Here is an 87,408-nt window from a genome sequence, read left to right as displayed (position 1 = left end):
CACCGAGAAACGAACCAGCCAAGGCAAGAACCCCCGAGAGATCCGACGCTGCCTCAAGCGCTACATCGCCCGCGACCTCTACCGACTACTCGAACACCGACCCCTTGACCCAACATAGGAGCGTCCCCGGACGAGAGGGGGCAGAAATGCGTGTTGCCCGCCACCGAAGGGTGGCGGGCAACAGCGGGGCCTAGATCAGGCCTTGTCCTCGGACTCGTCGGCGGCTTCGGGAGCCTCCTCAGCAGCTTCGGGAGCCTCCTCGGCGACCTCGGCGGCCGGAGCCTCCTCGACCGGAGCCTCCTCGGCAACCTCGGTCTCCACGACCTCCTCTGCGGCGGGGGTCTCCTCGACCACCGGAGCAGCGGGGGCAGCGGCCTTGGGCTGGTAGGCCTCGGTCACCAGTTCGATCACGGCCATCGGGGCGTTGTCGCCCTTGCGGGGACCGATCTTGGTGATCCGGGTGTAGCCACCGGGACGCTCGGAGAACGACGGGCCGATCTCGGTGAAGAGCTCGTGCACGACGGACTTGTCGCGGATCACCTTCAGCACCTCACGGCGCATGTGGAGGCTCTCCGTGGTGCCCAGCTCGTACCGCTTCGCCTTGGTGATCAGCTTCTCCGCGTAGGGACGGAGCCGGCGAGCCTTGGCCTCGGTGGTGGTGATCGCACCGTGCTCGAAGAGCGCGGTGGCCAGGTTGGCCAGGATCAGGCGCTGGTGCGCCGGGCTGCCACCGAAGCGGCGACCCTTGGTGGGGGTAGGCATTGCTTTCCTCGTTTCTCCTGAGCCGTATCAGGTACCCAGGTAGATGAACTCACATGGTGGTCTCGACAAGCTCGACCACCGATCACGTGGCGCCGAAGGCCACGCGTTCACGCCATTCAGTTGTGTGTCGGCCGGGAGCCGCCGGGAAACCTCAACCCCAGCGGACCTCGACCGCGAGCGCGGCAGCGTGGCGCCGAAGGCGACACGCTCGCGCCATCCAACTCAGTACTGCTCGTCCTCGACGAAGCTGTCGTCATCGTCCTCGTAGGCGGCCAGGGCCGCAGCGGGGTCGAAGCCAGCCGGGCTGTCCTTGAGGGACAGACCCATCTCGTGCAGCTTGGCCTTGACCTCATCGATGGACTTGGCGCCGAAGTTGCGGATGTCCAGCAGGTCCTGCTCCGAGCGAGAGATGAGCTCACCCACGGTGTGGATGCCCTCACGCTTGAGGCAGTTGTAGGACCGGACGGTCAACTGCAGGTCCTCGACCGGCAGCGCCAGGTCAGCGGCCAGCTGCTCGTCCACCGGCGACGGGCCGATGTCGATGCCCTCGGCCTCGACGTTCAGCTCGCGGGCCAGGCCGAAGAGCTCGACCAGCGTCTTGCCGGCCGAGGCGATCGCGTCGCGGGGACGGATCGACGGCTTGGTCTCCACGTCGACGATCAGCTTGTCGAAGTCGGTGCGCTGCTCGACACGGGTGGCCTCGACCTTGTACGTCACCTTCAGCACCGGGCTGTAGATGGAGTCGACGGGAATCCGGCCGATCTCGTTGTCGGCGCCCTTGTTCTGGACGGCCGACACGTAGCCGCGACCGCGCTCGACGACGAGCTCCATCTCGAGCTTGCCGTTGTCGGCGAGGGTAGCCAGCTTGAGGTCGGGGTTGTGCACCTCGACACCAGCAGGCGGGGTGATGTCGGCACCGGTGACTTCACCGGCACCGGACTTGCGCAGGTACATCGTGACCGGCTCGTCGTGCTCGGAGGAGACGACGAGGGCCTTCAGGTTCAGGATGACCTCGGTGACGTCCTCCTTGACACCCTCGATGGTCGAGAACTCGTGCAGGACGTTGTCGACCTTGATGCTCGTGACCGAGGCACCGGGGATCGAGGAGAGGAGGGTACGACGCAGGGAGTTGCCGAGCGTGTAGCCGAAGCCGGGCTCCAGGGGCTCGACGACGAACCGCGAGCGGAACTCGTCGACGACCTCTTCCGACAGGGTCGGGCGCTGTGCGATGAGCACTGATTCATTCCTTCCCGGGCCGACCGCCATATGACGACCCAGATCTGCTGGTGACGATTGGAAGGCTCCGGGTGGGGTCCTCGGGGTGCGAGGACCCCCACCGGCTCGGGGCCAAGGGGCCCCTTGGTTCACTTCTTGGAGTAGTACTCCACGATCAACTGCTCCTGAACCGGGATGTCGATCTGCTCGCGCACCGGCAGCTGGTGCACCAGGATCCGCATCCGCGACGGGATCGCTTCGAGCCATGCCGGCACGATGCGCTCGCCGTGGGTCTCGCGAGCCACGATGAACGGGGTCATCTGCAGCGACTTCTCGCGCACGTCGATCACGTCGTACTGGCTCACCTGGAACGACGGGATGTCGACCTTGCGGCCGTTCACGATGAAGTGACCGTGCGCGACGAGCTGACGGGCGTGGCGGCGGGTCCGGGCGAAGCCGGCGCGGTACACCACGTTGTCGAGGCGACCCTCGAGCAGCTGCAGCAGGTTGTCGCCGGTCTTGCCGGAGCGCCGCGAAGCCTCGGTGTAGTAGTTGTGGAACTGCTTCTCCATCACGCCGTAGGTGAAGCGAGCCTTCTGCTTCTCACGAAGCTGGAGCAGGTACTCGCTCTCCTTGATCCGACCGCGGCCGTGCTGGCCGGGAGGGTAGGGGCGCTTCTCGAACGCTGCGTCGCCGCCGACCAGGTCGGTGCCGAGACGGCGCGACTTGCGGGTCATGGGACCGGTATAACGGGCCATTTCAGTCTCTCCTTGCTCAGTCTCGGGCGATCAGACGCGGCGACGCTTGGGCGGGCGGCATCCGTTGTGGGGCTGCGGCGTGACGTCCTGGATGGTGCCGACCTCGAGGCCGATCGCACCCAGGGACCGAATCGCCGTCTCGCGGCCCGAACCGGGGCCCTTGACGAAGACGTCGATCTTCTTCATGCCGTGCTCCATCGCCCGGCGTCCGGCAGCCTCGGCGGCCATCTGCGCGGCGTACGGAGTGGACTTGCGGGAGCCCTTGAAGCCGACGGTGCCGGCAGAGGCCCACGAGATCACTGCACCGGTGGGGTCAGTGATTGTGACGATGGTGTTGTTGAACGTGCTCTTGATGTGGGCTTCGCCCTGAGCAATGTTCTTCTTCTCCTTGCGGCGCACCTTGGTAGCGCGGCTCTTGGGAGGCATAGGCGTTTCTCCTGTGAGGGTCTGGTCGGGAAGCTTCGAGTGAAGGACGTCAGATCACTGATCGGCGGCCTGATGGCCGGGCCGAACAGGGATCACTTGGCCTTCTTCTTGCCGGCAACGGTGCGCTTGGGACCCTTGCGGGTACGCGCGTTGGTCTTGGTGCGCTGACCGCGGACCGGGAGGCCCATGCGGTGACGGCGACCTTGGTAGCTGCCGATCTCGATCTTGCGCCGGATGTCGGCCTGAACCTCGCGACGGAGGTCACCCTCGATCTTGAAGTTGGCTTCGATCGCGTCGCGGAGCTTGACCAGCTCCTCATCACCCAGCTGGTGAACGCGGAGGTCCGGGTTGACGCCGGTGGCCTCCAGCAGCTGCTGGGAGCGGGTACGGCCAATGCCGTAGATGTAGGTGAGTGCGATCTCGATCCGCTTTTCGCGGGGCAGATCCACACCAACGAGGCGTGCCATGTGACTGGCCCTTTCTTGAAGGGAGCTTTCCCTTCGGTTCCGCACAGAGGTGTCGGTCGTGTCGCGTCCAGGACGTCGTCCCGGCTCCGGCCTCTGCTCCGGAGGTGACTCGGCCCTGTTGCCAGGACCGGAGCGATCACGTTGTGGTGTATTGAGTTGTGTTGTCCGGGTCGGGACCCGGCTGTGATCAGCCCTGGCGCTGCTTGTGGCGCGGGTTGTCGCAGATGACCATGACCCGTCCGTGGCGGCGGATCACCTTGCACTTGTCGCAGATCGGCTTGACCGACGGCTTGACCTTCATGGCAAGGCCTTTCTAATTGGTACGGCTGTGTCGACTACTTGTAGCGGTAGACGATGCGTCCGCGAGTCAGGTCGTACGGCGAGAGCTCCACCACCACGCGGTCCTCGGGGAGGATCCTGATGTAGTGCTGACGCATCTTGCCGCTGATGTGAGCCAGGACCTTGTGTCCGTTGGTGAGTTCCACCCGAAACATTGCATTCGGAAGGGCCTCCACCACGGTGCCCTCGATCTCGATCACGCCTTCCTTCTTCGGCATGTCCTCCGCAATCCGTTCGTCTGCTGACAGGTCCGCCACCTGATGGTGACGCATCGGCCCGGGAACCTCCACGCGCGCGTGGTGGACCTCGTAAAGCCGTCCGTGGCACCCCATCCCGGGCGCGCGGCACACCCCTTATCAGGAGTGTTTGCGCCACGCTCGCCAGGCAGCCGCGAGGCACCACGAAACAGACCCACGTTGGGCCGACACACCAGTGTACGACGGAACCGCGCCCGAAGACCAATCCCGGAGCGTCCCCCAGGGCTCCGTGACTCGGTCCGAGCATCCGGCGTCCTTTGAACCGGACGTGAACACCACCTGAACCCGCGCGGCGCACGCTGAGCCACAGTCTCGGCTGCCCGCCGAGCGGACCAGGAAGGAGTGGGCCATGAACGACAGTCGCATCGAGGCGCTGGAGGCACAGGTGCACCGCCTCGAGGAGCAACGCCACGCGGACGCGCGAAAGTCCCGGCGTACCCGCCGAATCGTCGTCGCCGCAGTCACCGCGCTGCTGATCGGTGGCACCGTCACCCCGGTGGCGGCCAACCATCTGAAGGTGAAGACCAGCGACCTCACCAAGGCGGCGGTCACCACCCCGAAGATCAAGAAGGGCGCCATCACCACCCCCAAGCTCAGGAGCGGCGCCGTCAAGACCCCCAAGCTCGCCGCCGGTGCCGTGACATCGGCCAAGATCGCCGCCGACGTGCCCGGGATCGCGATCGCCGGTGCGCGCGTGTCGCCGACCGGTGAGGTGGACCACTGGTTCAACCGGCGGGGCGGCAAGCCTGTGGTGACCTACATCGGCGATGGCCAGTATCAACTGAAGATCCCCGGCACCACCATCACCAGCAAGGCGATCCTCAGCGTGACTGGCGGGGCCGGTCTTTGGGGCGGCTGCCTCGGGATGGGCCTCAGCGCACCGGCCGGCGACTTCGCAGCCAACACGATCGTCGTCGGCTGCTACGACCACACCACCGGCCAGCCCGCGAACAGAGGGTTCAGCCTGATCGTGTTCAGCGGCTGAGGCAGGCGTGCCGGTGGCCCCGCAACCTCTCGGGTGGCGGGGTCAGGGCCGGGGTGGATGTCGGTGGTCGAGTGCCGCCTGCGTTCGGTGGTCGAGTGCCGCCGAGGAACGAGGCGGTGTATCGAGGCCACCTCGGGCGTGCCGGTGGCCCCGCAGCCGGTGGGGTGCGGGGTCAGGGGCTGGGTGTATCTCGTGGTGGGTCGAGGGGACTGCTGCCGTCGGGACCGCGGTGATAGGTCCGGCCTTGGGGGCTGGTCCACAGGTACTCGCCGGGGATGAGCATGGTGTAGGTCCATCCGAGGTGGGTCTTCGCACGATGGTGCGTCCGACACAACGGCGCCAGATTCTCCGTCGTCGTCTCGCCACCGCCGCCGTCGTCGCGCCAGGGTTCGATGTGGTCCAGATCGCTGGTCCTGGCCCGGCGGTGGCAGAAGGGGAACACACAGGTCGGGTTGTTCCCGACAACCTGCTCCCGCAGCCTGCCTGCGGGCTGATAGCCCGTCGACATCAACGTCTCGTGAAGATCGAGGACCGGTTGCACGGTGACCTGGGCGCCCTCACACCACTCGGTGAGCTGCTCAAACGTCACCAACCGATCCCGCTTCCCCAACATCGTCTCGACCCGGGCGATCCCATCGCCGTACCCCTGAACCGCGTCCGCGGACAGATGCACATGCAACACCACCCGCCGGGTGGGTGGCCTCGATACATCGGCTCGTCCCTCGCCGACACTCGACCACCGACCCTGCGCTCCGTTGCCTGGCGGTGTAGCGAGACCCCCGCCACTGTCCCCGTCACTGTCGTCGAGGGTGAGGGTGAGTTGGGTGCGGGCGAGTTCACCGAGGGCTTTCGCGCGGCGTACGTTGAGTGATTCCAGGGATCCCAGTTCGCGGTACTGCGCGGCCAGGGTGGTGAGGGCTTCTTGGAGGTCGAGCGCATCAGCGGCGTCGATGACCCCGTGCACGCGGGCGTGGCAGACCTGCCCATCGATCAGGTCATCGAGGTCGATGTCGACCCGGCGCCCCTCGAGGCCGTCGAGGCGGCGTTGTTCGGCCTCTTCGGGGTCGAACCGGGTGATTGCCTCGTTCAGGATCCGGTCCAACGCGGTGGGCCCGATTCTGCCCGCGGCGGGGGCGACCTGACCGTCGACCCACGCCGCCCCGGACTGGGGGAGCTTCATGGTCTGGGACGCGATCCGGCGTGCTGCCCAGCCGGGGACCTCACCGGCACGGACCCGGGTCCAGGTCTTCCGGAGTCGGTGGGCCAGTTCCAGACACTCACCCAGATACCGCTTCGCCGATTCGGTGGAACGGCCCAGGGCGGCGGCGTACTCGATGACCGCGGATTCTGACACCTGAGGGGCACCCTCACCGGCCAACGCACAGGACCGGTCCCCGAACCAATGCCCAGCGGCCTCGGTGTCAGTGGTCGGGGTGTTGATCCCGCAGTACTTCACCGCCGCCACCATCTCGTCACGGTCGGCCTCCGCAGCGGCAGCCCGGCGGGCGCGCACGAAGTCGAGCACCTCACCCGAGGTGTCGAGATCTTCGAGCTGCTCCGCCTTCATGAGAACAAGCCAACCAGGAGGCTCCGACATTTCCGGACGACTGGGGGCGTGGTCTCGATACACCGCCTCGTTCCTCGGCGGCACTCGACCACCGAAACGGGGCGGCACTCGACCACCGAACGCAGGCGGCACTCGACCACCGAAGGCAGGCGTGGGTCGGCGGTCGGGGGTGGTCTCGATACACCGCCTCGTTCCTCGGCGGCACTCGACCACCGAACGGGGGGCGGCACTCGACCCCGAATGAAGCGGCGGCACTCGACCGCCGGATGGCCTCAGCCCCAGAGGGATCGAGGGTGGACCGCGGCGACGAAGCGGCGACGCCGGGTGAGTCCGGCCGTCATCGCCTGATGCTCGGTCAGCACGTGCTGCCAGTAATCATCGACCACCCAGTCCGGAGGCACCTCGGGTCCGAAGACGTGCGCATCCGCGCGCCGAGCCAGTTCCCCCGCAGCGGCCGTGGGCAGCACCAACGCCTGCTCACGCCGGGTCGCCCGACCCGGCACCGCGACACCCAGATCGACAGCCAGATCGACCAGTTCCCGCCACCCGCCGATCACCCGGGCGGTCATCCGGGCTGCGGTACGACGACGCCTGCGGCGGATCCGCTTGAGCAGCACCACCAGCCCCATGGCAGCCCCGAGCAGCAGGATCGGCGCGCCCGTGGAGACCAGGGTGACCTTCAGCCAGGTGGGCCAGCCGGCCAGGAACGGCTCGTCCAGATCGGCGTCGCGTCGCTGCCGCCGGGCGTTCAGTTCCGCGTCGGCCTGATCCATCAGCGCCGACGGCGGCGGGATCGGCGCTGGCGGGGGCACGTTCACCCCGGACACCTGGGTGCTCTGCTGCGGCGGCAGTTCACCGGGCTGCGAGGTGCCCATGTAGCGCTCCCGGGGCAGGGTGACCCAGCGCCCGTCCGCGATCCGTACCTCGACCCACGCCTGCACGTGTTCACCCCGGACCACGCCGTCCTCGGGGAGCACCGCACCCATCACCACCCGGGCCGGCACCCCCACTCGGGTCGCCAGCAACGCCATCCAGGCGGCGTACTGCTCGTCGTTGCCGACCAGGAAGACCGAGTTGACTCCGCCCTGCCCGTCGGTGAGCCGGTGCCGATGGTGGCCGGCCAGATAGATCCGCTCCGACTCCAGCACCCCGTCGGAGTAGTGCCCGTCGCGGCGCATGTACTCCGCGATCGCGAACACCCGTGCCATCGGCTCGCTGTGGCCGGCGGACCACTGCACCGCCTGGGTCTCCAGGAACTCCGCGCTCTCCCGGGCCTCCGGCGGGCCGTAGCCGAGGTCCTCGGGCTGCAGTTCCCGCTCGTCGATGACGGCGCCGAACGAGTAGACGTCGCCCTCCCGGACCCCCGTCGGCACCACGGCCGTGGCGGTGTTCAGGTTGTAGCGGAACGACTCGGCCTTGACCCGCGGCTCGCCCTGCTCGAAGTTCATCGACTGCAGGGCGCCGACCGTGGGCAGCCACACGTCGTTCCACCCCGGACCCACCTCGATGCTGACCTCCACCCGGTCACCGGGCACCGGGTTGTCGATCACCGAGGAGACCCGCTGGAAGCCCGCCGAGTCGCCGGCGCCGTAGACGACGCCGTCGTAGCGGTCCAAGGTGGCGATCCGCACCCGGGCACCGGCCGAGGCGCCGGTGACGGTGAACAGTTCGGTGTCCCACAGGTTGCTGGGGTCCGGCTCCTCCATCTCGACATAGCGCCGGAACGACGCCAGCGGCGAGGAGTAGTCGCCGACCTCGAACGGCGGCTCGACATGATCGCGCAGCACCACCCGGTCGTCGTCCCCGACCGCCGCGGAGAGGGGTACGGCGAGGCCGGCGGCCACCGCCAGCAACACCGCGGCGGCGCCGCCGCGGCGGACCCGGACCGCCGTGGGCGTGTCCACCGACCGGCCGGAGACGCCACGACGGTGACGCAGCGCCAACCACGCGAAGGCGATCGTGGCGAAGGTCGCGCCCTGCAGCCAGATCGACGCGGGACGGGCCACCCCCAGCAGGATCACCACCACCAACAGACCGAGCGGCGCCAGCAGTGGCAGCGCCGGGTGCCGGAACCTGAGCAACAGCACGCCGACGGTCCCGGCGACCAGACCGAGCAGCCACGGCAGCACCAGCAACGTCCCGCCACCGTCGACCGGGGGCAGCGTGGTGAGCAGGTCCTTCCAGCCGAAGACCACCTCGTCGAGCAGCGCCAGCACGGTCCCCGGCAGTGGCAGGTACGCCGTGGCTCCGAGGGAGCGGAGCGCGACCGGTCCGCCCAGCATCACGAAGGCGATCAGCACCATCACCACAGCCGCGATCGCCGGCAGACGCTTCGCCCACGCCGCCTGGCCGATGCCGATCGAGACGACCAGCCCGAGCAGCCCGGCGATGGCGAACCCGGCGCCGGCGAAGCTCGGGCCCAACCCCAACAGGGCGAGCAGGCAGAGCCCCAGCAGGAAGCCGAGGTCGACGGCCCGTTCGCGGTCCAGCCAGGTGACCGGGGGACGGGCGGCCCGGCGGCGGCCCCGGACCTGGGTCTGCTCGGTCATCGCACGCTCCAGGTCAGCACCGGCGCCAGGTCGGTGAGCGCCGGCACCTGCAACACCGGCAGCCCGGCCGCGTCGGTGACCTTGGGGCGGGTGCGGGGGTCGATCACCACGGCGTACCGCTGCACCTCCGGCCCGAACACCACGCCGGCGCGCTGGAACTCGACCAGGTCGGTCCCCGGCCCCGAGATCAGGAAGAGCAGGCTCACGTCCGGGGCCAGCCGGAAGGCCTCGCGGCCCGCAGCGATCAGGCCGACCCGGCCGGGTTCGGCGCGGCACAGTTCGTCGAGCACGCGATTGCCGTCGCTGTCACTGGTGCCGCGACCGCCGGAGACGAAGGAGGCGTCGAAGCCGTCGATGACCGCGCGCACCAGGATCGAGGCCGCCACCGACATGGCCAGCTCGTACTCGTCCGCCCCGGCGTAGGAGCCGAGTTGGTCGTCGACGACCACGCAGGCGTGCGACCGGCGGGTGTCGAGGTACTGCCGGACCAGCAGCTGGTTCTCCCCACCCGCGGCCATCGCCTTGGCCGAGGAACGCCAGTGCACGTGCCGCAGGTCGTCGCCGGGCACGTACTCACGCAACGCGTGGAACGCCAGGTCGCTGTTGGAGATGGTGTCGGTGGTGACGCCCTCGAGATCGCGGAGCAGGCCCGCCCCCAACGCCTCCAACGGCGCCATCGGCGGCCTGACCAGCACCTCCGCACGATCGGTCCACACCAGGTCACGACTCATCAGGCCGAGCGGGTCACCACGCCGGGTGAGCACCGGACCGACGTTGATCACTCCGCGTCGCTCGGTGCGGATGGTGAAGTTCACGGTCTGGGTCTCCCCCGGCGCCAGACTGTTGAGCGCGTAGCGATGCACCGTCGACCCGACCGGCACCTCGACCAGGGTGGGCAGCATCCGGCGCTCGTGCGCGTTGCGGACCTCCACCGAGCCGGCCACCGTGCCACCGGCGGCCACCCGATGCGGGTCCAGGTCGAGCCGGACCTGCACCCTGGTCCGCCCGATCAGCCACGGCAACGCCAGCAGCATCAACAGCGTGGCCGCGAACGCGAGCACGCTCACCTCGCGCCACTCCAGGACTGCGGCAAGCACCCCGGCAAGCACGGCCAGCACCAGGACGGTGCGGCCGGCGGGGTTGATCACCTGCGCCCAGGAACGGAGTCGCTGCATCAGACCATCCGGTCGGTGGGGGCCACCACCCGATCCAGCAGCTTCTGGATCACCGACTCCACGGTGACTCCGGAGAACTGGGCCTCCGCGTCGAGCAGCAGCCGGTGGCCGAGGACCGGCTCGGCGAGTTGCTTGATGTCGTCGGGTACGACGTGGTCCCGCCCGTCGGCGGCCGCCCAGGTCTTGGCCACCCGGACATAGGCCAGGCAGCCGCGGGGCGAGAGCCCGAGCTTCACGTGCGGCACCCGGCGGGACTCCTCGGCGATCTCGGCCAGATAGGCCAGCACCGCCTGGTCGACGTACACCTGGTCGGCCAACCCACTCATCTGCACGATCGTGTCGGCGGTGATGATCGGGCTGACCAGCCCGGCCCGGTCCCGGACACTGGCGTTCAGCAACAGTTCGACGGTGGCCGCGGTGTCCGGGTAGCCGACCGACGTCTTCATCAGGAACCGGTCCAACTGGGCCTCTGGCAGCCGGTAGGTGCCGGCCTGCTCGATCGGGTTCTGGGTGGCGATCACCATGAACGGGCGGCCCACCGAGTGGGGGGTGCCGTCGACGGTGACGCGGCCCTCCTCCATCACCTCCAGCAGCGCCGACTGGGTCTTCGGCGACGCCCGGTTGATCTCGTCGGCCAACACGATGGTGTGGAAGATCGGTCCCGGGTGGAACTCGAACGACCCCTTGTGCTGGTCATAGACGGTGACCCCGGTGACGTCGGAGGGGAGCAGGTCCGGGGTGAACTGGATCCGGGCGTGGCTGCCCTGCACCGTGTTCGCGAGGGCCCGGGCGAGCATCGTCTTGCCGGTGCCCGGGTAGTCCTCGAGCAGGATGTGCCCCTCGGAGAGCATCGCGGCCAGCACGACCTTGATCACGTCCCGCTTGCCCAGCACTGCCTTCTCGATGTTGTCGGCCATCGCGTTGAACGTCTGCGAGAACCAGGCGGCCTGGTCTGCGGTGATGGTCATGAAGTTCCTCTCAGTTGCCACAAGGGGCCACGTCGGTTCAGATCAGGTCAGTTGGGCCACGTCAGTCGGGCCGAGGTGGCCCGTTCGGACGAGTCCTGGACGCCGACGCACTCCACCCACAGTCGACGCCCCGCGAACCCGTAGTAGCTCGGGGTCTGCTCGTTGGTGTTGGTGGTCACTCTCCGGGTCACGTACGGCGTGGTGGCGTTGGCCTCGTCGTAGAAGTGGCAGTCCATCCGGTTCGAGTTGATGAAGTCACGGCTCCTGATCCGGACGAACCGGCACGAGGAGTTCAGGCATTCGGTCCCGCCGCCGCCGGTCCGGCAGTTCGGCAGTGACGGGTCGTTGTCCTGGCAGCGATTGCCGGGGAGCACCTCGACGAACGGTGGTGGCGGTGCCGGGGTGGCCGTTGAGGCGGTCTTGCTGACCCCAGCGCGGCTGGGGGTGCCGTCGTCGTACAGGGTCACGGTCACCGACTCGGTGGCGCTGTAGCCCAGGTTGAGCCAGTTGGTGTAGAGGGTGACGGTGCTGACCGTGTTGGCGTTCAACACCTGGTCGCGCTGGCCGCTCCGGACCCGGACCTTCGCTGCCTTGCCGTTGGTGCGCACCCGCACCCGCCACCGGACCTCGGTGTCGTTGCGCCGCTCGGCCTGGATCTCCTCGATGTGCGCGGCCACCAGCGGCCCGTAGGTCTGCACCGACTTCTGCGTCGAAGGCTCGCAGTTGCCTGCCTCGTTGCACACCTCGAGCCTGACCGTGTGCGGGCCGTCGTTGTGCGGCACCGTGACCCGATGACGGGTCACCGTGCCGGTGGCGGCGAACTCGTCGACACGGTTGCCATTGACGTAGACCCGGACGCGTGACTGGGCGCCGCGGGAGGCGGGCACCGTGAAGGTGGCCTCGGCGGTCCGATTCGCGGTCGCGTCCATGACCCGCTCGCCGCGCGGTCGCAGTTCCCAGTCCCCCCAGGCGGCCGGGACCCCGACCGCATCCCAACTCACGCTGTCTCCGGTGGCCGACTTCGGCTCACCGCCGCGGACCCCGTCGACACCGGCGTTGGTGGCCCGGATCGAGTAGCTGTAGGTGGTGCCGTCATAGCTGATCCCCGCGTCGTCGCAGCGGGTCTCGGTCTGCATCCGGCACTGCGGCAACTCGGCGCCGTTGCGCAGCACCGTGTAGCGCACCGGCCCGGGACCGTTCGGGGAGACCATCGGCCAACTGATCGCTACCGCGCCGCGGTCGGCCTCCTTGGCCGGCGTGCTCGGCGTCAGCCGGGGCGCCTCCGGGGTGGGCGGCGTGCCGATCGACTGCATCGGCGCCGAACGGCGCCCGGGGCCCTGCCCCTTGAGGTTCACCGGGATCACCTCGACGTAGTCGAGGCGACGATTGTTGTCCAGCTCGGTGAGAGTGATCTCCGGCCTCGTGGTCACCCGGTAGCCCCCGGTGATGCCCGGGTAGCTGACCAGATACTCCTGCACGGCGGAAGCCTCCTTGGTCGGCGCGAGCCATTGCAGCCGCAGCATCGAGTCACCGACCTCGACCAGCTGGATGTCCCCGACCTGGCCGGGCAGGGTGTCCGGCATCGCCCGGGCCGACTCCGAGCTGGGATCGGACCAGCCGACCGCGTTGCGGGCACGCACCGAGAAGGAATACTCCTCGCCGTTGGTCAGGCCGCCGAAGCTGCACTGGGTGGATCCACAGGTGACGGTCCGACCGTCGGAGCTGAGCAGCTCGTACTCCTCGATGGGCGCACCGTTGGCCGGCGGCGCGACCCAGACCAGGTCGACGTACTTGTCTCCGGCTGCAGTGACGATCGGCGTGCTGGGGGCGTCCGGAACGTCCAGGATCTCCAGAGTGATCCGACCTCGCGCATGCCGCTCACCCGAGGAGTCACCGGCCACATCCGCGACCACCACGTCGAACTCGGCGCGCCCGTTCACCCGCTCCCCGGCCACCAGCTGGATGCCCGACTGCCCCGACGCCGACGCGGTCACGTCGAGACCGGTGAGCTGCTGGACGCTGATCAGGGTCGGCACCGGGTCCTTGACGCCGGCACGCAGGTACGGCGCCAGTTCGATCACTCGGGACTCGCCGGCCTGCATGTCGGCGACCTGGATGCTCTCCAGACTCGGTGGCGGCGCCTGGACCACACGGATCGACAGCGTCCCGGGCTCGCTCTCACCCGAGGTCAGCGAGAGCTCCCCTTCCGTGCCGGGTCGGGCGGCGCCGTCGGCGGCGACCTCGATCACCTGCCCGCGGGGGCGGCTCAGCGACAGGCCGTTGGCCGAGGTCGCCCAGGAGGCGTCGAAGTTCAGCGCTTCGGAGGTCGGGTCGCCGGTCCAGACATGGCACAGCACCTCGATGTCGAGCTGGAGCGTCTCCCCCTGGACCACCTCCAGCGCGTCGTCGGGGCAGCGCAGCACCGGTCGGTCGTCACCGACCTGCACCGGCACCGTGATCACCGCGCGCTGCCCGTCGGGGTCGTCCAGTCCGTCGCCGTTGGTCACCTCGAAGGTGACCGCGCCGGGTCCGACGTACCCAGCGGCAGCGGAGATCTGCAGCCGGTCATCTCCACGGGCGTCCACGCCCAGGTCACCGGCGGGCGAGGCCCAGATCCGCTCGATCAGGGTGAGCCGCACCGGGCGCCCCGCCGGATCGATCACCAGATCCTCGAGTCGTTCGGTGACCTCGTCACCGCTGTCCAGCCGGATCATCGCCCCGGGGGCCAGGTACGGCGGTCCGGTTCCGGTCGCGGGCACGAACAGCTGGGCGGTGGCCCGCCCGCCGTCGGAGTCGGCGACGGTGAACGGCACCACCCTCGGGAGTGGGCCCCTGGCCACGGTGATCTCGCCACCGTCGACCGAGGTCGGCACGCTCTCAGGCGCGAGCACCTCCACCACTCGGAGCTGGTCGTCGGGTCCGTCCGGATCGTAGGCATGCTCCAGCACGTTCACGGTGACCGTGTCCCCCTCCTCCCGCTCACCGAAGGAGTCGAGCACCACCGGTGGGTTGTTCCAGCCGGCGCGGGTGCGGACCCGCAGCGTGGTCTGCGAGGTGGCGATGCCGTTGTCGATGCGGTAGACGATCTCCCGATTGCGACCCTCGGAGCGCTCCGGCGCGTCGACGGTGATCGGGCCGGTGTCGCTCTCCAGCCGCACCCAATCCGGCGGGTCGACCAGCGAGACCGTCACCCGGTCACCGGTGGCGATGATGTCGTTGTCGAGGACCTCCACCGAGATGCTGCGCCCCGGAGCGACCGTCACCGTGTCCGGGACCGCCTGGGGTGCCTGAGGTGACGCAGGCGGCACCACTGCGATCCGGATCGTGCCGGTGGCCACCTCCCCTCCGGAGTCGGTGACCTCGTACTCGAACTCGTCAGTGCCGGCACTGGTCGGGTAGGCCTGATACTCCACCGAGTTCGCTCCGAACCGGACCACACGCCCCAACGCTGCCGCCGAGCGGACGCCGGTGACCGTGACCGGGTCACCATCGGGGTCGACGCCGGCACCCGGGAGGCGCAGCCGCAGCGTCTCGCCGGCCACCATCCGGCCCTCGATCACCGGCGGCTCCGGCGGCTGGTTCCGGCCCTCGGGGAGCACCGTCACCTCGACCAGTCCGGGGGCGGTCTGGCCGGCCGGGTTGGTGGCCAGATAGGTCACCTGCACCACCTGGGCCGCCGCCACCTCAGCGGGGGCGACGTAGCGGACGAACCTGCCGGAGACGTAGGCGTTCCCGGCCGGCGCGGTGCCGTCCTCGTCGCCGTCGACCCTGACCGGGAGCTCCCCGGCACGCTCCATCGTGGCATCGGGGAGCAGCGAGAGCGGGTCGCCCGAGGGCGAGAAGTCGTTGTCCAGCACCGGGACCGTGACCGCGCTGCCGGCACGCACCGTCACCCGGTCGATCTCGGTCACCGGGGTGTTGTCCTCGGGTGCCGGCCGCTGGTTGACCACCACGTGGCCGCGTACGCCGGAGTGGGTGCCGTTGCTGATCGAGTAGTTCACCGTCTGCGGCGAGTCGGTGAGCACCCCCTGACGGGCTCGGAGCCGGAGCCACCGGCCGTCCACCACCGCCACGTCGACCTGGTCGCTGTGATCGGCCCAGGCGCGCTCCACGACCAGGACGCCGCCCGAGGGATCGATGTCGTTGGCGAGCACGTCGACGGTCGCCGGTGCCTGGCCGTGCAAGGTGACACTGTCGGGGACGGCGACCGGGGCCCCACCCGCCCGCGGCCGCGCGTCGACCCTGATCGTGCCGTGCCCGTAGGGGGCGTTGCCGAAGGCGACCTCGTAGCTGAGGAAGTAGGTGCCGGGCCGGTCCGTGCGCACCGTCACCACCCCGTTGACCGTGTCGGTGCGCACCTCGAGGTGACGTGGTGCCTGCAAGGCGCCGGCCAGTCGCATCTGCGCATCCGGAGTGAACGGGTCGGCACCGGGGATGTCGTTGCCGAGCGGGCGGATCACGATCGGCTGGCCCACCTCGCCCGCCACCACGTCCGGCTCCGCGATCGGAGCGGTCGGTCGCCGGTTGCTGCGATCGAGGACCCGGACGCTGAGCTCGCCCTGCACCTCGCCACCGATGCCGTCGGAGACCTGGTAGACCACCTTCGCCAAGCCCCCTTCGGGACCGGCACGGAACCGGATCCGGCCGGCCGAGGTGGGCGAGGCGGCGGCCCCGGTGGCGGCCCTCCCCGACACCGCCGCGGAGACCAGCAGCAGCGGGTCGCCGTCGTCGTAGTCTCTCCAGTCGGGCAGCACCGGGATGTCCAGGATCCCACCGGCCGCCACGGTCCACTCCTTCTCCTCCAGGGTGGGCCTCGGGTGGGGTTGACCGTTCTCACCGTCGCCACGAGCCAACACCCGGACGGTCGCCGAGGAGGTGTCGTCGCTGATCCCGTCGTCGATGGTGTAGTCGAAGGCCGTGATGCCGACGGTCCCCTCCGGCAGTCGCACCAGCACCGCCTGCCCGTCCGGGCTGACGGTCACCTCGGCGTCGGAACCGCGTACGTCGCTCACCGCACGGATGCTGAGCAACCGGTCGGGGCCGGCCGTGTCGTTGTCGAGCGGGTAGAGGACCGTCGTCCTGCCCGGCCGGGCTCCGAACTGGTCGTCGTGCGCCTGCGGCGGACTGTTGTCGGTGGCGTCCTCGATCTGCAGGTCCTCGTCGGGGTCCAACTCCTCCGGGTCGGAGCGGAAGGCGTCCCAGTCGTCGAGCCTGGCCGGCTGGCTCGAGTCGACGTTCCAGACCGCGCCGGAGACCCGGTCGTTGAGCAGCACCTGACCCCGGTTGACCCGGAACACCAGGTCCTCGGTGGGGTCGGCCAACTGGGCCACGACCGGCTCCGCGTTGCCGCACTGGGTGGCCACCGCACCCTGCTGGCCCGCCCAGGCGGCGTAGCGGCATGGCCCGACGACCACCGGGTCAGCGGGCGACCCGGCGACACCGTCGACCAGGGTCTGCACCTCGCCGGTGTCCAGATCCACCGCATGGAAGCCACGATCCGAGCCGAGCAGGACGACGTCCCGGGCTGGGCCGGGCTGTTGCAGGTACGCCGTGTCCGGAAGGTCCGTCTCGTGCACGGTCCCGGTGTCGAGCACCACCAGTCGCCCGGACTCCGGATCCCAGGCGATGGCCACCTCACCCACCGCGGTCATCGACGTGGCGGCGCTGAGGTCGACGTCGAGGTCGCGGGTGGTCGGCTCCGCGAAGTCACCGCCCTCCTCGGGGCTCTGCTGTCGCAGCCGGGTCAGGGTCCCTGCCGAGGTCGAGGCGACGACCAGGTCCCCGGACCCGGTCACTGCGGCCGCGGCACGGGCACCGGCCACGCCGACAGGGTCGGAGCGTGCATCCAGGGACGACACCGAGACACGCCCCCGCTCGGGGTCGACCCGCTGCGCCCAGTAGTCGCCGGTGACCGGGTCGACGACGCTCAGGGTGCCCCCGTTGAGGCCGACCAGGGCCGCCGCAGGCAACGCCGCACTCTCACCCTCGACCGGTTGCACCGAGGCCGGGTCGATGGGTTCGAGGTAGCCCTCGAGCAGGTCGAGTCCGACGATCACCGCACCGTCCTGAACCACGTCGATGTCGCCGCTGCGACCGGTGGGGATCACCGCATCGACCTGGTCGATCGGCTTGTTCACCCGCCCGTGGAAACCGTCGCGCGAGTTGGTCACCCAGATCCCACCGTCGTTCAGGCGGGCCTCGTGGACGCGATACCCGTCGGCCGCCACGGCGTACCCGACGACGGTGCCGACCACCATCAGCAGCGCACAGTTGGCGGCGATCGACACACGGTGCCGTCGCATCCACTGCCCGAGGCTCACGGCAGCCAACCCCCTTGATCACGCGCCCGAACGTCGTTGACCCGACGAGCCTAAGCAGCCACGGCGCCGGGCACAACTTCAGCCTCTCCCATGTCATTGGGCAGACTGGGCCACAATGAGTGCCCGCGACTCGGAGAGGAGGCACTGGTGACCCGAGGTCCCACCTGGCGGATCCCCGCTGCCGCCGTGCTCGTGCACGGCCCCGCCCACCTGCTGGTGCTGACCGAGCCGCACTCCCCCGGGCTGCTGGACCGGCTCGGTCAGGCACTGCTGGCCGAGGACGTCCCGGCAGCAGTCGAGGCCGTCGCCGGCCCCGAGTCCGCGGTGTCGGCGCTGCTGCTGAGGCACGGGGTCGGCGAGCCGGAGTGGCGACACGGCCCCGCGTTCGCGGACACCGGGACCGGCGGGGCCAGCGGACTGATCGACGGCATCCCCGCGCACCTGCTCACCGGCACCCCGACCACCGTCGACAGCCCGGCCACCGTCGACCGTCCGGCCATGTCCAGCCTGGAACCCGCCACCACGGTGGAACCGGTCTCCACGCTGGACCCCGAACCCGGACCCGTCGCCGACGCCGCCGCCAGCGCCAGCGCCGAGCCACGAGAGCACACCGTGCTCCGCGGCGCTCCGGCGCGCGCCCGGTTCGTGACCCCCGGCCACCTGCAACAGCCCACCGCGGACACGGTGCTGGCGGTGCACTGCCCGGTCGGTCACCTGACCCCGCCCGAGGCGCCTCGATGTCGCATCTGTGGGGCCGAGGTGCCCCGCGAGGATCCGGTCCGGGTGCCCCGCCCGGTGCTGGGGGTGCTGTTGCTGCCCAGCAGCGAACAGGTCCCCCTGGACCGGGGCGTGGTCTTCGGCCGCAAGCCGAGTCCGATCGGCTCGGACTGGCCACACCTGGTCCACCTCCCGCACGACTCGACGTACCTGTCCCGGATGCACCTACAGGTCGAGTTGGACGGCTGGCTGGTGCTGGTCCGTGATCTCGGGTCCGCCAGCGGCACCACGTTGCGGACACCCGGACGCGCACCAGAGCGGCTGCGGGCCGGCGAACCCCACATCCTGGAGCCAGGGCAGTCACTGGACCTGGCCGACGTCTACGAGATCGTCTACGAGGTGAGTTGATTGAGTCAGCCCCCACTGATCGAGGGGTTCACGTTCGTGGACCGGCTGGGCGGCGGAGGTTTCGCCGAGGTGTTCCGCTACGAGCAGGCCTGGCCGCGACAGCAGGTGGCGGTGAAGGTCGTCCGCCCGGACGTGCCGCTGACCGAGCGCGAGAAGGAGCTGTTCACCAGCGAGGCGAACGCGATGGCCAGGGTGGGCGGCCATCCCAACATCGTGCCGGTGCTCTCGGCCGGGCTGACCGCGGACGGTCGGCCCTACCTGGTGATGCCGTACTGTCCGCCGCCGGACCTCGGCGCCAGGGTCCGCCAGCAGCCGATGAGTGTGCCCGAGGCGCTGCGTGCCGGGATCAAGTTGGCCAGCGCGATCGAGACCGCGCATCGCGCCGGGATCCTGCACCGCGACATCAAGCCCGGCAACGTCCTGGTCACGTCGTACTCGGAGCCGGCGCTCACCGACTTCGGCATCGCCGGCCAGGCCACCGGAGGCGACACCGACCAGGAGATCCGGATCTCGTTCCCCTGGGCGCCTCCGGAGATGGTGGACGGCACCTCGAACGGATCGCCTGCGTCCGACGTCTACTCGCTGGGCGCGACGATCTGGAACTGCCTGGTGGGCCGGTCGCCGTTCGCGATCCCGTCGGGCGACAACAGCACGCGTGGGCTCACCGCCCGCATCCTGCATGCGGCGCCGCCGGCGACGATGCGCCCCGACGTCCCCCCGGAGCTGGATCGGCTGCTTCAGCAGTGCCTGGCCAAGCGCCCCGAGCACCGGCCGACGAGCGCCATGGAGCTCGCCCGTGGGCTGCAGCGCATCGAGGCAGCCGCGGGGCTGCCGAAGACCCCGATCACCGTCGAGGGCGACCATCAGCTCGCCGGCGCCCCGGCGGCCGACGGGGACGACGCCACGGCGGTGAAGATGCCGTCGCTGCCCGGGCAGCAACCGACCAACCCAGCGACCCGCGCTGCGGGCGACAGTGCCTCGACTGCGCCTCGACGGCTGGCACCCCTGGTGTGGACGCTGGTCGGCGTGCTGGTGCTGGGGGCGGCCGTCTCCGGGCTGGCCTGGCGGGCCGCGTCCGGTCGGGATGAACCCTCGGATCCGGGTCCGCCGTTGACCATCGAGACCTCCGAGGCCTCCCCGACTCAGGACGTGGCTCCCGGAGCGCCGACCCGGCAGCCGGAGCTGACCGGCGACCGCGACGCGGACCGGGTGACCTTCCGGTGGCGCTCCACTGAGGGGGACACCGACGGCGATGAGTGGCGATGGGAGCGCGAGGACACCGGCGAGGGCGACCGCATCGACCGGCGTCGGCTGGTGATCGAGTCGCCTGACCGGGTGTGCGTGCGGGTGCAGTTGATCCGTGGCCGGTTCGCCTCACCGTGGGCGCGCCGCTGCGTGGACTGAGGGGGTCTCGACAGGCTCGACCACCGAGCGGCGGGCTCGACCACCGAGCGGTGGGTCAGTGCCCGCCGTAGGGGACGCCGAGTTCGGCCAGTCGGGCTTCGCCACCGTCCAGCGCGGTGAGCACCCAGGCCCCCTCATCGGTGAGGGTGAAGGTGTGTTCGTAGTGGGCTGCCCACGAGCCGTCCCGGGTGACCACGGTCCAGTCGTCGTCGAGCACGTCGGTCTCGCCGCTGCCGAGGGTGATCATCGGTTCCACGGCCAGCGCGAGCCCGCGCACCAACTTGGGTCCACGCCCGGGGCGACCCACGTTCGGCACGTTCGGAGGCTGGTGCATCGCCGAACCGATGCCGTGCCCCACGTAGTCCTCACAGATCCCGTAGTCGCCCCGGCCACGCACATGGCTCTCGACCCCGTGCGAGATGTCGCCGACCCGGCCGCCGAGCCGTGCCGCTGCCAGCCCCTGCCAGAGCGCCTCCTCGGTGGCCCGCAGCAGGTCGGCCACCTCGGGACGGACGGTCCCGACCGGAACGGTGATCGCCGCATCCCCGTGCCACCCGTCGACGATGGCTCCGCAGTCCATCGAGATCACGTCCCCCTCGGCCAGCACCCGTGACCCCGGGATGCCGTGCACCACCTCGGCGTTGACCGAGGCGCAGATGGACGCAGGGAACCCGTGGTAGCCCAGGAACGACGGGGTGGCACCGAGGTCGCGAATATGCTCGGTGGCCACCGCGTCCAGTTCGGCCGTCGTCACGCCCGGGCGCACCTGGTCACGGAGCAACTCCAGGGTTTTGGCGACGACCAGGCCAGCGGCACGCATCCGCTCGATCTGTTCGGGGGTCTTGATCTCGATCCCACGCACTCGTTGGCCCAGCAAGGTCAGCCGATCACGTGGTGACGCCAGCGAGTGCCGCAGAGATCCGCGCGGACACCTCGTCCACCTCACCCATACCGTCCACACTGACCAGCACGCCACGCTCGCCGTAGACGGCGATCAGCGGCGCCGTCTGCTCGGAGTAGACCTCCTGGCGGCGACGAATCACCTCTTCGGTGTCGTCGGCGCGGCCTTCGACCTGGGCGCGGGCCAACAGCCGCTGCACCAGTTCCTCACTGTCCACCGTCAACACGAGTACGGCGTCCAGCGGGGTGCCCGCATCAGCAAGGATGCCGTCCAGCACCTCCACCTGAGCCAAGGTGCGCGGGTACCCGTCGAGCAGGAAGCCGGGCTTGCAGTCCTCGGCCGCCAACCTGTCCCGCACCATCGCGTTGGTGATCTCGTCGGGGACGTACTCGCCGGCATCCATGTACCGCTGAGCCTCGACGCCCAGAGCGGTGCCCTCGGACACGTTGGCCCGGAAGATGTCGCCGGTCGAGATCGCCGGGATCCCGTACTGGTCGGCCACGCCGGCGGCCTGGGTGCCCTTGCCCGCCCCCGGGGGGCCCATGATGATCAGTCTCATTTGAGGAAACCTTCGTAGTTGCGCTGCTGGAGCTGGCTCTCGACCTGCTTCACGAAGTCCAGTCCGACGCCGACCATGATCAGGATCGAGGTGCCACCGAACGGGAAGTTCTGGTTGGCACCGATCATGGCGAAGGCCACCAGCGGGATCAGCGAGATCAGACCCAGATAGAGGGAACCGGGGAAGGTGATCCGGTTGAGGACGTAGGACAGGTAGTCCTGGGTCGGCTGGCCAGCCCGGATTCCGGGGATGAAACCGCCGTACTTCTTCATGTTGTCCGCGACCTCGGCCGTGTTGAACGTGATCGAGACATAGAAGTAGGTGAAGAAGATGATGAGCAGGAAGTACGACGCCATGTAGATGGGGTGACTTCCGCCGACGAAGTAGTCGTTGAACCAGCGCACCACCATGTTCGGGCTGGTCTGGTTGAACTGCACCGCCATCGCCGGGAGGTACATCATCGAGGAGGCGAAGATGACCGGGATGATGCCGGCCTGGTTCACCTTGAGCGGGATGTAGGTGGAGGAGCCGCCGAACATCTTCCGGCCGACCATCCGCTTCGCGTACTGGACCGGGATCCGGCGCTGGGCCTGCTCGATGAAGGTGACACCGGCGACGATCAGCAGGCCGATGACCAGGACGATGCCGAAGGTCCACCAGCCCTGCGTCAGCTGGACCTGCCACAGCGCACCCGGGAAGGTGGCCACCACCTGGCAGAAGATCAGGATCGACATGCCGTTGCCGATGCCGCGCTCGGTGATCAGTTCGCCGAGCCACATGATCACCGCGGTGCCCGCGGTCATGGTCACCACCAGCACCAGGAAGGCCGCGGTGCCGTCGTCATGAAGAAGTGGCTCGGTGCAGCCCTGCAGCAGCTGCCCGGAGCGGGCGAGCGCCACGATGCCGGTCGCCTGAAGGACCGCCAGCGCGAGGGTGAGGTAGCGGGTGTACTGGGTGATCTTGGCCTGGCCGGTCTGGCCCTCCTTCTTGAGGGCTTCCAGGCGAGGGATCACCACGACCAGCAACTGCAGGATGATCGACGCGGTGATGTAGGGCATGATCCCCAGCGCGAACACGGCGAGCTGCAGCAGCGCGCCACCGGAGAAGAGGTTGATCAGGTTGTACAGCCCCGAGTCCTGGACCCCGGCGATGCAGCGCTGCACGTTCGCGACGTGCACGCCGGGCGCCGGCAGCTGGGAGCCGAACCTGAAGATCACCACAACGAACAGCACGAACAGCAACTTGCGTCGCAGGTCGGGTGTCCGGAAGGCGTTGGCGAACGCGCTCAGCACGTGATCCTCTTTCTGGTCCGGCGACAGTCCTCGGATCCACGTGACGAGGACCCGGGGCAGCCTAACAGGACGGTCCTCATCAGGTTAGGGATGGATGCGACAAAGCGCGGGCGGCACCATGGTGCCGCCCGCGCCCGGATGTCATCAGGCAACAGTGGCGGAGCCGCCCGCAGCCTCGATCTTCTCCTTGGCAGCGGTGGAGAACGCCTGCGCGCTCACCTGGACCGCCACCGTGATCTCGCCTTGACCCAGCACCTTGACCGGCTCGCCCTTGCGAACGGCGCCCTTGGCGACCAGGTCGGCCACGGTGATCTCGCCACCGTCGGGGAAGAGCTCGGAGATCCGGTCCAGGTTGACGACCTGGAAGGTCACCTTGAACGGGTTCTTGAAGCCCTTCAACTTCGGCAGCCGCATGTGCAGCGGCATCTGGCCACCCTCGAAGGCGGCAGGCACCTGGCCACGTGCCTTGGTGCCCTTGGTTCCACGACCAGCGGTCTTGCCCTTGGACGCCTCACCACGACCCACACGGGTCTTGGTGGTCTTGGCGCCGGGGGCAGGCCGCAGGTGGTGCAGCTTGAGCGTCATGTCAGTCGACCTCCTCGACCGTCACCAGGTGACGGACGGCGTTGACCATGCCCCGGATCTCCGGGCGGTCTTCCTTGACGACCACGTCACCGATCTTCCGCAGACCCAGGGTGCGCATAGTCTCGCGCTGGTTCTGCTTGCTGCCGATCGTTGAACGGGTCTGCTTGACCTTGAGGTTGGGCATCAGCCGGTCACCTCCGCACGAGCCTTCAGCAGAGCCGCGGGAGCCACGGCCTCGACCGGGAGACCACGGCGCGCAGCCACGGCCTCGGGCTCCTCGAGCATCTGGAGGGCGGCGACGGTGGCGTGCACGATGTTGATCTGGTTCGACGACCCGAGCGACTTGCTCAGGATGTCGTGGATGCCGGCGCACTCCAGGACGGCGCGCACCGGACCACCGGCGATCACACCGGTACCGGGCGCGGCCGGACGCAGCATCACTACACCGGCGGCCTTCTCACCCTGCACGGGGTGCGGGATGGTGCCCTGGACCCGGGGGACCTTGAAGAAGCTCTTCTTGGCCTCCTCCACGCCCTTGGCGATGGCGGCCGGCACCTCCTTGGCCTTGCCGTAACCGACTCCGACCATGCCTTCGCCGTCACCGACGATGACCAGGGCGGTGAAGCTGAAACGACGACCACCCTTGACGACCTTCGCGACCCGGTTGATCGCAACGACGCGCTCGATGTAGGCGGTCTTGTCGCCTTGACCGCGACCGCCGTCGCGACCGCGGCGCTCACGATCGCCTGAGCGCTGTTGGCGCTGGGCTCCGCTCATGAGACTTCCTCTACTCTCTGTTGTCTTGCGATCAGAACGACAGGCCGCCGTCGCGCGCGCCGTCAGCCAGCGCGGCGATCCGACCGTGGTACTTGTTCCCGGCGCGGTCGAAGACCACTGCCTCGACGCCCTCGGCCTTGGCGCGCTCGGCGATCAGTTCGCCGACCCGCTTGGCCTTGGCCGTCTTGTCACCGTCGAAGGACCGCAGGTCGGCCTCCATGGTGGATGCGGACGCCAGGGTCTTGCCGACGCTGTCGTCGACGACCTGGACACCGATGTGCTTGCTCGACCGGGTGACCACCAGGCGGGGACGCTCGGGGCTGCCGGCGATCCGCTTGCGGCCACGCAACTGGCGGCGCAGGCGCGACCGGGTCCGGGGTGCGGTGTGCTTGTTGTTCTTCAGTGAGATCGCCATCGTCACTTACCTGCCTTTCCGACCTTGCGGCGGACATGCTCGCCCGCATAGCGCACGCCCTTGCCCTTGTAGGGCTCAGGCTTGCGCAGCTTGCGGATGTTCGCGGCGACCTCGCCGACGAGCTGCTTGTCAATGCCGTTCACGCCGAGCTTGGTCTGCCCGTCGACGTTGAACGTGATGCCCTCGGGGGCATCGAAGATGATCGGGTGCGAGTAGCCGAGCTGGAACTCCAGCTGGGTCGGCCCCTTGGGCAGGACGCGGTAACCGACGCCCACGATCTCGAGCCGCTTCTCGTAGCCCTCGGTCACCCCGATCACCATGTTGTTGATCAGGGTGCGGGTCAGGCCATGCAGGGCCTTGCTGCGACGCTCGTCGTCGGGGCGCTTGACGTCCAGGACGCCCTCACCCTGCTCGACGACGATCGGCTCGGCCACCGAGTGCGTCAGGGTGCCCTTGGGGCCCTTGACGGTCACCACAGGACCATCGATGGTCACGGAAACGCTGGGCGGGACCGCGACGGGGAGCTTGCCAATGCGCGACATGCTTCGTATCTCCTATCTCGGTCCTGGTCACCAGACGTAGGCGAGGACTTCCCCACCCACGCCCTTCTGGTTGGCCTGACGGTCGGTGAGCAATCCCTGGCTGGTCGAGATGATCGCGACACCGAGACCGCCCAGAACCCTGGGAAGGCCGGTGTGCTTGGCGTACACCCGGAGGCCGGGCTTGCTGATCCGGCGGATGCCAGCGATCGAGCGCTCCCGGTTCCGGCCGTACTTCATCTCGATCACCAGCAGTTTGCCGGGACCTTCAGTGGCGTCCTCGACGCTGAAGGAGCCGATGTAGCCCTCCTGCTTGAGGATCTCTGCGACGCCGGCCTTCAGCTTGCTGTAAGGCATCGACACCGCGTCGTGGTACGCCTGGTTGGCGTTGCGCAGACGGGTCAACATGTCTGCGATCGGGTCTGTCATCGTCATGGCCGTGAGGCCCTTTCTCCACTGCGGTTTCGCACCTGCGTCTCAGGTGCGACCTGTAGCGACTTGTGTGTTGATGGAAGGTTGTGGGTCACCAGGAGGACTTGGTCACGCCGGGCAGTTCGCCGCGGTGCGCCATCTCCCGCAGGCAGATCCGGCACAGGCCGAACTTGCGGTAGACGGCCTTGGGGCGACCGCAGCGCTGGCAACGGGTGTAGCCACGAACCGCGAACTTGGGCTTGCGCGCGGCCTTGACCTTCAGGGAAGTCTTCGCCATCTCAGTTCTCCTTGAACGGGAAGCCCAGCGCCTTCAACAGCGCGCGCCCCTCGTCGTCGTTGGTCGCCGTGGTCACCACGGTGATGTCCATGCCGCGGGTGCGGTCGATCCGGTCCTGGTCGATCTCGTGGAACATGACCTGCTCGGTGAGACCGAAGGTGTAGTTGCCGTTGCCGTCGAACTGCTTCGGCGACAAGCCACGGAAGTCCCGGATACGCGGCAGCGCCAGGGCCAACAGGCGGTCCAGGAACTCCCACATCCGGTCGCCCCGGAGGGTGACGTGCGCGCCGATCGGCATGCCCTCACGCAGCTTGAACTGGGCGATCGACTTGCGGGCCTTGGTCACGGCCGGCTTCTGGCCGGTGATCGCGGTCAGGTCGCGGATCGCGCCTTCGATGAGCTTGGAGTCACGCGCGGCCTCGCCGACGCCCATGTTGACCACGATCTTGGTCAGCCCGGGCACCATCATGACGTTGCCGTGACCGAACTGCTCCAGCAGCGCGGGCTTGATCTCTTCGGCGTACCGCACCTTGAGGCGCGGGGAAGTGGTGGTGGTCATCAGATCTCCTCCCCCGTCTTGCGCGCGACACGGACACTGCGGTGAGCGGTGTACGTCGTGCCGTCGGCGCGTCGCCGGGTGACCTCGTCGCGACGGAATCCGATGCGGGTCACGCCGTCACCGGCGACCAGCATCACGTTGGACACGTGGATCGGGGCCTCGGTGGTGACGATGCCACCCGTCTTGCCGTCGCGTCCACCCTGGTCCACGACCTTGGTGTGCTTCTTGATGCGGTTCACACCTTCGACGACGACCCGGTCGGCCTCTCGGTCGACCGAGATGACCTTGCCCTCGACACCCTTGTCCTTGCCAGCGATCACCTTGACGGTGTCGCCCTTGCGGATGTTCACACTCTTCTTGGCCATCACAGCACCTCCGGCGCCAGCGAGATGATCTTCATGAACTTCTTCTCGCGCAACTCGCGGCCCACGGGACCGAAGATGCGGGTGCCGCGCGGTTCGCCGTCGGTCTTGAGGATCACCGCAGCGTTCTCGTCGAAGCGGATGTACGAACCGTCGGGGCGGCGACGCTCCTTGACGGTGCGCACGATGACAGCCTTGACGACGTCACCCTTCTTGACGTTGCCGCCGGGGATCGCGTCCTTGACGGTGGCGACGATGACGTCGCCGATACCGGCGTAGCGCCGACCCGAGCCACCGAGAACACGGATGCAAAGGATCTCCTTCGCACCGGTGTTGTCGGCGACCTTGAGTCGCGACTCCTGCTGGATCATTCCTGTCTCCTTGTCACCCCGGTTCTCACTTCACGTGAGCCTGGGGGAACCTAGTCTTGTCCGGCGAGGCCGGGCGGGTGATTACTTGGCCTTCTCGAGGATCTCGACGACGCGCCAGCGCTTGGTGGCCGACAGCGGACGGGTCTCCATGATCAGGACCCGGTCGCCGATGCCGCACTCGTTGGCCTCGTCGTGCGCCTTGAGCCGGCTGGTGCGACGCAGGACCTTGCCGTAGAGGGCGTGCTTGAAGCGGTCCTCCACGGTCACGACCACGGTCTTGTCCATCTTGTCGCTGACCACCAGGCCCTCACGGACCTTGCGGCGGTTGCGCTCCTCGGTGCTGCTCTGCTCGCTCATCAGGATTCGTCCTTCTCGTCTGCACCCGGGGCGACGCGGATGCCGAGCTCGCGCTCACGCACCACGGTGTAGATCCGGGCGATGTCCTTCTTGACCGTGCGCAGGCGGGAGTTGTTCTCCAGCTGGCCGGTGGCCGCCTGGAAGCGGAGGTTGAAGAGCTCTTCCTTGGCCTCACGCAACTTGGTGGCCAGGTCGACGTCGTTCAGAGCGTCGAGCTCGTGTGCGGTCTGGGTGGTCATCAGAATTCACCTGCCTCGCGGGTGACGAAGCGGCACTTCATGGGGAGCTTGTGCATCGCGCGACGCATGGCCTCACGAGCGGTCTCCTCATCGACGCCGGAAAGTTCGAACATGACACGGCCGGCCTTGACGTTCGCGACCCACCACTCGGGGGAACCCTTGCCGGAACCCATCCGGGTCTCGGCAGGCTTCTTGGTCAGCGGGCGGTCGGGGTAGATGTTGATCCACACCTTGCCGCCACGCTTGATGTGACGAGTCATCGCGATACGCGCGGCCTCGATCTGACGGTTGGTCACGTAGTGACCCTCGACCGCCTGAATGCCGAAGTCACCGAAGGCCAGCGAGGTGCCGCCCTTGGCGACACCGCCCCGCTTGGGGTGGTGCTGCTTCCGGTGCTTGACACGACGGGGCATCAACATGGCGTTCAGCCCTCCTGTCCGGCAGTCGCCTCGGCCGGAGCCTCGGCAGCCGCTTCAGTCTGTGCGGGTGCGTCCGCCGGGGCACCCTGGGTGCCACGGTCGGAGCGGGTGGGACGGTCACCGCGGGAGCCACGGCCGGGACGCTCGCCGCCACCGGCGCGGCCACCACGGCCACGGCTGGGGGCGCCGGCACGGGCAGCGGCCTGAGCCTCACGCTCGGCACGGGTGCCGGCGACCTCGCCCTTGTAGATCCACACCTTCACGCCGATCCGGCCGAAGGTGGTGCGGGCCTCGTAGAAGCCGTAGTCGATGTCCGCACGCAGCGTGTGCAGCGGGACGCGGCCTTCGCGGTAGAACTCTGTCCGCGACATCTCGGCGCCGTTGAGTCGACCGGAGCACTGGATCCGGATGCCCTTGGCACCGGAGCGCATCGCGGTCTGCATCGCCTTGCGCATGGCACGCCGGAACTGGACCCGGCCGGCCAACTGCTCGGCAACGCCCTGGGCCACCAGCTGCGCGTCGATCTCGGGGTTCTTGACCTCGAGGATGTTGAGCTGCACCTGCTTGCCGGTCAGCTTCTCGAGCTCACCGCGGATCCGGTCGGCCTCGGCACCACGACGGCCGATCACGATGCCCGGACGGGCGGTGTGGATGTCCACCCGCACCCGGTCCCGGGTCCGCTCGATCTCGACCTTGGAGATGCCGGCCCGCTCCATGCCCTTGGACAGGAGCTTGCGGATCGCCACGTCTTCTCCGACGTAGGCCTTGTACAGCTTGTCGGCGTACCACCGGCTCTTGTGGTCGGTGGAGATGCCGAGGCGGAAGCCGTTCGGGTTGATTTTCTGCCCCATCAGGCAGTCCGTCCCTTCTTCTCGTCGGCCGGCTGGACCACCAAGGTGATGTGGCTGGTCCGCTTGTTGATCCGGGTGGCCCGGCCCTGGGCCCGGGGGCGCCAGCGCTTCATCGTCGGGCCCTCGTCGACCCGCGCCACGCTGACAACCAGGTTGTCGGTGGCGAGGCCCTCGGTGGTCTCGGCGTTGGCAACGGCCGACTCCAGCACCTTCAACACCGTCTCGGCGGCCGCCTGCGGCGCGAACTTCAGCACCGACTGGGCGTCGGCAACGGGCAGGCCGCGCACCAGGTCGACGACGCGGCGCGCCTTCATCGGGGTGATCCGCTGGTATCGGGCGGTCGCGAAGGCACCCGGCTGGTCGCCGAGCAGCGACTCACGGCGGGCGCTGCTGCGCCTACGCTCGGTTACGCTCATGGCTGTATCTCTCCTTAGCCTCGCCGCGTCAGCGGCGACGGCCCTTCCGGTCTTCCTTCACGTGCCCGCGGTACGTGCGGGTCGGGGCGAACTCGCCCAACTTGTGGCCGACCATCGCGTCGGTGACGAACACCGGGACGTGCTTGCGACCGTCGTGCACGGCGATCGTGTGGCCGATCATGGCCGGCACGATCATGGAGCGCCGCGACCACGTCTTGATGACGTTGTGCGTGCTGGCAGCGTTCTCGGCGTCCACCTTCTTGATCAGGTGGTCGTCAACGAACGGGCCCTTCTTCAGGCTGCGTGGCATTGGTCTTCTACCTTCCCGCTACTCAGCGCTTCTTGCCGGTCTTGCGGCGACGGATGATCTGGGAGTCGCTGGCCTTGCGCTTGCGCGTACGACCCTCGGGCTTGCCCCACGGTGACACCGGGTGACGGCCACCCGAGGTCTTGCCCTCACCACCACCGTGCGGGTGGTCCACCGGGTTCATGACGACACCACGGACGGTCGGGCGCTTGCCCTTCCACCGCATCCGGCCGGCCTTGCCCCAGTTGATGTTGGACTGCTCGGCGTTGCCGACCTCACCGACGGTGGCGCGGCAGCGCACGTCGACGTACCGCATCTCCCCCGACGGCAGCCGCAGCGTGGCGCGGGAGCCCTCACGAGCGACGAGCTGGGCGCTCATCCCCGCGGAACGGGCCATCTTCGCACCGCCGCCGGGACGCAACTCCACACAGTGGATGGTGGTACCCACCGGGATGTTGCGCAGCGGCAGGTTGTTGCCGGGCTTGATGTCGGCGTTCGGTCCGGACTCGACGACCAGGCCCTGGGTCAGGTCCTTGGGCGCGATGATGTAGCGCTTCTCGCCGTCGGCGTAGTGCAGCAGCGCGATCCGGGCGGTGCGGTTCGGGTCGTACTCGATGTGAGCGACCTTGGCCGGCACGCCGTCCTTGTCGTAGCGACGGAAGTCGATGATCCGGTAGGCACGCTTGTGGCCACCACCCTGGTGACGGGTGGTGATGCGGCCCTGGTTGTTGCGGCCACCCTTCTTGGGCAGGGCACGGGTCAGCGACTTCTCCGGAGTGGTCCGGGTGATCTCTACGAAGTCGGCGACCGAAGCGCCCCGGCGGCCCGGGGTGGTCGGCTTGTATTTGCGGATTGCCATAGTTCTCAGTCCTCTGACGTCCTGGCGCTCAGCTGCCGGAGAAGATGTCGATGCGGTGGCCGTCGGCCAGGCTGACGATCGCCCGCTTGGTGTTCGGGCGACGCCCGATGCCGGTGCGGGTACGACGCGTCTTGCCCTGTCGGTTGATCGTGTTCACCGACGTGACCTTGACGTTGAACACCTTCTCGACCGCGATCTTGATCTCGGTCTTGTTGGCGTCCGGGTGGACGATGAAGGTGTACTTGTTGGTGTCGAGCAGCGCGTAGCTCTTCTCCGAGACCACCGGGGCGATCAGGATGTCGCGCGGGTCCTTGCCGAAGTTGCTCACTTGTCGGCCTCCTGCTTCTTCTTCCCAGCCAACGGGCCGTTCACCAGCGCCTCGAAGGCGGCTTCGGTGAAGACCACGTCGTCGCTGGCCAGCACGTCGTAGGTGTTCAGCTGGTCGACGAAGACGAGGTGCGCCTCGCCCACGTTCTGCAGCGACAACCAGGTGTGCTCGTCGTCGCGGGCCAGCACGACCAGGAACTTGCTCCGGTCGGTCAGCGAGCGCAGCGAAGCGAGCGCGGCCTTCGTGGAGGGCTTGTCGCCGGTGACCAGGTCGGTCACCACGTGCACCCGCTCGTTGCGCGCCCGGTCGGAGAGGGCACCGCGCAGGGCGGCGGCCTTCATCTTCTTCGGGGTGCGCTGGCTGTAGTCACGCGGCTGCGGGCCGTGGACGATGCCACCGCCGGCGAACTGCGGCGCCCGGGTGGAGCCCTGACGGGCCCGGCCGGTGCCCTTCTGCTTGTGGGGCTTGCGTCCACCACCGCGGACCTCGCCGCGGGTCTTGGTGGAGTGGGTGCCCTGTCGTGCGGCGGCCAACTGGGCCACCACGACCTGGTGGATCAGCGGGACGTTGACCTCGACGTCGAAGATCTCGGCGGGCAGGTCTACGGAGACAGTCTTGACGGTGCTCATGCCTGGGCTCCCTCACTCTTCGCGGCCGAGCGCACCATCACCAGCGAGCCCTTGGGGCCGGGAACGGCACCCTTGAGCAGGATCAGGCCCTTCTCGGCGTCGACGGCATGCACGGTGACGTTCTGGGTGGTGACGGTCTCGCCGCCCATCCGTCCCGACATGCGCATGCCCTTGAACACGCGGCCCGGGGTGGCGCAGGCGCCGATCGATCCGGGCTTGCGGTGGTTGCGGTGGGCACCGTGGGAGGCACCGACGCCGGAGAAGCCGTGACGCTTCATGGTGCCGGCGAAGCCCTTGCCCTTGCTGGTGCCGGACACGTCGACGACGTCACCGGCGGCGAAGGTCTCCACGGAGAGCTCCTGGCCGAGGGTGTAGTCGGTCGCGTCGGCGGTGCGGATCTCGGCGAGGTGGCGGCGCGGCGTCACTCCAGCCTTGGCGAAGTGGCCGGCCTTGGGCTGGCTCACCTTGCGGGTGTCGATCTCGCCGTAGCCGATCTGGATGGCGCTGTAGCCGTCGGTCTCCGCGGCCCGGATCTGGGTCACCACGTTGGTCGCGGCGGAGATCACGGTCAGCGGGACGAGCTTGTTGTCGGCGTCCCAGGTCTGGGTCATGCCCAGCTTGGTGCCGAGCAGCCCCTTCATGGTGCGGTTCTTGGTTGCAGTCATTGATGTCACCGAGCCTTCAGAGCTTGATCTCGATGTCGACACCGGCAGGCAGGTCGAGGCGCATGAGGGAGTCCACGGTCTTCGGCGTCGGGTCGATGATGTCGATCAGACGCTTGTGGGTGCGCATCTCGAAGTGCTCGCGCGAGTCCTTGTATTTGTGGGGGGAACGGATGACGCAGAACACGTTCTTCTCGGTGGGCAGCGGCACCGGGCCGGCAACCTTGGCACCCGTACGGGTGACGGTGTCGACGATCTTGCGCGCCGAGGTGTCGATCACCTCGTGGTCATAGGCCTTGAGCCTGATGCGGATCTTCTGTCCCGCCATAGGTCTCACTCGTCCTTCTCGTTCACGTCCTTGTTCGATCCGTCCGTTTGGTCGGATCGCCCGGCTGCCCTCCGCCCCACCGACCCCCGAGGTCGGGCGTGTCGCGACCTGAGCGCGGCACGAAACCCGGGGATCTCGTTGGTGTTGTGGACGGCGTCCGACAGGCTTCGTCGGACGGATCGGGTCTCCAGGTGCGGTACGCCGGAACTCGGACCACCGCACGCATCGGCCAAGGGCCTTGAGGAGACGCGATTCAGTAGTCAAGTGGGGCGCACCCCGGCAACCCGCCGGAGCAACCTGTACATCTTGGCAGACTTCGACCGGACGCGCCAAATCGACGTCGCGGACGGTGACCCGGGCAGCCCGGTTGAGCCCGTGGCTAGGCTCGAGGGGCGTCGTCAGTCCCACACCGACCGTTCTGGGGTGAACCCACGTGGACCAGACTCCGAAGCACGATCGAGGCGCGCCGAGACACCGCCCGCGCCGACTCAGCCGCCGCTCCAGGAGGCGCCGAACGGTGCTGCCCGTCGGCGGTCCGCGGCTCCAGGGCGAGCTCAGCTTCGACACCGCCTTCGCCGCTCAGGCCCCGGAGATGCTGCAGAAATGGCTCGCGAGCACCGCAGGCCACCTGCACCTGCGGTGGGTGCTGCACCATCTCGGTGTCAACGTGGTGCTCGACGTCGGCGCCAACGTGGGCCAGTACGCCGCTCAGTTGCGCGGCGGCGGCTACACCGGACGGATCGTCTCCTTCGAGCCGCTGCCGGAGCTGGCCACTCGGCTCCGCGAGGCCGCCGCGGCCGACCCGGAGTGGCAGGTCAAGGAGCACGCCCTGGGAGACCGGAGTGGCACCCAGACCATCCATGCCCGGCCGGGGACGATGAGCTCGCTGCTGCCCAGCAGCACCTTCGGCAGGCAGTGGCGCCGACGGCTGGGAGAGTCCGAGGAGATCCCGATCCAGGTGCGGCGCCTCGACGAGGTGCTCGACGAGGCGTGTGCCGGCATCGACCAGCCGCGGGTCTTCGTGAAGCTGGACACCCAGGGATACGACCTGCCCGCGTTCCAGGGTGCCGGGGACCGGGTCGGAGAGATCCTCGGCCTCCAGTCCGAGATCTCCTGCCTGCCCATCTATGACGGCATGCCCGGCATGGTGGAGCAGTTGCAGGCCTACCTGGCCGCAGGGCTCACGGTGAGCGGGCTCTTCCCCGTGAGCTTTCATGCGACCAGCGCCCGGATGATCGAGTTCGACGTGGTCATGGTGCGCCAGCAGCCGCCGGCAGCCGCCTGAAACGGCCCACTGACCGGACTGCCGGGCGACCTGAGAGGATGACGGGCGTCACGAGGGAGCGCCGTCAGCGACGGGGCGACACGCATGAAGGGTGAGGTCGATGTCGGGAGACGAGCCAGTACCGGTGGCGCCACCACCGGGCCACCCCGCGCCCGGAGCCGGGGCACCACCGCCAGGATACGGAGCTGCCTCCGGACAGGGAGCGGGCCCGGCGTACACATCCGGTCCGGGCTATGGAGCGACGCCGCCCCCTGGCTGGATGCCTCCCCCGATGCCGGCTGCTCACAAGCCCGGTGTGATCCCGCTGCGTCCACTGAAGCTCGGCGACATCTACGACGCGGCGTTCCGCACCATCAGGTTCAACCCGCAGGCCACCGTGGGATCGGCGCTGCTGGTCGGCGTGGTGGCGATGGGGATCCCGGTGCTGCTCACCTCGATCCTGACGCTGGCGATGGGCTGGACCCTGGACGCCAGCGGTGCCGAGCCGACCGGGTCGGAGTGGCTGGGTGTGATGGGGCCCTACGGGTCGATGTTCCTCGGCACGGTGTTGATGTCGGTGGGACTGATCCTGGTCACCGGGATGATCGCGCACGTGGTGGCGGCCGCGGCGGTCGGCACCCGGCTCAGCCTGGGCCAGGCCTGGGACGCCACCGAGGGTAAGCGGCTCCGGCTCGTCGGGCTGGCTCTGCTGCTGGGGGGTGCCACCTTCGCGGCACTGGGGGTCTACGCGCTGATGTGGGTGGGAATCGTCCAGCTCACCCCGTGGCAGGGCTGGGTGCTCTTCGGTCTGATCAGCGTGCCCGCGTTGATCTGCGCGATGATCTGGTTCTGGATCCGCGTCTACTACCTGCCGGTGGCGGCCCTGATGCTGGAGCCGATCGGTGTCTTCGAGGCGATCGGCCGGGGCTTCGCGCTGACCCGGGCCGCGTTCTGGCGCACCTTCGGGATCGCGCTGCTGACCTTCATCATCGCCCAGATCGCCAGCTCGATGATCTCGTTGCCGTTCTCGATGTTCGGGATGGTCGGCCCGTTCCTGGTCCCCGAGTACGCGATCCTGATCACCGTCGCCTTCAGCTCCGTCGGCACCATCGCAGCGACCGCCTTCGTGGCGCCGTTCTCCACCTCGGTGGCCGTCCTGCAGTACCTCGACCTGCGGATCCGCAAGGAGGGGTACGACGTGGAGTTGGCTGGGCGGGCAGGTCTGGCGGCGACTCCCCCGACTGCTGCGCCGCAGACCTCGGGCCGCTCGCCCGGATGGGGGTGAGCAGCAGCCCCCTCTCCCCCTCCGGCGACGAGGGGCGCTCCTTGCTGCGCCGGGAGATGCTGCGCCCCGAGTATCACGAGGAGGCGTTGTTCGAGCGGCTGCTGATGTGGCTGACCCGGCGTGTGGATCGGCTCATCGATGTGGCGGGGGCCCTGCCGGGCGGCAGCGTGGTGGCGGCGGTGCTGGTGCTGGCGGCCCTGGTCGCCGCGGGCGCCTGGCTGGCCACGCGCGCCAACTGGTCGAAGCGCCGGGTGCCGGATCCGGAGCCGGTGCTGGTGGACACCAGCGTGACCGCCGCCCAGTGGCAGCAGCGGGCCCGGCAGGCACTCACCGACGGGCGCTTCACCGAGGCACTGCTCGACGCGTTCCGAGCCGTGGCCGCGACCGCGGTCGAGGACGGACTGCTCGACGACCTGCCGGGTGCCACCGCGCACGAGGTCGCCGGCCGGCTGGCGGACCTGCGGGTCGAGGTGGCCGCCGCGTTGCGGGTGGCCGCGGACAGGTTCGACGAGGTCCGCTACGGCGCCGGTGCCGCCACCGCTGACGACGTACACAAGGTGCTCGACCTGATCGACCCGCTTCGAGTGGGGGTCCGATGACGTCGATGCCGGTCGCGCCGCACGCGGGCCGCGCCTCGGGCCCGCCATCTCCGGGCTGGCGCCGGGCCCGGTTCGCCCTGGTCGTCGCCGGCCTGGTCGCCCTCGCCGTGGGGCTGACGGTCGCCAGTGCCGGGCCCCGCACCGTGCTGCCCCTGGACCCCGACAACCCGGGTGGTCTCGGGACCCAGGCCCTGGTGCGGGTGCTCGCTGCCGAAGGGGTGGAGGTGACCGTGGCCCGCGGTGCCACCGAGTTGGCCCGGGCAGCGCCGGACGCGGACACCACCGTGGTGGTCAGCGACACCGGCGCACTGGGAGCGAGCACCGCGAGCCACCTACTGGGTGAGACGCGCCGGTCCCGACTGGTGGTGATCGACCCGCAGCTGGCTGCGTCGCACCTGCTTCAACTGCCGGTCGAGAGGTCCCGGGTCCGGGTCAGCGAGGCGGACGCCGGCTGCGGTGCGTGGGGGCTGACCCCGGAGCTGCGGCTGGCGCCAGGCCGGTCCACCGGCTGGCGCGGGGTCGACGGCTGTTTCGCCGTCGACGAGCAGGTGCTGCTGGCCGAGGTGCCCGACGCCGACATCCTGCTGGTGGGCTTCGGTGAGGCGCTCAGCAATGACCAGATCCTGACCGGCGACCACGCCGCGATCGGGCTGCGGCTGCTGGGGCAGCACCCGCGGCTGGTCTGGTACGTGCCCGACTTCACCGATCTGGACGGCGAGGACGCGGTGGCGATCAGCGATCTGTTGCCGGACTGGGCCAGGCCCGGGCTGGTGTTGCTCTTCATCGCCGGGGCCGCGCTGATGCTGTGGCGGGGGCGACGCCTGGGGCCGCTGGAACTGGAGCCGCTGCCGGTCACGGTGCGGGCGATCGAGGCCACCCGGAGCCGGGGCCGTCTCTATCACCGGGCACGGGACAGCCGTCATGCGTCCCGGGCGCTCACTGCGGCGGCCCGGGAGCGACTGGCGGCCTACCTGAGGGTCTCCGAGGCCGACCTGGCGGTGGCGGTGGCCGCTGCCACCGGCAGGCCGGTGACCGAGATCGCCGACCTGCTCGACCGCACCGCCGAGAACGACGACGACCTGCTTGACCTGGCGGCCGCACTGGCCGACCTCACCGAAGGAGTGCTTGCCTGATGAATCCGAACGAGGCCCGGGAACGGCTGTCCGAGGTGCGCCGCGAGGTCAGCAAGGCGGTGGTCGGCCAGGACGCGGCCGTCTCCGGTCTGCTGGTGGCCCTGCTCTGCCACGGCCACGTGCTGATGGAAGGCGTGCCCGGCGTAGCCAAGACCCTGCTGGTGCGCAGCTTCGCGCAGGCGCTGGCGGTGGACAGCAAACGCGTCCAGTTCACCCCCGACCTGATGCCCGGCGACCTCACCGGCTCGATGGTGGTCGAGGGAGGGGACCTGACCTTCCGTCAGGGCCCGGTCTTCACCAATCTGCTGTTGGCCGACGAGATCAACCGGACCCCGCCCAAGACGCAGTCGGCGCTGCTGGAGGCGATGGAGGAGGGGCAGGTCTCGGTGGACGGAGTGACCCGGCCGCTGCCCACTCCGTTCCTGGTCGCCGCCACCCAGAACCCGGTCGAGTACGAAGGCACCTACCCCCTCCCCGAGGCACAACTGGACCGTTTCCTGCTGAAGGTGGTGCTGCCGATCCCGGAGCGGAGCGGTGAGGTGGAGATCCTGCAACGGCACGCCGCCGGCTTCGACCCCCGCGACCTGACCGCGGCGGGCCTGACGGCCGTCGCCGGCCCGGACGACGTACTGGCGGCCCGGCGCGGCGTCGCCGACGTGCGCGTGGACCCCGATGTGGTCGGGTACGTCGTGGACGTGGCTCGGGCGACCCGCGAGCTCCCCTCCCTCGAACTGGGCGTCAGTCCCCGTGGCGCCACCGCCCTGCTGCGGGTGGCCCGGGCCTGGGCGTGGCTCTCGGGGCGGGAGTTCGTCACCCCCGACGACGTGAAGACGCTGGCGCCGGCGACCCTGACCCACCGACTGGGACTGCGCCCGGAGGCCGAACTGGAGGGCGTCGACGCCGGCCAGGTGCTCCGCACCGCGCTGGACTCGGTCCCCGTGCCGCGCTGATGGCCATCACCGGACGGGTGGTGGTCGCACTGCTCGTCGGCTTCGTGCCGCTGCTGCTCTGGCCGGGACTGGGCACCGTCTTCGGCTGGCTGTTGGTCGTCTCGGTGCTGGTCGGGATCGACTGGTTGCTGGCGCCCGCACCTGCCGCGCTCACCCTGCAGCGACGCGGCGAACCGGCGCCGGTCTGGGTGGGCGACCGCACCGCCACCACGCTGCTGGTGGGCAACCCCACCCGGCGTTCCGCCCGACTGCTGGTGCGGGATGCCTGGCAGCCGACCGCCGGCGCCGTCGACAACCGGCATCGTGTCCGGGTGCAGCCCGGCCGCTCCGTCCCGCTGACCACCGGGTTGCACCCGGTCCGCCGGGGTGACCTGCGGGCGACCCGGGTGACGATCCGGTCGCACGGACCGTTCGGGCTGGCGGCCCGCCAGGCGTCCCGCCCGGTCGGCGGCCGGGTCCGGTCGTTGCCCCGGTTCGACTCCCGGCGGCACCTGCCCAGCCGACTGGCTCAGTTGCGTGAACTCGACGGTCGGGCGGCCGTGCGGGTGCGGGGCCAGGGCACCGAGTTCGACTCGTTGCGTGAGTACGTCCGCGGTGACGACGTCCGGTCGATCGACTGGCGGGCCAGTGCTCGCAGTCGGTCGGTGGTGGTGCGCACCTGGCAGCCGGAGCGGGACCGTCGCGTCGTCCTCGTGCTGGACACCTCTCGGACCAGCGCCACCCGGGTCGGTGACACACCGCGCCTGGACGCCGGGATGGATGCCTGTCTGCTGCTCGCCGCGCTCGCCTCGAGGGCGGGCGACCGTGTCGACTTCCTCGCCGGTGATCGGCTGCTGCGCAGTCGGTTGCGGCTCGCCGAGCAGCGGGTGGTCGGTCGTCTCCAGGAGACGATGGCCGACCTGGAGGCCGAGATCGCCGAGGGTGACTGGTCGATGCTGGCCGGGGCGGTGAACTCGCTCGGACGTCGCCGCGCGTTGGTGGTGCTGGTGACGCCCCTCGAACCGACCGCGATCGAGCAGGGGCTGCTGCCGGTGCTGGCGCCGCTGTTGCGGCATCACCGGCTGGTGCTCGCCTCGGTGCGGGATCCCGAACTGGATCGGGTGGCCAGGCTCCGCGACACCGTCGCTGACGTGTACGCCGCGGCGGCCGCCGAGCAGGAGTTGGGGCGGCGTCGGCACACGGAGGCGATGTTGACCGCGCTGGGCGTGGACGTGGTGGATGCCGACGCCGACGACCTGCCCCCGAAACTCGCCGATCACTACCTGAAGCTGAAGGCCCGCGGGCTGCTCTGACGGCCAGGATTGCCCTGACAGCCCGGCTTGCTCTGGCAGCGGAGCTCAGTGCGCGGAGGCGACCCGGTCCTCGAGCAGCGAGATGTCGATGTCGCCGGTGTGGCCCCGCAGGTGCGCGGCTCGCCCGAGCCCGAAGACATAGGCCAGGAACGCGAGCTCGGCGAGGATGCCGATCCCCAGCCGTGCCCAGGTCGGCAGTGGCGAGGGGGTGACGAACCCTTCGATCACCCCGGAGACGAGCAGCACGCCCACCAGTCCGAGGGCGACGGTGCCGGCCGTGCGGCCTTCGTGGGCCATCGACTGGGGGCGGGTCAGGTGTCCGGGCGCCACCCAGGACCAGAACAACCGCAACCCCACCCCGGCCGCCACGAACACGGCGGTCAGCTCGAGCAGGCCGTGCGGGAGCAACAGACCGAAGAAGTGGCCGGTGTGGTCGTGGCGGATCATGATCGATCCGATCACTGCCAGGTTCACCATGTTGTTCCACAGCAACAGGATGACCGGCAGCCCGAGCACTCCGAAGGCCAGACAGAGCGCGGTCACCCAGACGTTGTTGATCCACACCTGGGTGGTGAAGTGGCTGGCGGCGTACTCGCTGTAGTAGTTCTCGAAGTCGTGCCGGACCAGCTGGTCGACCTCCTCGGGCGTGAACAGCGACTGCTCGACGACCGGGTTGTCCAGCAGCCACCAGATCATCACTGCGACGACCAGCACGTTGACCGCGGCCGCAGTCAGCCACCACCAGCGCAGCCGGTACAGGGCAGCCGGGAAACGTTCGGTGATGAACGCGGCGACCCCCTGCCAAGAGGCCACTCGGGCCCCTGACGTCCGGGTGCGGGCGCGGGCCAGCAGCGACGAGAGCCAGGAGATGAGTTGCGGGTCGGGGGCTCGGGTGCGCAGCACCGACAGGTCGGTGGCCACCCGCTGGTAGGTCTCGATCAGGTCGTCGGCCTCCGCGCCGGTCAGCGGACGGCGGCGGGTCAACTCGCGGAGCCGCTCCCAGTCGCCCTGCCGGGCGGTCACATAGGCGTCGAGGTCCACGCGCTCACTGTAGCCAGCCGGGGGTTCGCTCCGACGGGCCCCTATGCTGGCGACAATGAGTCAGTACGCCGCCCTCACCCCCGACGACCTCGTCACCGGCGAGGCTGTGGCTCTGGACCTCCCGGCGGCCAGCCTCGCCTCCCGGATGGTCTCGGGCCTGATCGACGTGGCGGTGACCGTGGTGGCGATGGTGCTCTTCTCCATCGTGTTCTTCACCGCGGTGGCGAACACGAGTTTCGCGCTGATGTGGGCGGCCTGGATCGGCACCCTGATGGCGGTGTTCGTGGTGGTGCCGACGGCGGTGGAGACCCTCACCCGGGGCAAGTCCTTGGGCAAACTGGTGACCGGGTTGCGCACCGTGCGTGACGACGCCGGGCCGATCAGCTTCCAGCACGCCTTCGTCAGGGCGCTGGTGGGCGTGGTGGAGATCTACCTGCTCACCGGAGTCCCGGCGTTCTTCTCGGGTCTCCTCAGCCACCGCGGCAAACGGTTGGGCGACTACGCTGCCGGGACGTATGTGGTCCGGGAGCGGTTCGCGCTCACCTTGCCGCCGCCGGTGCCGATGCCCGCATCACTGGCGGCCTGGGCGGCGGGGGCCGACATCGCCAGCATCCCTGGCCCGTTGGCCCTCCAGGCGCGTCAGCATCTGCTCCGGGTGGCCCAGTTGGATCCGGCGTCGCGGAGCAGGATGGCCGAGCATCTGGCTGGGCTGCTGCGCAGCCACGTGTCGCCCGCTCCCCCACCCGGCACCGACCCGGAGGTGTTCCTGGCGGCCGTCATCGCGGCCCGCCGCGAGCGTGACCTGGCTCGCCTGCAGCGTGAGGCGGCCCTGCGCGATCGTCTCGTCCACCGGCACCACTGATCCCGACTTGGGCCCCATCCGCGCCGACTTGGGCCTCATCCGCACCGACTTGCGCCTCGTCCGCACCGACTTGGGCCCGTGGGGTCAACTGGCTTCGCGGCGCCGGTAGGCCAGGTCGGTGATGGCGCGCCCGGCGGCGATGCCCTTGCGTTCGAACTTGGTCACCGGTCGTCCCTCCCACCGATCGACCACGCCGCCGGACAGGGTCGGCTCGGCATCGAGCACCGCGACCATCTGCTCGGCGTACTCGGCCCAGTCGGTGGCCAGGCGCCACAGGCCACCGTCACGGAGTCGACCGGCGGCCACCCGCACGAAGTCCGGCTGCACCAGTCGCCGCTTGTGGTGTCGCGTCTTCGGCCATGGATCGGGGAAGAAGGTGAGCAGCTCCTCGAGGCCGCCCGCAGGCACCAGATGCTCAAGGAACCAGACCGCATCGACCGAGCAGAAGCGCACGTTCGTGGCCCCGGCCTCGGCGACCCGGGCAAGTCCCGCAGCCACGCCCGGCACCCAGACCTCGAGCGCCAACAGGTTCACCTCGGGGCGGGCGGCAGCAACCGCAGCCGTGGCCTCACCGACGCCGGACCCGATCTCGATCACCAGCGGCGCCTCGCGGCCGAACCAGTCGGTCAACGCGAAGCCGGGCCGGTCGACCGCCTCGTCCGGGATCACCCACGCCTCGTGATGGGCGTCCCAGGCCTGCTGCTCCTTGATCCCCAGGCGACTCCCCCGTCGCGCATAGCTGAGGACCTCCCGCATCCGGCGCCCGTCCTCGGTGAACTTCAGGTGCGGGCGAGCAGGGGGCAGTGAGTCGGGCATCGACACGTTCCTTTCAGGCGGAAACGAAGGAGCCCCGGGCCGTTGGCCCGGGGCTCCGATCGTGACTCAGTGGGTCACTTGAGGATCTTGGTGACCCGGCCGGCGCCGACGGTGCGGCCACCCTCACGGATGGCGAACCGCAGGCCGTCCTCCATGGCGATCGGCTGGATCAGCTCGACCACCATCTCGGTGTTGTCGCCCGGCATGACCATCTCGGTGCCCTCGGGGAGGGTCACCACGCCGGTCACGTCGGTGGTGCGGAAGTAGAACTGCGGGCGGTAGTTGTTGAAGAACGGCGTGTGACGGCCACCCTCCTCCTTGGACAGGATGTAAACGCTCGCCTCGAAGTTCGTGTGCGGGGTGGTGGTGCCCGGCTTGATCACGACCATGCCGCGCTCGACGTCCTCGCGCTTGGTACCGCGCAGCAGCAGACCGACGTTCTCACCGGCCTGGCCCTCGTCGAGCAGCTTGCGGAACATCTCGACACCGGTGACGGTGCTCTTCTGCGAGGTCTCGCGGATGCCGATGATCTCGACTTCCTCGTTGACCTTGACGATGCCACGCTCGATGCGGCCCGTGATCACGGTGCCACGACCGGTGATGGTGAAGACATCCTCCACCGGCATCAGGAACGGCTTGTCCGTGTCGCGCTCGGGGGTCGGGATGTACTCGTCGACCGCCTTCATGAGCTCGCGCACCGACTCGCCCCACTTGGCGTCACCCTCAAGAGCCGGGTGAGCGGCCACGCGGACCACCGGGATGTCGTCGCCCGGGAACTCGTACTCGCTCAGGAGCTCACGGACCTCCATCTCGACGAGCTCGATGAGCTCCTCGTCGTCGACCATGTCGCACTTGTTCAGTGCCACCACGATCGAGGGGACGCCGACCTGGCGGGCCAGGAGCACGTGCTCCTTGGTCTGCGGCATCGGGCCGTCGGTGGCCGCGACCACCAGGATGGCGCCGTCCATCTGCGCCGCACCGGTGATCATGTTCTTGATGTAGTCAGCGTGACCCGGGCAGTCGACGTGCGCGTAGTGACGCGACTCGGTCTGGTACTCGATGTGCGCGATCGAGATGGTGATACCGCGCTGCTTCTCTTCGGGCGCCTTGTCGATCGTGTCGAACGGCGACGCCTCGTTGAGGTCGGGGTACTGGTCGTGCAGGACCTTCGAGATCGCCGCGGTCAGGGTGGTCTTCCCGTGGTCGATGTGACCGATGGTCCCGATGTTGACGTGCGGCTTGGTCCGCTCGAACTTCGCCTTGGCCACTGTGGGCTCCTCCTGTGATTGATGCTGTGACTCGTGTGTTGGTTGGTGGTGCTGCCGAGGGTCCGGACTTACTCGCCGCGAACCTTCTTGATGATCTCGTCGGCGACGTTCTGGGGAACCTCGGCGTACGAGTCGAACTCCATCGAGTACGACGCCTGACCGGAGGTCTTGGACCTCAGGTCGCCAACGTACCCGAACATTTCTGACAACGGCACCAGGGCGTTGACCACCATGTCACCATGGCGCTCCTCCTGGGCCTGGATCTGACCCCGGCGGGAGTTGATGTCGCCGATGACCGTCCCGAGGAAGCCCTCGGGGGTGGTCACCTCCACGGCGAACACCGGCTCCAGCAGGACCGGCTTGGCCATCCGTGCAGCCTCCTTGAAGGCCTGGTTGCCGGCGATCTTGAAGGCCAGCTCGGAGGAGTCGACGTCGTGGTAGGCGCCGTCCTCGAGGGAGACCTTCACGTCGACCATGGGGTAGCCCGCGAGGATGCCGAACTCCATGGCCTCCTGCGCGCCCTGGTCCACCGACGGGATGTACTCCCGCGGGATCCGGCCGCCCGAGACGTTGTTGGCGAACTCGTAGCCCGCGCCGAGGCCGGTCTCCGGGTCGATGCTGGGCTCGACCGAGATGACGACCTTGGCGAACTGGCCGGAGCCACCGGTCTGCTTCTTGTGCGTGTAGGAGTGCTTCTCGACCTTGCGGCGCAGCGTCTCGCGGTAGGCCACCTGCGGCTTGCCGACGGTCGCCTCGACGCGGAACTCACGCTTCATCCGGTCGACCAGCACCTCGAGGTGCAGTTCGCCCATGCCAGCGATGATCGTCTGGCCGGTCTCCTCATCGGACTTGACCGTGAACGTGGGGTCTTCCTCGCTCAGCCGCTGGATCGCGATGCCCAGCTTCTCCTGGTCGGACTTGGTCTTCGGCTCGATGGCGACCTCGATCACCGGAGCCGGGAAGGTCATCGACTCCAGCACGACCTGCTTCTGCGGGTCGCACAGGGTCTCACCGGTGGTGGTGTCCTTGAGGCCCATCACGGCCACGATCTGACCGGCGCCGACCGACGCGATCTCCTCACGCTTGTTCGCGTGCATCTGGTAGACCTTGCCGATCCGCTCCTTGCGGCCCTTGACCGAGTTGATCACGGTCGCACCGGCGGTGAGCTTGCCGGAGTAGACCCGGACGAAGGTCAGCTTGCCCAGGTGCGGGTCGGAGGCGATCTTGAACGCGAGGCCGGCGAACGGCTCGTCGTCGGACGGCTGGCGCTCCACGACCTCGTCCTCGTTGTTGACCGCGTGACCCTTGATGGCGTCGATGTCCAACGGCGAGGGGAGGTACTTCACGACCGCGTCGAGCAGCGGCTGCACGCCCTTGTTCTTGAACGCGGTGCCGGTGAGGACCGGGTTGACCTTGTCGGCCAGGGTGGCGCGCCGGATGGCGGCCTCGATCTCCTCGACGGAGAGCTCCTCACCCTCGAGGTACTTCTCCATCACCGCGTCGTCGGCCTCGGCCAGCGTCTCGAGGAGCTTCTCGCGCCACTCGGCGGCCTGCTCGGCCATCTCGGCGGGGATCTCCTCGATCTCGTAGTCCTCGCCCATGGTGGTCTCGCCGCGCCAGGTGAGCGCACGCATGCCGACCAGGTCGATGACACCGAGGAAGTCCTGCTCGGCGCCGATCGGCAGCTGCAGGACCAACGGGGTGGAGTTGAGCCGGTCGATGATCATCTGCACGCACATGAAGAAGTCGGCGCCGGTGCGGTCGAGCTTGTTGATGAAGCACATCCGGGGCACGGAGTACTTGTTCGCCTGCCGCCACACCGTCATCGACTGGGGCTCGACACCCGCGACACCGTCGAACACCGCGACGGCGCCGTCGAGGACGCGCAGCGAGCGCTCCACCTCGACGGTGAAGTCGACGTGCCCGGGGGTGTCGATGATGTTGATCTGGTGGTCCTTCCACCAGCAGGTGGTCGCGGCGGACGTGATGGTGATGCCGCGCTCCTGCTCCTGCTCCATCCAGTCCATGGTGGCGGCGCCGTCGTGGACCTCACCGATCTTGTAGCTGATACCCGTGTAGAACAGGATCCGCTCAGTGGTGGTGGTCTTGCCGGCGTCGATGTGCGCCATGATGCCGATGTTGCGGACCTTGTTGAGGTCAGTGGTGATGTCGACAGCCACTTTGAGTCACAGTTCCTTGTCAGACGTGGATGGACGGTGGTGACGGGCCTTCTGGGCCCGTCAGGATCACCAGCGGTAGTGGGCGAAGGCCTTGTTGGACTCGGCCATCTTGTGCGTGTCCTCGCGCTTCTTCACCGCGGCACCGAGGCCGTTGGAGGCGTCCAGGATCTCGTTCATCAGGCGCTCGGCCATGGTCTTCTCACGCCGCTCGGCGGCGTAACCGACCAGCCAGCGCAGCGCCAGCGTGGTGCTGCGGCCGGGCTTGACCTCGATCGGGACCTGGTAGGTGGCGCCACCGACGCGGCGGGACTTGACCTCGATGGCCGGCTTCACGTTGTCCAGGGCACGCTTGAGCGTGACCACCGGGTCGGTGCCGGTCTTCTCCTGGCAGCCCTCGAGTGCGGTGTAGACGATGCGCTGGGCGACCTGCTTCTTGCCGTCCTGAAGCACCTTGGAGACGAGCTGGGAGACGAGCGGGGAGCCGAAGACGGGGTCGACGACGAGCGGGCGCTTGGGAGCGGGACCCTTGCGAGGCATTACTTCTCCTTCTTCGCGCCGTAGCGGCTGCGTGCCTGCTTGCGGTTCTTCACACCCTGGGTGTCGAGCGAACCGCGAATGATCTTGTAACGGACACCGGGGAGGTCCTTCACCCGGCCGCCGCGAACGAGCACGATCGAGTGCTCCTGCAGGTTGTGACCCACACCCGGGATGTACGCCGTGACCTCGACGCCGCTGGACAGGCGCACGCGGGCGACCTTGCGGAGGGCGGAGTTCGGCTTCTTCGGGGTGGTGGTGTAGACGCGGGTGCAGACGCCTCGGCGCTGCGGTGAACCCTTCAGGGCAGGCGTCTTGTTCTTGGACACCTTGTCCTGGCGGCCCTTGCGGACCAGTTGGTTGATTGTGGGCACCGGGTGGTTCCCTTTCTGTTCTGCTCTCACGCAACGACGCTTTGTCGAGGCGGTCTGTTCCGGGAACTGCCGCTCACACGGTGGTGCCCGACCTGCTCCGGAATCCGGGCAGGGAAGAAACGTCTGGTCATGCCAGACACGAGGAGTCAGCCTACCCGCCGACCGTGTCACTAGCAAAACCAGCGGAACTGCGCAATCCGGAGGGCTCTCAGGCAGCGTCGACGAGCGGCGTCCCGGGCTCGGGAAGCCGCCGCCGCGGGCGCACCGCAGCGGGCTCCCGTCGCCAGTAGAAGGCGACCGCCACCATCACCCCGAGCGCCGTCAGCGCACCGCCCAACAACAGCGTCCACCGGGCTCCGAAGGCCTCGCCGAGCCAGCCGATCATCGGTGACCCGACCGGCGTACCGCCCATGAAGATCATCAGATAGAGGGCCATCACCCGACCCCGCACCCGCGGATCGGTGTGCAGCTGGATGTAGCTGGTGGCGGTGGTGATCATCGTCAGTGCCGCTAGCCCCAACAGCGGCGCCACCAGCGCGAAGGCCAGGAAGCTGGGGGTGAGCCCGGCGCACACCTCGATCAGCGCGAAGGCCAGGGCGGCCGCGACCACCATCCGCAACCGCACCCGGGTCCGACTTGCCGCCAGCAGTGAGCCGGCGAGCGAGCCGACGGCCAGGCAGGTGCCGAGCAACCCGAACTCCGTCGCCCCCTTGTCGAACACCTCGGTGGCCATCAGTGCGGAGGTCATCTGGAAGTTCATCCCGAAGGTGCCGGCCGAGAAGACGATCATCATGATCAGCACCAGGTCCGGTCGACGCCGGACGTAGCCGATCCCGGCGCGGATCATCCGCGGCTCCCGAGCCTGGGGCCGCGGGGTGGTCAGCCGGGTGGGGTCCATCGACCGCAGGGCGATCAGTGGCCCCAGGTAGGTGAAGGCGTTGATCAGGATGACCCAGCCGGTGGCCACCGCGCCGCCGCCGAGGGCGGCGATCATCAGACCGGCCGCCGCCGGGCCGACCAACCGCGCCGCGTTGAACGACGCCGAGTTCAGGCCGACGGCGTTGGTGAGGTCCTCGGGACCGACGATCTCCGAGACGAAGGCGGCCCGGGCCGGCGCGTCGAACGCCGCCGCCGTCCCCAGCACGAAGGCCAGCACGTAGACGTGCCAGATCTCGGCGGCGCCGGACACGGCCAGGCCACCCAGCAGCAACGCCGGTACCGCCATCGCGATGTTGGTGATCTGGAGCAGCCGTCGTTTGTCGACGCGGTCGGCGACCAGTCCGGCCAGCGGTGAGAGGAGCAGGAACGGCAGGAACTGCAACCCGGTGGTGATGCCGATCGCAAGAGCGCTGTTGGCGGTGAGTTGGAGCACCAACCAGTCCTGGGCCACGCGTTGCATCCAGGTGCCGGTGTTGGAGACGACGCCGCCGGCGGCGTACCGGCGATAGTTGAAGTTGTGCAGGGAGCGGAATGTGGGGCTCAGCGGGGATCGTCCTCCTGGTCCGTGGGTGGGTCGCTGCGGCCGGCCAGCCGCTCGATGATCGGGATGGCTCGACGCAGCACCTCGCGCTCGTCGTCGGTGAGACCGGCCAGGCGCTGGGCGAGCCACGCGTCCCGCCGGCGCCGCTCCGCTTCGATGACGGCCTGCCCGGCGTCGGTGATCGAGACGACCACCTGCCGGCCGTCCGTCGGGTGCGGACCGCGTACGACGAACCCTGCGGCCTCCAGGGCAGCGACGGTGCGGGTCATCGACGGCGGCCGGACATGCTCGACAGCGGCGAGCTCACCGATCAGGGTGTCGCCCTCACGGGACAGGTGCGCGAGCACTGCCAGGCCGGTGAAGGTGACGTCGAGGCCCGGGTCCTGCTGATGCCGGATCCTGCGGTTGAGGCGCACCATCGACACCCGGAGTTGGGTCGCCAGTCCAGTGTTGCTGCGCATCTGCTTCGCGAGAGTAGCCATAACGCCCTGTAGAACTCATTAGCCTGGCTAACTATTCCCGTGCATCCGGACCGCCGTCGATCACGTCCCGTGAGGCGGGGCTGACCCGCACGGGAGTGCGGCTGGCTATCGTGGACTCTGTGCAGATCCGTGACGAGCAACCCTCCGAGCACCGCCTCGGCAAGCGCGTGCTCGCGGTGGCCGAGGTCGAGCCGCTCGATGTCGACGGCGTCCGGACGGTCGCGGTCGGCTCAGCCATCTGGCTGGTCGCCTTCCTCGCCCTGCTGCCGTTCACGTCCCGACTCGCCGACGCGGACCGGCTGTGGTGGCTGTGGGCCTGCCTGGCCGGGTTCGGCCTCGGCCTCTTCGGCTACGAGTACTGCCGCCGCCGACGCCGGGCACGGCACGCCGAACACTGAGGTCCGGCCGCCCCACTCAGGCCCGGTCAGGCCGGGACGTCAGAAGGTCTCGAGGTCGTCTCGGGTGATCGTGTCCAGGACCGGGTCCGGCAACGCCTGCGGCAACTGCTTCCGGGTGAGCTGGGCCTCCGAGTGGGCGCCACAGCCGTGGTCGACCGAGACCACCCGGCCATCGGCGTTGGCCTGCGCATTGGCGCAGACACCGAAGAGTTCGGCCAGCGGACCACTCAGCGCGACCAGGAACGCACAGCTGGAGCACGTCGCCGGCGCCGACTTGGCGACCGGCGCCTCCGGGCCGCCGGGACCGGCGTACCAACGGCTCGCCACCTGGTTGCGTCCCTCGATGGACAGGCTCCGGGGCCGGCCCAGGCCGACCTCGCGAGCCAACTCCCGGGAGTCCGCGTCGCCGGCCAGGTAGGTGGGCACCACCCGGGGGTCATCATCGGCGATGGGCAGCAGGTCCCCCGGCGACAGGTCGCCGGGCTTGATCCGCTCCTTCCACGGCACCCACGCCGGCGCCACGATGGCCTCACCACCGGGCACCAGCACCACCTCGTCGACCGTCGGCTGCTTCTGCCGGCTGGCCCGGGCCACCGTGACCGACCAGTGCCAACCGCGGTAGCCGCGCCGGGTGCAGCGGAACTGGTGGGTGACGACGCGGTCGTCCTCCACGACGTGGCCCAGGTGCTCGCCGACGTCGGTGGCGCCGGCCTGCTCCAGGAGCGCCGCCCGAGCCACGTCGACAGCCTTGATCAGGACCGCGTCCGGCTTCGGAGAGCGTCCCGCATCGGTCTTGGCGCGCGTACTGGTTGCTGGCACATGTGAATCATGACAAATGCCGGGGGGTCTTGTCCCGCCGGGGCCATCTGGCGAGGCAGGATGGTTCGCATGAGCGTGTCCGGACCAGACCCGTCGGGTCGGGGACGCGGCGTCGGCGCAGCGTTGGGCAACGGCGTACGCAGCGCCGCCGACGTCAGCCGGCGAGCCGGTGCTGGCCTGCTTCGGGGCAGCGCCCGGGCGGCGGTCGCCACCGGCCGCGGTACCACCCGGGCCAGCCGGTACACGTGGGGGCAGGCCAGGAGGGCGGGCCGGGCCGAGGGTGCGGGCGAGTCGGGACTGTCCCGGTTGTTGGCGGTGCACGTCTTCAACACCGCCGGCGACGCCGCCGTCGCGATCGCCCTGGCCGGCACCCTCTTCTTCCAGGTGCCCACCGGCGAGGCCCGGTCACAGGTGGCGCTCTTCCTCGCCCTGACGATGCTTCCGTTCGCGATCGTGGCGCCGTTGATCGGCCCGTTCCTCGACCACTTCAGCCACGGCCGACGGTGGGCGATCGGCACCACCATGGCCGTCCGAGCCTTCCTGTGCTGGGTGCTGGCCTCCGCCGTGGTCACCGGCTCGACCTGGCTGTTCGCCGCAGCTCTGGGGGTGCTGGTCTCCTCGAAGGCGTACGGCGTGGCCAAGGCCGCCGCGGTGCCCCGCCTGCTCCCGCGCACCTTCACCCTGGTCAAGGCCAACGGGCGGGTGTCCCTCTCCGGGGTGGTCGGTGTCGCCATCTCTGCCCCGATCGCCGGTCTCGCCTCACTCGCCGGTTCGGAGTGGGCGCTGCGCTACGCGTTCGTCCTGTTCGTCGTGGCCACGGTGCGGGCGATCATGCTCCCCGACGCCGTCGACTCCCCCACCGGTGAGGACCGGCTGGCACTGCCCGGGCCGGCGCCGACCACCCAGCCTGGGCGGGTCGGCGCTTGGTTGCGGCAGTGGGTGGCGGTGCCGCCCACCGTCGGGTTGGCGCTGCGGGCCAACTGCGGGCCGCGATGGCTGTCCGGCTTCTTGACGATGTTCCTTGCCTTCCTGTTCCGCGAGCAACCGCTCGACGGGCACCGCCCGGAGCTGCTGCTGGCGGTGGTGGTCGGCGCGGCCGGCCTCGGCAACACCCTCGGCATCGCGCTGGCTGCGCTGCTGCGGCAGGTGGACCCCCAGCGCACCGTGGTGGCAGCCGCGGCCGCCGGCGCGTTGGTCACCGCGGTCGCGACGTTCTGGCACGGCGTACTGCCACTGGCACTGGTCGGGTTCGCTGCCGGCCTCTCCCAGTCACTGGCGAAACTGTCCCTGGACTCGGTCATCCAGCACGACGTCGCCGAACGCATCCGCACCGGCACCCTGGCCCGCTCGGACGCGCTGCTCCAGTTCGCCTGGGTGAGCGGCGGGTTCGTGGGCATCCTGGTGCCGCTCGACGTGACCCTCGGCCTCGGCCTGGCCAGCGTCGCACTCACCGTCTGGTTCGGGTTCGTGCTGCTGTCTCGGCGTGGGGTGGTGCGGACGTCGCAGAGCGCGTCCGCCACGGATGGGCTATGAACTCGTCACTGGCCGGGGTCCAGTTCGTCAGCGAGAGCGCGCAGCAACTTGGCCACCGGACTGGCGGTCCGCGCGTCGGGGTGACGACCGTGGCGGTACCCCTCGCCGACGCCGTCGAGGAGGCGGATCAGGTCCTCGACGATGCTGACCATCTCCTCGGGTTTCTTCTTGGCCGCCCGGGTCTGGTTCCGTGACACCGACTGCTGCGGGTCCAGCAGCCGGACCTGGAGCGCCTGATCCCCCCGGCGGCCCTGGGCGATGCCGAACTCCACCCGGGCCCCGTTCTTCAGCGAGGTCACCCCGTCGGGGAGGGCGTCCGCATGCACATAGACGTCCGGGCCCCCGTCATGGGACAGGAAACCGAAGCCCTTCTCGGCATCGAACCACTTCACCTTGCCAACCGGCACGGCCGTTCCTCCACTCGTTCTCGCGTTCCACGAATGCGGCCCCGAGCCGCGTCCCGGCGCGGAGCCACTGGCCGTCCACGTCGGCGACGACTCAGACTAGGGGCAACCACCAAGCCACCGCCACCCGAATCCACCTCATCACCCCCATGAACCCCACTATTCACACCGCCCCTCGTCGGGTCGCGGAGTTGGATGCTGTCCGTTCCGCTGCGAGCATGGTCCCTCCCCACGTAACGTAGACGGGCACGGAAGGAGCAGGAGATGCGGCGGATAGGCGTGCTCACCGCGCTGGTCGCTGCCCTGCTCAGCCCACCGGCGGCCGCATCTGCCGACGGCCCCGCTCAGGACCCCAGCCTGCACCTGGTCACCTTGACCGGCGCCGGCACCGCCGCGATCACCGACCCGCGACGGCGCGCAGCCGCGCGGGCCCAGTTCCTGGACCAGCAGGACAGCACACTGCAGGCGGTCCAGGCGCCCGACCCGGTCTATCGCTGGACCTCCGCCCTCAACGGGTACGCGGTCGACCTGACCCCCGACCAGGTGTCCACCCTCGAAGCGATGCCGCAGGTGGCCCTGGTCGAGGCCAACACGATCCGCCCGATGGCCGACCGCAGCAGCAGACCTGCCGCAGCAATGGCGTCTGCGGCTCGACGCGGAGGAGCCGGCGTGGTGATCGGCTTCGTCGACTCGGGCCTGGCGCCCGCCGGTCCGGTCTTCGCGGCCACACCCGGGCTCGGCCGGGCACCCGAGGCGTTCATCGGCCCGTGCACCCCCGGCGAGCAGTGGACGCGGGAGACCTGCACCGACAAGGTCGTTGGCGCCCGATGGTTCGTGACCGGGTTCGGCACCGAGAACCTCAGCAGCGTGGCCACCCTGTCCGCCCACGACGATCACGGCCACGGCACCCAGGTCGCCTCGATCGCCGCCGGCAACTCCCGCGTCCCGGTCATCCTCGGCGGCGAGACCCATGGTCGGTTCGCGGGCACCGCCCCGCAAGCCAGGATCGCGGTCTACAAGGCGTGCTGGACCGCTCCGGACCCCGACGACGACGGCTGCGCGACCGCCGACCTGGTCACCGCGATCGACCGCGCCACCGACGACCAGGTGGACGTGTTGAACCTGTCCCTGGCCGGATCGAACGGCTTCGACACCGTGGAACGCGCGCTGCTCGGAGCAGCCGAGGCGGACGTGGTGGTGGTGGCCAGCGCCGGCAACGACCCCGCCGAGTACGCCGCCCACGCCTCACCCTGGGTGACCACGGTGGGCGCCACCACCGCGGGCAGCGCCCGAGGCGCCGTCCAACTGCCCGCCGGGATCCGGCTCACCGGCGCGATGGCCGCCCGGACCCCGACGGGGACCCGACCGCTGGTCCTCGCCCGCGACGTTGGCACGGCCGACGCGGCCCCGACGTCCGCCGCGAGATGCCTGCCCGGGACCCTGGACGCCAAGCAGGTGAAGGGCGCCATTGTGATCTGCCAACGCGGCGGCAGTGGGCGGGTGGACAAGTCCCGTGCCGTCGCCAGGGCGGACGGCGTCGGCATGGTGCTGACCAACAGTGGCCCCGGTGCCGTCGCGCCTGACCTGCACGCGGTCCCGACGGTTCACCTGAGCCACCGCGCCTCACAGCGCCTGCTGGACGCGGTGGCCCGCCGCGGTCAGGCCCGGGCACGGCTGGTCCCGCTGCCCGCGACCACTGAGCCCTCGGTGCCGGACTGGTCCGCCCCCGGCGACCCCCGGGGCGGCGTGATCAAGCCGGACCTGGTCGCACCCGGGGCCGGCGTACTCAGCACGCTGCCGGCTCGGCCGGGGACCGGGCCGCAGTGGGAGTACCTGACCGGCACCTCGGCGTCGGCGGCGGGTGTGAGCGGCGCTGCCGCAGTGCTCCGGTCGCGGCATCCGGACCGGTCGGCGGTAGCCATCCGGTCCATGCTGTCCGGGGCAGCGGAGCCGATCTCCGGCGAGTCGCCGCTCACCGGCGGAGCCGGCGCCGCCGCACGCGGGGCCGACACCGACCTGGTGTTCGAGGTAGGGCCGCGTGACTACCGGCGCTACCTGGCTGGTCGCCTGGGACCGGACGAACTCAACACCGGGTCGCTGCTGTTGGATGCCCGGCGCGGCACCGCCACCCGGTCGGTGACCAACCTCGGCAGTACGCCGATGTACTACTCGGTCACCGTCGAGGGTCTTCGGTCACACGAGGCTCAGGTCCGGCCGCTCGCCGTGCACCTGCAGCCTGGCGAGACCCATCACTTCGAGATCACCGTGACCCGAACCTCCGGCGGCCTGGCGCTCGATCATGGCGCCGTGGTCTGGCGTGGCGCGAACGGTGACCGGCTGCGGCTGCCGCTCGCGATCACCCGCTGACTCACTCCCGCTCCTGCTCGACCAGCATCTCGCGGTCACCGAACCGCACCCGGTCACCGGACAGCGCGGTGGTCGGCCGCCCGGCAGTGAGGCTCCGACCGATCCCCTGCCTGAGCAGCACCGAACCGTTCGTCGACCCCCGGTCCATCACCACCAGGGCCCCATCCTGGGCCGGCTGCACCTGGGCGTGGGTCTTGGACAGCGACATGTCCTCGGAGCGCAACTGGATCAGGTGTGCGGCCGGCTCGCCGGCCCGCGCCTGCGGGCCACGGCCGATCAACGCCAGACCCTCGAGGACCAGGCTCTCCCCGGTGTCGAAGGTGATCCGCCAGCGGGGACGGCCCGGACCCGGGGGCGCGGCGACCGCCGCCCCGCCGAACTGCGGACCCCTCGCTGCGGGCTGGCTCACCGGCGCAGCGGTCACCGCGGCAGGCTCGGGGGCCGCTTGGGGTTGTGCTGGACGCCGGACCGGCGCCGGCGGCGGAGGCCGCAGCCGCATCGCGGTGAGATTGACGACGTGCTGCGGCGCCGGCTCGACTCCGGGATCCTGCGGGACCGCGACGGGCACCAGGTCAAGCACCACCGAGGAGGCGAGCCGGTCATGCCAGGCGCGCCGCTGCCCGGTGTGGTCGGCCAGCGCGGTGACCGCCAGTGCGGCGGCCGCCAATCCGAAGGTCGGCAGGGTGGCCGCGCCGATCACGAGGGTGCGGAGCAGGCCGCGGCCCACACCGATGGGCGTGCCGGTGCCGTGATGGACGACGCGGAGGCCGAGCAGCGCATTGCCGGGCGTCAGGCCGGTGAGGCCGACCAGGACACCGGAGAACAGGGTCACCACCGCGGCGGTGACACCTACCCCCAGCAGCACCGCCCAGATCGGCGCGAGCACGCTGACCAACGCCAGCGCCACCCCGGCGTACAGCAGCCAGGCCAACCCACGATCCACCACGAACGCCAGGAACCTCCGCTCCATCCCGGCGACCGGGTACGTCGACTCGGCGACAGTCACGGCTTGGCGATCTGGATGGTCACGCTGTCACCCAGGTCCAGGACGGCACCCGGGATGAGCTGAACGGCGATCCCCGGGCGCAGATCCTCCGGAGGCAGGCCGGGTTGCACCAGCACCGTCCCGTTGGTGGATCCGAGGTCCGTCACGATCGCCGCGCCCAGGTCCGCGCCGGAGCCGGGACGCACCTCGAGGTGGGTGGACGAGATCTCCTGATGCGGGCTCGGCACCGCCACCAGCAGGGGCTGCTCGGTCGCGGTGAACCGCCGCGCCTCGGGTGCCCGGCCGATGATGACGACCCGGTCCACGTCGATCAGGTCACCGTTGGAGATGACGAGTTTGGCCACCGGACGGGCGGTCACCTCCGGCACCGGGGGTTGGCCGGGCAGACCCGGATGCGTCCGGGGGAACTCCGCCGCCACCGGGAGTCCGGCCCTGGTCATGCCGTCGTGCTCGAGGTCCTCCTCGGCGTCCGGGGCTGGCTCTGGCGCTGGCTCTGGCTGTGGCTCTGTTGCTGCCGGGCTCGGGGTCGGCGGGCTCGGGGTCGGCGGGGCGACGGGAGCAGGCGGCGTGGGAGCCGGCTGCGGGACCGGGGCTGGCAGCGTGGGGGCGGGGGGAGGCAGATCCGAATCGGGATGGGGAGGCAGATCGGCCGCGGTCTCCGCGGAGGGGTCCACCTCGGGCTCGCCAGCGGGCTCAGCGATGGGCTCGGCGGTGGGCTCGGCGTTGGGCTCGGCGGCCGCTGCGGCTCCCCCGCTCACGCCCGCCGGGTGGGACACCCGTGACACCCGCACCAGCCCGCCGGGCAGGCGCAGATCCTGATCCGTCTCACTGGCGCCGACCTGGATCACCCGTGCGGAGACCCCGGTGAGCACCTGCTCCACCCAGGTCGTCCCCGACTGCCCGACCACATCGACGGGGCCAGCGCTGGTCTCGAAGTGGGCTCGCGCCGGCCCACGCACCACCACGCGGGTCTCCCCCTCGGAGTCACCCAGCAGCACGAAGCCGCGCATCTGTCGCAGGCCCGAGGCGATCAACGCGTCGAGCACCTCATCGAAACCCTCCCCGGCGTCCACCAGCTCCCAGACCCTGGCGACCCGGTCCTTCTCCTCCGGCGGCAGCAACGCACAGGTGCCCGAGCCGATCACGGCGTACCAGTCCCCCGGCCGCCAGGCCCAGTCCTGAGACGTCGCAGCGGCCGGGTCGGTGACGAGCTCGAGATTCATTCAGCCCCCAACTTCTGGTGCAACGTGGTGCGGGTGGTGTCGGCGTCGTACGTCGCCTCGTCCTCGGTCAATCCCATCACATCGACCACCACGGCGGTCGCGTTGTCCTTGCCACCCGCCGCCAGGGCCGCCGCGACCAGACGATCAGCTGCGTCCCGAGGGTCGGGCGAGGCAGCCAGGATGGCCGCGATCTCCGAGTCGTCGATCATCGCGCTGATCCCGTCCGAACAGAGCAACAGTCGCGGCGCCGCCTCGACCGGGATCGAGAAGAAGTCAGGCTCGCACTCGACCGGACCGCCCAGCGCCCGGGTGACCACGTGCCGCTCGGGGTGGGTGCGGGTCGCCTCCGGCGTCAGGGCGCCCGAGTCGACGAGCTCTTGGACCACCGAATGATCCACGGTCACCTGCTCCAGGCCGTCAGCGGTGAACCGATAGCCACGGGAGTCGCCGACATTGGCGAGCAGCCAACGCGCCCCGTCGCCACTGCCGACCAGAATCGCCGCCACCACCGTGGTGCCGGCATACCAGCCCCCGTCGTCACGCCCGAGTGCCTGGATCCGGCGGTGCGCGGCGCTGAGCGCGGCGACGATCGCGTGGGTGGCCTCCTCAGCGCCGTGATGTCGACCCGCCAGCGCAGCGACCTCAGTGACCGCGATCCGGCTGGCCAGATCACCGCCGTGGTGACCGCCCATGCCGTCGGCGACCGCGAACACGGAGGCGTCGACGAGGAAGGAGTCCTCGTTCACCTCCCGGACGCACCCGACGTCGGTGCCCGCACCGAAACAGGTGGTGACCATCCTCAACGGGTCCTCTCCGGGATGTCGCTGGCTCGGCACCCGCGCCCACAGGTCCTCCCCATCGGGGGTGAACCCGATGTTCGACTGTGGTTCGCGTGTGGTCCCGATCTGCCCACTCCTACTTCTGGCTCGCGTTGCGGTCGGCCCAGCACCACGACGTCAGGGGCCCGTTTCCCCTGTCCTACCCGATCCTGACGATCTGAAACACCGACCGCCCGATCGGTTCGCCAGCGGCGCCAGATCTGTGTGGAGCATGCCACATCCGGGCTCCGGTGGCACTCCACGGTCTCGGCCCGACCCGCTCCCTCAGCCTCGACCAGCAGCGTGATCCAGCAGCAGCCGCCAGGAGCGGACATGCTCTGCTGCGACGTCCGCCTTGAGCGAGCCGCCCGGCCGGGACTGACGGCCGAGGTGGAACTGGCGGACCCCGGCCCGCCACAACCAGGGCACCTGCTCAGCCGTCAGGCCCTCGCCGGCGATCAGCAGGCGGGCCGCCTGCGGCGAGGCCTCCACCAACGCCAGCAGATCGTCGTACCCGACCCCCATCCCGCGGGGCGACCCCGCGGAGCGGACACCGTCGAGCCCTGGCAGCCTCCAGATCTGCGACCACGCCCGCTGGGGCTCCAGTACCGCGTCGATGGCCGGACTGAAACTCCACGCGACCTCGCCCAACTGCGTGGCCAGGTGGCGGCACACGGCGGCATCGACCTGGAGGTCGGCGTCGAGGAAGCCGAACTCCACCGACTCCGCACCTCGCGCCAGCGCGTCGTGGGCCAGGCCGATCAGGCGGGTGAGTTCCCCTCCGTTGGTCGTCCATCCGGTCCCCAGCCGCAGCACCACCCGGACCGGCACGTCACTCTCCCGGCAGACCAGCGTCACAGTGGCGAGTTCGGGAGTGAGCAACTCGGAGTCCACCAGACGTCCCACCAGGAGTCGGTCTGCGCCGCCGGCCACTGCCCCGGCCACATCCCGGTCGCGCAGCACCGCCACCTCCAGCAGGCCACGCTCACTCATGACGCCATCGTAGGGGCGACCCGGTCCCAGACGCGGGACCTCGGGCACCCGCGATGGCCCCGCCGGCATCTGCCGACGGGGCCACCCGAGGGTCGGCTCAGCCGGCCCGATCCACGGTGAAGGCCGGGCTCACCCAGGTCTCCACATGGTCGGCGTTGCCCGGGTTCCCCAGGGCCTTGAGCACGGTCACCTTGAGCACGTAGTCACCGTTGGGGACCCGCTGGGTGCCTTGCGCCTTCGGGCCCTTCCCCTGCGACTTCTGCCGGGTGCCGTCCCAGACGAACGGGGTGAAGGCCGAAGCCGACCCCGACCGACCCAGGTAGTCCACGTGCAGCACCGTGTTGTTGCGGCCGCCCACGGCGTCGCCGATGGAGCCGTCCGCCAGCGCCTCGTGCAGGGTCACCGTCAATGACCTGGCCGGGTGCTCCAGGTGCACCAACAGCGTCGGGAAGTCACCGTCGGCCATCGAGTAGGAGGCCCCACCCTCGGGGTGGACGTCCCAGGAGCCGCCCATGGTGCAGTCGACTCCGATCAACCGGTCGCACTCGGTCAGCGAACCCAGGTAGGGGAACTCGAAAGCGCCCTGGGTGAGCACGCCGACCTCCTGGTAGTCGCCGACGAAACCGGCGTACGGCACCCGCAGCGGCTCGCCGTCCTCGGGAGTGAACTCCAGGTACCCGCCGTACAGGCCGAGTGCCGGGGAGGCAGGCGCGGTGATGGTCACCGTGACGTCGGCGCTGCCGCCAGCGGGCACCGTGACCTCATCGCCGCCGAAGTCGGCGGTCGAGCCACCGACGAAGTAGCCCGGGTCGCTCGGGACCCCGGCCGTGCTGACCGCCGCCGTGTTCGACAGGGCGTAGGTGACCTCCTCGTCGCCGGAGTTGGTCAGCGTCAACGTCCGCACTGCCGGGCCGGCCTGGCTCTCACCGAGCGACAGTTTGCCGGGCGACACCATCGTGTCGGCGGTGATCGACCGGTCGATCGAGATCATCCCGGCGCCCTGACGGTGCACCGGCTCGAGCAGCCCGGCGCCGGTCACGAAGGACAGGTCCGCCGGCACCGAGTGGTTCTGCAGCAGGTCGCGCACCGTCTCCGGGTCGGTGCCCGGCCGCGCCTCCAACAGCAGCGCCACGGCGCCCGCGACGTGCGGTGCGGACATCGAGGTGCCCGAGGCGACCGCCTGGCCGCCCTGCTCGAGCGGATAGGTGGACAAGATCTGCCCGCCGGGAGCCCCCAGGTCGGGCTTGACCTTCAGGTCCGCGGTGAGTCCGAACGAGCTGAACGCGGAGATCAGGCCGCCCGTGGGGTTCTCGACCGTGATCGTCTCGTCGGTCCAGGTCAGCTCCGTGCCGTCGTCGGTGATCCGCTCGTGCAGGAACACACCATCCGCGTGGGTGATCGCCACCACCGGGATCCCGATCGGCGGGTCGTCCGCGGTGGGCGGGGCGAGGCTCGGCGAGAACCCGCCGGCCACGTTGTTGTAGATCACCACGGCCTCAGCGCCTGCCAACTCGGCATTGCGAGCCTTGTCGTAGAAGAAGCAGGACCCACGCTGGATCAGGGCCGCACTCCCGGTCAGGTCCCCCAGCGCAGGCGCGTCGAAGCAGCCGTCGTTAGGGCTCGCCGGCGTGCCGGTGGCCAGCATCGGCAGCGTCCCCTCGGTGGGGGCGGCGGGTGCTCCGCTGCCGGCCGAGTAGGCGATCGGCGTGTCGTCCGGGGACACGGTGAACACGTCCGCGTCGTACGCCACGTTGTCGAACGACGCGACACCGATCACGCTGTCACCGACGCCGGGGGCACCAGCGGACCAGGTGCCCGAAGCGCCGCTGTTGCCGATCGAGGCGACCACGGTGACCCCGTCACCCACCAGCGCGTCGCTGGCGGCAGCGGTCGGGTACTCGGGCCAGGTGGCGAAGGCGGCACCGATGCTCATGTTGACCACGTCCATGCCGTCGGCGTGGGCGCGCTCGAGAGCGGCCACGATGATGTCGGCCGTGGTGGAACCGGCACAGCCGAAGACCCGGTAGGCACCGAACTCCACGCCGGGTGCGACACCGCGGACGTCGCCGTCGGCGCCGATGATCCCGGCCACGTGGGTGCCGTGACCCTGGCAGTCGTCGGGGTTGTCGTTCGGGTTCGGGACCGGTTGGTACGCCGGCGAGGAGCTGTCGGCGTTGAAGTCATCGCCGACGAAGTCCCAGCCTGCCACCACCCGCTCGGTGGGGAACGGAGTGCCACCGTTCACGCCGGTGCCACCGAAGTCGGGGTGGTCGTAGTCGACACCGGTGTCGAGGACAGCCACCTTGAGCCCGGCGCCGGTCAGCCCGAGCTCGCTCTGCGCGATGTCGGCTCCGGTCATCGCCAGGGCACTGCTCATCGCGGGCACGTCGAGACTGCCCGGATCCGGGGCGTCGAAGGTGAGCACGGGGAACACGGCGGCGACGTCGGGCAGTGCGGCCACCCGGGCGGCATCGCCGGGGGACATCTCGGCCGAGACCCCGTTCCACAGTCGCCGGTACTCGTGCTTGATGGTCATCTCGACCCCGAGCTCGTCGGCGCTGGCTTCGAACCTGTTGTGCTGACGGTTCAGGGCTGCCGGGCGACCGCCCTTCACCCGAGGTTCTCCGGTGAGTTGCACGAACCAGCCGGAGTGAGACTCCGGCGTCATCTGGTCGGGTCGGTCACTGCCCCGAGACCCGAGATAGTCGCCGCCGGACGGATCTGCGGTGGCTGCCCCGGTCGCGGCGAACGTGCCCGCGATCAGTGCAGCGCCCGCAAGACCGGCGACCAGGCGCCTGGTCCGGGCAGCGGAACTGCTGTGCTTCGACATCGATGCTCCTTGTTGTTGAGGAGAGGGTTGCGTCGACCGCCTGTGGGCAAACGACCTCCCTAGGCCTACCGGACCGCAGCCGTGTTGTGAAGGTCACAATTGGTTGCGATCAGGTCACGACCCGGACTCGGAACGCTCGTTCCTCGGGAGCTCAGAAGACGTCGAGCGGGCGGAACTGGACCGAGATCCGCGGGCCGACCGGGCGCGAGGTCTTGAGGACGGCGTGCTCGTGAGTGCGCTGACAGGACCCGCCCATCACCAGCAGATCTCCGTGCCCCACCGGGAAGCGTCGGGCCGGGCCACCCCCGACGGGACGGACTGCGAGCTGGCGCTCGTCGCCGAGACTGAGGATGGCGACCATGGTGTTCTCGTGTCTGCCGCGACCGATGGTGTCTCCGTGCCAGGCCACCGAGTCTCGACCGTCGCGGTAGAGGCAGCAGCCGGCGGTCACGAACGGCTCCCCCAGCTCGGGCAGGTAGTGGCGGCTCAGCCGTTGACGGGCGTCGATGAGGGCACGATGCGGCAACACGTCGTCAGGTCCGTAGATGTGGACCAGCCGGGGGACGTCGACCTCCCGGTGGTACATCCATCGGCGCTCCGCCCGCCACGGGATGGCCTCGGCGATCTCGGCGAAGAGGTCGTCCGGCGTCGGCGCCCAGCCCGGCAGCACATCCACCCAGGCACCGGCGTCCAACTCGGTACGGCGGATCTCAGCCAGGTCGGCGAACCCCTGGTCGGCGAAGAGCGTCCCCTGAAACTCCACGCCTCGCACCCTACCACTTCTTCGAACACCCTTTCGATCCACTTCCCCCCGACTTGGGCCCCATCCGCGTCGAGTTGGGCCCCGTTCGCGTCGAGTTGGGCCCCGTTCGCGTCGAGTTGGGCCCCGTTCAGGGCGTGAGTGGTTGGGCGAGCAGTGTGTGGACCGCCGCGGCGTCGCCCTCGATCGTCGCACCGGCAGACTCCAGCGGAATCCGATGCCACAGCACCAGCGCCAACTCGCGAGCGGGAGCCCTGACCGTGGCCTCGGCATCCCCCGACCCCATCACCCACACGGCGTCCTGCGCATCGGCAGCGACGAATCGCACCGTTCGCGAGAGCGACTCAAGGCGCTCCATGGCGATCTGTCGTGGAACGAACATGGTGATCAGTTCATCGATGCAGTCGGACCACACCTCCACGGGCACATCGTTGACTGCGTTCCCCTGGGCGGCCCGGAGGTCGTGCAGGTGGATCAGCGTCTCGTGCAACTGGCGACGGTGCCAGAACGACACCGGCCCGCGGCCGACCAGAGTCCATGCGTCAGCGGCAGGGTCCAGTTCGGCGAGGGTGGTTCGCAACTCGGTCGCGCACTCGTCGTACAGCGCAGGTAGGTCGAAGGGACCTCGGCCCAACGGCGTCTCCTGCGACCGGCGCGCTTGACCGGCGGCCCAATGGTGGACCCGCGCCAGGTGCTCGACGAGGTTCTTGATCCGCCAGCGTCCGCAGGCGGGCACCGGCAGCGTGGGGTCGGCGACCCGGACGTCGGCCAAGAACTCGCCCTGCAGCCGGGCCAGCCATTCGAGGTGGTTCTCCACGCTGCCACGCTGTCATGAGTCGGGTCCACTCGCAACGACGGCCACAAACCCCACCTCGCGCGGCCACAAACCCCACTTCGTCAGTGGCGGCGCCGCCAGAGCCAACGCAGGATCAGCAGGGCGGCAAGGATTCCGAGTAGTTGTTTGCCGTAGGTCTTGGTGAGGATCACGAAGGTCGCCGCGCCCAGATCGAGCGCGTCGTCATCGTCCTCGTCGTCATCGGACCGCGCGCCGTCACGGGACCGCCCGCCGTCACCGGGTTGCGCACCGATACCGGACCGCCCGCCTTCACCGGGTTGCGCACCGGTACTGGGTCGCGAGCCGTCACCGGGCTCTCCCACGCCCGGTGTCCCGGCTTCCTCGTCCGGGGGCCCCTGGTCCCCGAGCCTGCGCTCCAGGCAGGCGACGAACTGGGCGAGCAACTTGTCCGAGACGTCCTGCATCACGCCACGGCCGAACTGGGCAGGCTTGCCGGTGATCGACAGGTCGGTGCGCACCTCGACCTCCGTGGCAGCACCGGCCTCGACCATCGCCACGGTCACCAGCGCACCGGCGGTGCCGTTGCCGCGCTTGTCCTTGCCCTTCGCCTCGACGACGAAGCGGTGCGCGTCCTCGTCGCGCTCGGTGAAGGTGCCACTGCCGGTGTAGACCAGCGCGATCGGCCCGAGCTTGACCTTGCAGGTGCCGACGAACGTCGCCGGTGGCCCGTCGTCCACCGAGGTGACCCGAGCTCCGGGGAAACACTCGGCCAAGGCTGCGATGTCTCCGAAGTGGGCCCAGGTCTCCTCGATCCCGGTGGGCACCGAGAAGGTGTGGGTGAGCTCCATCAGCCGTCGGCACCTCCTGCCGCGAGCACCGCACGAGCCGTCAGCACGCAGGCCAGATGGCTGCGGTACGACGCGTCGCCGTTGAGGTCCGAGGGCGGGTTCGCCCCGTCCGCTGCGTGCTGGGCGGCCGCTCGGACCGCGTCGGCGGTGAGCGGCTGCCCGGTCAGCGCCTCCTCGACGGCCGTGGCCCGCAGCGGTGTGGAGCCCATGTTCGTCAACCCGATCCGGGCGTGCTCGATGGTGCCACCCTCCACCCGCACCGCGGCGGCGACGGCGACGATGGGCCACTGGTGGGCGACCCGGACGAACTTCTCGTAGTGCGCCCCCCAGCCGGTGTGCTTGGGGACGTGCACCTCGGTGAGGATCTCGTCGTCACCGATGGCGGTCTCGAAGAGGTCCACGAAGAACTCCGTGCCGGGCACCGTCCTGGTGCCGGAGGGACCGGCGATCACGAACGACGCCCCCAGTGCCAGGACCGGCGCGCCGAGGTCGCCGGCCGGATCGGCGTGTGCGAGCGAGCCGCCGAAGGTGCCCCGGTGCCGGACCTGGGCGTCGGCCAGGTCGGTCGCGGCGGCGGTGATCAACGCGGCATGCTCGGCGACCAGCGGGTCGTGGAGCACGTCGTGATGGGTGGTCATCGCCCCGATGACCAGATGGTCGCCGGCGTCCCGGACGCCGCGGAGCGAGTCGATCCGGCCGAGGTCGATCACCCACTCCGGCGCATTGAGCCGCATCCGCAGCACCGGCAACAGGCTCTGTCCGCCGGCCAGGATCTTGGCGTCGTCGCCGTGCTCGGCGAGCGCCGCCAGCGCTTCGTCGACCGACGTGGGTGCGACATAGGAGAACGGTGCGGGGATCACTGGTCTGCTCCTTCCGCCGATGAGGACATATGGATCGCCCGCCACACCCGCTCCGGGGTGCACGGCATGGCGATGTCGTGGACGCCGAGATGGCGGACCGCGTCGACCACGGCGTTCACCACCGCCGGGGTGGAGGCGATGGTGCCGGCCTCGCCGACGCCCTTGGTGCCGAGCGTGTTGGTGGTGCTCGGCGTGGTGGTGTGGTCGATCTCGAAGCTGATCGTGTCGGCTGCGGTGGGCAGCAGGTAGTCGACGAAGGAGCCGGAGACCAGCGTCCCCGAGTCGTCGTACACGGCCTCCTCCCACAGCGCCTGGGCGATGCCCTGCACCAGGCCGCCGTGGACCTGGCCGGCGACGATCAGCGGGTTGATGATGTTGCCGACGTCGTCCACGCAGACGTAGCTGCGCATCCGCACCCGGCCGGTCTCGGTGTCCACCTCCACCGCGCACAGGTGGGTGCCGTGCGGGAAGGAGAAGTTGACCGGGTCGTAGGTGGCGTCGGAGTCCAGGGACGGTTCCACGCCGTCGGGGAGGTTGTGCGCGGCGAATACTGCGGTGGCGATCTCGCCGATGGCCATCCCCGCGTCGGTGCCCCGGACGCTGAAGGTGCCCCCGCTGAACTCGAGGTCCTCGACGGAGGCCTCCAGCAGGTGCGCGGCGATCGGCCGAGCCTTCTCGATCACCTTGTCCGCGGCCCGCACCAGCGCCTCGCCGCCGACCACCAGCGACCTGGAGCCGTAGGTGTCCAGGCCCTTGGCCGCGATCTGGGTGTCGCCGTGCAGCACCTCGACGTCCTCGAACGCCACCCCGAGCCGGTCGGCCACGATCTGACTGAACGCCGTCTCGTGGCCCTGGCCGTGGGCGCTCGCCCCGGTGATCACCTCGACCTTGCCGGTGGCCAGCATCCGGACGCTGGCGTGCTCCCAGCCGCCGGCGCCGTAGTCGAGTTGTCCCAGCACCCGGCTCGGCGCCAGCCCGCACATCTCGGTGAAGGTGGAGATCCCGATGCCCAGTTGCACCGGATCGTCGGCGTCGCGGCGCCGCTGCTGCTCGGCACGCAACTCGTCGTACCCGAAGAGCTCCTTCGCGCGTGCCGTCGCCGCCTCGTAGTTGCCCGAGTCGTACTCCAGCCCGGCCACGGTGGTGAACGGGAACTCCTCGTGCTTGATCCAGTTCTGCTCCCTGACCACCAACGGGTCCACGCCCAGCTCGGCGGCCAACTCGTCCATCAGCCGCTCGATCGCGAAGGTGGCCTCGGGTCGGCCGGCGCCACGGTAGGCATCGGTCCAGGTCTTGTTGGTGAGCACCGTCTGGCAGGCGAAGTGGTACGCCGGGAACTTGTAGATCGCGTTGAACATGAACGCGCCGAGCACCGGGACGCCGCCGCCGACCAGGGAGACGTGCGAGCCGAGGTCGGCCAGCAGCTCCACCTTGAGGCCGGTGACGGTGCCGTCCTTGGTGGCGGCGAGGGTGAGCTTCTGCCATTGGTCACGGCCGTGGTGGCCGCTGATCAGCGACTCCGATCTGGTCTCGGTGAACTTCACCGGCTTGCCGAGCCGACGGGCCAGCACCACGGCGAGCCACTCCTCGGGGGTGGTCTGGAGCTTGCCGCCGAAGCCGCCGCCGACATCGGGGGCGATCACCCGGAGCTTGGACTCGGGGATCCCGAGAGTCGCTGCCATGGCGAAGCGGAGGATGTGCGGGATCTGGGTCGCCGACCAGACGGTGAGTTGCTCGCCGGTCGGGTCGACCACCACCGATCGAGGCTCCATGAACGCCGGGATCAGGCGCTGCTGACGGTACTCGCGCTCGATCACGATGCCGTCGGCCCGAGCCGTGCCGATCGCCTCCTCGACATCCCCGCCGGTGCCGGCCGCAGCGGAGTCGAAGACCCAGTACGCCGACTTGTTGGTGCCCAGGTCGGGGTGCGCCAGCACTGTGTCCGCGGCGGCCTCCTTGAGGTCCAGCGCGGCCGGGAGTTCGTCGTACTCGACGTCGACGAGTTCGGCGGCGTCCCGGGCGGCCGCAGCGGAGCGGGCCACCACGACGGCGACGATCTCCCCGGCGAAGGTGGCTCGGTCCACCGCCATCGGAGTGTGCACCGGCGCCACCTGGTCGGGGGTGATCGGCCAGGCGTTGATCAGCACGCCCATCTCCTCGCCCAACTCGGCGCCGGTGACGACGCTGACCACGTTCGGAGCGGCTGCGGCGGCCGAGGTGTCGATGCTGGTGATCCGCGCGTGCGCGAACGGGCTGCGCACCATCGCCAGGTGCAGCATGCCCGGCAGCGTCATGTTGTCGGTCCATCGGGTGCGGCCGGTGATCAGCCGCTGGTCCTCCTTGCGGCGCCGGTCCCGCCCGATCTCGGTGGCGGTGGTGGTCATGACGTCGCCCCCTTGGCCGCGGCCTGCACCGACCGCACGATGTTGTGGTAGCCGGTGCACCGGCAGAGGTTGCCCTCCAGGCCGAGCCGGATCTCCTGCTCGGTGGGGTCGGGGTTCTCTTCGAGCAGGTCGACGCTCTGCATGATCATCCCCGGGGTGCAGAAGCCGCACTGGAGTCCGTGGCACTCCCGGAACGCTTCCTGCACCGGATGCAGTTGGCCGTTGCTGGCCAACCCCTCGATGGTGGTCACCTCACTGCCGTCGGCCTGGACGGCCAGGACGTTGCAGGACTTCACCGATCTGCCGTCGAGATGGACCGTGCAAGCTCCGCAGTTGCTGGTGTCGCAACCGATCACCGTGCCGGTCTTCCCGAGGCGCTCCCGGAGGTACTGCACCAGCAGCATCCGGGGTTCGACGTCGTCGACGACCTGCTGGCCGTCGACGGTCAGGCTGATCCGCGTCATGGCACATCCTCGATGTGAACTCGTCCCAGACGATCTGTGACTCAGTTCACATTAGGAGCCCACGGTTGGCAGACGGTTGGCACGACTACCAACGGTGGTGCACGGACTCCCGAAGACGTTCGTCGTAGATCCGGGTGACCCCCGCCAGGAACTCCGCCGGCAGCGCGGGAAGCCCGGCGGCTGCCGCGTTCGCCGCCGCCTGGTCGGCGTTGCGGGCTCCTGGGATGGCGGTCGTCACGCCGGGTTGCTGGAGCACCCAGGCGAGAGCCGCCTGGGCCGTCGAGACACCCCCCGGCAGACACTGCCGCACCAGGGACGCGAACTCGGCTGCAGCCGAAACCCCGACCTGATAGTCGACACCGGAGAAGGTCTCGCCGACGTCGAAGGCGCTTCCGTCGCGGTTGTAGTGGCGGTGGTCGTTCGCAGCGAACGTCGTCTCGGCGTCGTAGTGACCCGACAGCAGTCCAGAGGCGAGCGGTACCCGGGCGATGATCCCCACCCCCGTCCCGGCCGCGACCGAGATGACCCGCTCGAGGGGCTTGAGCCGGAAGGCGTTGAGGATGATCTGCACCGACGCCACGTGCGGCCGACGGAGGGCGCTGAGAGCCTGGTCGACGGTCTCGACACTGACTCCGTACGCCGCCATCGCACCCGTCTCGACCAGGTCATCGAGCACGTCGTAGGTCGCGTCGTTGTCGATCACCTCCGACGGGGGGCAGTGCAACTGCACCAGAGGCAGTCGATCCAGGCCGAGGTTGCGGCGGGACCGGTCCAGCCAGGAGCGGAAGTTCTCCGCGCGATAGTTCGCGGGCAGTTGCGGCAGCCGCCTGCCCATCTTGGTCGCCACGGTGAAGCCGGCCCCGGGGTGGTCGGCGAGGAACCGACCGAGGATCTGCTCGCTGCGTCCGTCCCCGTAGACGTCGGCGGTGTCGAAGAAGGTGACGCCGGCCTCCGCAGACGCCTCGAGCACCTCCCGGGCCGCGGTCTCGGTGACGTCGCCCCAGTCGGCGCCGAGTTGCCAGGTGCCCAGGCCGACCACCGAGACCGGCCTCCCGGTCCTGCCGAGGATGCGCTTCTCCATGTCGCTCAGAGCCCTTCCGCCAGTCGGTGGTACGCCGCGTTCCAGCGCAGTTCGCGTTGGAAGGTGCGCGGGGTGGTGTCCGCGCCGATGACCACGATCTCGGTGCCGGTCATCTCGGCGAAGTCCTGCAGCACGTCGACGCCGATCGCCTTCGAGAGGACCGTGTGGTGAGGAGCCCCGGCCATCAGCCAGGCCTCTGCCGAGGTCGACAGCGAGGGTCGCGGCTGCCAGACGGCGCAGGCCACCGGCAGCATCGGCAGATCCTCGTCGGGGTCCACGAGGTCGATCTCGTTGACGGTGAGCCGGAAGCGGTCGCCCAGGTCGGAGAGGCCGGCCACCAGGCCGGCCCCCGGGTCGGCGACGAACCGCAGCCGGACCGGGTCCTCTCGACCACCGATGCCGAGCGGGTGGACCTCCAGCGACACCGGCCTGCTGGTGATCGTCGGGCAGACCTCGAGCATGTGCGCGCCGAGGATCTTCTCCTCGCCGGGAACCAGGTGGTAGGTGTAGTCCTCCATGAATGAGGTGCCGCCGGGAAGTCCGGCGGCCATCACCTTGATGCCCCGGAGGAGCACGGAGGTCTTCCAGTCCCCCTCACCGCCGAACCCGTAGCCGTCGGCCATCAGCCGCTGCACGGCGAGGCCCGGCAACTGGCGCAGCCCGCCCAGGTCCTCGAAGTTGGTGGTGAACGCGTGGAACCCGCCGTCGGTCAGGAAGCGACGGAGACCGAGCTCGACCCTGGCGCCGTAGCGCAATGACTGGTGGCGGTCCCCGGTCGGCAGCAGCGCGGGGGCGACGCGGTAGCAGTCGGCGTACTCGGCGACAAGGGCGTCGATGTCGGCGTCCGGCACCTCGTCGACGACGGCCACCAGGTCGTTGACGCCGTAGGTGTTGACCGAGACCCCGAACCGCAACTGCGCCTCGACCTTGTCGCCCTCGGTGACCGCGACGTCACGCATGTTGTCGCCGAACCGAGCCAGCCGGAGCCGCCGCAACTCCGCTCGGCCCAGGGCGGCGCGCACCCACTGGTCTATCCGGGTCACCACCGCAGGCGAGTCGACGTGCCCGGCCACGGTCTTGCGCGGCACCCCCAGCCGCGACTGGATGTAGCCGAACTCGCGGTCCCCGTGGGCGGCCTGGTTGAGGTTCATGAAGTCCATGTCGATCGTGGACCACGGCAGCGCCATGCCAGCCTGGGTGTGCAGGTGGAGCAGCGGCTTCTGCAACGCATCGAGCCCAGCGATCCACATCTTCGCGGGGGAGAAGGTGTGCATCCAGGCGATCACGCCGACACACTCCGGGGCGCTGTTGGCCTCCAGCAGTTGGCGGTGGATGGTCCCGGAGTCCAGCAGCACCGGCTTCCACACCACCTTCGCCGGGAGCTGTGCGTCGTTGAGTCGATCCACGATGGTGCGCGCCTGGATCGCGACCTGGTCGAGGGTCTCGGGTCCATAGAGGCTCTGGCTCCCGGTGAGGAACCAGATCTCGGCGGCAGGATCGGGTGTCAGGGTCATCAGGTGTTCCTTCGGTCGCGGCCGCGGCGTCGGCGGCCGGAGTGAGCAGACGTGCCGGCGCGGTCAGCGCTGGCCATAGACGTTCTGGTAGCGGTCGTAGAGCGAGTCGATGGACTGCTGCTCGATGGGCTCCGGGGTGCCGAGTTGGCGTGCCATGTGCACGGTCCTGGCCACGTCCTCGCACATCACCGCGGCCTTGACCGCTGCCTTGGCCGTCGGTCCGATGGCGAACACGCCGTGGTTCTTCATCAGTACGGCGGACGAGCGGCTCTGCACCAGCGTCTCGACGATCCCGCGCCCGATCGAGTCGTCGCCGATGATCGCGAACGGTCCGACCGGGATCTCTCCACCGAACTCGTCGGCGCCCATGGTCAGCACGCAGGGCACGGGTTCGCCTCGGGCCGCCCAGGCCGTGGCGTAGGTGGAGTGGGTGTGCACGACGCCGCCCACCTGCGGCATCTTCCGGTAGACGTAGGCCTGCGCCTCGGTGTCCGAGGACGGGGCGTGGTCGCCCTCGACCACTCGACCGTCCAGATCACAGAGGACCATGTTCTCGGGCGTCAGTTCGTCGTAGGCCACCCCGCTCGGCTTGATCAGCAGCAGCTCGTGGCCGGGCACTCGCGCGGAGACGTTCCCCGCGGTCCACACCACCAGCCCGTAGCGCGTCAGTTCGGCGTGCAGCGCGCACACCTCCCGGCGCAGGGTGGCGATGGTCTCGGCGACGTCGGCGACGACTCTCATACGTGGGCCTCCTTCAGGCGGCGGTCGACTGCGGCCCGGCGGATCGACTTGAGCCGGCGCATGGTGCGCTGGGCGCGACCGAAGTGGTCGTGCAGCGCCAGGTACTCCTCGAACAAGGCGTCGTAGGTACGCGCCCTCTCCTCGTCGGGCAGGTGGACGCCGCGACGGACCCTGCCCATGCTCTTGGCTGCGGTGGGAACGTCCGGGTAGGCGCCTGCAGCCACGGCCGCGTGGATCGCGGAGCCCAGCGCCGGACCCTGCTCGGAGTCCAGGATCGACAGCGGCAGCCGGGTGACGTCGGCGTAGATCTGCATCAGCAGCGGGTTCTTGGTGAGGCCGCCGGCCACGACCAGCTCCTGGACCGGGACGCCACTGTCCTGGAACGCCGAGATGATCACCCGGGTGCCGAAGGCGGTCGCCTCCAGCAGCGCGCGGTAGCAGTCCTCGGGCCGGGTGGCGAGGGTCTGCCCGACCATCAGCCCGGAGAGTTCGTGATCCACCAGGATCGACCGGTTGCCGCTGTGCCAGTCCAGTGCCACCAGGCCGTGTTCGCCGACCTGCTGGAGCGCGGCCAGGTCGGTGAGGTACTCGTGCAGGGACACGCCGGCAGCATCGGCGGACTCGGCGTAGCTCGCCGGAACCGAGGTCTGGATGAACCAGCCGAAGATGTCTCCGACGCCGCTCTGTCCGGCCTCGTACCCCCACAGTCCGGCGACGATCCCTCCGTCAACCACACCGCACATCCCCGGCACCTCGCGCACCTCCACCCCGTTCATCACGTGGCAGGTGGACGTGCCCATGATGGCGACCATCTGCCCCGGGCTCACGGCTTGGGCTGCGGGGGCGGTGACGTGGGCGTCGACGTTGCCCACCGCAACGGCGATGCCCTCGGGCAGCCCGGTCCACGCGGCTGCTTGCGGGGTCAGTCCGCCGGCGCGGTCGCCCAGTCGGCCGATGGGTTGGTCGAGCTTGTCGGCGACGAAATCGCCGAAGCCGGGCTCCAGTGCGTCGAGGAACTCGCGGCTCGGGTAGTCGCCGTCCTGGCGGATCCCCTTGTAGCCGGCCGTGCAGGCGTTGCGCACGTACTCTCCGCACAGTTGCCACACGATCCAGTCGGCGGCCTCGACCCAGCGATCCATCCGGTCGTAGACCTCACGATCGGATTCGAAGAGCTCCAGTCCCTTGGCGAACTCCCACTCCGAGGAGATCAGGCCGCCGTAGCGAGGAAGCCAGGGCTCGGCGCGGGCGGCAGCCAACTCGTTGATCCTGTCGGCCTGAGGTTGGGCCGCATGGTGCTTCCACAGTTTCACGTAGGAGTGCGGCCGATCGGCGAATCCGGCGATCTCGTTCAGGGGGGTGCCGTCCTCCAGGACGGGCACCATCGTGCAGGCCGTGAAGTCGGTGGCGATGCCGATGACCCGGCTGGGATCGATGCCTGCCGCCGCCACTGCGGCCGGCACGGCGACGCGCAGCACCTCCCGATAGTCGTTGGGCACCTGGAGCGCCCAGTCCGGGGGCAATGCCCGGCCGCTGCCGGGCAACCGATCCTCGATCACCGCATGGGCGTAGTCGTGCACGGCGGTGCCGAGCTCGGCACCGTCAGCGACTCTGACCACCAGCGCGCGCCCGGACAGGGTGCCGAAGTCGACACCCACGACGTACTGGTCCTGCTCACTCACTCTGCTTCCTTCCTGGGGATGGGGCGGTGCTGCTGCGCACCACCAGTTCCGGACTGATCAGTCGTTCCGGCTCGGGGGTCCCGTCGGCGGCAATGGCGGCCTGGAGGATCTCGATGGCTCGGCGGCCGACGGCGGTGAAGTCCTGTCTGACTGTGGTCAACGGCGGGATCAGGTAGGCGGCCTCGGGGATGTCGTCGAAGCCGACGACGCTGACGTCCTCGGGCACCGAGCGCCCCGCTTCGGCCAGCGCCCGCAACAGGCCGATGGCCATCTGGTCGTTGGCGGCGAACACCGCCGTCACCTCGGTACGCCGGGCGATCTCGCGGCCGAGTTCGTAGCCGCTGCGCGCCGACCAGTCCCCCGCCAGGTGGAGCGAGGGCACCAGCCCGGCGGCGTACATCGCGGCCCGCCAGCCCTGCAGGCGGCCGCGCGCTTCGGTCCAGTCGGCGGGGCCCCCCAGGTGCAGGATCTCGACGTGACCGAGCTCGATCAGATGCTGGGTGCCCAACGCGGCACCGGCGACCTGGTCGACACCGACCGTCCACTTGGCGCGGTCCTCGGCTCCTTCGATCACGACGACCGGCACGCCGGTCGCTTCCTGGACTCGAGCGACCTCGAGTGCATCGTCGGTGGCGGAGATCAGCACGATCCCCTCCACGTCCTGGTCTCGCAGGTGGTCCAGTGCATCGGTGAACTCGGCCCGGGTCAGACTCTCCAGGTTGGTAGCGCTGACGAAGAAGCCCGCCTGGCGTCCGGCTGCCTGAATGGCCCGGTGCACCGTGCTGGGTCCCCAGTACCCAGTCTTGGCCCCGATCACTCCGATGGTGCCGGAGCGTCGGGTGACCAGCGCTCGCGCCGCCGAGTTGCGGCGGTAGCCCAACTGCCGGATCGCACGCTCCACCCGCTCCCGGGTCTCGGGACGCAGGTTGGGCTGGCCGTTGATGACCCGGGACACCGTCTGGTGCGACACTCCGGCGAGCCGGGCGACGTCGGCCATCACCGGGGTCCGGCCACCCGCCGGTGGCATCGTCGCGGTCAACGCGGCCCCCTGGTGGCCACCCGCTGGATGACCACGAAGACCAACAGGAGCACGCCGATGGCGATCCTCGTCCACCACGAACTGAGCGTGCCGTCGAAGTTGATGAAGGTCTGGATGGTGCCGTAGACGAGCACCCCGATCATCGAACCGACGACATAGCCACGGCCACCGGTGAGCAGGGTGCCACCGATCACGACCGCGGCGATCGCCTCAAGTTCCATGCCCACCGCGTGCAGGCTGTAGCCCGAGAGGAGGTACAACGCGAAGAGCAGCCCGCCGAGAGCGGCACAGAAGCCACTGATGGCGTAGACGCCGACCTTGACCAGCGCCACCCGAAGGCCCATCAGCATCGCCGAACTCTCGCTCCCGCCGATGGCGTAGACGGTGCGGCCGAACCTGGTCCGGGCCAGCACGTACGCGGCGATCAGGACAGTGCTGAGTGCGACCACGACGAGCCAGGTGGTGTAGTGGCCGCCCGGGAGCGGGATCGAGGCGTAGGCGATCTCCCGGAAGGTCTCGTCGGTGATCGGGATCGAACGGACGCTGATCAGATAGGTGATGCCGCGGGCCAGGAAGAGTCCGGCCAGGGTGGCGATGAACGGCTGGATGTCGAGGTAGTGGATGAGCAGCCCCATGATGGTGCCCAGCAACGTCCCGGCGATCAGTACCGTCAGCATCGCCAGAGCCGGCGGCCACCCGAGTTCGAGTGTCTTGGCCGCTATCACGGTCGACATCGCCACCACCGAGCCCACCGACAGGTCGATCCCGCCAGTGAGGATCACGAAGGTGAGGCCGACGGCGAGCACGATCAGGAACGCGTTGTCGTGCAGGACGTGGAGGAACACCTGCGGGTGGGCGAAGCCCTCGTAGCGGACGCCGCCCACGCCGAACATGCCGAGGAACACCGCGAAGGTGACGATCACCGGGAGGAATCGGCTGGGTGGGGAGTACGTGCGCACCCGCTCCCAGAGCGTGACGGACTCGGCGACAGTGGTGCTCATCGGGCCTCGACCTTCGTGACGGAGGGACGGCGTACCCGCAGCGCGGCTCTGGCCCGGGGTGACTGGACCACGCACACGGCGACCACCACGACCGCCTTGAAGAGGTAGTTCGCCTCCGACGGGATGCCGATGTTGGGGATGGTGCGGGCCAGGGTGGCGATGAGGAGGGCCCCGACCAGCGTGCCGGCGAGCGAGAACCGCCCGCCGGTGAGCGCGGTGCCGCCGATGACGACAGCCAGGATGGCGTCCAACTCGATCCACAAGCCCAGACTGTTGGCGTTCACCGACCTGGTGTTGGCGGCGATGATCACTCCAGCCAGCCCGGCGCAGACGGCCGCGAACGTGTAGACGGTCCAGGTGATGGTCCGCGCCCGGACACCGGCCAGTCGGCTCGCTGCCGGGTTGATGCCCACGGCCTCGATCAACATCCCCAAGGCGGTACGCCGGGTCAGCAGGGCGGTAAGCCCGACCATGCCGAGGGCCACGAGGAAGGCGATCGGCAGCCCGAACAGGTAGCCGGAGGCAAGTTTGCTGAACGCGGGGTTGTTGACCGTGGTGATCTGACCGTCGGTGATCAGCATCGCCAGGCCACGGCCGGCCACCATCAGCACCAGTGTGGCGATGATCGGCTGGATACCGAGCACGGAGACCAGGAAGCCGTTCCACACGCCGAGCAGGACGCAGACGGCCAGCGCCAGGGTGACCGCCATGACCGCCGTGACCAGGGCACCCTCGTCGGGGGCAGCGACGATCCGAGTGCAGGCCACTGCGCCGGCGATCGCGGCGACGGCGCCGACCGAGAGGTCGATGCCGCGGGTGGCGATCACCAGGGTCATCCCGAGGGCGACCAGCAGCACCGGGGCGCTGTTGCGGATGATGTCGATCGGACTTCCGAACAGGTGCCCGTCCTGCACTCTGACGTTCAGGAACGTCGGCGTCGCGATCACGTTGATGATCAGCAGCACCACCATGGCGAGCAGCGGGTACAGCAGTGGGTGGCCGGTCACGCGGGCCCATCGGCTCGGACCCGCCGGGGCTTTGCGTGCCCCGGGCGTGGGCGGCGCTGGAGCGAGCGTGTCAGTCATCGGAGGACCCCTCCTGCTCAACATCGGTGGCCTCGGTGGCGATGATGCGCAGCAGGTCACCGACCCGGACGTCGTCGTTGCTGAGTTCGGCGATCTTGCGACGGTCTCGCATCACCACCATCCGGTGGCTGAGCCGGAGCACCTCCTCGAGCTCGGCGGAGATGAACACCACAGACATCCCTTTGCTGGCCAGCTCTGCGACCAGCGACTGGATCTGTGCCTTGGCGCCGATGTCGATGCCTCGAGTCGGTTCGTCGAGGATCAGTACGTGGGGGTCGGTGATCAGCCATCGGGCCAGCAGCACCTTCTGCTGGTTCCCGCCGGAGAGATTGCGCATCAGCGCCTGCGGGTCGGCCGGCCTGATGTTGAGCGCCTCCATGTACTGCTGTACCAGGCGGGTCCGGACGGACTGCGGGATCGGGCGCAGCCAGCCCCGGGAGGCCTGGAGCGCCAGCAGCATGTTGTCGGCCACCGTCAGATCACCGACGATGCCCTCGGCCTTGCGGTCCTCGCTGGTGAAGGCGAGCTTGCGGTCGATGGCGTGTCGGGGACTGCGCAGCCGGCGCCTGGTGGAGCGGATCGCGATCTCGCCGTGGTCGGCGCTATCGGCGCCGAAGAGGAGTCGAGCCAGCTCGGTCCGGCCGGAGCCGAGCAGGCCAGCGACCCCGACCACCTCGCCGTCGTACAGGGACAGGTCGGTGGCCTCGAGCGCGCCCTTGCGACTCAGCCCGACGACCTCCAGGACGGGGACGCGGCTCGGATCGGGCACGGAGCCGGACCCGCGCCCCAGCCGGTCGAGCTCCTCGAGCTCGCGCCCGATCATCAGCTGCACGAGTTCGAGCCGGGGCGTGTCGGCGACCATCCGCTCCTCGATCAGGGTGCCGTTGCGCAGGATGGTCATCCGGTCCGCGATCTCGTAGATCTGGTCGAGGAAGTGGGAGACGAACACGATCGCGACGCCGTCGGCGCGCAGCCGCCGCAGCACGTCGAAGAGCTTCTCCACCTCGTCGCCATCGAGGCTCGAGGTCGGCTCGTCGAGGATCAGCACCCGGGCGTCGACGTCCACGGCACGGGCGATCGCCACGAGCTGCTGGACGGCGATCGGGTGCTCACCCAGCACCGAGGCGGGGTCGATGTCGAGTCCGAGCGCGCGCAGGGTCTGCTGCGCGCGGCGGTTCATCTCCCGGACGTGGATGCCCCCGAACCGTCGCGGCTCCCGGCCCAGCAGCATGTTCTCGGCGACCGTCAGGTTCGGAACCAGATTGATCTCCTGGTAGACGGTGCTGATACCGGCCGCTTGCGCGGCGGAGGGTGAGTGGAACTCGTGCCGCTGGCCGCCGACCGTGATGGTGCCGGCATCGATCGAGTAGACCCCGGTGAGTGCCTTGATCAGCGTCGACTTGCCGGCCCCGTTCTCACCCATCAGGGCATGCACCTCGCCGGGGTACAGCCGCAGGGACACCTGATCGAGGGCGTGGACGTTGCCGAAGGTGATGGAGATGTCCAGCATCTCGATCACGGGTGCCGAAGCGTGGTGGCTGGTCACCAGTGGCTCCTGATAGGTCTGGGTCATCGGTTCCTCCTGATCCCGGGACCGGTGCTCCCGTGGACGGTGGGCGGCGCGGGGCCGGATCCGCCCGAGATCAGGACGGATCCGGCCCACACGGTCAGTACTGACGGTCTGCCAGTACGGCGGCGGCTTCCTCCTGCGTGAAGGTGGTCTCGTCGGTGACCACCCGCTTCGGGACCTCTTCACCGGCCAGGACCTTCTTGGCCAGCTCCATCAGCTGCGGCCCGAGCAGCGGGTTGCATTCGACGATGAAGTTGATCTTGCCGTCAACGAGGGCCTGCATGCCGTCCTTGACCGCGTCGATGGTGATGATCTTGATGTCCTTGCCGGGCACCAGCCCAGCGGCCTCGATGGCCTCGATGGCACCCAGGCCCATGTCGTCGTTGTGCGCGAAGACGACGTCGATGCCCTGGACGGAGTTGAGGAACGACTCCATCACCTGCTTGCCGCCGTCACGGGTGAAGTCACCGGTCTGCGACGCGGTCACCTCGATCGAGGGGTCCGCGGCGATCGCGGTGGCGAAGCCGTCGGCCCGGTCGATGGCCGGGGCAGCGCCCGTGGTGCCTTCGAGCTGGACCACCTTGATGGTGCCGTCACCGTCGACATCGGCGTCGGCGGCGTTGGCGACCAGCCACTCCCCGGCCTTCTCGCCCTCGAGCACGAAGTCGGAGCCGAGGAAGGTCTCGTAGAGGGAGGTGTCGTCGGAGTCGACGGCGCGGTCGGTGAGGATCACCGGGATACCCGCCCGCTTGGCTTCTTGGAGCACGGTGTCCCAGCCGCTCTCGACAACCGGGCTGAAGGCGATCACGTCGACCTTCTGCTGGATGTAGGAGCGGATCGCCTTGATCTGGTTCTCCTGCTTCTGCTGGGCGTCGGCGAACTTGAGGTCGATGCCCGCCTCCTTCGCCGAGGCCTGGATCGAGGCCGTATTGGCTGTGCGCCAACCGCTCTCTGCTCCGACCTGGGAGAACCCCATCGTGATCGTGTCGTCATCGCTCGCGTTCGAATCGCTGCCGCATGCCGTGAGCATGGCGGCGCTCATCGAGATCGCCGCTGCGGCGATCAGGCTCTTCTTCACCACTGGTTCTCCTCCAGATCAACTGTGGATGTCTCGCCGTGTGACCGGCGTCACTGAGGATGAGTGTGAACGCTAACATTCCGATTCGTCAACCCATTCGGACGAGATTTCCAGAATCAATGTGAACGCTCACCCTGCCACGACGATCCCGGAAGCGGAGGCGCATCGCATGACTACGTCCCTGAGGGAGCACCGGATCAGCCGAGCCCTCACGCCGTCGGACATCGCCGAGCAGGTCGGCGTTCACCCGACGTCGATCCTGCGCTGGGAGCGCGGGGAACGACTGCCCGGCCCCACCCACATCCGCCGGCTCGCCCGCACCCTGGCCATCGAAACGGCCGAAGTGGCGCGGATCTTCGATGGGCTGCGGGCGCCCACCCCGAGCGTTCCGCACACCCTCCGCGGACATGGTCTGCGACCGCTGCGCCGGCGAGCCGGCGTACCGGTGGTCCAACTGGCCGAGGCCGTCGCGGTCCCGGCGGCCACGGTCTACAACTGGGAGTCCGGACGAGCCCGGATCCCCCTGAAGCACCTCCCCACCTTGGCCGCGATCCTCGATATCGACGCCGAGACGCTGCGGCGCCTCCTCTCCGCGGCGCCCGCCGTCGTGGCGGCGGCCGGATCACCACCCTCGGCACTGCGTCGGCTCCGACGCCGCACCGGCCTGTCACAGAGCCAGGTAGCGCAGCGGATCGGAGCGAGCCGGCACAGCATCAGCACCTGGGAGCGCGGGCAACCACCACCACTGTCGGCCCTGCGACGGCTCGCGAACCTGTACGGCGTCCCGGTGTCCACGGTTGCCCGAGTCGCCGGGGTGAGGCCACCTCGAGCCCTGGACCGACGCACCTGGACACCGGGCGACCTGCACGAGGTGCTGTGCGCGGTCCGCCAGTGGGCCGGCCTCACTCAGGCGGAGGTGGCCGCACGCCTCTCGTGCAGCACCTCCGCGGTGCGCGGATGGGAGAGCGCCCGCGCCACGCCTGGAACCGCGCTCCGCCTGCGACTGGAGCGCCTCTACGGCCTCCCCGCGGGCGCGTTGCTCACCGCCTACCCGACACGGCGGTGAACGACCAGTCGATCGCCGAGCCGTAGCGCTCTCCGGGACGCAGCACCGCCGAGGGGAAGTCGGGACGGTTCGGCGAGTCCGGGAACTTCTGCGGCTCCAGGGCGATCCCGTCCCCTTGGCGGTAAGGACGTCCGTCGGCCGAGAGCCGTGAACCATCGAGGAAGTTGCCGGTGTAGACCTGCAGGCCCGGTTGGTCACTGCGCAGTTCCATCCGGGTCCGGGTCCGCTCGGAGGTCAGGACGGCATGAGTACGAAGCCCCTCGCCGTCGATCACGAAGTTGTGATCGATGCCGCGCGCCGCGACGATCTGCTCGTGGCCCGCACGCAGCGAGTCGCCGAGTCGCCGCGGTGTCCGGAGGTCGAAGGGCGTCTGGGCGACGGATACGTGCCCCCCGCTCGGGATCCCACTGGCATCCACCGGGGTGTAGCACCGGGCCGGCACCTGCAAGTGGTGGCCGTCGATGGTGCCCGCACCGTCACCGTCCAGGTTGAAGTAGGCATGGCTCGTCAGGTTGACGAGCGTGGGCGCGTCGGCCTCCGCGCCCAACCGGAGCGAGACCCCGTCGGCGCGCACCTCGAAGTGTGCGGTGGCGACGAGTCGGCCAGGGAAGCCCTGGTCGCCGGCCTCGCTGACCAGGCGCAGGACCGCATGGCCCGGTCCGTGCTCCACCACGTCCCAGAGCCGCCGGTCGAAGCCGTCGGGCCCGCCGTGCAGGTGGTTCCCGCGGTCATGGACCCCGAGCTGGACCGGGGCGCCATCGAGCTCGAACCGACCCCCCGCGATCCGGTTGGCGTAGCGACCGATGGTGCCGCCGATGTAGTCGGTGGAGGCGAGATAGTCGGCCGGCGTCCGATGACCCAGGACGACATTGCGACGGCGTCGATCCCCGCACGTCACCTCCAGCCGATGGATGGTGGCACCGAGATCCAACAGGTGCAGCACCGGACCCGGGGCGCTGCCGACCGTGATCCGGCGTACCGGCTGCCCATCGGGCAGCTGGCCGAAGCGTGTGAGGGCCATGCTGTGAACGCTAACATCGAGCGTCTCAGGAAGGAGCCGGCCCCGTCGAGGCACGGGCGCGCAGCTCCGGCAGCAACAGCGTCGCGACGGCCTCGCTCTCACCCTCGAGCGCCTGCAGGGTGAGCTCCATCGCCCGCCTGCCGAGCAGCGAGAAGGGCTGGTTGACCGTGGTGAGCGGGGGCCAGAAGTACGCCGCTTCCGGGATGTCGTCGAAGCCCACGACGCTCACGTCGTCGGGCACCCGGCGACCGTGCTCATGGAAGGCCCGGAGCACCCCGAGGGCCATGTCGTCGTTGGCGACGAATACTGCGGTCACCGACGGGTCCGCGACCAGCCGCTGGCCGGCGGCGTAGCCGCTGGCCGGGGACCAGTCTCCGGTCACCTCGGGCCCGGGCAGCAGGTGGCGCCGCTCGTGAGCGAGTTGCCACCCGTCCCGGCGCTGACCGGCCTCGACCCAGTCGAGGGGGCCGGTCACGTGGGCGACGTGGGTGTGACCGAGATCGAGCAGGTGCTCGGTGGCGGCCACCGCCCCGGCCACCTGGTCAATCCCAGCAGCCATGGACTGCCCTGGGACGACCCCCTGAGCGAGGACGATGGGGATCGGCGTCCTCAGCGCCCGGGTGATCTCGCGGGCGGCGGGGTGGGCGACCGCGACCACGAGCGCTTCCACCGCCTCGTCGAGGAGCCGGTCGACGGCACGCGAGAGGGAGTCGGCGGAGAATTCGGGCAGGCTCACCAGCGAGACCTCGTAGCCGGCCTGGTGACCGGCCTCCTGGACGGCGGTAGCGATCCTGCTGGGGCCGTGCAGGATCAGGTGCGCGGAAACCATCCCGATCCTGCCCGATCGCTGCGTGGCCAGCATGCGTGCTGCGTTGTTGCGGCGGTAGCCGAGCAGTTCGATCGCGGCCAGCACCTTGGCCCGAGTCTCCTCCTTGACCAGCGGTGAGTCGTTGAGCACGCGGGAGACGGTCTGATGCGAGACGCCGGCATAGACGGCCACATCGGTCATGCTGGGCGAACGCCGGGACGGGACCGAGGACGATGGTGGCATGGCAGCCATCGTAGGGCGGCGACGGCTCCTCATCCGCGCGAACTAATCAGGACCTGGCGTCGTCGAGGCTAGGCATGTGAGCGCTCACAGTAATCGTCAACCTTCGCGAGCCCTGTGGGAATCAGGGGTTGACGGATCAATGTGTCGCCGGTCACACTGCGAGTGTTAGCGCTAACACTCGCGATGGAGTCCTCATGTCACCACTCACGTCCCTGCCCGGCGGCCGCACCCACTCCCCCCGGGCGCTGATCACCGCGCTCGTCCTGGCACTGCTCGGCGGCCTGGTCGTCGGCATTCCCAGCGCCGTAGCCGCCGAGGAGGTGACCGACGGGCTGGTCGTGCACTACGACCTCACCCAGAGCGAGGGCACTCTCGTGTCCGACACCTCGGGCAACGACCGCCACGGCACCCTGGTCGGCGGCGGCAGTTGGACGGGCGGCCACTTGAGCCTGAACGGGTCCGACGGCCACGTGAAACTCCCCGACAACGTCATGGCGGGGCTGGACTCGATCACGGTCAGCACCGACGTCTTCATCGAGTCGACTCAGGCCTCCCCGTTCTTCATCTGGGGCTTGGGCAACACCGCCACCTCGGGATCCGGCACCGGCTACCTCTTCGCGAGTGGCAACTCCTTCCGCGCCGGGATCACCCCGACGAACTGGTCGGGCGAGAAGGTCACCGCCAAGAGCCCCGCGGGGAACCTCGCCCGCGGTATCTGGAAGACCGTCACCTACACCCAGACCGGCACCGTCGGCACTCTGTACGAGGACGGCGTCCAGGTCGGCCAGAACACCGAGGTGACCGTGCTGCCCAGCGCCATCGGCAACGGCGTCACCACCAACAACCTGCTCGGCAAGTCCAACTACGCCTCGGACAACACTCTCCGGGGCCGGCTCAAGAACTTCCGCATCTACGACCGGGCGCTCAGCCCGACCGAGGTCGCCGACATCGCACTGACCGACGCCGCCCGGTTCGCCGCCGATGTCGCCGCGCTCGACCTCGGCGACCTCACCGCGGTCATGGACGACCTGAGCTTGCCGGCGTCCGGCGACCACGGCTCCGGCATCACCTGGGCGTCGAGCAACACCGACGTGATCGCCCCCACAGGTGCCGTCACCCGGCCCGACGCGGTCGACGGCCCGGCCGACGTCACGCTCACTGCCACCCTGACCTTCGGTGAGTCCACCGGAACCAAGACCTTCGACGCCACCGTGCTCCCTGCCGAGGACGACCAGGCACTGGCCGACGCTGCCGCGGCAGCGCTCGCACTGGTGCACCCCGACGACGTCCGCGGCCACCTCACGCTGCCTGCGACCGGCCTGCACGGCGCCACGGTCACCTGGGCCTCGTCGGCTCCCGAGACTGTCGCCGTCGACGGCATCGTCAACCGGCCCGGCCACGGAGACGGTGACGCCTCGGTCACCGTGACGGCCACCGTCACCGTCGGCGACGCCACCGCCGAGCGCGACTTCACCCTCACCGTCCGCGAACTCCCCCAGCACGAGGAGTTCGAGGGCTACGCGTTCAGCTACTTCACCGGCAACTCGATCGCCGGCGAGAAGATCTACTTCGCAGCCAGCCGAGGCAACGACGCGCTGCAGTGGGACGAGCTCAACGGCGGCCAGCCGACCCTCGAGTCGAGCTACGGCGAGCTCGGCCTGCGCGACCCCTTCATGATCCGCTCCCCCGAGGGTGACCGGTTCTTCATGATCGCCACCGACCTGTCCATCGGCCGCAACGGCAACTGGGACCGGGCCCAGCGGCACGGCAGCCAGCACCTCGAGATCTGGGAGTCCACCGACCTCGTCAACTGGTCCGAGCAGCGACACGTCAAGGTCGCCCCCGACAACGCCGGCAACACCTGGGCACCGGAGGCCTACTGGGACGAGGAGAACCAGGAGTACATCGTCTTCTGGGCCTCCAAGCTGTACGCCGAGAACGACCCGGGCCACACCGGCAACACCTACAACAAGATGATGTACGCCACCACCCGCGACTTCGTGACCTTCGGCGAGGCCCAGGTCTGGCAGGACTACGGCATGTCGCGCATCGACACCACCGTGCTCAGGGAGGGTGACACCTACTACCGGTTCACCAAGGACGAGGGCGCCGGCGGCACCGGATGCTCCGACATCATCCAGGAGAAGAGCCCGTCGCTGACCGCCAAGGACACCCCCGGCAACCCGTCGTGGGAGTTCATGGTCGGCTGCATCGGCAAGGACGCCGGCACCACCGCCGTCGAGGGCCCGAGCATCATCAAGGCGAACCCGGGCGACACCTCCGGCTCGAACTACTACCTCTACGTCGACGAGTACGGCGCCGGTCGCCGTGGCTACATCCCGCTGGGCACCGACGACCTGGAGAACCCGGACTGGAAGGTGGCACCCAGCTACGACATGCCCGCCAGCCCGCGCCACGGCACGGTGATCCCGGTGACCGCGGCCGAGTTGGAGAAGCTGCGCGAGCAGATCGTCGTGCCCGAGCCGATCGACCCGGTCCAGGCCGACGAGAACGGACTCGTCGCCCACTACGCGCTCGACGAGACCTCCGGCACCACGGCGACGGACAGTTCCGGCCACGGCTACCACGGCACCGTCAGCGGTGACGCGACCTGGGTGGACGGGGCTCTCACCCTGGGCGGCAGCAACGGCCACGTCAGACTGCCCGACAACATGATGGCCGGTCTGGACGCGATCACGGTCTCGACCGAGGTCTGGGTCGACTCAGACCAGGCCACCCCCTACTTCATCTGGGGCATGGGCAACACCCTCAACGGCGCCGGCAACGGCTACCTGTTCACCAGCGGGAACGCGAACTACCGCTCCTCCATCGCCACCGGCAACTGGACCACCGAGCAGACGGCGACCTCCGGCGCAGCTCTGCAGCGTGGGGCCTGGAAGACGCTCACCTACACCCTGCAGGACGGCACCGCCAGGCTCTACCTCGACGGCGTGCAGGTCGGTCAGAACACCAACGTCACCATCAAGCCCGGCGACATCGGCGACGGCGCGACCACCGCCAACTACATCGGCCGGTCGGTCTACACCGGAGACCGGTACCTCAAGGGCAAGGTCCGCGACTTCCGGATCTACAACCGTGCCCTCTCGGCCGCCGAGGTGAGCGACATCGGGGCCGACCCGTCGGCGATCACCGGCGTGGAACTCGACAGCCTGAAGGTGTCGGCGATCATCGACTCCGCCTCGTCGACAGTGACCCTGCCGGTCGAGCCGGGCACCGACCTCACCGCCCTCGAGCCGTCGTACGTCGTGGCGTCGTCCTCGTCGGTATCGCCGTCGGGGCCGCAGGACTACTCGGGGCCGGTGACGATCACGGTGACGCCCGAGTCCGGCACCGGCCGCGACTGGACCGTCAAGGCCATCGAGATGAGGTCCCCGCTCCTGCCGGGCCTCTACGCGGACCCGAACATCGCTGAGTTCGACGGGACGTACTACATCTACGCCACCACCGACGGCTTCGCCGGCTGGGGCGGCAAGGAGTTCTACGTCTGGAAGTCCACCAACCTGGTCGACTGGGAGCGTTCAGCACAGCCGTTCCTCACCCTCGACGGCGCCAACGGCAACGTGCCGTGGGCGACCGGCAACGCCTGGGCCCCCACGATCATCGAACGGGATGGGAAGTTCTTCTTCTACTTCTCCGGCCACAACCCGACCTACAACCGCAAGACCATCGGCGTGGCAGTGGCCGACAGCCCCGAGGGACCCTTCACGGCTCAGCCGACGGCGATGATCCTCAACAACGAGGCGGTCACCTCTGGCCAGGCCATCGATCCGGCTGCCTTCGAGGACCCTGTCTCCGGCAAGTTCTTCCTCTTCTGGGGCAACGGGTCACCGGTCTACGCCGAACTGAGTGACGACATGCTGTCGCTCAAGCCCGGCACGATCAGCGCGATGAGCGGCCTGACCGGCTACCGCGAAGGCACGTTCGTCAACTTCCGGGACGGCCTGTACCACCTCACCTACTCGATCGATGACACCGGCTCGGCGAACTACCGGGTCGGCTACGCCACCTCGACGAGCGTGCACGGGCCGTGGACCTACCGCGGTGTGATCCTGCAGAAGGACGAGTCACTGGGCATCCTCGGCACCGGGCACAACTCGGTGCTGCAGATCCCGGGCACCGACGAGTGGTACATCGCCTACCACCGGTTCGCGATCCCCGGCGGCAACGGCACCCACCGGGAGTCCACGATCGACCGGATCGAGTTCGACGACGATGGTCTGATCAAGCCGGTGGTGCCCACGCTGGAGAGCATCGAGCCGCTCAGCTACCAGGGCGGACCGGTGCAGGCGTCGCTCTCCTTCGCTGGCGGCGACGGATGGCACGGCGCCGGTGCGGCGCTGACCCTGGCCGGCGGACCGGACGTGGTCGCCGTCGAGTATCGGCTCGCCGACGATGCGTGGACGACGTACTCCGGGCCGGTCCCGCTGCCGGCCGGTAGCTATGAGGTTCAGTACCGCGCCCGGGGCAGCAACCTGCAGTGGAGCGACACCTGGACCGTGCCGGTGCAGGTCGACGACCAACCGCCCACGGTCGAAGCCAGTGTCACGGGTCGCCTCGTCAGTCTCAGTGCGACCGATGACGACTCCGGGGTGGCATCCATCGAGTACCGGCTCGACGGCGGCAGCTGGCTGCCCTACCTCGAGCCGATCGAGCTGGACGAGGCCGCACACGTCCTCGAGTTCCGCGCCACCGACGTGGCCGGCAACACCTCCTCGCCGGGTGAGGTCGAGATCCCAGCGGCGACCGATCCGGGCGTTCTGCCAGCGCCGACCGTCACCGTGCCACCGACCATCAGTGGGCGGGCCATGGTCGGCGCCCGGCTGACCGCTGACACGGGTGTCTGGGACCAGGACGGCCTGGACTTCCGTTGGCAATGGCTGCGCGACGGGTCACCGATCACCGGTGCCATCAACGCGATCTACGTGCCGCGGCGAGCCGACGTGGGCCACCGCCTCTCGGTCCGGATCACCGCCTCTCGCGTCGGTCGGCCAGCCGGCGTCGCGACGTCGCCCCGTACCGAGGCCGTGGTGAAGGCCACCGGCCGGGTCCGCGCGTCGCTCAACAAGCGGGTGCTGACGCTCGGTGCCACGAGGTCTGCCCACACCAGACTGACCGTCAGGTTGGGCGCCCGCCCAGGGTCCGTCAGTGCCCGGGGCACCGTGGTGGTGCGCGTCAACGGGAAGGTGCGGCGGAAGTTCAGGGGCAGCGCCACTCCCACGTCGGTGCGGCTACGTTTCGCCCGACCGGGGCGGCACATCATCAAGATCCGCTACCGCGGCTCCCCGGTGGTCACCGGAGCGACTGTGACCCGCACCGTGAAGGTCCGCCGCTGACCTGAACAGGCTCCGCCCTGCCCGGTGGCCTCAGGCCGCCGGGCAGGGCGGCACTCATTTCCCTGCGCGATGCCGGCCCCCGTTGATCAGGGTCCCTCTGCGACCGCGAGCCTCGCCTTGAGCAGCGGTACTGCCGGATGCGGGTCCACGTTGGTGGCTCGGAGCCCGTCGAGGCATACCTCGATCACCTCGGTGTCGTAGGGCGCCAGATCGCTGTAGCGGAGCACGGCGTCGGGTCGCGGGTCCGCCAGCAGCGCCTCGCGCACCGCGACCGCGAGATACTCACCCATCTCGACCAGGGCTGGGCTGTTGGTGCCGGGCAGCAGGTCTCCCCCGTAGGAATCCACCGCCGCCATCACCTGACCCCGCCGCAGCAGCGCCAGCACATGCTCGACGTCGGTGGAGACCGGGAGGGTGAGCCGGTAGGGACGTGACGAGAGTGCCCCACCGATCGCATGCCGCAGATGCGAGACCTCGGCCTTGAGCGTGGAGAAGGTGACCTCGTGGTCGCCGTAGAGCATCGTGTGCAACTGATCGAGCGACAGTCCGTCCGGATGCAGGGCGAGCAGCGCCAGGATCTCGGTCTGGCGCCGGTTGAGCAGCAGCCGCTCCCCGTCCAGACGCACCTCGGCCTGCCCGAGCAGGGTGAGCACCAGCCCAGGATCGCGGGTCACCTCGCCCTCCGCGTAGTACCGGGAGGTGGGCATCGCCTGCTCGATCAGGGTGGCCAGCACCCGGGCGGTGGCCAGCCCGATCGGGTGGGTGCGGTCCCAGGTCGTGGAGAGGTCGACGACACCGAGTTGCCGCCCCGTGACCGGGTCGTGCACCGGTGCCGCCCAGCAGACCCAGTTGTGCAGGTGGGGGGCGTAGTGCTCGGCACTGAAGACCATCGCCGGCGCATCGGTCCGGTTGGCCAGGTCGAGGGCGTTGGTGCCCATCGAGGTGTCGTCCCAGCGGCCACCGGGCACGAAGTTGACGCTCTCGGCTCGGCGGCGCATCACCCGACCGCCGTAGGTCCACAGCAATCGGGTGTGCTCGTCAGTGATGCCGATGACCAGGTCACCGTCAACGGCGGTACGACGCAACTCCTGCTCGACCGCCTCCACCGCCACCTGCAGGGGCGAGTCGCGCCAGCGTGCCTGGGTCTCGCCCTCGTCGTCCAGCGGCGCTGCCTCGACCTCGGTCGGCACCGCGGAGCGTGACCGCGCCCAACTGCTCAGGATCTCGGGCCGGACCAGCCGCTGATGATCCCCGGTGCTCTCGATGAACGCGGTCCAGGCGCGC

The 87,408-nt window shown here is 69.5% G+C and carries 84 protein-coding genes (1 of these 84 running past the window's edge); 15 read left to right on the top strand and 69 right to left on the bottom strand.

Annotation, left to right across the window (positions count from 1 at the left end):
* Positions 1-195 precede the first annotated feature (195 nt).
* From rplQ to infA, 7 genes are all read right to left on the bottom strand, one after another.
* Positions 196-762 (bottom strand): 50S ribosomal protein L17, encoded by a 567-nt coding sequence (gene rplQ / locus JKG67_RS17255; protein ID WP_203338583.1) that lies wholly within the window; start codon positions 760-762, stop codon positions 196-198.
* A 222-nt stretch (positions 763-984) separates the two neighbouring features.
* Positions 985-1,998, bottom strand: coding sequence for a DNA-directed RNA polymerase subunit alpha (locus JKG67_RS17250; RefSeq protein WP_203338582.1), 1,014 nt, complete (start codon positions 1,996-1,998; stop codon positions 985-987).
* A 128-nt stretch (positions 1,999-2,126) separates the two neighbouring features.
* Positions 2,127-2,735 (bottom strand): 30S ribosomal protein S4, encoded by a 609-nt coding sequence (gene rpsD, locus JKG67_RS17245; RefSeq protein ID WP_203338581.1) that lies wholly within the window; start codon positions 2,733-2,735, stop codon positions 2,127-2,129.
* A gap of 30 nt (positions 2,736-2,765) precedes the next feature.
* Positions 2,766-3,161, bottom strand: coding sequence for a 30S ribosomal protein S11 (rpsK, locus tag JKG67_RS17240; protein ID WP_203338580.1), 396 nt, complete (start codon positions 3,159-3,161; stop codon positions 2,766-2,768).
* Between the two features lie 92 nt (positions 3,162-3,253).
* Positions 3,254-3,628, bottom strand: coding sequence for a 30S ribosomal protein S13 (gene rpsM / locus JKG67_RS17235; protein WP_203338579.1), 375 nt, complete (start codon positions 3,626-3,628; stop codon positions 3,254-3,256).
* A gap of 187 nt (positions 3,629-3,815) precedes the next feature.
* Positions 3,816-3,929: a 50S ribosomal protein L36 gene (rpmJ, locus tag JKG67_RS17230; RefSeq protein WP_203338578.1), complete on the bottom strand. Its 114-nt coding sequence runs from the start codon at positions 3,927-3,929 to the stop codon at positions 3,816-3,818.
* A 34-nt stretch (positions 3,930-3,963) separates the two neighbouring features.
* On the bottom strand, positions 3,964-4,185 hold the full coding sequence (gene infA, locus JKG67_RS17225; RefSeq protein ID WP_036490070.1) for a translation initiation factor IF-1: 222 nt from the start codon (positions 4,183-4,185) through the stop codon (positions 3,964-3,966).
* 388 nt (positions 4,186-4,573) lie between these two features.
* On the opposite strand from infA, the gene JKG67_RS17220 reads away from it, so the two are divergent.
* A complete protein-coding gene (locus JKG67_RS17220; RefSeq protein WP_203338577.1) occupies positions 4,574-5,209 on the top strand; it encodes a hypothetical protein in 636 nt (211 codons plus the stop codon).
* Between the two features lie 172 nt (positions 5,210-5,381).
* Here the strand turns inward: JKG67_RS17220 and JKG67_RS18720 are convergent, their stop codons facing one another.
* From JKG67_RS18720 to JKG67_RS17195, 5 genes are all read right to left on the bottom strand, one after another.
* Entirely contained in the window at positions 5,382-6,776 is a 1,395-nt protein-coding gene (locus JKG67_RS18720; RefSeq protein ID WP_238998619.1) for an HNH endonuclease signature motif containing protein, read from the bottom strand.
* A gap of 272 nt (positions 6,777-7,048) precedes the next feature.
* On the bottom strand, positions 7,049-9,325 hold the full coding sequence (locus tag JKG67_RS17210) for a transglutaminase-like domain-containing protein (RefSeq protein ID WP_203338576.1): 2,277 nt from the start codon (positions 9,323-9,325) through the stop codon (positions 7,049-7,051).
* A complete protein-coding gene (locus JKG67_RS17205) occupies positions 9,322-10,500 on the bottom strand; it encodes a DUF58 domain-containing protein (RefSeq protein WP_203338575.1) in 1,179 nt (392 codons plus the stop codon). Before JKG67_RS17205 ends, JKG67_RS17210 begins: the two co-directional genes overlap by 4 nt.
* The gene (locus tag JKG67_RS17200; RefSeq protein WP_203338574.1) at positions 10,500-11,468 is read right to left on the bottom strand and encodes an AAA family ATPase; all 969 of its coding nucleotides are present in this window, start codon (positions 11,466-11,468) and stop codon (positions 10,500-10,502) included. The genes JKG67_RS17205 and JKG67_RS17200 overlap by 1 nt, the downstream gene beginning before the upstream one ends.
* Before the next feature lie 47 nt (positions 11,469-11,515).
* On the bottom strand, positions 11,516-17,770 hold the full coding sequence (locus JKG67_RS17195; protein ID WP_203338573.1) for an Ig-like domain-containing protein: 6,255 nt from the start codon (positions 17,768-17,770) through the stop codon (positions 11,516-11,518).
* A gap of 165 nt (positions 17,771-17,935) precedes the next feature.
* On the opposite strand from JKG67_RS17195, the gene JKG67_RS19145 reads away from it, so the two are divergent.
* Positions 17,936-18,913, top strand: coding sequence for an FHA domain-containing protein (locus tag JKG67_RS19145; RefSeq protein ID WP_203338572.1), 978 nt, complete (start codon positions 17,936-17,938; stop codon positions 18,911-18,913).
* On the top strand, positions 18,914-20,317 hold the full coding sequence (locus JKG67_RS17185) for a serine/threonine-protein kinase (protein WP_203338571.1): 1,404 nt from the start codon (positions 18,914-18,916) through the stop codon (positions 20,315-20,317).
* Positions 20,318-20,372: 55 nt separating this feature from the next.
* On the opposite strand, the gene map is transcribed toward JKG67_RS17185, so the two are convergent.
* The 24 genes from map to rpsJ all read right to left on the bottom strand — a co-directional run bounded on the left by map (position 20,373) and on the right by rpsJ (position 32,781).
* On the bottom strand, positions 20,373-21,179 hold the full coding sequence (gene map, locus JKG67_RS17180; RefSeq protein WP_372442125.1) for a type I methionyl aminopeptidase: 807 nt from the start codon (positions 21,177-21,179) through the stop codon (positions 20,373-20,375).
* Positions 21,180-21,204: 25 nt separating this feature from the next.
* The gene (locus JKG67_RS17175) at positions 21,205-21,777 is read right to left on the bottom strand and encodes an adenylate kinase (RefSeq protein WP_203338570.1); all 573 of its coding nucleotides are present in this window, start codon (positions 21,775-21,777) and stop codon (positions 21,205-21,207) included.
* Positions 21,774-23,069, bottom strand: a complete 1,296-nt coding sequence (secY, locus tag JKG67_RS17170; protein WP_203338569.1) for a preprotein translocase subunit SecY — start codon at positions 23,067-23,069, stop codon at positions 21,774-21,776. The genes JKG67_RS17175 and secY overlap by 4 nt, the downstream gene beginning before the upstream one ends.
* 144 nt (positions 23,070-23,213) lie before the next feature.
* Complete coding sequence (rplO, locus tag JKG67_RS17165) at positions 23,214-23,654, bottom strand: 50S ribosomal protein L15 (protein ID WP_203338568.1); 441 nt, start codon at positions 23,652-23,654, stop codon at positions 23,214-23,216.
* Between the two features lies 1 nt (position 23,655).
* Positions 23,656-23,838 (bottom strand): 50S ribosomal protein L30, encoded by a 183-nt coding sequence (gene rpmD / locus JKG67_RS17160; RefSeq protein WP_203338567.1) that lies wholly within the window; start codon positions 23,836-23,838, stop codon positions 23,656-23,658.
* Positions 23,838-24,431 (bottom strand): 30S ribosomal protein S5, encoded by a 594-nt coding sequence (gene rpsE / locus JKG67_RS17155; RefSeq protein ID WP_203338566.1) that lies wholly within the window; start codon positions 24,429-24,431, stop codon positions 23,838-23,840. Before rpsE ends, rpmD begins: the two co-directional genes overlap by 1 nt.
* Before the next feature lie 31 nt (positions 24,432-24,462).
* Positions 24,463-24,846, bottom strand: a complete 384-nt coding sequence (gene rplR, locus JKG67_RS17150) for a 50S ribosomal protein L18 (RefSeq protein ID WP_203338565.1) — start codon at positions 24,844-24,846, stop codon at positions 24,463-24,465.
* A 2-nt stretch (positions 24,847-24,848) separates the two neighbouring features.
* Positions 24,849-25,388 (bottom strand): 50S ribosomal protein L6, encoded by a 540-nt coding sequence (rplF, locus tag JKG67_RS17145; protein WP_203338564.1) that lies wholly within the window; start codon positions 25,386-25,388, stop codon positions 24,849-24,851.
* A 27-nt stretch (positions 25,389-25,415) separates the two neighbouring features.
* Positions 25,416-25,820 carry a 30S ribosomal protein S8 gene (gene rpsH / locus JKG67_RS17140; protein WP_203338563.1) on the bottom strand — a complete coding sequence of 135 codons (405 nt, stop codon included), beginning with the start codon at positions 25,818-25,820 and terminating at the stop codon, positions 25,416-25,418.
* 88 nt (positions 25,821-25,908) lie between these two features.
* On the bottom strand, positions 25,909-26,094 hold the full coding sequence (locus JKG67_RS17135) for a type Z 30S ribosomal protein S14 (RefSeq protein ID WP_010831721.1): 186 nt from the start codon (positions 26,092-26,094) through the stop codon (positions 25,909-25,911).
* A 1-nt stretch (position 26,095) separates the two neighbouring features.
* Positions 26,096-26,653: a 50S ribosomal protein L5 gene (gene rplE / locus JKG67_RS17130; protein WP_203338562.1), complete on the bottom strand. Its 558-nt coding sequence runs from the start codon at positions 26,651-26,653 to the stop codon at positions 26,096-26,098.
* The gene (gene rplX / locus JKG67_RS17125; protein ID WP_238998618.1) at positions 26,653-27,018 is read right to left on the bottom strand and encodes a 50S ribosomal protein L24; all 366 of its coding nucleotides are present in this window, start codon (positions 27,016-27,018) and stop codon (positions 26,653-26,655) included. Before rplX ends, rplE begins: the two co-directional genes overlap by 1 nt.
* Positions 27,018-27,386: a 50S ribosomal protein L14 gene (gene rplN, locus JKG67_RS17120; RefSeq protein WP_203338561.1), complete on the bottom strand. Its 369-nt coding sequence runs from the start codon at positions 27,384-27,386 to the stop codon at positions 27,018-27,020. The genes rplX and rplN overlap by 1 nt, the downstream gene beginning before the upstream one ends.
* Before the next feature lie 81 nt (positions 27,387-27,467).
* Positions 27,468-27,743, bottom strand: coding sequence for a 30S ribosomal protein S17 (gene rpsQ / locus JKG67_RS17115; RefSeq protein WP_203338560.1), 276 nt, complete (start codon positions 27,741-27,743; stop codon positions 27,468-27,470).
* On the bottom strand, positions 27,743-27,982 hold the full coding sequence (rpmC, locus tag JKG67_RS17110) for a 50S ribosomal protein L29 (RefSeq protein WP_203338559.1): 240 nt from the start codon (positions 27,980-27,982) through the stop codon (positions 27,743-27,745). The genes rpsQ and rpmC overlap by 1 nt, the downstream gene beginning before the upstream one ends.
* Positions 27,982-28,401 (bottom strand): 50S ribosomal protein L16, encoded by a 420-nt coding sequence (gene rplP / locus JKG67_RS17105; RefSeq protein ID WP_203338558.1) that lies wholly within the window; start codon positions 28,399-28,401, stop codon positions 27,982-27,984. The genes rpmC and rplP overlap by 1 nt, the downstream gene beginning before the upstream one ends.
* 5 nt (positions 28,402-28,406) lie before the next feature.
* A complete protein-coding gene (gene rpsC, locus JKG67_RS17100; RefSeq protein WP_203338557.1) occupies positions 28,407-29,252 on the bottom strand; it encodes a 30S ribosomal protein S3 in 846 nt (281 codons plus the stop codon).
* On the bottom strand, positions 29,252-29,668 hold the full coding sequence (gene rplV, locus JKG67_RS17095) for a 50S ribosomal protein L22 (protein ID WP_203338556.1): 417 nt from the start codon (positions 29,666-29,668) through the stop codon (positions 29,252-29,254). The genes rpsC and rplV overlap by 1 nt, the downstream gene beginning before the upstream one ends.
* Positions 29,669-29,696: 28 nt before the next feature.
* Entirely contained in the window at positions 29,697-29,978 is a 282-nt protein-coding gene (gene rpsS, locus JKG67_RS17090; protein WP_203338555.1) for a 30S ribosomal protein S19, read from the bottom strand.
* A 22-nt stretch (positions 29,979-30,000) separates the two neighbouring features.
* The gene (rplB, locus tag JKG67_RS17085; protein ID WP_203338554.1) at positions 30,001-30,834 is read right to left on the bottom strand and encodes a 50S ribosomal protein L2; all 834 of its coding nucleotides are present in this window, start codon (positions 30,832-30,834) and stop codon (positions 30,001-30,003) included.
* 28 nt (positions 30,835-30,862) lie between these two features.
* The gene (gene rplW, locus JKG67_RS17080) at positions 30,863-31,162 is read right to left on the bottom strand and encodes a 50S ribosomal protein L23 (protein ID WP_203338553.1); all 300 of its coding nucleotides are present in this window, start codon (positions 31,160-31,162) and stop codon (positions 30,863-30,865) included.
* Positions 31,159-31,791, bottom strand: coding sequence for a 50S ribosomal protein L4 (gene rplD / locus JKG67_RS17075; protein WP_203338552.1), 633 nt, complete (start codon positions 31,789-31,791; stop codon positions 31,159-31,161). The genes rplW and rplD overlap by 4 nt, the downstream gene beginning before the upstream one ends.
* Complete coding sequence (gene rplC, locus JKG67_RS17070) at positions 31,788-32,456, bottom strand: 50S ribosomal protein L3 (protein WP_203338551.1); 669 nt, start codon at positions 32,454-32,456, stop codon at positions 31,788-31,790. The genes rplD and rplC overlap by 4 nt, the downstream gene beginning before the upstream one ends.
* Before the next feature lie 16 nt (positions 32,457-32,472).
* A complete protein-coding gene (rpsJ, locus tag JKG67_RS17065; RefSeq protein WP_007078637.1) occupies positions 32,473-32,781 on the bottom strand; it encodes a 30S ribosomal protein S10 in 309 nt (102 codons plus the stop codon).
* 517 nt (positions 32,782-33,298) lie between these two features.
* Here rpsJ and JKG67_RS17060 point away from each other — a divergent pair.
* From JKG67_RS17060 to JKG67_RS17035, 6 genes are all read left to right on the top strand, one after another.
* Positions 33,299-34,066, top strand: a complete 768-nt coding sequence (locus tag JKG67_RS17060; RefSeq protein ID WP_203338550.1) for an FkbM family methyltransferase — start codon at positions 33,299-33,301, stop codon at positions 34,064-34,066.
* 271 nt (positions 34,067-34,337) lie between these two features.
* The gene (locus JKG67_RS17055; protein WP_203338549.1) at positions 34,338-35,330 is read left to right on the top strand and encodes a hypothetical protein; all 993 of its coding nucleotides are present in this window, start codon (positions 34,338-34,340) and stop codon (positions 35,328-35,330) included.
* Positions 35,327-35,929, top strand: coding sequence for a DUF4129 domain-containing protein (locus JKG67_RS17050; RefSeq protein WP_203338548.1), 603 nt, complete (start codon positions 35,327-35,329; stop codon positions 35,927-35,929). The genes JKG67_RS17055 and JKG67_RS17050 overlap by 4 nt, the downstream gene beginning before the upstream one ends.
* Complete coding sequence (locus JKG67_RS17045; RefSeq protein ID WP_203338547.1) at positions 35,926-37,062, top strand: DUF4350 domain-containing protein; 1,137 nt, start codon at positions 35,926-35,928, stop codon at positions 37,060-37,062. Before JKG67_RS17050 ends, JKG67_RS17045 begins: the two co-directional genes overlap by 4 nt.
* Positions 37,062-38,012, top strand: a complete 951-nt coding sequence (locus JKG67_RS17040; protein ID WP_203338546.1) for an AAA family ATPase — start codon at positions 37,062-37,064, stop codon at positions 38,010-38,012. The genes JKG67_RS17045 and JKG67_RS17040 overlap by 1 nt, the downstream gene beginning before the upstream one ends.
* Positions 38,012-39,304 carry a DUF58 domain-containing protein gene (locus tag JKG67_RS17035; RefSeq protein WP_203338545.1) on the top strand — a complete coding sequence of 431 codons (1,293 nt, stop codon included), beginning with the start codon at positions 38,012-38,014 and terminating at the stop codon, positions 39,302-39,304. The genes JKG67_RS17040 and JKG67_RS17035 overlap by 1 nt, the downstream gene beginning before the upstream one ends.
* Before the next feature lie 45 nt (positions 39,305-39,349).
* Here JKG67_RS17035 and JKG67_RS17030 read toward each other — a convergent pair whose 3' ends face one another.
* A complete protein-coding gene (locus tag JKG67_RS17030; protein WP_203338544.1) occupies positions 39,350-40,345 on the bottom strand; it encodes a stage II sporulation protein M in 996 nt (331 codons plus the stop codon).
* Between the two features lie 55 nt (positions 40,346-40,400).
* Between JKG67_RS17030 and JKG67_RS17025 the strand changes: the two genes are divergently transcribed.
* Positions 40,401-41,207 carry an RDD family protein gene (locus JKG67_RS17025; RefSeq protein ID WP_203338543.1) on the top strand — a complete coding sequence of 269 codons (807 nt, stop codon included), beginning with the start codon at positions 40,401-40,403 and terminating at the stop codon, positions 41,205-41,207.
* An 84-nt stretch (positions 41,208-41,291) separates the two neighbouring features.
* On the opposite strand, the gene trmB is transcribed toward JKG67_RS17025, so the two are convergent.
* The 7 genes from trmB to JKG67_RS16990 form a co-directional block, all read right to left on the bottom strand.
* Positions 41,292-42,023: a tRNA (guanosine(46)-N7)-methyltransferase TrmB gene (gene trmB, locus JKG67_RS17020; protein WP_203338542.1), complete on the bottom strand. Its 732-nt coding sequence runs from the start codon at positions 42,021-42,023 to the stop codon at positions 41,292-41,294.
* Positions 42,024-42,097: 74 nt separating this feature from the next.
* On the bottom strand, positions 42,098-43,291 hold the full coding sequence (gene tuf, locus JKG67_RS17015; RefSeq protein WP_203338541.1) for an elongation factor Tu: 1,194 nt from the start codon (positions 43,289-43,291) through the stop codon (positions 42,098-42,100).
* Between the two features lie 68 nt (positions 43,292-43,359).
* On the bottom strand, positions 43,360-45,471 hold the full coding sequence (fusA, locus tag JKG67_RS17010) for an elongation factor G (RefSeq protein WP_203338540.1): 2,112 nt from the start codon (positions 45,469-45,471) through the stop codon (positions 43,360-43,362).
* Between the two features lie 66 nt (positions 45,472-45,537).
* Positions 45,538-46,008, bottom strand: coding sequence for a 30S ribosomal protein S7 (rpsG, locus tag JKG67_RS17005; RefSeq protein ID WP_203338539.1), 471 nt, complete (start codon positions 46,006-46,008; stop codon positions 45,538-45,540).
* The gene (gene rpsL, locus JKG67_RS17000) at positions 46,008-46,379 is read right to left on the bottom strand and encodes a 30S ribosomal protein S12 (protein WP_056906817.1); all 372 of its coding nucleotides are present in this window, start codon (positions 46,377-46,379) and stop codon (positions 46,008-46,010) included. The genes rpsG and rpsL overlap by 1 nt, the downstream gene beginning before the upstream one ends.
* 208 nt (positions 46,380-46,587) lie before the next feature.
* On the bottom strand, positions 46,588-47,841 hold the full coding sequence (locus JKG67_RS16995) for an MFS transporter (protein ID WP_275403413.1): 1,254 nt from the start codon (positions 47,839-47,841) through the stop codon (positions 46,588-46,590).
* A gap of 17 nt (positions 47,842-47,858) precedes the next feature.
* Positions 47,859-48,320, bottom strand: coding sequence for a MarR family winged helix-turn-helix transcriptional regulator (locus tag JKG67_RS16990; protein ID WP_203338538.1), 462 nt, complete (start codon positions 48,318-48,320; stop codon positions 47,859-47,861).
* A 140-nt stretch (positions 48,321-48,460) separates the two neighbouring features.
* Here JKG67_RS16990 and JKG67_RS18970 point away from each other — a divergent pair, with 140 nt between their 5' ends.
* Positions 48,461-48,739, top strand: coding sequence for a DUF2530 domain-containing protein (locus tag JKG67_RS18970; protein ID WP_307816616.1), 279 nt, complete (start codon positions 48,461-48,463; stop codon positions 48,737-48,739).
* 39 nt (positions 48,740-48,778) lie between these two features.
* On the opposite strand, the gene JKG67_RS16980 is transcribed toward JKG67_RS18970, so the two are convergent.
* Complete coding sequence (locus JKG67_RS16980) at positions 48,779-49,558, bottom strand: DUF3027 domain-containing protein (protein ID WP_203338537.1); 780 nt, start codon at positions 49,556-49,558, stop codon at positions 48,779-48,781.
* Between the two features lie 69 nt (positions 49,559-49,627).
* Here JKG67_RS16980 and JKG67_RS16975 point away from each other — a divergent pair, with 69 nt between their 5' ends.
* The gene (locus JKG67_RS16975; RefSeq protein WP_203338536.1) at positions 49,628-51,091 is read left to right on the top strand and encodes an MFS transporter; all 1,464 of its coding nucleotides are present in this window, start codon (positions 49,628-49,630) and stop codon (positions 51,089-51,091) included.
* A gap of 5 nt (positions 51,092-51,096) precedes the next feature.
* Here JKG67_RS16975 and JKG67_RS18965 read toward each other — a convergent pair whose 3' ends face one another.
* Positions 51,097-51,498: a cold-shock protein gene (locus JKG67_RS18965; protein ID WP_203338535.1), complete on the bottom strand. Its 402-nt coding sequence runs from the start codon at positions 51,496-51,498 to the stop codon at positions 51,097-51,099.
* A gap of 261 nt (positions 51,499-51,759) precedes the next feature.
* Here JKG67_RS18965 and JKG67_RS16965 point away from each other — a divergent pair, with 261 nt between their 5' ends.
* Positions 51,760-53,862 (top strand): S8 family serine peptidase, encoded by a 2,103-nt coding sequence (locus tag JKG67_RS16965; RefSeq protein ID WP_203338534.1) that lies wholly within the window; start codon positions 51,760-51,762, stop codon positions 53,860-53,862.
* 1 nt (position 53,863) lies between these two features.
* On the opposite strand, the gene JKG67_RS16960 is transcribed toward JKG67_RS16965, so the two are convergent.
* From JKG67_RS16960 to JKG67_RS16870, 20 genes are all read right to left on the bottom strand, one after another.
* Positions 53,864-54,868, bottom strand: a complete 1,005-nt coding sequence (locus JKG67_RS16960; protein ID WP_203338533.1) for an RDD family protein — start codon at positions 54,866-54,868, stop codon at positions 53,864-53,866.
* A complete protein-coding gene (locus JKG67_RS16955; protein ID WP_203338532.1) occupies positions 54,865-56,091 on the bottom strand; it encodes an FHA domain-containing protein in 1,227 nt (408 codons plus the stop codon). The genes JKG67_RS16960 and JKG67_RS16955 overlap by 4 nt, the downstream gene beginning before the upstream one ends.
* Positions 56,088-56,888 carry a PP2C family protein-serine/threonine phosphatase gene (locus JKG67_RS16950; RefSeq protein ID WP_203338531.1) on the bottom strand — a complete coding sequence of 267 codons (801 nt, stop codon included), beginning with the start codon at positions 56,886-56,888 and terminating at the stop codon, positions 56,088-56,090. The genes JKG67_RS16955 and JKG67_RS16950 overlap by 4 nt, the downstream gene beginning before the upstream one ends.
* A 306-nt stretch (positions 56,889-57,194) precedes the next feature.
* Positions 57,195-57,902: a copper homeostasis protein CutC gene (locus tag JKG67_RS16945; RefSeq protein WP_203338530.1), complete on the bottom strand. Its 708-nt coding sequence runs from the start codon at positions 57,900-57,902 to the stop codon at positions 57,195-57,197.
* Between the two features lie 97 nt (positions 57,903-57,999).
* Entirely contained in the window at positions 58,000-60,732 is a 2,733-nt protein-coding gene (locus JKG67_RS18960; protein WP_203338529.1) for a S8 family serine peptidase, read from the bottom strand.
* A 151-nt stretch (positions 60,733-60,883) separates the two neighbouring features.
* Entirely contained in the window at positions 60,884-61,495 is a 612-nt protein-coding gene (locus tag JKG67_RS18685) for an alpha-ketoglutarate-dependent dioxygenase AlkB (RefSeq protein WP_307816615.1), read from the bottom strand.
* A gap of 127 nt (positions 61,496-61,622) precedes the next feature.
* Positions 61,623-62,309, bottom strand: a complete 687-nt coding sequence (locus tag JKG67_RS18680; protein ID WP_307816614.1) for a maleylpyruvate isomerase family mycothiol-dependent enzyme — start codon at positions 62,307-62,309, stop codon at positions 61,623-61,625.
* An 80-nt stretch (positions 62,310-62,389) separates the two neighbouring features.
* The gene (locus JKG67_RS16930) at positions 62,390-63,136 is read right to left on the bottom strand and encodes an SRPBCC family protein (RefSeq protein WP_203338527.1); all 747 of its coding nucleotides are present in this window, start codon (positions 63,134-63,136) and stop codon (positions 62,390-62,392) included.
* Positions 63,136-63,996, bottom strand: coding sequence for an FAD binding domain-containing protein (locus tag JKG67_RS16925; RefSeq protein WP_203338526.1), 861 nt, complete (start codon positions 63,994-63,996; stop codon positions 63,136-63,138). Before JKG67_RS16925 ends, JKG67_RS16930 begins: the two co-directional genes overlap by 1 nt.
* The gene (locus tag JKG67_RS16920; RefSeq protein WP_203338525.1) at positions 63,993-66,380 is read right to left on the bottom strand and encodes a xanthine dehydrogenase family protein molybdopterin-binding subunit; all 2,388 of its coding nucleotides are present in this window, start codon (positions 66,378-66,380) and stop codon (positions 63,993-63,995) included. Before JKG67_RS16920 ends, JKG67_RS16925 begins: the two co-directional genes overlap by 4 nt.
* Positions 66,377-66,844 carry a (2Fe-2S)-binding protein gene (locus JKG67_RS16915; RefSeq protein WP_203338524.1) on the bottom strand — a complete coding sequence of 156 codons (468 nt, stop codon included), beginning with the start codon at positions 66,842-66,844 and terminating at the stop codon, positions 66,377-66,379. Before JKG67_RS16915 ends, JKG67_RS16920 begins: the two co-directional genes overlap by 4 nt.
* 85 nt (positions 66,845-66,929) lie before the next feature.
* Positions 66,930-67,925 carry an aldo/keto reductase gene (locus JKG67_RS16910; RefSeq protein ID WP_203338523.1) on the bottom strand — a complete coding sequence of 332 codons (996 nt, stop codon included), beginning with the start codon at positions 67,923-67,925 and terminating at the stop codon, positions 66,930-66,932.
* Between the two features lie 5 nt (positions 67,926-67,930).
* Positions 67,931-69,439, bottom strand: a complete 1,509-nt coding sequence (gene araA, locus JKG67_RS16905; protein ID WP_203338522.1) for an L-arabinose isomerase — start codon at positions 69,437-69,439, stop codon at positions 67,931-67,933.
* 63 nt (positions 69,440-69,502) lie between these two features.
* Positions 69,503-70,180 (bottom strand): L-ribulose-5-phosphate 4-epimerase, encoded by a 678-nt coding sequence (locus JKG67_RS16900; RefSeq protein WP_203338521.1) that lies wholly within the window; start codon positions 70,178-70,180, stop codon positions 69,503-69,505.
* Positions 70,177-71,859, bottom strand: coding sequence for a ribulokinase (araB, locus tag JKG67_RS16895; protein ID WP_203338520.1), 1,683 nt, complete (start codon positions 71,857-71,859; stop codon positions 70,177-70,179). Before araB ends, JKG67_RS16900 begins: the two co-directional genes overlap by 4 nt.
* Positions 71,852-72,898: a LacI family DNA-binding transcriptional regulator gene (locus tag JKG67_RS16890; RefSeq protein WP_238998616.1), complete on the bottom strand. Its 1,047-nt coding sequence runs from the start codon at positions 72,896-72,898 to the stop codon at positions 71,852-71,854. The genes araB and JKG67_RS16890 overlap by 8 nt, the downstream gene beginning before the upstream one ends.
* The gene (gene yjfF / locus JKG67_RS16885) at positions 72,895-73,899 is read right to left on the bottom strand and encodes a galactofuranose ABC transporter, permease protein YjfF (RefSeq protein WP_203338519.1); all 1,005 of its coding nucleotides are present in this window, start codon (positions 73,897-73,899) and stop codon (positions 72,895-72,897) included. The genes JKG67_RS16890 and yjfF overlap by 4 nt, the downstream gene beginning before the upstream one ends.
* Positions 73,896-74,984: an ABC transporter permease gene (locus tag JKG67_RS16880; RefSeq protein WP_203338518.1), complete on the bottom strand. Its 1,089-nt coding sequence runs from the start codon at positions 74,982-74,984 to the stop codon at positions 73,896-73,898. The genes yjfF and JKG67_RS16880 overlap by 4 nt, the downstream gene beginning before the upstream one ends.
* A complete protein-coding gene (locus JKG67_RS16875; protein WP_203338517.1) occupies positions 74,977-76,557 on the bottom strand; it encodes a sugar ABC transporter ATP-binding protein in 1,581 nt (526 codons plus the stop codon). Before JKG67_RS16875 ends, JKG67_RS16880 begins: the two co-directional genes overlap by 8 nt.
* Before the next feature lie 94 nt (positions 76,558-76,651).
* Positions 76,652-77,632 (bottom strand): ABC transporter substrate-binding protein, encoded by a 981-nt coding sequence (locus JKG67_RS16870; protein WP_203338516.1) that lies wholly within the window; start codon positions 77,630-77,632, stop codon positions 76,652-76,654.
* Positions 77,633-77,801: 169 nt separating this feature from the next.
* Between JKG67_RS16870 and JKG67_RS16865 the strand changes: the two genes are divergently transcribed.
* Positions 77,802-78,698: a helix-turn-helix domain-containing protein gene (locus JKG67_RS16865; protein WP_203338515.1), complete on the top strand. Its 897-nt coding sequence runs from the start codon at positions 77,802-77,804 to the stop codon at positions 78,696-78,698.
* Here JKG67_RS16865 and JKG67_RS16860 read toward each other — a convergent pair.
* Together JKG67_RS16860 and JKG67_RS16855 are read right to left on the bottom strand one after the other, a co-directional pair.
* Positions 78,673-79,719, bottom strand: coding sequence for an aldose epimerase family protein (locus JKG67_RS16860; RefSeq protein WP_203338514.1), 1,047 nt, complete (start codon positions 79,717-79,719; stop codon positions 78,673-78,675). The genes JKG67_RS16865 and JKG67_RS16860 overlap by 26 nt on opposite strands.
* 25 nt (positions 79,720-79,744) lie before the next feature.
* Positions 79,745-80,770, bottom strand: coding sequence for a LacI family DNA-binding transcriptional regulator (locus tag JKG67_RS16855; RefSeq protein WP_203338513.1), 1,026 nt, complete (start codon positions 80,768-80,770; stop codon positions 79,745-79,747).
* A 194-nt stretch (positions 80,771-80,964) separates the two neighbouring features.
* Between JKG67_RS16855 and JKG67_RS16850 the strand changes: the two genes are divergently transcribed.
* Positions 80,965-86,124 (top strand): family 43 glycosylhydrolase, encoded by a 5,160-nt coding sequence (locus tag JKG67_RS16850; protein ID WP_203338512.1) that lies wholly within the window; start codon positions 80,965-80,967, stop codon positions 86,122-86,124.
* Between the two features lie 86 nt (positions 86,125-86,210).
* Here the strand turns inward: JKG67_RS16850 and JKG67_RS16845 are convergent, their stop codons facing one another.
* On the bottom strand, positions 86,211-87,408 hold the 3' portion of the coding sequence (locus JKG67_RS16845; protein WP_238998615.1) for a helix-turn-helix domain-containing protein. It continues 176 nt past the right edge of the window; the window shows 1,198 of its 1,374 coding nt (coding positions 177-1,374); its start codon lies off the right edge, out of view; its stop codon occupies positions 86,211-86,213.

The organism is Nocardioides limicola (assembly GCF_016827675.1).
In the GTDB taxonomy this organism is placed as follows: Bacteria; Actinomycetota; Actinomycetes; order Propionibacteriales; family Nocardioidaceae; genus Nocardioides; species Nocardioides limicola.
The sequence above is the reverse complement of the archived record's forward strand: the minus strand, read 5'-3'. Positions and strand labels throughout refer to the sequence as shown.

Bases quoted from the DNA above. Each gene is read 5' to 3' on its own strand.
- rpsS (WP_203338555.1), bottom strand. From the start codon at position 29,978: ATGCCACGCAGCCTGAAGAAGGGCCCGTTCGTTGACGACCACCTGATC.
- rplE (WP_203338562.1), bottom strand. From the start codon at position 26,653: ATGACCACCACCACTTCCCCGCGCCTCAAGGTGCGGTACGCCGAAGAG.
- rpsG (WP_203338539.1), bottom strand. From the start codon at position 46,008: ATGCCTCGCAAGGGTCCCGCTCCCAAGCGCCCGCTCGTCGTCGACCCC.
- JKG67_RS17035 (WP_203338545.1), top strand. From the start codon at position 38,012: ATGGCCATCACCGGACGGGTGGTGGTCGCACTGCTCGTCGGCTTCGTG.
- JKG67_RS17055 (WP_203338549.1), top strand. From the start codon at position 34,338: ATGCCGGCTGCTCACAAGCCCGGTGTGATCCCGCTGCGTCCACTGAAG.
- JKG67_RS17045 (WP_203338547.1), top strand. From the start codon at position 35,926: ATGACGTCGATGCCGGTCGCGCCGCACGCGGGCCGCGCCTCGGGCCCG.
- JKG67_RS16865 (WP_203338515.1), top strand. From the start codon at position 77,802: ATGACTACGTCCCTGAGGGAGCACCGGATCAGCCGAGCCCTCACGCCG.
- JKG67_RS16975 (WP_203338536.1), top strand. From the start codon at position 49,628: ATGAGCGTGTCCGGACCAGACCCGTCGGGTCGGGGACGCGGCGTCGGC.
- rpsC (WP_203338557.1), bottom strand. From the start codon at position 29,252: ATGGGGCAGAAAATCAACCCGAACGGCTTCCGCCTCGGCATCTCCACC.
- JKG67_RS16965 (WP_203338534.1), top strand. From the start codon at position 51,760: ATGCGGCGGATAGGCGTGCTCACCGCGCTGGTCGCTGCCCTGCTCAGC.
- JKG67_RS16910 (WP_203338523.1), bottom strand. From the start codon at position 67,925: ATGGAGAAGCGCATCCTCGGCAGGACCGGGAGGCCGGTCTCGGTGGTC.
- JKG67_RS17200 (WP_203338574.1), bottom strand. From the start codon at position 11,468: ATGACCATCACCGCAGACCAGGCCGCCTGGTTCTCGCAGACGTTCAAC.
- rplX (WP_238998618.1), bottom strand. From the start codon at position 27,018: ATGGCCAAGAAGAGTGTGAACATCCGCAAGGGCGACACCGTCAAGGTG.
- JKG67_RS17205 (WP_203338575.1), bottom strand. From the start codon at position 10,500: ATGCAGCGACTCCGTTCCTGGGCGCAGGTGATCAACCCCGCCGGCCGC.
- JKG67_RS16900 (WP_203338521.1), bottom strand. From the start codon at position 70,180: ATGAGAGTCGTCGCCGACGTCGCCGAGACCATCGCCACCCTGCGCCGG.
- JKG67_RS16955 (WP_203338532.1), bottom strand. From the start codon at position 56,091: ATGAATCTCGAGCTCGTCACCGACCCGGCCGCTGCGACGTCTCAGGAC.
- JKG67_RS17195 (WP_203338573.1), bottom strand. From the start codon at position 17,770: ATGCGACGGCACCGTGTGTCGATCGCCGCCAACTGTGCGCTGCTGATG.
- JKG67_RS18960 (WP_203338529.1), bottom strand. From the start codon at position 60,732: ATGTCGAAGCACAGCAGTTCCGCTGCCCGGACCAGGCGCCTGGTCGCC.
- rpsQ (WP_203338560.1), bottom strand. From the start codon at position 27,743: ATGAGCGAGCAGAGCAGCACCGAGGAGCGCAACCGCCGCAAGGTCCGT.
- JKG67_RS16950 (WP_203338531.1), bottom strand. From the start codon at position 56,888: ATGGTCACCACCTGTTTCGGTGCGGGCACCGACGTCGGGTGCGTCCGG.
- rpmJ (WP_203338578.1), bottom strand. From the start codon at position 3,929: ATGAAGGTCAAGCCGTCGGTCAAGCCGATCTGCGACAAGTGCAAGGTG.
- JKG67_RS16930 (WP_203338527.1), bottom strand. From the start codon at position 63,136: ATGGAGCTCACCCACACCTTCTCGGTGCCCACCGGGATCGAGGAGACC.
- JKG67_RS17040 (WP_203338546.1), top strand. From the start codon at position 37,062: ATGAATCCGAACGAGGCCCGGGAACGGCTGTCCGAGGTGCGCCGCGAG.
- yjfF (WP_203338519.1), bottom strand. From the start codon at position 73,899: ATGAGCACCACTGTCGCCGAGTCCGTCACGCTCTGGGAGCGGGTGCGC.
- rpsJ (WP_007078637.1), bottom strand. From the start codon at position 32,781: ATGGCGGGACAGAAGATCCGCATCAGGCTCAAGGCCTATGACCACGAG.
- rplV (WP_203338556.1), bottom strand. From the start codon at position 29,668: ATGAGCGTAACCGAGCGTAGGCGCAGCAGCGCCCGCCGTGAGTCGCTG.
- rplR (WP_203338565.1), bottom strand. From the start codon at position 24,846: ATGGCGATCTCACTGAAGAACAACAAGCACACCGCACCCCGGACCCGG.
- JKG67_RS16945 (WP_203338530.1), bottom strand. From the start codon at position 57,902: ATGAGTGAGCGTGGCCTGCTGGAGGTGGCGGTGCTGCGCGACCGGGAT.
- rplO (WP_203338568.1), bottom strand. From the start codon at position 23,654: ATGACGCTCAAGCTGCACCACCTGCGGCCTGCCCCCGGCGCCAAGACC.
- rplB (WP_203338554.1), bottom strand. From the start codon at position 30,834: ATGGCAATCCGCAAATACAAGCCGACCACCCCGGGCCGCCGGGGCGCT.
- rpsD (WP_203338581.1), bottom strand. From the start codon at position 2,735: ATGGCCCGTTATACCGGTCCCATGACCCGCAAGTCGCGCCGTCTCGGC.
- JKG67_RS18720 (WP_238998619.1), bottom strand. From the start codon at position 6,776: ATGAAGGCGGAGCAGCTCGAAGATCTCGACACCTCGGGTGAGGTGCTC.
- JKG67_RS16880 (WP_203338518.1), bottom strand. From the start codon at position 74,984: ATGACTGACACGCTCGCTCCAGCGCCGCCCACGCCCGGGGCACGCAAA.
- trmB (WP_203338542.1), bottom strand. From the start codon at position 42,023: ATGCCCGACTCACTGCCCCCTGCTCGCCCGCACCTGAAGTTCACCGAG.
- JKG67_RS17220 (WP_203338577.1), top strand. From the start codon at position 4,574: ATGAACGACAGTCGCATCGAGGCGCTGGAGGCACAGGTGCACCGCCTC.
- JKG67_RS16860 (WP_203338514.1), bottom strand. From the start codon at position 79,719: ATGGCCCTCACACGCTTCGGCCAGCTGCCCGATGGGCAGCCGGTACGC.
- JKG67_RS17210 (WP_203338576.1), bottom strand. From the start codon at position 9,325: ATGACCGAGCAGACCCAGGTCCGGGGCCGCCGCCGGGCCGCCCGTCCC.
- rpsK (WP_203338580.1), bottom strand. From the start codon at position 3,161: ATGCCTCCCAAGAGCCGCGCTACCAAGGTGCGCCGCAAGGAGAAGAAG.
- rpmD (WP_203338567.1), bottom strand. From the start codon at position 23,838: ATGCCCAACCTCAAGGTCAAGCAGACCCGTTCAACGATCGGCAGCAAG.
- rpsE (WP_203338566.1), bottom strand. From the start codon at position 24,431: ATGAGCGGAGCCCAGCGCCAACAGCGCTCAGGCGATCGTGAGCGCCGC.
- JKG67_RS17135 (WP_010831721.1), bottom strand. From the start codon at position 26,094: ATGGCGAAGACTTCCCTGAAGGTCAAGGCCGCGCGCAAGCCCAAGTTC.
- rplQ (WP_203338583.1), bottom strand. From the start codon at position 762: ATGCCTACCCCCACCAAGGGTCGCCGCTTCGGTGGCAGCCCGGCGCAC.
- rplC (WP_203338551.1), bottom strand. From the start codon at position 32,456: ATGACTGCAACCAAGAACCGCACCATGAAGGGGCTGCTCGGCACCAAG.
- JKG67_RS16875 (WP_203338517.1), bottom strand. From the start codon at position 76,557: ATGACCCAGACCTATCAGGAGCCACTGGTGACCAGCCACCACGCTTCG.
- JKG67_RS17175 (WP_203338570.1), bottom strand. From the start codon at position 21,777: ATGAGACTGATCATCATGGGCCCCCCGGGGGCGGGCAAGGGCACCCAG.
- JKG67_RS16855 (WP_203338513.1), bottom strand. From the start codon at position 80,770: ATGCCACCATCGTCCTCGGTCCCGTCCCGGCGTTCGCCCAGCATGACC.
- rplN (WP_203338561.1), bottom strand. From the start codon at position 27,386: ATGATCCAGCAGGAGTCGCGACTCAAGGTCGCCGACAACACCGGTGCG.
- rpsM (WP_203338579.1), bottom strand. From the start codon at position 3,628: ATGGCACGCCTCGTTGGTGTGGATCTGCCCCGCGAAAAGCGGATCGAG.
- JKG67_RS16990 (WP_203338538.1), bottom strand. From the start codon at position 48,320: ATGCGCAGCAACACTGGACTGGCGACCCAACTCCGGGTGTCGATGGTG.
- araA (WP_203338522.1), bottom strand. From the start codon at position 69,439: ATGACCCTGACACCCGATCCTGCCGCCGAGATCTGGTTCCTCACCGGG.
- rplF (WP_203338564.1), bottom strand. From the start codon at position 25,388: ATGTCGCGCATTGGCAAGCTCCCCGTCGCGGTCCCGCCCAGCGTTTCC.
- rplP (WP_203338558.1), bottom strand. From the start codon at position 28,401: ATGTTGATGCCCCGTCGTGTCAAGCACCGGAAGCAGCACCACCCCAAG.
- JKG67_RS16915 (WP_203338524.1), bottom strand. From the start codon at position 66,844: ATGACGCGGATCAGCCTGACCGTCGACGGCCAGCAGGTCGTCGACGAC.
- rplD (WP_203338552.1), bottom strand. From the start codon at position 31,791: ATGAGCACCGTCAAGACTGTCTCCGTAGACCTGCCCGCCGAGATCTTC.
- infA (WP_036490070.1), bottom strand. From the start codon at position 4,185: ATGCCGAAGAAGGAAGGCGTGATCGAGATCGAGGGCACCGTGGTGGAG.
- JKG67_RS17025 (WP_203338543.1), top strand. From the start codon at position 40,401: ATGAGTCAGTACGCCGCCCTCACCCCCGACGACCTCGTCACCGGCGAG.
- rpsH (WP_203338563.1), bottom strand. From the start codon at position 25,820: ATGACGATGACAGACCCGATCGCAGACATGTTGACCCGTCTGCGCAAC.
- rpmC (WP_203338559.1), bottom strand. From the start codon at position 27,982: ATGACCACCCAGACCGCACACGAGCTCGACGCTCTGAACGACGTCGAC.
- JKG67_RS16850 (WP_203338512.1), top strand. From the start codon at position 80,965: ATGTCACCACTCACGTCCCTGCCCGGCGGCCGCACCCACTCCCCCCGG.
- JKG67_RS16920 (WP_203338525.1), bottom strand. From the start codon at position 66,380: ATGACCACCACCGCCACCGAGATCGGGCGGGACCGGCGCCGCAAGGAG.